We start from the raw sequence: 114406 nt of genomic DNA on the forward strand, positions 1-114406 counted from the left end.
TGCCGTCGCAACACGGTATGACAAACGAGACGACAACTTCCTCGCCTCTGTTCAGCTCGCCTCAATCCGCATCTGGCTGCGTCATAATGAGTCGGTGACCTAGCCTGCTCGCCCAAACACTTGCCAGACCAATCTCAACAATCGAGAGCGGCATCTCTCTCTCCTTGGATTATGCTTTATCTTTGGGAGGTCCTAAAGTGATGCGCATGTTGCGATGTGCTGAGCTTTGCTTTCGCGACCTCGTCACGTGACACGACCCGAAGATGAACTTCATCCGGCCCATCGATGAATCGCAGAGCCCGGCCCCAACTCCATAGAGAGGCCAGCGGCGTATCATTCGACAAACCCATCGCCCCGAACATCTGCATAGCCCGATCCAGGACACGCGTTTGCAACCTGGCGGCAACCACTTTGATGGCCGAAACGTCGACGCGCGCTGCCTGATTTCCGTCTGTATCCATACGCCATGCGGCCCGCAGACATAGCAACCGCGCTTGATCGATCTCGATGCGCGATAAAGCGATTTCATCCTGATTATTCGCGAAATCCGCCAATGCCCGCCCGAAGACCCGACGCTGCAATGCCCGATGACACATGAGCTCCAAGGCTAGCTCGCACTGGCCAATCGTCCGCATACAGTGATGGATGCGACCCGGCCCCAGTCTTGCCTGGGCAATTGCGAATCCTGCGTTTTCCTCGCCCAAAAGAGCATCGGCCGGAACGCGGACCTCCGTGAAACTCACCTCGCAATGACCGTCAATGGCATAATGGCTCATGATCGGTATATTACGCACAACGCGAACGCCGGGCGCATCCATCGGCACGATGATGAACGAATGCCGGCGATGCCGCGGGGCATCGGCATCGAAATTCGACACGCCCATGACGAGCAAAAAAGCGGCGTGAGGATGAAGCGCACCCGTATTGAACCATTTGCGCCCGTTGATGACATAACTGTCGCCGTCGCGGCGAATTTCAGTTTGCAGGTTGGTCGGATCCGAAGAAGCGACGTCGGGCTCGGTAATCGAAACAACGGAGCGGATCTCACCATTCAAAAGCGGGTTCAGCCATTGGCGACGCTGTTCCGGCGTTGCGAAGAGGTGCAAAATCTCCATATTGCCGGTATCGGGCGCGTTGCAGTTAAATACCTCCGCAGACCAAGGAACCGGGCCCATCAATTCCGCAATGGGCGCATATTCGAGATTCGACAGTCTCGTTCCTGGCTCGTCATCTTTCAATCCGGGTAAAAACAGATTCCATAAACCTTCGGAGCGGGCCTTCGCCTTAAGCGGCTCCACCACCTCAAGCGGGTAGGTACCGCGCTCAGCAAGCTCCAGCCAATGCTGGTTTGCGGGCAGGATCTCATGATCCATGAATGCAGAAACGCGCTGCCGAAGGTCCTCGACACGCTTGGAATAGGCAAAATCCATCTTATCCTCCCGCGGAATAAGCTCAGGCTTGATTGACGATATCCATAGCCCGTTTCGCGAAATGACGACCCAGGTGGCTGACCGCAGCAGCGTTGCGGCCTGCCGCTATGCCGGCACGCTCCCGGTCGGCAATGCCCACGAAAATCACCGCAAACCGAAACAGCGCGAAGGCAAGATGAAACTTGCCGAAGGCCCTGTCGGGAGTTCCCTGGGAGAAGTAATGCGCGACAAACGCCTCCTCGGTTGGAATGCCGAGCGCTGCCCTGTCGAGCCCAAGAATGCCGGCATATTCATCTGGCGCGGTATGCCAAGGCATGCAACAGAAGCCCAAATCAGCCAGCGGGTGGCCGAGTGTTGAAAGCTCCCAATCCAAGACGCCGACAACGCGCGGCTCCGTGGGATGGATGATCAAATTTCCCAATCGAAAGTCGCCATGAGCTATAGCGACGCGACCATCATCCGCGGGAAGATTGTCAGGAAGCCAGGTCACCAATGCATCTAGTTCGGGAATATTGTCAGTCGGAGATTCCGTCCATTGGCGCGACCAACGGGCGATCTGCCGCTGAAAGTAATTGCCCGGGCGGCCAAAATCGCTCAATCCCAAATCGTCGGGGTTAAGCGCATGCAGCGCCGCGAGCGTTTCCGCCATGCTCAGATAAATCGCCCGACGCTCGTCAGGCTCCAAGCCTGGCAATGCGCTGTCGTGAAAGACCCGTCCCGATAGCCGTTCCATCACGTAGAATGGCGTACCGATGATATCATCATCTGGGTGGTACAGTATGGCGGCGGGCACAGGGACGGCCGTGTGCTTTAGGGCCGATAAGACACGAAATTCCCGATCGATCGCATGGGCCGATGGCAGGATCGACCCTTCCGGCTTTTTTCGAAGCACCAATTCCCTGTCGCCGAAACTCAGGAAATAGGTTGGGTTGGACTGTCCGCCTTCAATTTTCTCAAGCGACATGGCCCCGGTCAGACCCAGCTTTTCGCCAAGAAAGGCAAGCAATCTATCCGTCTTGATCATAGGGTCCGCATGACCTGTCATTACAAAGAACTCACTAAATGGCCGCCATCGACGGTGATCGTCGATCCCGTCATGAAGCGGGACGCGGCGCTTGCCAGAAGCAGCAAGGGTCCGTCGAGGTCTTCCAAGTTGCCGAGCCGACGTTGCGGAATACGCGCAATCATGGCGCGTCCCGCGTCGCTTTCGAAAAATGCTCTGTTGAGGTCCGTCGCAATATAGCCGGGTGCCAGGGCATTCACACGAATGTGGAATCGCGCAAGTTCCAGCGCCATCGCTTGGGTCAGCTGCACAAGCCCGGCTTTAGAGACCGCATAGGCCGAGACATGGCCCGCAACCCGGAAACCAAGGATCGACGCAACGTTGACGATTGTTCCCTCTGTGCCCGCTGCTTTGGCGGCACGCGCGAAACTGCGGGAGACGAGCCAGGCGCCTTTGAGATTCGTGTCCAGCACGCGATCCCAATCCTCCTCCTCAAGATCTAACGCGCCGGCAGACACAGCAATTCCGGAATTATTGATCAGTATCGATATGGGGCCGACCGCCGCTACGGCCTGTGACAAGGCCTCCTCGACAGACTGCGCATTGGTGACATCCATGACCGTCGCCGTTGCGTGATAGCCCTGGCCGCGCAGTTCCGTCACGGCTTGCTCAAGGACTTCCAAACGCCGCCCCGTCAACACCACGTTCGCGCCGGCACGGGCGAGTACCTCTGCGAAATGCCGCCCGAGCCCGCCGGACGCCCCCGTGACGAGCGCGCTTTGGCCAGCCAGATGAAAGATATCACTGCTCATCGGGATTCCAAATTCACGTCAAAACGCGCCGTCGTTTTACGTTGAATTTCTTCCAGTGCGACGCCCGGCGCACATTCGATCAAGGATAACGGTCCTCCACGCTCCAAAAACTGGAACACGGCCAGGTCAGTAATGATCAGATCCACCACGGCGCGCCCTGTCAGCGGCAGGGTACAATGCTTGATCAGCTTCGGGGCGCCTGATTTCTCGACATGGTCCATCAGGATGGTCACGCGCTTGACGCCCGCCACCAAGTCCATTGCCCCGCCCATGCCTTTTACCATTTTTCCGGGGACCATCCAATTGGCGAGGTCACCGCGCTCGGATACCTGCATAGCGCCCAGAATGGACAAATCCATATGTCCGCCACGGATCATGGCGAAACTATCCGCGCTTGATACATAGCTCGTCGTCGGGATTTCAGTGACCGTCTGCTTTCCCGCGTTGATGATATCCGGGTCGACATCCTCCAGATAGGGAAATGGCCCCATGCCCAGCATGCCGTTTTCACTTTGAAGTGTGACCGTCAGCCCAGGGGCAATCCAATTCGCAACAAGCGTGGGAATGCCGATGCCAAGATTTACGTAATAGCCGTCTCCAATCTCACGAGCAGCCCTTTGTGCCATTTCATCCCTTGTCCAAGGCATCAGCCGACACCTTCCAGAATCGGGCGCGGCCGTGTGGTCACACGTTCGATCCGCTTCTCATAGGCCATTCCTTGGACAATGCGATCGACATAAATGCCTGGCGTGTGGATATGATCCGGATCAAGCATCCCAGGATCAGTGATCTCTTCAACCTCCGCGATGGTCACAGCACCGGCTGTCGCCATCATGGGATTGAAGTTGCGTGCGGTCTTTCTATAAACAAGATTGCCTTCGGTGTCGCTCTTCCAGGCCTTCACAATGGATAGATCCGCGGTCAGTGCGGTTTCCATCACATAATCCTGGCCCTTAAAGCTCCGCACCTCCTTGCCGTCCGCCACGATGGTGCCGACCCCGGTCTTAGTGAAAAAGGCCGGGATCCCAGCTCCGCCGGCCCTGATGCGCTCTGCCAACGTGCCTTGCGGGTTGAATTCCAACTCAAGCTTGCCCGCGAGATAAAGCTGTTCGAAGAGTTTGTTTTCTCCGACATAGGAGCTGATCATCTTCCTAATCTGCCCACCCGCGAGAAGTATGCCCAGACCGAAGTCATCAACGCCGCAGTTGTTCGAAATGACGGTAAGATCGCGGACACCACTGCGTCGGATCGCCTCTATCAAGGTTTCTGGAATACCGCAGAGGCCGAACCCGCCGGCCATCAGGGTCATGCCGTCCCACAACAAGCCTTCCGTCGCGGCATTCGCATCCGTAAAGGTTTTCTGCCGCATGACGCCTCCTTCCTCTATCCTATGCATCGGCAAAGCCGATGCGTTTCAATGTCGAAGACCGTTATTTTATAAAGAGATATTTCGACCGATCGATCGTCAGCGACACCGCCAATATAATCACAATCCCCTTGACGATATCCTGCGTAAACGAATTCACCTGCGTGACGTCCATGCCATTGGTGAGGATCGCGATCACCAGCACACCAAGGAACGTGCGGTGGGGACCGCCAACGCCACCCGATAGCGCTGTTCCCCCCATCACGACAGCGGCGATGGCGTTGAGCAGAAGCCCGCTGCCGGCGGTCGGCGTTCCGGCGCCCACCTGACCGGTGAGCATGACGCCGGCCAGGCCGCAAACGCCGCCCGAAATGACAAAAGCGACAATCTTATAAAATGTGACGGGCACGCCGGCATTGGACGCGACGATTTCACCGCCGCCAAGCGCATAAAGATAACGCCCAAGCCTTGTGCGGAACGCGATCAATGTGAAGATGACTGTCGTCAGGACCGCAAACCAAATGACATTCGGAACATGCAGGAAAAGCGAGCCATTCATCATATTTGGAAGAATCTGGTTTTCAAAAATGATCGACTGACCCTGCGAGATCTGGTTGGCGATACCGGACAGAATCGACAGCATGCCGAGCGTGACAAGGAACGACGGAACGCGAAGCTGCGTGACAATAACACCGTTGATCAAACCAACGACCGCGCCCGTGACCACGGCAACGGCCATGCTACCCACGATGCCGAGCGCATCGACTGTCAGCGCCGACAAGATCCCCGTCAAAGTCACCAGCGCGCCAATGGAAAGATCAATCGATCCGATCAGGATGATCACGGTCTCCGCCAAAGAGACCATCAACAGCACCGAGGACTGCCGACCGATATTCCCGGCATTTTCGTAGGACAGAAACAGCGGATTAACGATGGAAAAATAGGCGATCAGGATCGCGATCGCGACGATAGACGGACCGAAGGATCGGATCTGCCCGGACGGCATCCTGCTGATGATGGTTCTCATTTTACCTCTAGAGCATTGCGGGGAGGATATCGATCTCCCGCGGCTTGGCATCCTTGGGTGCATCGATGAGTGCTGAACACTGCCCATTGCGCATCACCAGAATCCTATTCGAAAGCCCAATCAACTCGGCGAGATTGTCCGATACCAGAAGGATGGCAGCACCCGCTGCCGCCATCTCGCGCATCAGGGCGTATAGATCTTCCTTCGCCCCGACATCGAGACCACGGGCCGGATCATCCAGCACGAGGATCCTGACCCCGCGCGCGAGCCATTTTCCAAAGACAACCTTCTGTTGGTTTCCACCGGACAGCGTACGACACAGGGCCTTGCCATTGCTTGGCCGAACGCGAAGGCGCCCAATCCACTGCTTCGTCAGGTTACGGCTCAACGACGGTGATAGAAACCAAGGAATCGCATGCTTGATGAGGCTCATGTTTGGCAGGGTCAGATTGTTCTCAATCGTGTCCGTGCCGATGATTCCGCCAATAGTGCGCTCCGCCGGCACATAGCCGATGCCGAGGTCTATGGCCTGCCGCCTGGCGCCCGGCTTCAGCGGCGTTCCATATAAGGTGAGCATACCCTTATCCTGTTGCTCCACGCCCGCCACAAGCTTTGCCAACATCGACTTGCCCGAGCCGAGGACACCGGCGACGCCCAAAATCTCACCGGCCCGAAGATCGAACGAGACGTCTTGCACCTGGGACGATTTGCTAAGCCCGGCGGCCGAGACCGCGATCTCGGCCTCAGGCTCTCGCTGGCTGCCTTCGTGGTAGAAAAATGCGTTGCGCTCTCGCCCCACTATAGACTGGTGCAGCAAAGCCTCATCAACCTCGTCAATCCCACGCTGCAAAACGAGGCAACCATCCTTGAGCGCAACAACCTCTTCACAAATAGCAAAGACGTCGCGTAGGCGATGCGACACCAGCACAAAAGAGCCCTTTTTTCGCCAGCGTCTTATGCCGTCGAACAGCTTCGCTGCCTCGCTGTCCGACAGCGCGCTCGTCGGCTCATCGAGCAGTATGACGGGCTCCACCGGATAAATCCGCGCGACGGCGAAGGCTTTCGCAATCTCGACCAATTGGCGCTGACCGAAGGACAAATTGCCGGTCAAGGCGCGCGGGCTCACGTCAATCTCAAGTTCATCGAGAACCGCCTTAGCCTCGGCGATCATCCGCGGCTGGTGCAGCACCCCGCCCAGGCTAAACGTCTTTTCACGCCCCAAGAATATATTTTCGTAAACCGGAATCGTCGCGATCAGCCCCTGTTCCTGAAACACGGTCGCCACACCCAGCCGCGCGGCCTCGGAGGGATGGCCGAACCGCACGGGCTTGCCATTGATAGCGACCGTGCCTTCGTCGGGTCTGACCGTGCCATTGACGATCGACAGCAAGGTTGATTTCCCTGCCCCGTTCTCCCCCACCAAACCCAGCATGCCGAATCGCTTAAGGGTGAAACTGACGGAGGTCAGCGCCTTCGTACCGGGATAGGACTTGCTGACGCCCCGCAGTTCCAAAGCCAGGCTTGATGGTGCCGTGCTAGCAGGCATCGACGTCGCGCGCACGGCACTTGATGGCGTGGCGCTAACCACCATGAAAGGGCCCGGTCTTATAGCGTTCGGCATAAAGCTGCGTTGTCGCCGCAAGTTCCGCCGCCCAGCCGGAAGATTTATAGGCCGCGTTGAGCCGCGCCTCGTTCGGCATACCCGCCCAATGAACCACCGGGTCAATCGGCGTCACCTTGTTCTGCGGATCCCAATCGTTCGGGTGCAGGCTGCGGCTCATCCTCAGCCAATCGAAAGGCAGCTTGGCGCTGGCATAGATCTTCTGATTGATACTCTCCGCATTTTCCACTGTTGCGGTCAGCGACCCTGTATAGATCAGACGCTCAGGCAGACTTGGCTTCCATCCCGAGTAGGCATCGAACAGAAGCACCGCCGCAAAACCTGCCTGATAGGGCGGAAGGGATGTATTTGTCGCGACAAACTGCCCACCTTTCGCCACTTCGGCTAGTCCCTCCGGCAGGCCGTCGATGCCGGCGACCTTGACGGACGTGAGATTGCGCTCCTTCAAGACACTGAGAACGCCGAGCGCCATGGAGTCATTCTGCGCGAAGACGCCCTTCATGTCGGGATAGGCGGTCACCATGCTCAGCATGACACTCCGCGCCTTCTCGCGAACCCAATCCGCACGCAGGCCGCCAACAATCTTGATGCCCGGGAACTCGCCGGCAGCCTTCATCATGCCGGCCGTTCGCGCGTCATCGGTCGGCGTGGCAAGGCCTTTGATATGGACGACGGTGCCTTCCCCGCCGATCGATTTGAATAGAACCTTCGCAACCTCATAGCCGGCTTGCACCGAATTCGAGGTGTTATAGGAGACGAAGTAGTCTCCCACATCGGGCGGCGTGAACCATGCCGGGATTTCCCAGATCGTCGTATAGTAAACGCTGTTCTGCTGACATATCCGCGCGACCATCGGAACTTCGCCGGCGGCGACCACGGTGTTGATCAGCATGCTGACGCTCTGAATAGGCAAGCCTCGCACCTGGCTCAACTCACGCGCGGCGTCATTGTCGTGCAGCAATTCTACTTCGCCAATCTGCAGCTCTTCGCAGGTTGCATGGAACCCTTTGGCAAAGGCCGCCCAGTAATCATTGGCAAGCGTCGCGAATTGCGCGGCGATTTTTCCCTTCGCCGCCGCTTGTGCACGGGACGCGAATTCTATGCCAGCCGCCCCTGTGGGTATCGCGATACCGGCAGCAGCAGCGAGTTTGATAAACACCCGGCGAGTCTGCGGGTTCTTAAGTCGAAAGGCAGCGGCAATAATCTCTTCTTCAGACATGATTCTCTCCCATAAGCCTCTTACCGTGAGAACATCTTGGCGAGGCATTTTTTCTATAAGAAGGCGAGCATCGATGCGGCGATCATTCTACGTGATGGTCTGAACCTCCTGCTGGTCTCCGAGGATTTAAGCGATCTGTCGTGCTTGTCGTTAGACTGCGGCGCTGGCTGGCGTGGGCGCATCCGGTCTGATCAGATCGGATTGGCGTAGGGCATCCCAGAATTCTGCCGGTATGCCCTGGGACAATAGTGCGATATTCTCTTTCATATGTTTTGCGCTGCGCGTCCCCGCAAGCACCGTGGGAATAGCCGGATGGGCCAGCACGAATTGCAAAGCTGCCGCCTTCAGAGACACCGAAAATTCCCTGCAGATGGACTCGATCTTAGCGACGCGATCGATAATCGGTTGTGGTGCGGGACCGTAATTATAGTATGCGCCCGCTATCGCGCCTGTACCAAGAATGCCGCTATTGTAGCAGCCGCCAAGAACAATCGCGACGTTACGTTCCACGCAGAGTGGCAGAAAGCTGTCTAATGCATCCTGCTCCAGAAGCGTGTAACGGCCTGCAAGCAGAAAGCAGTCGAAATCCGCCTCTTCCAGCGCCTTCTGGCAGGCCTGCCATTCGTTCATACCGACGCCGATCGCTTTGAGTACGCCCTCCTCCCGAAGGCGGTGCAATGCTTTATAGGCACCTTCCATGGCCTGTCGAAAAACGACCGGCTGCTGCTCCGGCCCATGGGTGAATACATCGATATCGTGTATGAAAGCGATGTCGATATATTCAAGAGCTAGCCGCTGCAGGCTGTCCTCGACCGAACGCATGACGCCGTCATAGCTGTAGTCATAGCTGACCTGGAAGGGAAGAGGATCAACCCAGAAAGGAGAAATGACCTCCTCGCGCCGGGCCGGCACCAGCATGCGCCCGACCTTCGTCGACAGAATATAGTCGTGGCGGTTCCGCAGACGCAGGGCCTCGCCCGTCCGGTGTTCAGCAAGACCATGGCCGTACATGGGTGCGGTATCAAAATATCTTATTCCCGCATTCCATGCTTCGTCAAAGACCGCCTGCGAGTCTGCCTCGGTCACAACCCGGAACTGGTTGCCGAGCGGCGCCGTGCCCAGCCCCAAGGCAGTGACACTTAAAGGCAGGCGGCCGAACCTTCGACTAGTACTCGCGTCCATGACGCGTCTCCCTCACAAGGTCAGTCGTTTCGTTTCAATCGATCCGTTGGCGCCACAGTCATGCGGCGGCGCCTGATGCTATTATAATGTCTCGACGAACCACTCGGTTGCCAATGCCGCCGCTTTCTCGACCTTGGACTTATCCGAATAGAGCGTCATGTGAGAGGTATGCGCTATGACATGCAGCTTCTTGCGGACACTCGGGATGGCATTGAAGGCGCCGATCTCAAGATCCCACAGAGTAAGGTCGTCGCCTTCCGCCACGATCATCAAAGTCGGCGTATTGTAGATACGCTTTACGAAAGGCCCGACATCATAGTTCATGAGCAGATCAACGGATTCGACGGTGCTTTTATTCTGGTAGAGGGGCGCTTCCTTCGCCTTGATGGCAAGAAACGTCCGGACCGTCTCCGGGAATGGCCAGGACGAGACTTCGGCCTCTGCGTTTTCAGTGGCATGCGGCATGTAAAGCCGCTCGCCTGGCTGCTCATACCGCAAACGGCGATCATCCAAAATCATCGCCCATAGACGACGAAATTCCATCGTTCCATGTGCGCGGCGCATATTCTCGTAGCCGTCGATGACGGGGATCTGACTGACGATGGTTTTCACGCGCGGATCGGTCGCCGCCAGAACCAGGGCATGACCGCCGGAATATGAGATGCCCCAGACCCCGATGCGGTCGGGATCGACTGCTTCATGGCGCTCCAGGAAGGAGATCGCGTTCTGATAATCGCGAATCTGCGCCCAGGGGTCGAGATGCTGGCGGTTGTCACCATCACTGACCCCAAGGTTGCGATAATCAAAGATCAGAGCATTGATACCGGCCTTTGCGAAAGCCTCCGCATAGGTTGGCATGACAATCTCACGCACATAGCACCAGCCGCCGGCCAAAACGACCGTGGGCCGCCGTCCGCCGCCATCCGCCTTATAGAGCCAGGCCCGGCAGGTATCGCCCTCGGACTTAAACTCGACATCCAATCTTTCGACCATTTTAACTTGTCCTCGTCAATTTCAATCGATTGCATCCCAAGGCAAATTGGGCTTGGGACAGGAAATTCACGGCCGTCCGCCTTCGCAGGCACGCCGCACGGCAGCGATGACGTCCTGTGCATTTGGTATCATCAGGCGTTCGAGCTCGGCATTGTACGGCATCGGAACGCCACGCATGCCGATCCGTTCGACCGGCGCATCCAAATAGTCGAATGCCTCCTCCATGATGAGCGCCGAAATCTCGGCACCGAAGCCATAGGTCTTCCAGGCTTCATGAACGACGACACAGCGACTGGTTTTGCGCACCGAGGCCAGAATGGTCTCGGTATCGAGTGGCCGCAAGGTTCGTGGATCGATCACCTCCGCCTCGATACCCTCCGCTGCAAGATCCCGTGCGGCTGACAACGCGACATCCACCATGGCCATTGTCGCGACGATGGTGATATCGGAGCCTGAGCGTTTTATGGCGGCTTTGCCGATCGGCACGATATAGTTCGCCTCTGGCACCGCGCTCTGGCTATTCACATAAAGCAGCTTGTGCTCCAGGAAGATCACCGGGTTGTCATCCCTGACCGCAGCAGCCAGCAGGCCCTTGGCGTCATAGGGATCTGATGGCGCGAGGACGACCAGGCCCGGGATATGCGCAAACCAGACTTCCAATGATTGCGAATGCTGAGCGCCAAGCCTGATGCCGCCGCCCTGCGGTCCCCTTACCACCAAAGGCATAGGCACCGCACCACCCAGCATGAAGCGAAGCTTGGCAGCCTGATTGACGATTCCGTCCATCATATGTGTCACGAAGTCGAAAAATTGCAGCTCGACAATGGGACGAAGCCCCGTCAGAGCCGCGCCCACGGCCGCGTTGATGATGGCGTTCTCGGAGATCGGTGTATCACGCACCCGGTTGCGTCCATGCCGCTCCTGCAACCCTTTTGAACAGCCGAACAGGCCCCCGATCTTGCCGACATCCTCGCCCAGAAGCACGACGCGGGAATCGCGCGCCAGTTCCTGATCCATGGCCTCCCGGATGGCCTCGACATAGAAAAGCCGCCGCTCGCCTCTCTCGGGCTCTATGGCCCCTGCATGGGGGGAGGAGACCGCCGCCGCAAGACTATCCTCGGCAGGCTCCTGTGCTGCCTGAGCGACCTCTATCGCGGCCAGGATTTCGTCATCAGCCTCCATCTGCAAAGCGGCGAGACGCTCCTGCCCCACCTGCCGATCCGCCAGAACCTGACCCAGGCGTCTGATCGCATCGCCCTCCGTCCGCGCGTATTGCTCCTCCGCCTCGGGCCGATATCGCGGCAGATTCGTCCGCATGGAGTGGTCGCCCCAACGATAGGTCATCGCTTCGATGAGACTGGGTCCCTCACCGGCGCGGGCCCGGGCGACCGCCACTGCGGTGCGGGACTCGACGGCCAGCACGTCATTCCCGTCGATGGTTTCACCAGGGATACCATATGCCGCGGCGCGCTGCGAAATCTGCGGAACGGCCGAGGCCTCCGCAACACCGAGTGACAAGCCATAGCCGTTATTCTCACACAGAAATACAATGGGTAGGCGCCACAAGGCCGCCAGGTTCATTGCCTCATGGAACAGACCCTCGTTTGCAGCACCATCGCCAAAAAAGGCGATGCAGACCTGGCCACTCTCCAATACCTGGGCTGCCAAAGCGGCCCCGGTGCCGATCCCGATCCCGGCCCCCACGATGCCGTTCGCGCCTAGAACGCCGCGATCGAGTGCGGCAATATGCATGGAGCCGCCCAGGCCATGCCCGTAACCGGTTTCACGGCCAAGCAATTCCGCCATCATGCGTGTTGTGTCGGCACCTTTGGCAATACAATGGCCATGGCCGCGATGATGGGTGACAATCGTATCGCCCGGCGCCAAAGCCGCACAGGCGCCGACCGCAATTGCCTCCTGCCCGACGCAGGAATGCGCCGTGCCCTTGACGATGCCTTTTTTGAACAGCTCCATCGTCCGCTCTTCGAACCTGCGGATCCGCCAAAGGTCCCGATATCGGGTTTCCAAAACGGCGGTGGTCGCAGGGTCGCTTCTTGACGCCGCGGCATCGATGAGCGTTGGAACGGCGTTCATGTGCTTCATGTGAATAGACAACCGCCATTCACATCCAGGGTCGTGCCGGTGAGATAGGAGCTCTCGGGTCCCGAGAGAAAGGCGACGGCCGCCGCGATTTCCGCCGGCTCTGCGGCCCGACGCAGCGGGATCTTGTCCCATTCCGTTTTCTTCATCGCCTCGAAGCTTACGCCCCGGTTGTCAGCCTCCTCCTGCAAGGCCGAGAGATGCATGCGCGTCGCCACATTTCCCGGTGCGACGGAGTTCACGCGAATACCATCATCCGCAAGCTCCGCCGCCGCACTCTGCGTCAGCGAGATCAGCGCGGCCTTTGACGCGCAATAGGCAGAGAACAAGCCATGGCCGCTTCGCCCGTACCAGCTAGAGATCGTCACAATCGTGCCGCCGCCGGCAACCCGCAGCAGCGGCACAAATCGCTGCATCATCAACACGTTTGCGCGGACATTGATGCCCATGACACGATCCCACTCCGCCATATCCAGCGTCTCGACGGGACCCACTTCCTGCAATGTGCCCGCGATAAGGCCCAAGGCCTTCAAGGGCGCGCCGATACCGTGCAAGGCAGCCTCGACCGGCGCAAGCGCCTCGGCTCGGGTGATATCGGCCGCGACCCCCACCACCTTGCCCGCGGCGCCTGCATCGATGTCTGCCGCCACCGCAGTCACGGAATCCGCGACATCGACCAGGACCAGCGACCAGCCATCGCGCGCAAAGCGCTCTGCCGTTGCCCTGCCAATGCCGCCCGCGGCACCTGTCAGGATCGCGACACGCGCGCTCATTGCAGCACCATCCCGCCATCGATGACCAGGACCTGGCCCGTCATGTAATCGGATTGCTCCGACCAGAGGAACTTCACCGTGCCCACGACATCCTTGGGATCAGCGACCCTGCCGAGCAGGATCTGATTGGCCATCGATCCCATCGCCTCGCCAGGCGCGGTGCTCGCCCCCATCGCATAAAGATCCTTATCCAACTGTTCCCACAGGGGTGTCGCGACGACGCCAGGTGCGAAGGCGTTCACCGTTATTCCCTTGGACGCCAGCGCTCTTGCGGCAGATTGCGTAAGGCTGATGACAGCCGCCTTGCTGACGCAATAGGGCGCGAAGTCCGGAAAGCCCGTGCGGCCCGCGATCGAGGCGGTATTGATGATTTTACCTTTCGTGCCGGCCGCGATCATCGCCTTGCCCGCTTCCTGAATGCCGATCAGAACACCCAAGGCATTGACCTCTAAAATGCCACGCCAAGTCTTTTCCGTTATGTCCAGAAAAGGCTCAGGCTTGTTGTATCCGGCATTATTGATCATCACCTTCAGGCTGCCGAAGCGCTTCACGCAGACGCCGATCGCATCCTGAATACTGGCCCGGTCGGTCACATCCACCTTGGCGAAGACGGCCGCTCCGCCGCCTGCCTGTGTCAATGCCTCGGCCGTTGCCTGGCCTGTCGTCTCATCGACATCCGCGATAACGACGCCGTACCCGTCGGCCACCAGACCGGCCGCGATCTGCCGGCCAATGCCACGTGCCGCACCGGTGACGATGGCGCCCCCCTTGCCTTCGCTTGTCATGACCTTCTCCTAACCTTGTTCATGTCCGTAGGGGCCTTCCCAGCACCCGCCATCGCGCAGCGGTCTTCATGCCCCGGCGCGTGCCAAGCGCGTCGTCCAACAGCAGCATCGCCAGCAGAATGCAGCCGGTCGCGATGCTCTCCACGGAACTCTGCATGCCGAGGAGCGCCGCAGCGGCCGCGATGATGCGTACGATCAGGCTGCCAAGAAGGACATTGATGATGCTTCCTCGGCCGCCCTCCAGCGACACGCCGCCCACCACTGCGGCGGTGACACCGTCAAGCAGGAAGCTGTCGAGGCCGGTGCCCGATGCCGAGCCGGATCGCAGGGCCGCGAGGATACCCGCCGTCGCCGCCAGCATCGCAGAGCCCGCGAAGGCGACCATATAAACCTTGGTCGTATTGACCCCCGAACCGCGGGCACGCTCAAGATTGCCGCCGACTGCATAGAGCGACAAGCCAAGGCGGGTGCAGCGCATGCCGAGACCAAGCGCCAGGATCAGGACCAGCCCTATGATTCCCAGAACCGTCGTCGGCCCGACCCGCGCCACCAGCCCGTCCGAGACCCAGAGCAGACCGTCCGCCAGAACCGCCGGGCTCTGCGGCACCAGGATGAGGGCCAGACCGCGCAACCCGATCAGCATGCAAACCGTAAGGACGAGCGAACTCACCCCCGTTCGCGCGATAATCCAACCGATGCCGCATCCGTAAAGCCCGGCCACCACCAGCGCCACGACGATACCGAGCACCAGCGAATAAGGCCCAAGCAATAGCGCAATGATAGCGGAGACCGCAGCGACGGAGGCCACGGCGGCATCCAGCTGACCTGCAACCATGGTCAGCATCAGGCCGGCCGCCAGCAGACCGATCAGCGCGACATTCTCCACGATGGAGGCCAACGTCGCCATCGTCGCAAAACCATCGACCTCGATAGCGCAAATGACGATGAGCAGGATGCTCAACCCCAGGCGGAGGCCGAGGCCCTTGTCCAGGCGGCTCATCGGCTGCGCCTCCGCATGACCGTCATCGCGAGCAATACAGCCGCCGCCAGACCACCTTTGAGAAGCAAGCGGACACCGGCATCAAGGCCGAGGAGCAGCATAATGTTCGACAGCATGGTCAGGATCAGCGCACCAACGCCCGCGCGCCAAAGCTGCCCTTCACCCCCCTGAATGGCAATGCCACCGACAAGGATCGCCGCAACCACATCGATCGTCAGGCCATCGAACATATTGCTGCTGGCTTGAGAGACCTGGCCGACCACCAGCATGCCCACCAGGGCGGAAGCGAGGGCGGCGGAAATATAGGCGATGATGACAAGGCGACTGATCGGGATACCGATCAACTCCGCCGCCTTGGGATTGGCGCCACACAGCACGATCTGCCGCCCGAGCCGCGTATGCGACAGAAACACGGTCCCGATCGCGAGCAGGATGACGAAGACAACCGCCTGGTTAGGCACACCCCAACTGGTGCCGCCGCCCAACCACGCCAACGGGTTGTGGCGCAGTGTAATGGTCCGGTTGTTGGACAGCAGCACGACGGCGCCGAACAGCGCGGAACCGAAGGCGAGCGTGGTGACGATCGGGTTAAGGCCCCGGGCAACGAGATAGCCCTGCACCGCGCCGATGATGACGGCCACGATCAAAGTCGCGGCAACCGCAACCGCAACCGGCTGCCCGATACTCAAGACTGCCGTAAAGACATAGGCCGCGGTGACGGCCTGCTGCTCGATCGCGAGGCTCACGAATTTCCCGACGATCGTAATGGCCGCGGCGCCGATCGCGGCAATCCCGGTGATGGCCGAGGCCTGGACGACGGCGATAAGATTGGGGCCGCTGGCAAAGCCTGGAATTGCCACCGCGGCGATGACGAAAATGAGGGCGATGGGCGCAATGGGCGCAAGGCTCTGTAATGAGACCGCGACGGAGCCTCGCCCCTTGGACTGGGCGCTCTGGCTGGCCGTGGTCCGCACGCCGCTTAAATCAACCATTGCAGCTACCATGGGTGATCCAGGTTGCCAGCTTGTCGCGCGTCAAGGCGCTCGCCGGCAGCGTCTCCACCTGACGGCGATTGTGAAAGATCATCACCCTTTCGCCGAAACCCAGAACCTCGTCGAGATCGGTGCTGGCGAAGAGGACAGAAAGACCTTGATCCGCGAGGCTGCGGATAACCCGATAGACCTCCGCGCGTGCGCCGACATCCACGCCGCGCGTTGGCTCTTCAACCAACAACAACTGGGGGTCGTTCGACAGCCACTTGCCGATAGACACCTTCTGCGCATTGCCGCCTGACAGCGCCCGCACCGCTCTGTCGCGGTAAGCGAGGGAGATCGTCATCCGGTCGGCCAGCCTGTCCGTGCTGCGCCGCAGACGCTGCCCGTTCGCGCTACCCCATAATCCGGATGCCGCCAGGGCGGGTGCGCTCATTGTCTCCCATACCGGACGGTCCGGAAAGAAGCCGTCGAGTTGGCGATCGGCGGAGCAGTAAGCCACGCCCGCGGAGCAACGTTCCCGATGATTGCGGGGAGAATAGGCTTTACCTTGTAGTCGCATTGTGCCGGCCGTCATCGCTGTCACGCCTGCCACCGCGCGCAGCGGCTCCACAAAACCACTCCCGATTTGCCCGGCGGTCGCGACAATTTCACCAGGCTTCAAATCAAGATCGACAGATCCCAACAAGCCCGCCGTGCGCAGCCCGGTGAGGACAAGATTGGACGCGGATGAGCCGTCAGGCTCGGCCCGATTTCCGACCGCAGGATAAAGCTCGTTGAGTTCACGGCCGACCATCGCGTAGATCACACGGGCGATGCTGGTATCGGCAGTGGCGAAGCGATCCGCCACCTGACCGTTGCGGAGAACGACCGCCTGCTCGCAGATCTCCTCCAATTCGTTCAGCCGGTGGGTGATATAGAGGACGACCTTGCCTTCGGCCGCAAGCCGCCGCACGGCCTGATGCACGAGCGCGATGTCACGATCCCCCAGGGCCGCCGTCGGCTCATCAAGGACCAGAACTTGCGCGTCCTGCGCCAGCATGCGTGCAATCTCGACCAGCTGTCTTTCGCCGACCGACAGGCTGCCGGTCGGGCGCCCGACATCGACGTCACCAAGGCCGAGACGATCCAGATAGGCCCGGCACGCGCTGGCCGCCTTAGCCCGCCGCAACAGGGCCGAGGGCGCCGTCAGCATGAAGTTCTCGGTGATCGACAGATTAGGGAGAACGCTGATCTCCTGCTGAACGACGGCCACGCCTGACTTGCTGGCGCGGTCCGGCGTTGATGTATCGATGATATGACCGTCCAGCGCTATCTTGCCTTCCGTCGGCACCACCAATCCCGACAGGATCTTGACCAGGGTGGACTTGCCGGCGCCATTTTCTCCCAGCAGCGCCGTCACCTTGCCACGCTCTGCCGAGAAACTTACCCCGGACAAGGCAGCGACTGCCCCATAGGATTTAGAGAGTTCAAGAATTTCCAGCATCATTGCCTGTCCCCTCCCCTGGTCCCTGCACAAAGCTGTTCAGTAGACGCAGTGATCGACGAAGGTCTGTCCCCAAAGCTTGAAATTCGCCAGCACCTTCGGCGCGTCTGCCGCATTCGTGCCGACCACGACTGGCGGATTCGGAATGATGTTCACCTCGCTGGGCGGCTCGGTGAATTGCGGACGCGCATCGACGGTTGCAGGCGCAATATACGTGCCGGGCAGAATCTTGTCACCGTGCGCGAAATAGCGCGCCACGACATTGACCGCGAACCAGCCTTCAAGCCCGGCGGCCTGCACGCCCGTCGCGAATTCCTTGGCCGACTTGATCGCCGAAATATCCGCGATGCAGGTCGCACTGACCAGATAGACATTCTTGCCGGGCTTCAGCCCCGCTTCCTCAAGCGCCTGCACGGCGCCGGTGACCGGACCATCCGACATGCCATAGACAAAATCGATACCTTGTCCACGAATGCGCGGAATGAGTTGGCTCATCGCCTTGTAGCCGCTCGCATTGTCGAAGCCACCATATTCGGTTGCGATGACATGGAACGGTTTGCCCTTCGTCGCGTCCATAAAGCCGCGTTCACGATCATCACCGGCCGAGTAGCCCGGAATGAACTTCAGAATGACAAGATTGCCGCCAGGGCTCGACAACTTGTTCCCCGCCGCGACAAAGGCCGCCCGTGCTGCTTCAGCGTTCTGGCCGGCAATCTGTCCATTGAAGAAATCATCGACCCCCGCATAGGCTTTGACATATTTCTTGGCTGCGGGTTGCACGGCCTGGTTCGCCTGAAACACCGGCACGCCGGTGCGGCTAAGGCGCCGCAGTGAAGCGATACCGGCGCGCGCGTCGGCCGGCCACCAAATATAAGCCGCAGGCTGATGAGGCAGCGCAATACGTTGTTCGGTCTGCGAATCCTGCTCGGTCTGATCGAAGTTATTTTCGATCACCGTTAGCTTGTAGTCATCCTCTTTCGCGCTTGCCTCGGCGCCTCTGATCCATTGCGCGAGATAGGCATTGCTGCGGCTTGGCATAAGGACAACGATTTCCTTGCCGCCCCCCGACAAAGGCAGATCCGCAGCCCAGGCCGGCCCCGCCGCAAGGGCCAAAATGCTCAAAGAAAGAAGGTAGCGCCGTGAGCGCTTCACAATTCGTCTGGTCGCATTCTGCGCCGTAATCGACGACTGGTTCATCGTCCCGCGTCCTTTTTTTTGCAAGATAGGCTCGCCGGCCGGATGATGTCAATCGATTGCATTCGATCCTGCACCATGCTTTTGTCGCTCTCAAATAGGTGGGCATCCGGACGTTTGGACGGAATCCCTTGAAAGGCGGAAGCTGGGTGATGGCCGGTCGAGCAGAGGATCCCTGTCCGAGCAAATTTTTGCCCGGCGCATGGTAGCGACAATGAAACGCGTCAATATGCGTGCTCTTGCCGATAGTATCGGCGTTGATCGCGCGACGATTTCGCGCGCTCTCAGCACGGACAAAGCGCATCTGGTGGCACCCGCCACGCGTGACCTCATTCGCGCCGCCGCCGCCGCCGCCGGCTACCGCGCGGACCTCATGGCCGCGACATTGCGGCGCGGTCGTTCCGATACAGTTGGCATCCTGGTATCGGATATGATGAACGAAGTACTCGTTCGCGTGATGCGCGAGATTGTCACCGACCTCAATCGCGATCAGACGAGAGGGCAGGAATTGACGCCGCTGATTGCGGAAACCGGCGACGGTTCGGGGCATATCGGGCATTTTCTGCGAACATTCTTAAGCCGGCGCGTCGATGCGATTATCTGCCTGAGCGCCACCGAAGACGATGCTGAGGCGTTGCAGGCGGCCGCGCGGGAGGTTCCGGTCGTCTTAGCGGTGCGCAGCATCTCGGCCATCGATCTGCCTTCCGCGACATGCGATGATGGGGCCGGCGGTGCCTTGGTTGCGCGGCATTTCCTCGCTCATCATCATCGTGTCGTCTGCCAAATTCAGGGACCCCAAACCGCCACCACCTTCCGCAACCGCGCGGCCGGCTTCAGCGTCGTTTGCCGTGAGGCCGGCGTGCGCGAACTCTCTATCGGCACCAGCGCGCGCGCCGCGATATCTTCGGAAGGGCGCGCCGTCGCCGAGGCCATTCTGGCAACGCCCGATCGCCCAACAGCTGTTTTCGCACATAATGACAGCATGGCGCTCGGCTTTATCGAAGCAATGCGTCATCAAGGCCTTGCCTATCCAGATGATATTGCGATCGTCGGCTTCAACAATACGGAGTTGTCGCGTGTCCTTGCCCGACCGATGAGCACTGTGGAATACCCCGTCGCGAAGGTCAGCGGGCATGCGGCCGACCTGGTCCGGGCTTTGATCAAGAACCGGGAATTCAGTTGGGAATCGAAAAGCTTCGATCCGCAACTTGTCGATCGCGGTACCGGGGTGAAGCGCCCGGCATAAGACCTGCTGCCGCTGTTTGCGACGACCAATTTATGCAGCGTACTTCCTGCCCTTGTTCTAGCGCGGCGTCTTCGGGGCGTCTCCGTTGTGGTCGTAGAGTCCTCGATTCGTCTTGCGCCCCAGCCAACCGGTCTCTGCGTATTTCACCAAGAAAGGGCAAGGGCGATATTTGCTATCGCCCAATCCTTGATGAAGCACCCACATCACTGAAAGGCAGCTGGCCAGGCCTATGAAATCTGCAAACTCAAAAAGCCCATAGGCTGGTCGGCGTCGCGGTCATCGCACTCTCCCCGGTCAAGTCCTGGGCCGCTCTATGATCATGGCGATGCCCTGGCCGCCGCCGATGCACATCGTAATCAACCCGTAGCGACCCTCGATACGCTGCAATTCATAGAGCGCCTTGACGAGCAGAATTGCGCCGGTCGCACCGATAGGATGGCCGAGCGCAATCGCCCCCCCGTTCGGATTCGTCTTCGCAGCAGGAAAGCCGAGTTCGTCGGCGACTGCACAGGCCTGCGCGGCGAAAGCCTCGTTAGACTCAATGATATCCATATCGTCCAAGCTGAGGCCCGCGCGTTTCAGCACTTTGCGCACGGCAGTGATCGGCCCTAACCCCATCACTTTCGCATCGACCCCGGCATGGGCATAGGCAAGCATGCGCCCCATCACCTGGCATCCAGCTTGGCGCGCCGCCTCTTTGTCCATCAGGACAAGAGCTGCAGCGCCGTCGTTCAGCCCCGAGGCGTTTGCAGCCGTGACGCTTCCGGCTTTGTCAAAGACCGGTTTCAGTTTTGCCAAGCCGGGAAGATCAATATCCGAGCGGACATGCTCATCAACCGCGAAGGAGACAGCATCTTTCCTGGACTTGACCTCGACCGCCACGATCTGCTCGCGGAAGCGCCCCTCCGCGATAGCCGCGGCGGCCCGACGATGGCTTTCCGCGGCGTACTGGTCCTGCACCTCGCGGCTGACACCACATTGCTTGGCAACATTCTCGGCCGTTACGCCCATATGGCCATGTCCGAAAGGGTCCGTTAGCGCGCCCAAAACCATGTCGACGGCCGTGGCACTGCCCATCTTCACGCCCCACCTTGCGCCATCAAGCAAATACCCGCCACGGCTCATGCTTTCAGCACCGCCAGCGACGGCGCAATCCACGTCACCGAGCAAGATCGCCTGGCTTGCGGACACCACCGCCTGCAAGCCGGAGCCGCAGAGGCGGTTCAACGTCAGGCAGGGAACCTCGTCCGGCAAGCCCGCGTCGATCGCCGCGACACGCGACAAATAAGCGTCGCGCGGCTCCGTGTGAATGACATTCCCGAAGACGACATGCTCGACATCGGAAGGGCGGATCGCCGCCCTACTCACCGCTTCTCGAATGCAAAGACTGGCGAGCGCCGTTGGTGGCACGTCCTTCAGTGACCGGCCGAAACCGCCGATGGCCGTGCGCACAGCAGATACAAAGACAACCTCTCGATTGCTCATGGCTATTCCGTTTCGAACCTAAGGGGTTACGGCCAACCGTAAATCCGGCTGTGCTGGACCGGTCAGAATCATTGCTGCGGCATCGCGGTCGGGATGACGGTCTGGACGATGGACGCGTCCAGCGCCTCGTAAGCGTGCAGCCCGATCGTCTCATACAACTCAGCACGGGTCTGCATGCGATCGATCATCGCATGGGTGCCGCCGTCGCGGGCAAGCGCCGCATAAAGCTCGGCCTGGGCCTTGTTCGCGACACGCAGGCTGCTGACCGGCCAGATCACCATCCGGTAGCCCATGGCTGCGAATTCATCGGCCGTGAAAAAGGGCGTGCGGCCGAATTCCGTCATATTGGCAAGCAGCGTCACGCCTGGCATGCGACGGGCGAATTCCTCGAACATCGCCCGCGTCGTCAGCGCTTCCGGGAAAATGGCATCCGCCCCTGCTTCGATATAGAGCTTTGCCCGCGCAACCGCGCCGTCCATCCCCTCGGCGGCTGCCGCATCGGTCCGCGCGATGATGAACAGATGCCGCCGCGCCTTTGCCGCCGCCGCCACCTTGGCCGCCATGTCATGCGGGTCCGCCAACTTCTTGTCGTTCAGATGCCCGCATTTCTTGGGCAGAAGCTGATCTTCCAGATGCACGGCCGCCGCCCCGGCATCCTCGAATGCACGGACCATATGCATGACGTTCAGCGCCTCGCCGTAGCCGGTATCGCCGTCCACCAGAAGCGGTAAGGTCGATGCCCGCACAATTTGGCGAATGAAGAAGGAAACCTCATCGACGGTGATCATGCCAAGATCGGGAATGCCCATCGACGCCGTCATCGCGGCACCCGAGAGATAAAGTGCCACGAAACCGGCCGCCTTCGCCTGAAGCGCCGCCATGCCGTTATGGGCGCCGGGCAGGCGCAGAATGCCCGGGCCCGCCAGCAGCTTGCGGAAACGCGCGCCAGCCGGCTCGGCAGGCCAGTCCGTCCCGATCAGATAGGTCATGGGTCAGGTTCCCCGATCGGCCAGCGGCAAGAAAGGAAGATCCTCCGGCCCGGTATAATTGGCAGAAGGCCTGATGATCCGTCCATCCTGCCGCTGCTCGATGACATGGGCAGACCAGCCGGCCGTGCGGGCAATGACGAATAGCGGCGTGAACATCGCCGTCGGCACGCCCATCAGATGATAGCTCACGGCGCTGAACCAATCGAGATTGGGGAACATGCGCTTCGCATCCATCATCACGCTCTCGATGCGCTCAGCGATTTCGAACATCTTTCGCGACCTTACCTCGTTCGCGAGGTCGGATGCGACGGTTTTGATGACGATATTGCGCGGATCGGCCGTGGTATAGACCGGATGACCGAAGCCGATGATGACTTCGCGCGCTTCGATTCGACGACGGATATCTGCTTCCGCCTCATCCACTGACGCATAGCGTTTCTGGATGTCGAAAGCGACTTCATTGGCACCGCCATGTTTCGGGCCGCGCAGCGCGCCGACCCCCGCCGTGATCGCGCTGTAAAGATCGGAGCCGGTGCCAGCGACGATCCTGGCAGCGAAGGTCGAGGCATTGAACTCATGCTCGGCATAGAGGTTGAGCGAGGTATCCATCGCCCGCACCCAGCTTTCGGTTGGCGCTTTACCGTGCAGAAGATGCAGGAAATGCCCGGCTATCCCCACATCATCCGTCTCGGTCTCGATGCGTCTGCCGTTCTGGGCGAAGTGATACCAATAGAGCAGGATCGATCCCAGACAGGCGATCAGCCTGTCGGCGATATCGCGCGCCCCCTCCGCATCATGGCCCGCGGATTCCGGCAAAAGCGAGCCGAGGACTGAGACACCGGTGCGCATGACGTCCATCGGATGCGCGGCGGGCGGAATGGTTTCCAGAACCGTCTTCAACGCTGCCGGCAGACCACGCAAACTGCGCAGTTTCGCGACGTAGCCGCGCAGTTCGTCCTCGGTCGGCAGGCTGCCGTGGATGAGGAGATAGGCAATTTCCTCGAAGGTGCAACGGGGCGCGATATCGAGAATATCGTAGCCCCGGTAATGCAGATCGTTGCCCGTACGCCCCACGGTGCAAAGGGCGGTATTGCCGGCAACGACACCGGAAAGCGCCACCGACTTCTTTGGCTTTTGTTGTATTGTCTCGCTCATGCTGGTTCCCCAAAGGCAGGATGTTCTTTTTCTTCAGAAAAAGAAGAATCGACTTGCTTAAAAAATGCCTCTGGTTTCTCCCACCCCAAGCGCTCCCTTCGGCAGCGCCAGCGTGAGTTCCGGCAATTCATGAGCCTTGAGCGAGGGAAGACTTTCAGCGACCTGCAGAAAGCGGGAAACTTCCGCACTATCCAGCACGCCCTCGGTCAGCGTGCGGAATTTCCGGATATAGTCGGGCCGCGCCCAGGGCGTCGCGCCCAGGCTATGGGCATTGGCGACCGCCAACTCATCGGCAATCACACGGCCGTCCTTCATCCGGATCTCGATGCGCCCGCCGAAGGCTTTCAAGGCCGGATCTTCCGCGTGATAGCGCGTCGTCCAGTCTGGGTCTTCCACCGTGCTGATCTTGCGCCACAGCGCCACCGTATCCGGCCGCTGCGCGCGCTCCGGCAGGTAGGATCGCACATGATGCCAAGCGCCATCCTGCAGGGCGACGGCCACGATATACATGATGGAGTGGTCAAGCGTTTCGCGGCTGGCGGTCGGGTCGAATTTCTGCGGGTCGTTCGATCCCGTGCCGATGACGTAATGCGTGTGATGACTGGTGCTGATCAGGATGCTCTCGACATCCTCCCACTGATCGACCTTCCTGCCCATGCGGAAGGCAAGATCGATCAAGGCCTGACTTTGATACTCGGCCGAATGTTCCTTGGTATAGGTATCGAGAATCGCGCGTTTCGGCTCGCTCGCCCCCGGCAGCGGCACAAGATAATGGGCAGCCTTGCCGTCCAGCATCCAGGCGATGACGCTGTCCTCGCCTTCATAGATCGGGCTCGGTGCGCCTTCGCCGCGCATAGCGCGGTCCACCGCCTCCACCGCCAGTTTGCCGGCATGACTGGGCGCGAAGGCCTTCCAGGAGCTGATCTCGCCCTTGCGGCTTTGTCGCGTCGCCGTCGTCACATGCAGCGCCTGCTGCACGGATTGATAGATCACCTCTGTCGGCAGGCCGAGCAGCGTGCCGATGCCGGCGGCGGCCGAAGGTCCCAGATGGGCGACATGGTCGATCTTGTGCTTGTGCAGGCAAATCGCCCGCACCAGATTGACCTGGATTTCATATCCGGTCGCGAGGCCTCGCAGCAGGGCCCGGCCATCCGCGCCGCATTGCTGCGCGACCGCCAGAATAGGCGGGATATTATCGCCGGGGTGACTGTAATCGGCCGCCAGAAAGGTGTCGTGGTAGTCGAGTTCCCTGACCGCCGTGCCATTCGCCCAGGCCGCCCATTCGGCATGCACGCGCATATCGGGGCCGAGGCCGAAAACCGTCGCGCCACCGGGTCGCGCATGTGCCAATGCCTGATCGCGTGCCGAGGTAACCGGGTGGCGGTTGATCGCCGCCATAGCGACGGATGCGTTGTCGATGACCCGATTGATGATCATCTCGGCAACAGCGGGCTCAACCTCGACCGCGTCGGCGGCAACCTCGGCGATTTTCCACGCGAGCTGACCCGCCCGCGGCAGGCGCTCAGATTCCGGGTACACTCGAACGTCATGGGTGATCATGATGCGATTTCTACTTGTGTTGCTATACTGCCGAGAATGCTGCGAAGTGCGGATGCGACATGCCGTCTCATGAGGATTTCGGCGAAATTGCCGTCCCCTTCGGCAAGCGCCTCGATCAATTGGTGATGCTCACTCAAGGCGCGCCGGGCGCGACCGGGAACACGGCTATGCTGACGTCTGACAAGGCGGATGAGATTGTAATACTCATTGCATAAAATCTGCGCGAGCGTCGCATTGCCGCTGCACTTTATAATGTAAAAATGGAAATCTTCATCGGCTATACCTTGGCGATAGATGTCGTCATCTATGGCGTCCAGCACCTCTTCATGCCGCTGCAACAGAGCGCGTAAATGGTTAATATCCGAGGCGTTCATATGCGACGCAGCTTGCCGCGCAGCGACGCCTTCCAGAACTTCCCGGATGGTAAAAAGCTCCACAATTCGCGCGGGCGTTAGAACGGTGACACGAGCGCTGGATCGCGGTGATCGTGTCAGGAGCTTACGTTCCTCCAATCGGCGCAAGGCTTCCCGAAGCGGGGCACGGCTCACACCAAATCGGGCGGCCAGCGCCGCCTCTTGAATTTTTGATCCGGCAGCGAGATCGCCGCTCACGATCGCCTCGCTCAGCTGCTCAAAAATACGATGTGCAGCCGTCGCGTCCGCATCCTCGAAATCGTTTGCCAGCACTTTCAGCATTGGCGGCTTCTCCCTGAGAAGGGGCTACTACCAGGGAGAGTGTCTGTCAATATTGTCGACAAAAAGATGGCCGATTTCGAAGACTGGGCCGATTTTTTGCCCTATAATCGCTTATATTGTCGACAGTTTACCCATGGGGGCAGACCTGGCCTTGCCCTCGCCCGCCCGGACGATATTGCCGGCGGTCTGGTCGCCCACCCGACACCGAAGCTTGACATCTATAGCTAAGCCGGCGCCGAAGGGGTTTGGTCGAAGTCCTATACCGATGGCACGGCCAATAGCGGCTATGGCAATCCCAATATCGCCGCCATGGGTCTTTGAACGATTTCGGCAGGCTCAATGCCGCTGACGAAGGACGGCCGGCCTGATCCTGAAGGGCTCTCGACTATTCCGAGGCAAATCCTTCAGGCAAAGCCGCCATTCACATGCAGCGCTTGTCCGGTAATATAGCTTGCCGCCGGTGAGCACAGGAACTGCACCAAAGCCGCGACCTCCTGCGGCGTTCCGGCACGGCCGAGTGGCACCTTCCGCTCAAAGGCCTGCCATTCCTCGGCGGACAGGAATTGCGGTCCGTTATCTTTCTGGATCAGGCCGGGTACCACGGCATTGACCAGGATACCGTCGGGTGCGAGTTGAATGGCCAGCGCCCGCACCATGGCCTCCACCGCTGCCTTGGCGGCAGCCGAAGCCGGATAAACCGGATAGTCAGACCGAAAGACATGGGCGTTATGGGTGCTGATCGCGACCATGCGCGCGTCCTTGGCCGCCTGCAGGAACGGCAGCGCGATGGTCGCCAGGTCCAGAAAGGCGCCGGTGATGGCGGCATGCACGTAGTCGAAAGTCTCGCGGGTCAGCTTGCCCAAAGGGTCCCGGTTCGGGAACCCGGCATTGGCGATGATGACGTTAAGGCTGCCGAAGGCCTTGACCGCCGCATCAACCAAACGCGCCGATGTTGCGCGATCGGCGATATCGCCGAGGACGATCGTGGTGCGCGCACCGCGGCTTTCGCAAACCTCGGCCACACGTTTGCAGCCTTCCTCGTTGCGCAGCGCATGAATGACAAGACCGGTATCAGGGGATGCGAGCGTCCGGGCAATCTCCGCGCCGATGCCGCTGCCGGAACCAGTGATGATGATACCTCTCATGATCGGGTCCTTTGCCACAAGATCCGCTAAAATCGGTCTGACCTGAAGGGTGAAAGATCAATGCCGGGCGCTTGGCCCGCCGCCAGTTGGGCAACAAGCCGGCCTGTCACCGCACCACCGATCATGCCCTGATGGCCGTGGCCGAAGGCGAGGACCACATTCGGGTAGCGCGCCAGACGCTCGATCACCGGAATGCTGTCCGGCGTCCCCGGCCGGTTGCCCATCCAGGACGTATAGCTGCTGATATCGAGGCCCGGAAACATGCGCTGGCCTTGCGCCAGCAAAATGCTGGCACGCTTCGGATCGGGCTTCGCCGTCAACCCGGCGAATTCCACGGTGCCCGACAGACGCAACCCGCCCTCATGCGGTGCCGCGACGAATTTATGCTCGGCCGACACCGTCTGAATGCGCAGCGCCGTCCGCGCGCTGCTGACGGTGACATGGTAGCCGCGCTCGGATTCCAGCGGAATGCGCAGGCCGAGCGTGCGGGCGAAGGGGCCGGAAAAGGCGCCCGCGCATACCACCAATTGCTGCACCGGCCGCCGGCCCTTATCGGTCTGCACCGCAACCGGGCCTTGCGCCCCCATCTCCAGCGCCTGCACTTTGGTGCGAATGAACTGCGCGCCCTGGCTGGCGGCAAGTGCCGCCAGACGCTCCACCAAGCGTCCAGGATTGGGCGTCTGTCCCTGCTCGGGCAGATAGACCCCGGCCTTGAACTGTGGTCCGAGTGCCGGCTCCAACTGATGCAATTCATCAGCGTTCAGAATCTCGACCGCCACGCCACGCTCGCGTCTCAGACCAAGGGAATAGCCGCTTTTCGCCGGCCCTGCGGGATCCTCATAGGCAAAGAGCTGCCCGCGCTTCTGCAGCAGGTCTTCGCAACCGGCATCCTTGAGCAGAGGTTCGTAGGCCTCAAACGTATAGCGATGCAGCGCCCGCATTGCGTCCGCAATGGCGGGCACCCTGCCCCGGCGGCCGGCCGCCAGAAAACGGATGAGCCAAGGCAGCGCATGCGGCAGATGCAGCAGCCGCAGGCTGATCGGCCCTTCCGGATCGGCCAGCCAACCGGGAATGTTCTTCGCCATGCCGGGCATGGCATTCGGAATGCAGGAACCGGGACAGATGCCACCTGCATTGCCGTAGGAACATTGATCCGGCGAGCCGGGCAGAACCGGGTCCAGCACCTCCACCGAGAAGCCCGCGCGCAGCAGGTAATTCGCCGAGCAGACGCCGATGATGCCGGCACCGATGATGGTGACATGTCCGGCATTGCCCGGCCGCACGGGCAAGGAGCTTGTCGCTGTCATGGCGCCTCTCGCTCAAACCAACCGATCAGGCGAACTGCATCGCGACCGAACGCCAATGCGTGTAGAAGTCGATGATCTTGAGCCCCTGCTCAGGCTGGCCGAGGCCCGACCCTTTCCAGCCCTGGAAGGGCGCGTGCATCTCCACACCCGCCGTGGGCAGATTGACGCCGACGACACCACTCTCCGCGCCACGCGCGAAGCGATGGGCGGCTTCCAGATCGCGCGTCATGATCGTGCTGCTCAGCCCGTAATCCGTGCCGTTGACGACGGCCAGCGCGGCTTCCAGCCCATCGACCGGAATCACCGCGACCACGGGGCCGAAAATCTCCTGCTGTGCCAGCGGCGCATCGGGGGCGACATCCGCAAACAAGGTCGGCGCGACATAATAGCCGTTTTCCATCGGAGCCTTATCACCGCCGACGACCAGACGCTCGCCGGCAGCGATGCCGGCCGTGATATGACCGAGCACCTTGGCGAATTGGCGGTCATCCACCACCGGGCCCAGAAATGTGCCCTCCGTCATCGGATCGCCGACCGTCAGCCCGGCCACGCGAGCGGCGAAAGCCTCCTCGAACCGACCGGCAATGGCGCGATCAACCAGAACGCGGCTGGTCGCCGTGCATTTCTGCCCGGCGGACCGGAAAGCACCTTCTGTGGCAATGGTCACCGCCTTGTCCAGATCCGCTGCCTCATGCACGTAAAGGGCGTTCTTCCCGCCCATCTCGCATTGCGCACGGCCAAGGCGCGCGGAAACCTCGCGATAGATCGCCTGTCCGACGGGCGTGGAACCGGTGAAGGAAATGGCCGGCAGCGCCTTATGCCGCACAATCGCCGCGCCGACCTCGGCGCCGCCATGGACAAGGTTGACGACACCCTCGGGCAGCCCGGCTTCCAGCAGAGCGTCGATCACGGCCTGCGAGCACAGCGGGTGATGCGGCGCCGGCTTCCACACAACCGTATTGCCTGTCATCAGCGCAGGGCCAAGCTTCCAGCAAGCGATGGAGAAAGGAAAGTTCCAGGGCGTGATGAGGCCGACGGCACCCAAAGGCTCGCGCAGCGTATAGTAATGCACATTGGGCCGGCCCGAATGCAGGGTCTCGCCGGCCGCGCGCTGCGCTTCCGCCGCGTAGAATTGCAGCACCTTGCCGGCATAGCCGACTTCGCCCATGGCCTCGGGCAAAGGCTTGCCCATCTCGCGCGTCATCAACGCGCCGAGTTCCGCTGTGCGCGCAATCAGGATCGCCCCGGCCCTGGCCAGAATATCCGCGCGGCCGATCGCCCCGCGGGCCTTCCAGGACGAAAAGGCGGTCTGCGCCGCAGCGACCGCGGATTCGACCTCATCCGCCGAGGAAAACGCATAATCCGCGATGACGTCATCCAGGCGCGACGGATTGACGGCGCAATAGCGCTCCTGGCCCTGAGGCGCGACCTTGCGGCCGCCGATCAGATTGGTGATGGCATTCATGCTGAGACACTCCGCGAAGACGGGGATAGAGCAAGCGGCGTGAGCAAGGCCTCACCCGCGAAAAAACGATCAAGATTGCCGATGACAAGATCGGCCATGGCGCGCCGGGTCTCGCGCGTGGCGCTGCCCTGGTGCGGTTGAAGAATAACCTGATCGAGGCCGAACATGGCCTCGGGCACATGCGGCTCGTTCTGATAGACGTCAAGGCCCGCGCCGCCAAGACGCCCTTCCGTCAGCGCCGTCACCAGCGCTGCCTCATCAACCACCGACCCGCGGGCGACATTGATGAGCAAGCCTTCCGGCCCCAAAGCGTCCATCACCTCGGCGTCGATCATATGCTGTGTGGCAGGGCCGCCCGGCACGATGACAATCAGGGCTGCTGCCTCTCGGGCCAAGGCGACCAGATCGGGCGCGTGACGCCATGGCACATCCGCACGGAGATTGCGTGTGTGATAGGCGATGACGCAACCGAAGGCCTCCAGACGCTGGGCGATGACCATGCCGATCCGCCCCAGGCCGACAATGCCGATGATCCGCCCCGCGATGCCCCGGCCGAGCGGCGGATCCCCTGCCCGCGGCCACTGACCGGCGCGCAGATAGCGATCATTCGCGACCAGGTTGCGGCTGCAGGCGAGCAGCAGGGCGATCGCCATATTGGCAGTATCGTCGTTCAAGACATCCGGCGTATTGGTGACCGTGATCCCCCTTGACTGCGCATAGGGCAAAGCCAGGCTGTCGGTGCCGACACCGAAGGACGCGATAAGACGAAGGTTCGGGCAAGCCTCGACCAGATCGGCCGGAAAACCGACAAAGGTGCTCGTCACCGCCGCCTGAAAACGGCGGCCCTCGCGGGCGATAAAGGCCGCAGGTTCCGCCTGCTCATGCAAGGGCCAAAGCGTGAAGCGGCGCTCCAGCTCTTCCACCAGATAAGGCATCAGCGGGCCGGCCTGAAGCAGATCCGGGCGAGACATGCCGGTCACAGTCCTGTCAATACGAGCTGGATTTGGTGGCACCGGCCACTTCGCCGCCCTGGCGCAGTTCCGACAGCGCGTCATTGCCGGCGCCGGCCATGAAGCGCAGCTCGCTGAGATAGGCAAAGAAGCTGTAGCCGAGCGCTTCCATGTCACGCGTATAAGCGATGGAGCCGGTATGGATGCCGGCCGGAATATTATGCCGCTTCGCCGCTTCTGCGATCTTGACGATCGCATCGTAGACTTTCGGGAAGCGCGGATCGAAGCCCGGCGTGTGACCGAGAGAGACCGAGAGATCCGACGGCCCGACAAAGATCGAATCCAGGCCGGGAACGGACAGGATTTCATCAATATTGTCGACAGCCTCGCCTGTTTCGATCATCGCCATGCTGACGACGGTTTCATTCGCCTTCAGCCCGTAATCGGAGCCGCCATACATCGTGGCGCGCACCGGCCCCATGCTGCGATGGCCGAGCGGCGCATAGCGGCAGCTGCGCACGAAATATTCCGCCTGCTCGCGCGTATTGACCATTGGGCAAATAATGGCATAGGCGCCGGCATCCAGCATCTTGCCGATAATCCCGGATTCCAAGGACGGGACGCGTACCACCGGCACGCTGTCGGTCACTGAAATCGCCTGCAGCATTGTCAATGCATCGGCATAGTCGATAAGCCCATGCTGCATATCCACGGTGATGCTGTCCCAGCCCTGACGGGCCATCATCTCGGCGCTGACGGATGACGGGATCATCAGCCAGCCGTTATAGACCGTGCCACCCTCAGACCAGATCTTGCGGAGATTATTCGCACGCATCGGCGGAATTCCTATTCTCGATTGAGGATGAGATCGCTCGCGCGTTCGGCGATGGCGATCGTGGAAATATTGGTATTGGCCGCGATGATGGACGGCATGACGGAGGCATCAACCACCCGCAGCCCTTCCACCCCGCGCACGCGGCAGCGGTTGTCCAATACCGCCAGCGGATCATCCTCCGCCCCCATGCGACAGGTGCCGGAAACATGCCAGCCGGACCAGACCGTGCTGCGCACCCAATCCGCGATGGCCTCATCATCCTTCGCCATGCGGTGCAGCTGATCCTGCGAGCCGAATTTGCGGCGAATGATCATCTCGCGCGTCGGCGGAAAGTCCAGCAGGGCCGCCGCGGCGGCCGTCTTGACCCAGGTTTTGCGGCTCTTCACGCTCAGACGACGCACTTCGTCGCTATAGCCCGCCAGAAACCAGGTATTCACGCCCGGCGCGACTTCGGGACTCGTCATCACCGCATACAGGCGCTTGAACCCGTCCACCAGACGCGAAAGATCCCGCCCATCGGCCCCCAGATTGATATCGACCAAGGGTTCGTCATCATAATGCGGCGTCTTCAACCGCACTGTCCCCTGCGAATAGGATTTGTTGACGCAAATATTCAGCGCCGCCATGGACAGGCCAAGCCGATGCCAGCCCGCGCGGTTGACCGGCATCATCAGCATATCACCAGGCGTGCAGCCCTCAGCCCCCGAACTATAGCGATGGCCGAGGAAAATATGCCGCCGCTGCCCCCGTGACAGACGAAAGCCGGGTTTCAGATGAATGGCGAAAGCGATATGGGGATGATCCGTCAGATTTTCGCCGACGCCCGGCACATCGGCCAGGACATCGATGCCCATTCTGCGCAAATCGGCAGCCGGACCAATACCGGCGCGCAGCAGAATCGCCGGACTGTGCAATGCGCCGGCGGAGATGATGACCTCCCCTGCCGCCACATGCCGGCGCACACCCGCTACATTCACTTCAATGCCGGTGATGCGCTGGCCTTCGTTGACAAGACGCTCAACCATCGCTTCGGCGACGATCGTCAGATTGGGACGCCGGCGCACCTCCGCCGTCAGATAGCCGGTAGCGGTCGAAACGCGGCGATCATGCTCGTTGGACAGCGGCAGCGGGAAAAGCCCGTCCTCCGTGGTCGCGTTGTAATCCTCACGATAGACCGCACCGGTCTTTTCAAGCGCCGCCGCGACCGATTTCGTGAAGGGCGCCCATTTCTCGGGGAAGTCGCGACGAATGGGGATCGGTCCACTCGCACCATGGAGCTCACCCTGGAAATCCTGATCGCGCTCCAGGCGCTTCAGCATGGGCAGCATGTCTTTCCAGCCCCAGCCGCGCACGCCGAGCGATTCCCACTCGTCGTAATCGGCGGGCAGGCCGCGTACCGCGAATTGGCCGTTGATGCTGGAACCGCCACCCATGACGCGCGCCTGTTCCAGCTTGCTGTCCTTCGCCGCCGCCCCGCTATTGCTGCGTGGCGAGCGCATGAAGACGCGCAGCTTTTCCCAGTGAAAGCGCGGATCGAAATAGGATAGGCCCGGGTAGCTATCGGCAATCACGTCTGGCACCGCATCGGGTGGCGTATCGGGCCCTGCTTCGAACAGAGCCACAGTATGGCGACCGTCGGCCGAGAGACGGTTCGCAAGAACCGCTCCGGCCGAGCCGCCGCCAACAATTACGAAATCATAGCGTTCGATGGACACAGCAAATACCCGTTGCGCAGCGCATCACGCGGCGTAGTTGATCCAGGCAGCCTTCTGACGCAGGAAGGCCTCGATCCCTGCACGGCCCATATCCTTGCCGAAGCCGGAGCCTTTGAAACCGCCGGCCGGAAAAGCGAATTCCGGCGCACGACCGGGCTGGTTGACCCAGATCATGCCGGCCTCGATGCCTTCAACGGCCGCCAGGACCTGCTTCAGATCACGGCCATAGACATTGGCCGCAAGGCCGTAGGTGGGATGGGCCGCCTTGGCGATGCCCTCCTCCGGGTCATCGAAGCGATCGACGATCAGGACAGGACCGAAAAACTCCTCGCGGAATCCCGTGTTCTGCTCGCTGACACCTTCCAGAATGGTCGGCGCGAAATAGGCGCCGGCATTGCGACCTTCCATCCGCTGGCCGCCGATGCGAAGACTGGCACCCTCATCCAACGTCTTCTCGACCAGGCTCTCGATCCGCATCACCTGCTTTTCGCTAATGATCGGCGCGAAGGTCGTCGCTTCTTCCCAGGTCGCGCCCGGACGCAGAGCAAGACAGTTTTTCTCAATCGCCTCCAGCAAAGCGTCCGCTGTGCGGCGCTGCACGATGAGACGTGACCCCGCAGTGCAGACCTGGCCGGCATTGCCCGTGAATCCGGTCGTCACCTTGGCCGCTGTCGCCGCCAGATCACCATGATCATCGAAGACCAGGGCCGGGCTTTTGCCGCCGAGTTCCAAAGTCACGGGCTTGATACCGGATTGCGCGGCAAGCGTCATGATCGCAGCGCCCGTCGCGGTGGACCCGGTGAAGGAGATTTTGCCGATCGCCGGGTGACGCACGATGGCCGCGCCCGTCGTCGTGCCATAGCCGTTGACGACGTTGAACAGACCGGCCGGAAGACCGGCCCGCGTCGCAATCTCAGCCAGCGCCAGCAATGTATGCGGCGTCAATTCTGAGGTTTTCATCACCACGGCATTCCCGGCCGCCAGAGCGGGCGCGAATTTCCAGGCCGCCGTGATCATCGGGAAATTCCACGGCGCGATCGCGCCCACGATCCCGTAAGGCTCCTGCCGGATCAGGCTCATGACGCCATTCTCGGTCGCGGTGATGGTGCCTTCGATCTTGTCGCAGAACTCGGCGTAATAGCGAATGACACCGGCAGTACGGATAACGTCCACCACAGTCGTCAGCTTGATAAGACGCGAAGAACTGGCCGCCTCCAATTGCGCCAGATAGGTCGCATCCGCTTCCACGGCATTGGCGAAGGCATGCAGAACGCGGGCGCGTTGCAGCGGCGCGATGCGGTTCCAACCGGAGGCTGCGAGGGCCGCACGGGCGGCATCCACCGCCGCATCCACGGCGGCCTCACCGCCATCAGTGATCACGCCTAGCAGTTGATGGTCGGACGGACGGAGAACCGCAATCTCCTCGCTTCCCATCGCGACAAAGCGCCCGCCGATATGATGGCCTTGCGGAATGGCGAGGCTATTGGGATCGAAATCAAGCGACATGGTGTTTCTCCAGCCTCGGGCTCATGGCTCTGTCACGGCATAGGATGACAGGCAAATCGCGTCCGGCATATTCCATATTGTACACAATTTGATGACGCATCCTGCGGCGGCTTCTGGCGGCGCTCATCGCACGGCGCCGCCCAGAACGAAGCCTGCCTTGAAATGCCGCGACATCAGCACATAGAGCAGGACAACCGGTAGCGAATAGATAATCGAATAGGCGGCGATACCGCCATAATTGACGGAGGTCGAACTCATGAAACCATAGAGACGTTCCGGCGCCGTCTGCTGGTCAACGTCGCTGATCAGTACGACCGGTAGAAGAAAGCTTCCCCAGGCATTCACGAAACCGAAAATGGCGGCCGATGCCAGGCCCGGCATTGTCATGGGCACCACGACCGAGCGCAGAACGCGCAAGGTGCCTGCCTTTTCGATGAAGGCGGCTTCCTCCAGATCCAACGGGATAGCGTCGATGAAGTTCTTGATGAGGTAGATCTGAAAGGGCATCGCGGTGACGGCAAGCAGGATCGCCGTCGGCACAAGGGACAGCCATCCGGCGTAGGAGAACATCTCATACATCGGCACGATCAGAACCGTGATCGGCACGCCGGACAGAAAAAGGATCGCGAGAAGAACCGGTCCCTTCCAGGGAATATAGTGCCTGGAAAACGAATAGGCTGCCAGAAAAGCAACGACCGTGCCAACGACGGTCGCGATGACCGACATGATGATGCTATTGCCCAAAGCGCCAAGATTCTCCGGCTGCAAGGCGGCCAGAAAATTCGCGAATGTCAGTAAAGGCAGTTTCAAAGCATAGGTCGCCCGGCGATCGACAGATGCCAATACAAGCCAAAGCATCGGGATCGCAAAAAACACCCCGAGCACGGCAATGGTCAGGTTGCTGAAGACCTTCTCGAAACTCAAGCCGCTGACCGGGTTCGGCACCGGCGCGCCCGAATCACTCTCCTTGCTCGCCTTGGCACCGGGATTTAGCATGAGCCGGCCCCTTCACTCTGCCGATGGTGGGATAAGGTCATGGATAGGGTCCCGATCAACGACGTGACTGGCCAAGAAAGACGAAGACGCTGCCCAAAAGCGCCGAAAATATGACGATGATATTTCCGAGGAGAGCGGAATAGCCGAGATTGAAAAACTTGAAGCCCTCCAGATAGGAGTAGACAGGCAATATGTTCGTCGCATTATCCGGCCCACCGGCCGTCATAAGATAGATGAGCGTGAAATTGCCGAAGGTGAGAAGCGTCATCAGCAGCGCGCTCGTGACAATCGTCGGCTTCAAAAACGGCAGGGTGATCCGCATCATGCGCTGGACCGAGGATGCGCCCTCAAGCGTCCCCGCTTCGATCATGTCCTTCGGCACATTCCGCAAGGCCGCCGAAAACATGATCATCGCAAGCCCGGCCAAGGACCAGGCATTGGCCGCGGAGACGATGAGCAGGGCATGATCATATAGCGGATCGGCCTTCATATCGGCCATCATGGCCGCGATCGGGCCTGATGGGCTGGCGCTTGCGATCCAGACCAGCGCGATCGTCGTCGGCGGCAATGTCCAGGCCAGAATGGCCAGACCGCTCACTGCCATGCGGAGTGCGGGCATCGCCTGTTGCAAGGCAATCGCGAGGACCAGGCCAAGTAAGGTCGAACCCACCGCCCCGGACCCAACGACGAAGAGGGCCGTGACCCAAAGCGACTGATAGAAACTCGCGTCGCTCAGCATGAACGCGATATTGGCCCAGCCGGTGAACCGGTAATGCACCGAATGCAAGCCAACCAGCTGCAGATTGGTGAAACCGAGATAGATCGCGTAGCACACGGGCAGGATGAATAGCGCAGGCAACAGAATGCCTGCCGGCGCCAGAAGGAAGAGGCTCGCGAGCTTAAGACGCGGCCGATCAAGTCGCCGCGGCCCGGACCGCCGCGACGGCGCTGGCTTCAGCGGCATGACGGTTGCTTCGGTCACACGCGGTCCTCCCCTTCTGTCCGTGATCGACTAGTTCATCACCTCGACCCGATCGGCGCCGAGCTGCTGCGACACATAGGCCTTCATCGCCTTCACAGCGTCGTCGATCGAGGTCTTCGGCTTCAGCACCATCGTTTCGGTCGCCTGCTGAAAGGCATAGGCCCAGACGGGAAACTCGGCGCTGGCCGGCATCGCCTTCTCGGTATAGAGAAGATGCGCGAAGTCGGTCTGAAACGGCGGTTCTGCCATCGCCAGATAGGCAGCGTCATTCGTATAGGCAGGCACAGGCGGGATGACGAGCGCATTGGCCGCCAGGTCCAGCATGTTCTTTTCCTGCTGCATGATATTCACGGCGTCCCAGGCAAGATCAGGATGCGGCGATTTCTTGTAGACGGACAAATCCCACCCGCCGAAACTGCCGCCGGTTCCGGGCGTCTGCCCGGCGGAGGTCGGCACCGGCGCGAAGCCGATCACCTTATCCGGATCGGGCCAGTACGGCTGGTTGATGGTCTTGCTCCAATCTTCCGGAACCCAGTTGCCCGAGAAGACAATGCCGATCTTATGCTGCGGCACGAGCGGACCCGTATTATTGCCGGCATTGGGATCCAGGATCTGGGCAGAGGGTGCCAGCAAGCCTTCGGCCGAGGCATCACGATAGAAGGCCAGAACCTCGCGGATGCCCTTGCTGTCGACGACCCATTTATTGGTTGCCGGATCAAGAACCGTCGGATTGCTGGCGGCAGCCAGCAGAACACCGGCACCGGCGACGACGCCATAGGTGCCCTGAGACGTGCCCGTCATCAGCCAGATCGGCCAGGAGTTCGGCGCGGCCTTCTTGATCGCCCGCGCCGCATCGAGGATGTCCTGCCAGGTCTTGGGCGACCAGTCATGCGGCAGGCCGGCCTTGGAGAGCAGCGTGCGGTCATAGACCAGGCCGTAATCATTCTCGCCTTCGGCGACGCCATAGACCTTGCCGTCAATCATGCCCTCGGCCTTCACGGGCTCAGGGAAAGTCTTCCACCAGGACGAGGTTTCAAGCTGCTTATCCAGCGGCGCCAGCAGATCGCTGGCCGCGAATTGACCGACCGAGACCGCCGCATATTGGACGATGTCAGGCGCGGTCGAATGCGAATTGAACAGAAGGCTCAATTTAGTTGTAAAGTCATCATAACCGCCCGGAATCGGGATCAGTTGCAGCGTGTCACCGGGATGTTCCGTCTCGAACTGGGTCTTGACGCCAGTGAACCATTTGGTCGTCAGTTCCGGGCTCGCCATGAAATAGTCGAGGCTATAGGCAACCTTGACGGTCGCAGCCGCGGCGGTCGCGACATGCGACGCCATAATTCCGATACTAGCCAGGGCAGACAGCACAGTCGTGCTCAAGACAAGACGTCGACGCGAACGAGGCAACATAACGCTATCCTTGCTGATTACAAGCCGGTTACTTACTTGACGTGGGATAGAGCGGACATCTCGACTATGGATGAGACGTCCCGAAGGCTGTCTCCGCTTGTCGCATCAAACAGATGCACATCCGAGCGATCAAATAAAAGATCGACTTGATCACCGATCTTGATTTGGACAAAGCTCGGAAAGCGAGAATTGACCTCGACACCCTGAATATCGACGATGACGAAGGTCTCAGACCCCGTCGTCTCCAGGCTAATCACGGTGCCGGACATCTTCTCGGTACAGCGCGAAGGCGCGTCCTTCGTCCAGTGGATATCATCCGGACGAATACCGAGTTCAATCATCTCAGGTGGCAAAGCAGAGGTAAGACTAAGCGATGGCAGCGTAAACACTGTGCCCAGGCAGTTCACGGTGACATGGCCGGCGCCCGGCGCCAGTCTGGCGGGCAGGATGTTCATCTTAGGCGAGCCGATGAAGGTCGCCACGGACTTGTTCGCCGGCGCACCGTAAAGCCTTGCCGGCGTGTCGACCTGCAGGATGCGGCCATGGCTGAAGACCGCGATGCGGTGCCCCATGGTCATCGCTTCAACCTGATCGTGCGTGACATAGACGGTGGTCACGCCAAGCTTGCGCTGCAACTCCGAAATCTCGGTCCGCATATGCGTGCGCAAGGCGGCATCGAGATTGGACAAGGGTTCATCGAGAAGAAAAATGCGTGGCTCACGGATCATCGCACGGCCCAATGCGACGCGCTGCCGCTGGCCACCGGATAGTTCCGATGGGCGTCGATGCAACAGCGACTGCAACCCGACCAGTTCCGAGACTTGCTCGACGCGCTTCGCGATCGCGGCCTTCGGCTCGCCCCTTACCTCAGGCCCAAAGGCGAGATTCTTGCGGACCGTCATATGAGGATAGAGCGCATAGCTTTGGAAAACCATCGCCACATCCCGCTTACCGGGTGCGGCAAGCGTTACATCGTCATTATCGAGGTAGATGCGCCCATAAGTCGGTGTTTCCAAACCAGCGAGCATGCGCAGCGTCGTGGTTTTCCCGCAACCGGACGGGCCGACGAAGACCATGAACTCGCCGTCCTTGATCTCAAGATTAAGATCCTGAACAGCATTGTAGTCGCCGAAGCTCTTCGAGACTTTCTCAAATCTTATGGTCGTCATTTCTGCCGCCGCTTAAATAGACTGAGAGTCGTCTGACAGGAATAGAGCTTCAATGTCATGTCCCGATCTCTCGTGGGTTGGGCCAATCTTCAATCTTTCGGCAATCATGCGGCTTTCCGCAAGGAAAGCGACGAAGTCCAGGCTCAGGACAAGCCTTTGGTCAAAAGACCAGATGCATAACAAGACGCATACTGTCTATGCTATTCTCCATATTGTACACAACATGGTGTTGCAAGCAAATATTCATATAGTCAGGCTGAAAATTCACGATCAGAGAAATGGCGCCCCAGATTGTGAATATTAAGATGCCGAATCAAAATAATAAAACAGCACAAATACTTGAAAGTATTGCGTTTAGATGAGACGCCATGACCGGGCCTAACTCTGGCCGGTCACCCTTCGCTGCAACCGCCTTCGATCCGGACGGTCATCGGCATAGGAAGCCTGCGGTCAGCGGATCACCCGCCTCCTTCACAATCGTGCTGAAGGCTGTGATGAAGGCCTGACCTTCAATTTCGGGAATGATCGCAGGCTGGCCGTGCTCGACCACGCGCGCGGCGATCCTTGCCCGAAAACTGACGCCGAGCAGGTTGTCCGCAATATAGGTGGTCGCATCATCGATTTCGCCGCGATGAGCGAGAAGCGCCATGCGGGCGGAGGTTCCCGTGCCGCAAGGCGAACGGTCGAACTTATTCTCAGCCAGCACGAGCAGATGCCTTGCGCGATGCGGCCCGGTCTCCTGATAGAACAGCACGCTTGGCACCGAGGCGCCGCCTTTTGCAGGATCAAGCCCCGCCAGCGCATCACCCAATGCGCGCTTTATCGTCGCACCCAATGCCATTGCCGCCGAGGCGTTGGTGTCATCCAGCGTCAGACCGAGGGGGGCTGCATCCACGATGGCGTACCATATGCCACCGAAAGCCAGATCCGCACGAACCTTGCGTCCATCCGGCAGTGCCACGTCAACTCGTTCATAGCCGACATAGCATGGAACGTTTCGGATAATGGCCCGATCCAAACTGCCGTCAGGCGCCCACCGCAGCCCGACCGTCACCACCCCCGCCGGTGTCTCCAGCGTGAAGCTTTCAAGCGGGGCCGCTATCGCGCCGGTCGCTGCCAATGTTTTGGCATAGCCAATGGTCGCATGGCCGCACATATCGAGATAGACATAGGAGGAGATGAAAAAAGCCCCGTAATCGGCCCGGTCGGATGGCACCGGAACCAGGCCCACCATGGCGGCATGCCCGGCAGGCTCATGCAGCAATCGCGCCCGCAAATGATCATGCCTGTCGCGAAAGTTGTCGCGCATGGCGAGCACGGTATCGCCGGCCAATCGGGGGACGCCGCTGAGGATGACACGCGTCGGATGGCCCGCCGTGTGAGAATCGATGACCGTATAGGTTCCGTCGGTTGTCAGCATCACTCGGATTCCGGGAAAGCCGCAGCGATGACGGGCCGCATGGTCAACCAGATGTCGCCAATCAGCGCCGCCGTCAGGTCATGCGCCTCTTTCGCTTTGCCACCATAAATGCAGGCGAAAATCTTGCGGCTGCCGCCGAGCGACATTTTGACGGCTTTGGTACTCTCGGAATAGGTAAAAAACCGATAGCGCAAGGCCTGCTTTTCCAAACTCAACAGCAACCGCTGCAGGGTAGCGTTACCGCTCAACTTGTAAATCAGGTCAGAGGCTTCCACATCCGCTCGGAAAAGGGCGGGAATGTCACTCTGATCTTCCGCGGTCTTGAGGCGATCGAGGATAGAGACCAAAGCTAATTTCGCCGCCGCCGCCGCGTCCGATTGCGCAGCCCCCTCAGCCGCCAAGGCCTCAAGCCCGACCCGGATTTGATAGACCTCGTCGAAATCCCTGAGAGACAAGGGTGACACCCAAATCCCTTTGCGGGCGGAGCGCCGCACCAGACCGTCACGCTCCAACAAGCGCAAGCCCTCGCGTACCGGCGAACGACTGACGCCGTAGGTTGCTGCCACCTCCTCCTCCGTCAGGCGCGCATTGGGCGCCAGACGGCCGAAGATAATCTCGTTGGTCAGCAGTTGCGCCACATGTTCAGGGATAGCCCGACCTATGATTGTATCCATATCGCCCTCTATTACACGCACCATATTGCATACAATCTGCGAGATCAAGCCGATATGCTGGTGGCGATCGGGGGTCGCCATCACCCTGCTCGCGGCTGCCAAACGAAATCCCGTCAGGCCTGGCTTTGTTCCAGGAAAATAGGCTGGACGTCCGTCAACCATTACATCGCGGATCGATCCCCGCTCGGCGGCACGCCGAACTGTCTTTGATAGGCGCGGCTGAAGGCTGTCTCCGACTGGTAGCCGACATCCTCGGCGATGACCGCCAATGCTGTCCTGCTGGCCCGAATGCGACCGCGGGCAAGGGTGAGGCGGAGTTCAGCCAGAAAGGCCACCGGCGCCATGTTCACGGCAGCCTGAAATTGCCGCACAAGCGTCGCCCGTGACGTGTGGCCCTGCTCCGCCAGATCGTCCAGAGTCCAAGGTCGCGCAGGGTCTTTCAGCATGCCGAGCAGCGCCTTCGCCGTCTGGGGCCGCGCCAGAAGTGCCAGCACGCCTTGCTGCGGTGCTGCCGCCTCCAGATGTGCCCGCAACACGATCACCATCACAGCCAGGGCCAGCGCGGTCGCGACGGCGGCCGCACCAGGGCGGTCATCTAAGAGTTCCGTTTGCATGGTGGTGACCAGGCTGGCGATCCGCCCGGCATTCTTGCCCGTGGCGGCCGGAACGACGACGATCGGCGGCAGCGCCGCCAGGACGGTGTTGTGATTTGCCTGCTCGAACTGGAACCGGCCACAGATCAACCCGGTCTCCACGTCCGTCTCGACATTGGTTTTGATCATGATCCCGTCGAACGGGCGGGACAGCGAACGCATCGGCGGCGATAGTTCGTGGGGCGCCGAGGCCGTCCTGATCGTATGGGGACCGCCATGCGGTAAGACCGCGACATCCCCTGCGGTGAGCGTGAGGGGCGCGGCACCCGGCATCTCCAACCGGCATTGCCCAGCCGTCACGATATGAAAGGGCGCCCAGCCCTCAGGCTCCGGCGCATGGGGCGATGCCCATTGGGCACCGAAACGACAGATCGCCTGCAGTTCGGGCCGCACGCGAAGCAGCGGCGTCAGTTCCTCGAAGATATCCGCTTCTGTCGCCAAATACCTAGATCCGAAACATTGATCCGCGCGGCGTGCTCATCGTGCCGCGCGGGCAAGGGTTGATTGGGCGCGCCCGCTTAAAAGGACGGTATCGGAGCCAATGGAGCATCGTCATGAGCGTATCATCGGTAGAAAAGACTCCCGCCGTCCTGCCTATTCTCGTCAAGCCCGCGGAGCCGGCTCTCTTGCCGCAAGCGCAGGCAATCGCACGCCTGCCCAATGTCCCCGCCTCATTCTTCGGCATCGTGCTGGGTCTTGCGGGTCTTGGCAACGCATGGCGCGCCGCGACCGCGGCCTGGCACCTGCCCGCCGTCATCGGCGAGGGCTTGATGGCCGCCGCCACCATCGTCTGGGCTATCCTTGTCCTTCTCTATGGTCTGAAATGGGTCTTTCGCCGCAAGGACGCGATGGCGGAAGCCCTCCACCCGGTTCTGTGCTGTTTCATCGGCCTCGGTGGCGTTTCCACCATGCTGATATCATTAGCAGTTTTGCCATATAGCCATCCCTTGGGCTTGGTGCTCTTCGCGGCCGGTGGCCTCTTTACGCTCAGCTTCGGGGTCTGGCGCACAGGCCTTCTGTGGCAGGGCGGCCGAGACCCGGCGGCCACGACGCCGGTTCTTTATCTGCCGACGGTCGCCGGCGGCTTCGTCGGTGCCGCCGCCGCCGCAGCCTTCGGCTATCCGGAATGGGGCCAGTTTGCCTTCGGAGCCGCGCTGCTGGCGTGGCTGGCGATCGAATCCGTGCTGCTGCACCGCTTCTATACGCTGCCGGAAATGCCGGCCGCATTGCGGCCGACGCTCGGCATCCAGCTGGCGCCGCCTGCCGTGGGCGCCGTCGCCTATTACGCCGTGAACGGCGGCCATGCCGATCTCGTGGTCAACGCGCTCATGGGCTACGGTATTCTGCAGGCGCTGATCCTGCTGCGGCTGCTGCCCTGGTTGCTGAAGCAGCCCTTCACCGCCTCCTATTGGGCCTATACCTTCGGCGCGGCTGCGCTGACCACAACCCCGCTCAGGATGATCGCCCATGGCCAGACCGGGCCGGCCACGCAAATTGCACCGGTGCTGTTCATTGCCGCCAATGTCGTGATCGGCCTGATCGCTCTGGCTACCATCCGTCTGCTGCTGCAAGGGCGCTTGCTGCCCGCAGCAGCGCCTGCACCTGCACTTGCACCTGTACGCTGAAGTAAGGAGGACCGCATGACGGACCAAGACAAGATGAAAGCCCTGATGCTGGACGCGCCGAACGCGCCCTTCCGCCTCACGGACCTGCCGAAGCCGGTGCCTGGGCCGGGCCAGGTGCTGGTGCGGATCGAAGCGAGCGGGGTCAACCCGCTCGACACCAAGATCCGCGCCGGGGCGGCAGGGCATGCGCGCCACCCTCTCCCCGGGATTCTTGGCATCGACCTGGCCGGAACGGTCGAAGCCCTCGGACCTGATGTCGAGGGTTTTCAGCCCGGTGATGCTGTCTACGGCATGACGGGCGGTGTGGGCGGTGTGCCAGGGTCGCTCGCGACCCATGCGGCGGTCGATGCGCGGCTTCTCGCGCCGAAGCCCGCCGGTCTTTCCATGCGAGCAGCGGCAGCCCTGCCGCTCATCGTGATCACCGCCTGGGAAGGGCTGGTGGACCGCGCGCATTTGGCGGCCGGCCAGACCGTTCTCGTCCAGGCCGGCGGCGGCGGGGTCGGCCATGTGGCTGTGCAGATCGCGCTGGCTTTGGGCGCACGCGTCTATGCGACGCATCGCGGCAGCCATGGCGCTTATATCGAATCGCTCGGTGCCTTGCCGATCGATACGAGCAAGACCGAGATTGGCGAAATTCTTCAGGAGCATACCGGGGGACGCGGCTTCGATGTCGTCTTCGATACCGTCGGCGGCGCTGTGCTCGACGCCTCGTTCCAGTCCGTTAAACGCTTCGGCCATGTTGTCAGCGCACTCGGCTGGGGTCAGCATGCCCTGGCGCCGCTCTCCTTCAAAAGCGCGACCTATTCCGGCGTCTTCACCCTCCTGCCTTTATTGACCGGCGAAGGGCGCGAGCGTCATGGCGCCATCCTCCGCGAAGCGAGCCGTTTGGCCGATGCAGGAAGATTGAGCCCGCGCCTCGATCCGAGGCTGTTTGACCTTGAAACGGCGGCCGATGCCCACGACGCCGTTGCGGCAGGCACGACGGCGGGTAAAGTGGTCGTCTCGATTTCCTGATCTCTGCTTTGCCGATCGACGTGGCGCGGTCGCCTGACAGGCGCCGCTCGACGTTCGCGCAATACTGCGCGCCAATGGCGACAATAATCGGCCCAGCATCGTCACCTCGCAACAATGATCCGCAGAGACAAATGTCTGCGCCGTCCGGACAAGTGTTGTTCCGGTCAGACAGTTTATTGTCTGCGAGGACCATCGTTACGATCCCTGGCCTCTCTGCCTTGGATCGCCAAGCCCAATCCCACTGAAGGATAATCTCATGGCCAAGGAATTCCTGCTGGCAGGCGTCGTCATGAAGCGACTGCTGTCCGGCGCAGAAACGGATGGACAGTTTTGCCTGTTTGAAAACCGGAGTGACGGCGCGTCGCGCACCCCCATTCACGTCCACGCCGACGATGATGAAACCATCTATATGATGGTGGGAGAGATGCAGGCGATCGTCGGGGGACAGACCAAGGTCGTTCGTGCGGGTGAAACGCTTTTTCTGAAGCGAGGCATCCCCCATCAGCTCATGAATGTCAGCGGCGCGCCCATGCATTACATCCTGCTCTGCACGCCGAGTGGCTTCGAGGGCTTCGTTGCGGAAGGCGGACATGAACGGGCCGACGGCGCGGCGGTCGCTCCTCCCACTCCCGAGGATATCGCGCGGATGAAGTCTGCCGCCCCCCGGTTCGGTATCACGCTGATGCAGGCTTGGTGACTTTCTATCGAGAGGCGTTGGCGCGGTCAGCGCCAACGCAACCGGCTGATGATTTGGAACTGACATTATGGATTACGATTACATCGTCTGTGGCGCCGGGACATCGGGCAGCGTCGTTGCTGGCCGTCTTGCCGCGAGCCATACCGGCCGCGTTCTGCTGATCGAGGCCGGCGGCTCGGATCAATCCCCGCTGATCTCCGACCCGAATGCCTGGCCGATGACACTCGGCACATCCCTCGACTGGGGATTCATGACCGACGCAAGCTCCGATCTGAACGGACGCTCCATCCCCTATTCGATGGGCAAAGTGCTGGGTGGCGGATCGAGCATCAATGTATCGACATGGTCACGCGGCCATCGCTCGGATTGGGACGGCTTCAGCGCGGCCGCCCAAGACAAGCGTTGGTCCTATGAGGCTGTTCTCGAACTCTACCGCACCAAGATCGAAGATTGGCAGGGCCAGCCTGATCCGCGCTACCGGGGCGTCGGCGGCGCCGTCCATGTGCAGCAAGCCCCCTCACCTTCCGCGTTTACGGAATCCCTGCTGTCATCTGCCAGCGATGCCGGCCTTGCGCGCTATCCGAATGCGAACGGCGCCATGATGGAAGGAACCGGGGGTGCGGCTCTGGTTGACGAGATCGTGCAGGATGGCAAACGCAAATCGATCTTTCAGTCCTATGTTGCTCCGCTCGTATCAAGCGACAATCTGCGCGTCTTGACCGACACGAAATTGCTCAAAATCCTTTTCGAAAAGAACCGCGCCGTCGGCGTCTTGCTGGAAAGCAATGGCCAGGTCATCGCCGTCAAAGCGCGAAGGGAGATTGTGCTGTCCGCCGGGGCAATCAATACGCCGCGGATTCTGTTGCAGTCCGGCATCGGCGATCCTCAGGCTCTGCGAAAGCTGGGTATCGATGTGGTGCAAGCGCTACCCGCCGTGGGCGAGAACCTTCACGACCATGTGGCTTTCGGCTTCATCTGGGAAAAGACGCAGGAAGCCATGCCCTTCGTGCCAAGGAGCGAGTCCGCCTGCTTCTGGCGGACAGATGCCAATCTGGACGCGCCGAACATGTATACCTATGCCATCCAAGGCGCCTTCGCCTCCCCCGAAATTCTAAAGACGACCAATCTCCCCGAAAATACCTGGTCGATGTTCGTGGGCATGCGGCCGCGGAGCCGGGGGCGGGTTTATCTTCGCGCGGCTGATGAAAGCGCGCCTGTCGGCATCGATTCAGGCTATCTTCGTGATCCCAAGGATCTGGACGATCTACGGTCAGGACTGGAGATTGCGCGCCAGATCGGTCATGGATCCGCCTTGAAGCGCTTCACGGTTGGAGAGGCGATGACGGTCGAGAATACGCGAGCCGGACAGGATCAGTTCTTCCGCGATAGTCTCGTCACCTTCTGGCATCAGTGCGGCACCGCGGCGGTCGGCACGGATGAGGCATCGGTTGTGGACGGATCATTGCGGGTTCATGGTATCGAAGGACTTCGCATTGCGGACGCCTCGGTGCTCCCGCAGGTGACGGTCGGCAATACGATGGCACCTTGCGTCGTTATTGGTGAACAGGCCGCTGGCTTTATTTTATCGGAATAAGGAAAACTCCCTATCCATCATGAACATCAGCCCCCAGATCACCACGGGTGCTGTTCGACCTGGAGCACTCCCTGACCAAGGGAGTGCTCCACCGGTTAAGCGCTGTCGCAAATATGCAAAGCTGTAACGCATATATTTTGACCCCGAGCCATTGCTGTGCCGCGTGACCGGCGCGGCGTGATCTGCCATCTAGGCTGAAACTGAAGGCGCAGATGGCATTGGCAGACTTAGCTTCAAATCGTGTGGTGACCTATGCCGTGGCGGATATCCACGGCAGGCTGGATCTTCTGCTCATCCTGCTGGACCTGATTACGGCGGATGCCGTCGCCCGCGATGCGCGCGCCAAGATTGTCTTCACAGGCGATTACGTGGATCGGGGTCGCGATTCGTGCGGCGTCATCGAACGGCTGATCGCGGGCCCTGAGCGCGACGGTGATGCCTTCGTCTGCCTACGCGGCAATCACGACGACCTCTTCGTGCGCAGCGTCACCACAGGATCCGAAGTCCCCGACTGGGCCTGGTTCCTCTTTAACCACACGCTTGAGAGTTATAGCAGCCTGCCGAACAGGGCGGTGTTGAACGACCGGCTTGGCCGCCATGTGGACTTTATCTCTGCCCTGCCGCTGACGCACGACGACGGCAAATACTTCTTCGTCCATGCGGGCATCCGGCCGAATGTCGCGCTCGCGGATCAGGACGAGGAGGATCTGCTTTGGATCAGAGCGGAGTTTCTTGACTATCCGGGGTCGCTGCCTCGGCGTGTCGTCCACGGCCATACGATCATTGGTGATCGCCCGATCTTCGCGGGCAATCGTATCTCTGCCGATACCGGTGCCTATCGCTCCGGATTCCTCACCGCGATCGTGCTCGACGGTGATGAGGAAAGCTTTATCCAGGCCATTGGCGAGCCCGATGTCGGGGCGATCGAGCGCGAGCGCATTCTCAGCGAAGCCATGCAAAGCGGCGGCCTCCCCGCCAGTCTCGACCGCACGCCCTGGCTGTTCAGGGAAGTGGATAGCCTCGGGGCGATCTGACGAACGGCCGTCCATCTTTCTTTTGTCCGGTACCGAACCGCCCAAGGCGCTCGAAAATCAATGGGGGGCGCGCATCACCATCAACTCAGCGCCGAAGCCGATCAGCACACTGGCGAAGCCATAGCGCTGGCCGGCCTGCACGGCAGGACGCCGCGCCAGCCAACCGCCGAGCGCTGCGCCCCATAGCGCAAAGGTCGCATCGAACAGGAAGCCGACGAAGACGAGTATCGCCCCGAGCAAGGCGAACTGCGCCAAAATCGGCCCGGCACCGGGTTGGACGAACTGCGGCAGCAATACCGAGCAGAATATGAGTGGCTTCGGATTGAGCAGGTTGGTGAGAAAGCCACGGGTCACCACGCGCGTATTGCGGCGGCCACCGATAGGCGCGGCAGGGTCGCGCTCCGGCACCAGCGACCGCGCGCGCAATATGTCGATTCCAAGCCAGATCAGGTAAGCGGCCCCGACAAAACGAATGGTTGCGAACAGCCAGGGCGTTGTGCGGAACAAGGCCGCCAAGCCGACGGCCGCGAAGACGACGTGACAGGCCCTCGCCCCGCCGAGCCCGACGGTCGCTGCCAGCGCCTGCCTGCGGCCTTGCGCCGCGCCGGTCTGCAGAAGGAAGATCATGTCAGGGCCGGGTATCGTGTAGGCGACGATCAGCGTGCCGAGGAACATAAGACTATCGCTCATATCGACCTTAATAACCTCCTGGTGCCGAACGCCATCTGGCATTTATCGGGAGAGACGATATTATCATCGGCATGAGTGCTGATCGAACGAATGGATTACAGGATAATCAGTCTCCTTTCGGCCTTGACCGAACGGACGCCGCCATTCTGGGCCTTTTGCAGAATAATGCTCGGCTCTCCGTCAAGGAGATCGCCGCCGAGGTCGGCTTGGCGCCCTCTTCGACCCATGAGCGTATCCGGCGACTGCGCGATGCCGACATCCTGCGCGGTGCGCATGTCGAGGTCGATCCGAAGGCGCTCGGTATCGGCCTTGAGGCGCTGCTGATGATCGAATTGTCGAAGCATCGCCGTTCGACGGTCGACACCTTCCTGGATGAGGTTGTGCAGGTGCCAGAGGTTCGTTTCGCGTTCCTCGTCACCGGCCGTCACGACCTTATCGTCCATGTGGTGGTGCGCGATACCCAGCATCTGAAGGATCTCGCGCTCGACAATTTCACCAATCGGCCGGGCGTCGCGCGGATCGAGACTTCAATCATCTTCGACGCGCGCCGCCGTCACGAGCTGCCGTTGTTAAGACAGCTCAGCTAGCACGAGCGCGCTGTCTGTTCGACAGCCGATGGCCGAAGACCCGGGCAAACTATCTAGTCGGGCAGGCTGGCGGCGCTAACAAGTTTGCTCAGTAGACAGGCGAATTTGCGGCGAGGATTGGGAACTACCTAGCCAAATGACTTAGCTGTTTTGTCTTCACCCTAGTCGCAGTCCTTATCTACCCCGGCCGGACGGCATGATACTAAGCCACGATAGCCCAGGACTTCGCGAGCACAGGATAGCAATGCGTTTCTCCCTTATCATGGTGACGGGTGGCAGAACGACCGAAGTCGCTGAATTCATGGAATCGCTTGCCGCGCAAAGTTTCCAGGACTTCGAACTGATTATCGTCCAGCAAAATGCCGATGACCGTCTGGCCAGGATCATCGCAGCCTTCGCGGGCCGGTTTCCGCTCCAGGTCATCCGCTCTCTACCCCGCCAGATCAATCACAGCCGCAATGTCGGAACGGCCCAGGCCCAAGGTGAGATCCTCGCCTTTCCGGATGATGACTGCCTTTACCCTCCTGATCTGCTCTGCCAGGTCGATGAGATGTTCAATACTGCCGGCTCGGTCGGGATCGATATTCTGAGCGGTATCGCTGTCACGCCGGACGGCAAGCTCGGCTCCGGCCGCTGGCATAAGCAAGCCGGCCCGATTTCCCTTAAGACCGTCTGGACCAGCGCTATCGAGTTCAATCTCTTCATCCGTCGTACGGTTTATGAGGAGATCGGCGGCTTCGATAAGGGCATGGGTCTCGGCACGCCCTTTGCCTCGGGCGATGCGCAGGACCTCATTCTTCTGGCCAGGCGTATCGGCGCCCTGGCCTTCTATGATCCGGCGCTCCAGGCCATTCATCCGGATAAGCGATTGACGCCGGTCGCGGTCCAACGGGCCTTCGTCTATGGTGCCGGCCTCGGCTATGTGCTGCGCAAGCATCGCGTACCGATGAGCATCTGGATCAATTTCCTGATCCGCCCGTTCGGCGGCACCTTGCTCAGTCTGCTGCGCCTCAGGTTCTTCGAGGCCGGCTATTACTGGCTGACCTTTCGCGGCAGGCTGTCAGGGCTGATCGGCCCTCAAGCCAAGAAAGTCACCAAGATCGCAATGCTCCCGGATGGCGATGGACCTTTGCCGAACCTTCACACCGTCCGCTAGAGCAGATCACAGTCAGATGGAATTATCTGACTGTGTGAAGATGCTCGCAAAAACAACTATCTAGAGCGCTATCTGTGAGCGTAAGCGAGCAGGAAGCGCTCTAGCGCAAGGGCAAGACAGATCATGTTGGACTCTCGTTACCGGTTGGTCGTAGGCATTGCCACACGCGGCAGGGCATCGATATTGCTGGAGATGCTGGCGCAGCTTGAACAGCAGACGCGCCTGCCGGATAGGATTATTGTCTGCGGCAGCGAGCCTTCGGATATTGCCGGCGTCATCACGCAATTCCCGAAGGTCGAAACGCTGCTCTCCCCGCCGGGCCTCTGCCGTCAGCGCAATATGATCCTTGACGCTGCCGCCGATGCGGACCTCGTGATGTTCTTCGATGATGACTTCTTTGCCGATCCCGCCTATCTCGCGGCGATCGAGACCCATATGATGGGCCATCCGGCAACGATGGTCGCGAGTGGATTGGTTCTGGCCGATGGGATTAACGGTCCCGGCCTGACGGCCGCCGATGCCCATCTTATCCTGAAGACCAGCCAAGGTTTGGCCGCAGGAACCAGGCCGATGTTCTCAGGCTATGGCTGCAATATGGCAATCCGCATCAAACCCCTGCAGACCCATGGCATCCGGTTCGACGAGCGGCTGCAACTCTATTGCTGGCAGGAAGACGTCGACGTCTCCCGCCGCCTCTCTGCCTTCGGCAATATCGTCCAACTGGAAGGCGCACAGGGCGTTCATCTCGGTTCCAAGCGCGGGCGCAGCCCGGGGGTGAAACTCGGCTATTCGCAAATCGCCAATCCGCTTTATCTCGCTGGCAAAGGCCTGGGCTATCCCTGGCATGTCGCTTTGACGCTGATCTTTCGCAATATGGCCAAGAATGTCCTGCGCGCGTTTTGGCCTGAGAGTTATGTCGATCGCCGCGGCCGTTTGCGCGGCAATGTCATCGCGCTGTGGCATCTCCTGCGCGGTCAAATGGCACCGGAAAAAGTGCTCAAAGTCTGACGGTAAAACGGCGGCTGGGTGTTTGCCTCGCCGCCTTTTGTCGATTAACCGGTCAATCGGCTGCCATCGATCCCCAAGGCCAATGCACGGCCGCGAGGTGCGACTCGGCAAGGATCGAGAACTTGTCCTGCACGACAGTGACGACTTCGTCGAGTTCTGCCTCGGTCATAGTATCGAACATGGGAAGACTAATGACACGGCTTGCGACGTCATTGGTCACCGGCAGCGCGCCGAAAACCGCATGTTCCGCGAAATGACGCTGCTGCGCCAGATGCGGGCTGAAATAGGCGGCATTGCCGATACCCGCGGCCGTCAGCGCCGCCTGAAATTCACGCCGGTAAGGGCCATAGCCTTTGGGCAGCAGGCCGACGCCGAATTGATGCGCCTGCGCCCCGATCCGCCTCGGCTGAAAGGTGAAGTCCGGCAGCGCCTGCCGATAGCGCGCCATAATCTCGGAACGACGCGCCATGGCGCCCTCGAATCCGTTCAGCTGCTGCTGGCACAGCAAGGCGCCAATCTCGCTGAGCTTGCCGTTCAAACCCAGCATTGTCGCGGAACGCGCCTCGCCGAAGCCGAAATTGCACATCTGACGGAGGTCGTGGATGCGTTCCTCGTCGGCGCTATAGACGATCCCTGCCTCGCCGGTTGAGAAAGCCTTCGTCGCATGCATGGAAAAGACGACCGTGCCGCTGAAGCCGCTACCGAAACCGCGCCCATCGACAGAGACGGTGCCAAGGGACGCGGCGGCGTCGACGACGACCGGAACCTTATACTGTGCCGCCAAACGCTCGTAGCGATCGAGGTCGATATCGAAGCCGAAGGTCGCGTATGGCACCACAACCGCGATCTCATCCCCATAGAGCGCCAGAAGCCGCTCCTCGTCTTGCGGCGACGCGGCCCAGGTTGCGGGATCGATATCGCAGAACAAGGGCGTCAGGCCGCACCACATTGCGGCCTGCGCGGCCGCGGCAAAGGTGAAAGACGGCATGAGGGCATAGCGTGGTTTCGTCGGACGGCCGCCGATCGCCTGCTGCATGGCCAGCATCAGGCCGATGGTCGCGTTGCACACCGTCATGCATTGGCCGCTGCCGGCAAACATCCGCGCGACCATGTCCTGTTCGAAGCGCGTATTGACCGGGCCGAAATTACTGAACATGCGGCTGTCTTCGATAGCACGCAGTTCGGCACCGAGTTCACTCAACCTTGGCGGGTTCGGGCGAATGAATGCGACTGACATGGCTAGCCTTGGACGATAGAGGTTGATCGATAGGTCTCGCGCTGCGACGTGACGGCGGCGGGCAAGAAATCATTCCTCGTCGGTGCGGAATGGGCCTTTGCCAGAACCGCGTTGACGATCAGGGCACCGACATCGTGCTGCCAAAGCCAAAGACCATTGGCCTGCCCGCGAAAGCTCGCCTCGCCGCCCAGGCGGCCACGCGGCACGAAACCGGCCGCGAGTCCGATGCCGAAGACGTCCGGCAAAGCTTGGCCCTTGGCATCGAGGACGCGACAGTCGCTATCCACCATCGGCCGCTGCGGACCAAGCTGAGACAAAAGCGTGATCGGCACGCCTAGCCGATCGAAAAGCGGCAAGCCGCGCGGCCGGTATCCCATAGCGGCGACCACGATATCGGCTTGGTCCAGGATGCGAGCGGCCTCGCCATCATCGGCGCCAAGCTGGTGCAAACGCAGCCGTGCCTCGGCCGGCCGGCCGCCGATGCCGCGCGCCTGCATGACGAGTTCGCGGGAGTCGAGCCTAAATCCGGCGAAACGAAACACGCGTCCGCTGATCTGGCAGACATCATCCTCGGTCCATTCGGTGTAGCCCTCCGCCAGGGCTTGCTGCCGGTCGGGATAGTAAATCCGCAAGGGACGGCGGTGCATGAGGGTAATTCCGGCCTCGCCGAAGGCGACGCCCGTCAGGCGATGCAGCAAAGCATGAGCCACCGCCGCGGCGCTCGTGGAACCACCAAGGATCGCAACAAGCGGTTTGGCCTTCTTGCCCAGATTTTTGCTTATGCGCTGCAATCCATCGGTGGTGAGCACTTCGCCCGATTGCATGAGGCGCGTACCGCAACGTGCTGTCAGGCTCTGGCCACCGAATTGCTCCGCCGCCATGCGCTGCATCGGTTGATTGGCCCCTGATGCAATGATCAATTGGCGGGCGATGATCTTTCGCGTTTTGCCACTCGTCAGATCGCTGATCTCGACGCTCCAACCATCCTCGCATCGCCGGGCGGATTGCGCTTTGTGCCGGGTGAAAACAGCGCTGGCCGGATAGGAGGCGATCATCCTTTCGATTGCCTGGCCGACCAGGCTTAGGAACCGACCGGCATCGCGCAGCGGGACTGATTTGTCTTCGGCGGCAGCCAGTCGCTTGGTCAGCTCATGCGTCTGCAGGCGTGTAAGCTCGGTCGGATGTGCCGCGTCGAGGCAATCGACAAAGGTGCCACCACCGCTATCGGAATTGATGGCGTAATTGCCGATCGAGCCCTTGCCCAGACCATCCGAACTCTCCACGACGGCAAGGCCCATCGACAGGAGACTGTCCAATTGATCTAGTTTGTGCGCCGCAAGAAGAGTCGCTATGCCGCCGGGGCCGCCGCCGATGATCAATAATTCAAAACGCTCGGCTGCAAAGGCCATGGTTTTTATCCTGATCCTGGCGGCAATTGTCTGACCACCAGTCGCGAACGCGGAAACACCGGCATCCGGAATGATTATAAAAATTGCACTAGACTAATCGGAGCAAGCCCTTCGCGAGCGAAGGATTCTTGTTATCTTCATTTAAGTTGGATTGATCCTGATTACTGCCTGGACTTTAGTGCGAAGTACCAAAGGAAGAAATTTCAGTCGATTTGATTAGAGTTTCTCCTAATTATATGTACCCCTCCTGGCGTAGATTCCGAACGATTGATAAGTATCGTTCGAATGTAAAACAAAATTGATTTGTTGTTTTCGGCGATCGTTGATGTCGCGGCCATCAGGGGGTTTCGCGACTAGCGCTTGCTTTTTTTGAGGGGAATGATCCGATAATATCGGCTCAAAACGGCCTGGCCCTGGCAGGAAGTAGTGAGGTCTCGCCTCTCTCTTACAAACTCTGCCTCATTCTATCCGGGGGATAATAATCAGAGGGCTTAGTCAGCCCTCGACTTCCTTTGAGCGTTGCAGGCGTATTTTGCCAAAAGGGGTAATCCATGAGTACAGGGTTTTCGCTCATCCCTCTTGCGACCTGCCTCCAAGAGAAGTTTATCGGCAGTCTGCTCCATCAGGGCGGCTTATTAATCAGGAAGAGTTTAGCTTGATGAAAACCTGGAACTCCTTCCGGCGCAGATGAGGTCCTGGCGAAAAGATCAGGTCCTTTGACGAGACACAAGCCAGGTCTTTCAGGAAATCGGACAGGAGACTTACCCCTGTTGAGGGATAAGCCTCGCCTCTAGGCATTCACCTATCCGGGCTGCCTATCCTGGCCCAGGCCAAGCTCGGATCGAACCTGGCCCGGCGAGATGGACAGCGGAGGCGCACCCGCCTCTGCGCCTTGCAGTCTCTCTATTCCGCCGCCTGCATCATCGGCAAGGTATGCGACGGCAGCTGCCGTTGGACAAAGAAGGCGGGCTCCTGCCTTTGACGGATCAAAGCCGGCAGCAGCTCCGACCAGGCAGCCCAAACACCCCGATAAGGCGGCGGACAATCCTGCTTGATCAGCGCATGCAGCGCGGCCAGGCGGTAGAACGGCACCATCGGGAACATATGATGCTCGATATGGTAATTCATATTCGCGTACAGGAAGCGGAAGACAGGGTTCATGACCACGGTGCGCGTATTCAACCGGTGATCGAAGACATCCTCGTCAAGACCCGCATGCTGGGTCAGATTGAAAACCTGGCAGAAGAAGCCGCCATAGAAACGGGGCAGGACCAGAAACATGGCGGGCAGAATGCTATGCGTCGCGACACAGACGGCGATGACGGCGAGAATGATCGCGATATAAAGGCGGGCCGCCCAGATCACGGACCGGCGCTGCCCCTCCGGCACGAAATGCTTGCCGTCTTCGGTCAGATCGCCTGTGGCATTTCTCAACAAACGCCCAGCCTGCACATAGCCGTCATGAATGAAAAAGAAGTCCAGGAACTGCGCCAGCACATTGGGCGGGCGCGGTGCCGCAATTTCCGGGTCGCGGCCCACCAGCAGCGTATGCGTGTGGTGGCGGCTATGGCTCCAGCGGTAATAGAATCCCTCCCGCAGGGTCATGAAAGCGCAGAGGTGATAAAGCATCTCGTTCAGCCAGCGCGTTCGGAATCCGGTGCCGTGGGACAGTTCATGGTGCCGATGATCGGCCACCGCATACAGCGTGCCATAGACGAAGAAGGACAGTATTCCCCACCATTGGCCCCAGCTGAGAAACGCAACGGCCCCCGACAATGCCAGCAGGCCCAGCCATAGCGCGAAAAACCGCAGCGCCGGCCCGTCCGACCGGCGCATCAACTCCTTCAACTGCTTGCGGCTGACCGGGCAGGCATACCAGACGGCAGCGACCGCTGAGCCCAGATCGCCATCGGCATGGGGTGTTGCCTCCCCAGCCTTATCGTCGCGCAGCGCATAGTTTTTCCAGGCTTGTTTCATTCTGCGTCCTCCCGCACCTGCCTGTACTGCCTGGCCGCTTGCTGCTGAAGGAAATCGCGGTATTTTCTGTCAAACCCGTCAGAGAAGCGGCCAGGAAATGAAAGAAACTCGCAAATCTGACGGGCAGGCCCGCATCACCGATGTGGCTCAGGCCGCCGGTGTCAGCGTCTCGACCGTCGACCGCGTCATCAATGGCCGCAATCCGGTGCGCCGGCCGACCGCCGAGAAGGTCTTGCAGGCGGCGGAAGCGCTCGGCTTCCGCGGTGCCCCGGTGATCGGCCGCCGCTGGTCGGTAGAACGGCCCGCGCTCCGCTTCGGTTTTCTGCTACTGCAGAAGCATCGCAGCTTCTATCAGGCGCTGGCGTTGGACATCCTCAAGGCGGCCGAGGGCTCGACCGGCGCCCGCATTTCGGCGCACATCCTCCATGCCGAGAACCTCGCGCCGACCGCCGTCGCGGCTCAGATCAAAGCCTTGGGCGCGGAGGTCGATGCCATCGCCGTCGTCGCCGCCAACCACCCGCTGATCGCGGCGGCGCTGGAGGGGCTGGCGGCACAGGGTGTCGCGGTCTTCGCCCTGATCTCGGATATCAGCGCTTCCGTCCGCGTCGGCTATATCGGTCTCGACAATCACGCGGTCGGCCGCACGGCCGGCTGGTTCATCGCCCAGATGGCGCAGCAGCCGGGCAAGGTCGCCGTACTCGTTGGCACCCATCGCTTCCGCTGCCAGGATCTGAACGAAAGCGGTTTCCGATCCTATTTCCGGGAACATGCACCGCAATTCGAGGTCATCGAACCGGGGGCGACGCTGGAGGATGCAAACGTCGCGGCCGAGCTTGTGCGGCATCTGCTGCAGCGTGAACCCGACCTGCGCGGCCTCTATATCGCGGGCGGCGGCATCGGCGGCGTGCTGACCGCGCTACGCGAAAGCCCGTCCGCGAAAGCGATCGTGACCATCGGCAATGACCGCACCAGCGCCGCCCATCAGGGCCTGCTCGACGGGCATATTCGCCTTTTGCTGTCCCATCCCCTGCCCGCGCTCTGCAGCACCTTGATCGACCGCATGACAGCGGCCGCGCGCGGCCATGCGGATGCAATGGCACCCTGTTTTCTCGACCTGCATATCGAGACGGCGGAGAGCAGCCGCTAGCAATTCTCGACCGTGTGCAGCGTAAACGCGATTTCGCTGCCGATCGCCTGATCTGCCCCGCCGCCCAGACGGCTGAGCATGAGGTCGATCGCCCGCCGCGCCTGCAGTTCCGGCGCCTGGTCTATCGTCACCGTCATCAGCCCGTCCCGCAGCAGCACCGCACTTTCATCCGTCAATTCATGACCGACGAAAATAGGGATTGCCCCCCTGCCCCCATCGCGCAGCGCATTGCCCACGCCGGCACTGCCGCCGCCGGTATTATAGATGGCGACAAGGTCCGGGCGCTGCCGCAGCGCCTGGGTGACGTGGTGATAGGCTCGCTCCGGATCGTCATGCGTCGTCATGACCGGTGCGACTGCGATACCCGGCGCATGCGCAGCCAATCCAAGGCGAAATCCGTCGATACGCTGCTTATGGGCGCGAAAGCCGGTGCTGGTGGACAGGATCAGGGCGGTCCCCGGCCGGCTTGCCATGCGCGCGACGAAAAACGCGGCCGTGCCGCCGGCCTTGGTATGATCGATCCCGACATAGGCTGCGCGCGGAGAATCGGGCACGTCCGTCACGACGCAGATCACCGGCCGGCCTGCGGCTGCGGAGGCCGCGATGGCCGCGACATTGGCAGGATGCTCCTCGCAATAGACGATGATGCCGTCGGCACGGCAATTGGTGATGTTCTGTGCCACACGCGCCGGGTCCGTCATGTCGATGCTGGAGCGGATGACGGTGACGGAGCGATCGAGCGTCGCCGCCACCTGCCCCATGGCCGCGCCCAGGCGCCGCATGAAGGGTGTCGCGGAGCGTGCCAGCATCACCTCGATGCGCAGCGCCCGCGCATGGGGCGCCGGCAGGATACGCCGCAGCCCCAATTCCCGCGCGGCATCCAGCACCCGCCGTTCGGTCTTGGGGGAGACGCTGCCGCGCTCGTTCAGCACACGATCGACGGTCGCGATACCGACACCGGCGTGCTGCGCCACGTCCTCCAACCCATGGCGGATCTTGCGCCGCTCCATCACGCGTCCTTCCGAGGCCTTGGATCGCAGCCTAGCCGATTGATGGAAAACCATCAAAACCCCCTGACAGGGAACCAAGGCGCCTGCGCTATAGCGGCTGAAAGCCCGACAAGGGTGGGAGGAACGCATGACGACGACGGCCAGGGATTACAGTCTGACGGGTATGGAGACGCGCCGCGCGGAAGCACGCGGTCTCGCATCTGCCGATTGGTACGCCCATCCCATTCCCCGCAAGCAGATGAAGGCGCTGATGCGCCGCAAGGACGGCCCGGCCATCCGCGATACCGCGATCTGGCTTGGTACGATGCTTGTCTGTGCGGGCTTCGGCATTCATCTCTGGGGCAGCTGGCTCGCTGTCCCCTTCTTCATCGTCTACGGCGTGCTTTATGGGTCGGCGTCGGACTCGCGCTGGCACGAATGCGGCCACGGCACCGCCTTCAAGACGGCCTGGATGAACGATGTCGTCTACAACATCGCGTGTTTCATGATCATGCGGGAGCCGACCGTCTGGCGTTGGAGCCATACGCGGCATCATACCGATACCATCATCGTCGGCCGCGACCCCGAGATTTCAGTGAAACGCCCGCCGGATATCGCCGGCATTCTGCTCAATCTCTTCGCGCTGAAATCCAGCTATTTCGCGATCAGAAAGCTGGCGCTGCACGCATCTGGCCGGCTGACGGATGAGGAGAAAACCTTCATCCCGGAGACGGAACAGAAGAAGGTCTATGTCATCGCGCGGATCTATCTCGCCATTCTGTTCGCCGTCGCTTTGCTGTCCTTCGTCCTGCGAAGCTGGATTCCGGCGATGCTTGTGGGCCTGCCGACGCTCTATGGCGGCTATCTGACCGTCATCTATGGCGTCACGCAGCATGCCGGCCTGTCTGAGGACGTGCTCGATCACCGCCTGAACAGCCGCACCGTCTATATGAACCCTATCTCGCGCTTCCTCTATTGGAACATGAATTATCACGTCGAACACCACATGTTTCCCATGGTGCCCTATCACGCGCTGCCGGCCCTGCATGACGCGATCAAGGATGAATGCCCGGACCCTTATCCCAGCATCATCGCGGCCTATGCCGAGATCATTCCGGCCTTGCTGAAACAACGAAGCGATCCGCATTACTTTGTGCGTCGTGAATTGCCGGGCAAGACAGGATTGCCGGAAGTCGCTAGCCTCGCCCAAACCGCCTAACCGACAATAAAAAGACGAAGGAAGAAACGATCATGGCGCAATGGGTCAATGCCTGCGGGGAAGACGAGATCGACGAAGAGGATGTCATCCGCTTCGACCATGCGGGGCAAAGCTTTGCCGTCTATCGGCTGGAGGATGACAAGTTCTGCGCCACCAGCGGCTTCTGCACGCATGAGAATGTGCATCTGGCGGACGGCCTCGTCATGGGCCGCATCATCGAATGCCCCAAGCATAACGGCCGCTTCGATATCCCGACCGGCAAGGCCAAGGGCGCGCCGGCCTGTATCGATCTCCAGACTTTCCCCGTGAAGATCGAAGACGGTCGCGTCTTCATCGATCTCGGCTGAGGCATATCACCATGCAGCCCCAGGCTGACGCTGGCATCGTCATCATCGGCGCGGGAGAGGCCGGGACCCGCGCCGCCCTGACCTTGCGGGAACGGCACTATGCCGGCCCCATCACGCTGATCGGCACGGAAACGCATCTGCCTTATGAGCGGCCGCCCTTGTCCAAGGCCGCGCAGACGGCGCTGGACCATCCGGCGCCCGCGATCATCGGTGGCGCCGATGCGCTGGCTGGCCAGGATATCGACTATCGCTCCGGCGTCACCGTCACCGGCATCGATCGGGCGGCAAAAACCCTCGGGCTGCAGGACGGTCCGCCACTGCCCTATGCGCAGTTGCTGCTGGCGACCGGCGCCCGGCCGCGCACTCTCTCCCTGCCCGGCGCCACGGCCGAGAGCGTCCTTTACCTGCGCACCTTCGGTGATGCTCTGGCGCTGCGGGGCCAATTGGCCCATGGCATCCGGCTCGTCGTCATCGGTGGCGGTTTCATCGGCCTGGAAGTCGCGGCCAGCGCCTTGGCGCGCGGCTGCACGGTGACGGTGGTTGAGATGGCGCCGCGCATTCTGGGCCGTGCCGTGCCGGCCGAGATCGCAGCACGCGTGGCCACCCATCATCGCGCCGCCGGCATCACCATCATCGAAGGGATCGGCCTCACGGCGATCGAACCGCGAGCGCAAGGCAGCGCCGTTCTGCTGGCGGATGGGCGTGCGTTGGAAGCGGATGCCGTCATTGCCGGTATCGGCGCCATTCCCGAAACGGCGCTCGCCGAAGCCGCCGGTCTCGCTATCGAAAACGGCATTCGCGTCGACGGCCGGCTGGCGACCGATGATCCGGCCATCTTCGCGGCCGGCGACTGCTGCGCCTTTCCGCATCCGGTCTTCGGCGGGCGCCGCTTGCGGCTGGAAGCCTGGCGCAATGCCCAGGATCAAGGGCGCCATGTCGCAGGCTCCATGCTGGGCGACATGGCGGAATTCGCGACCGTGCCCTGGTTCTGGTCCGATCAGCACGGCGATACGCTGCAGATCGCGGGTCTGCCGGACGAGGGCGACCGGACGGTCGTGCGCGATATCGCCGGCATGCCCTTTCTATTCCATCTCAAGGCCGGCCGGCTTGTCGGCGCCAGCGCCTTCGGGCCCATCGGCAAGGTCGCAAAGGATATCCGCCTGGCCGAGATGCTCATCCAGGCAGGCAGCTCTCCGGACCCGGCTGCCCTCGCCGACCCCACGATCAAACTTAAGTCTTTGCTTCAATCTCGTGTAGCAGCCGCCTGATAATGCAGCAATTATTGGTCTTTCAATCTTTATGGGGCATGCAGCGTCTGCGGGGTGAGCACGCGGCGCCGAGCCTCGCGGATCAAATTGCTCGCATCGCTGCCGCCGGCTTCGACGGCGTGACCGATCATTTCTATGACCGCACCCATGTCGCGCCTCTCGCGGCATTGCTGCGGCAGCATGGGCTGACGATCGAGGGCCAGGCATTCCCCCGCGATGTCGCGGGTCTTGAACCGGCGCTGGCTATGGCAGCCGAATTCGGCTGCCATCACATCACCATCCAGCCGCTGATCTGCCCGATGACGGTGGCGGACTGTGTGCCGATCCTTCAAGGCTGGCAGAGGCTCGCGGAACAGGCCGGCGTCGCCGTCTATATCGAGACGCATCGCGGCCGCATGACCAATGATCTGCTGTTCACGCTGCAACTGCTCGACGCCTTCCCCCATCTGCGCTTCACGGCCGATCTGTCGCATTACGTCACGGCAAGGGAGATGGAGTTGCCCATACCGGATGAGACCGAAGCGCAGATGACGCGCATTCTGGACCAAGCCTGGGCCTTTCACGGTCGTGTTGCGGGCTCGCATCAGGTGCAACTGCCACTCGGCTTTCCGCAGCATCAGCCATGGGTGGCGCAATTCGCGCGCTGGTGGCAGCAGGGCTTCGCCAGCTGGCGACAGCGCGCCCCGGCAGACGCCACGCTCTCCTTTACCTGCGAACTCGGCCCCGCGCCCTATGCCATCGCTGGAGCGGACGGGCAGGATCTGACCGACCGCTGGAAGGAGGCGTTGCTGTTGAAGGACAAGGCCCGGGCTCTTTGGGCAGACGGCGATCAGGGGTAAGACGGCTGAGCCGTCTCACTCTGGCTGATCGCTGAAGGAGCCTTCCCATGGATCTTCGTCTCGCTGGCAAGACCGTGCTCATCACCGGGGCATCGCAGGGTATCGGCGCCGGGCTGGCGCGGGCCTTCGCCGAGGAAGGCTGCCACCTTCACCTCACGGCCCGGAATATCGACAATCTTTCTTCCCTAAAGTCTGAGATCCTGGCCGCTTTCCCGACCGTCACCGTCACGCTGCACCCGATAGACCTGACGGCGCCTGGCGCCTGCGAGACGCTGGCCGAGGCCGCCGGCGACATTGATGTTCTCGTCAATAATGCGGGTGCCATCCCCGCCGGATCGCTGTTCGACATCGACGAGGCGAAATGGCGCGCGGGATGGGAGCTCAAAGTCTATGGCTATATCAACCTTTGCCGGATCTATTATCCACGCATGAAGGCCAAGGGTGGCGGCGTCATCATCAACAATATCGGCAATGGCGGGGAAGTCTGCGATCCGCGCTATATGGCCGGCGCTGTCGGCAATGCCAGCCTGATGGCCTTCACCCGTGCCCTCGGCGGATCGAGCCTTGACGACAATATCCGCGTCATTGGCGTCAATCCAGGCCCGGTCGATACCGACCGCATCTACACCATGCTCAAAAAACGCGCGCAGGACGTCTTGGGCGATGCGACGCGATACCGGGAACTTGCCGCCGGCTATCCGCTGGGCCGCCCGGCCCATGTGCATGAGGTGACGGACCTCATCGTCTTCCTCGCCTCCTTCCGCTCCGGCTATACCAGCGGCACGATCGTCACCGTCGATGGCGGCATCGCCTCCCGCCGGTCTATCGTTTGACGTCAGGTTCCATAAGTAAGGACCGATGACAACACGTCTTCCACGTCTTGAGTTTCGGTCCGACAATATCATTCAACGGCGATCCTGATCTTACTTCAACCAACTCTCGTCTCTGCACGAGCTTGACTTTTCACACGAAGTCGTGATCCATACGGAAGCGAACCATCTTGCGACAATCTAAGCGGTTGGCGACAGTCAACTGCCGCAGGCCTTGCTGAACTTCGCGGTTGACGAAGCGCTGTTTCGATCATGCATGGACGCAGATAAACAATGCGGGCCTGGATTTTCCGACATATCAGCTGGGAACTTCCTGCTTGGTCTAGGCCAGGATATCCCGGCAGCCGCTCTCACCGTCGGCGCCAAGACAACGCATTTGTCTCGAATACTTCACCAATTTCTTGGCATCATTCTACGCTTCCGGGATAGCCCTGAAAGCACCGGACCAAGCGCGTCATAAAAAGGATTCAAACGATGTCAGGAACCGTTGTTACTTGGAAAGGCGGGAGCGGGGATTTTGTGGATGGGACAAATTGGTTCCAGGGCAATGTGCCGACTTCCGTTGACGAAGCCAATTTCGAGGCATCGGTCGGCGGAGGCACAGTCGATATGGCGGGGGCGAAATCCGTCGCTGAATTTGCGGCCGCAGGCGACTATACCTTTGACGGCAGCATCACGGCAGGTAACGAGTTATCTTTAGCGGATGGGGTGGCCCTCGAAGGAGGAACCGTCAACCCAGACAACTCCATATCCTATCAGGGCGATATCTCCTTTTCAAATGACACGGTCAATACCAACGAGTTTCTCGAGCAATCTTCACCTTCGAATTTGACGCTCACCAATGTGACAATGACTGTGACCATGGACGCTGGCGTATTCGGTGATGTCGAAAGCTCTCAGATCTCGGCCGGAAGCATTGACCTTACTGGCACCCTATCCGGTAGCGGCATTACGACAAGCGGGAACGGCGCCGGAAGCATTTCGGTTTTTCTTTCCGATGCGGCGATCAGCGATTCTTCGGTCAACGCCACCAACGGCATAGAGATTGGCGGGACGACCAGCATCGACGGCACATCCTTGTCGGCGACGACCCAGGTAAGCTTCAACAACGCCATCACGATGACCGGCGGATCGATTAAAGGCACCGCCGTCTCATTCTTCACCGGCACGGTGGCATCGCTCACCGGGACCAGCGTTGACACGACCTCCCCGCCTCTGTCTGGAAACGACACGGTTACCAATTCGGGAATCCTGACATTAGGATCCGGAACCTCTGTCACCACCGCCAATTTCGTTTCGACCTATAGTCTGGATGTCCAGGCCGGCGCCTCCATAACATCCGCTGCTGGCGTCATCACGCTCGCTGGCATCAAAACGATAGAAGGGTCCGTCAGCGGCCAAACCATCGCCCTGACGGATAATGGCACAACCTATCCGAACAATGTCAGCACAGCGACGATCACGGGTACCGTCACCGGTACCGCGGATATCTCAAGCGGAAAAACGGCCGTCACGGCGGATTCCATCGTCAATATCAATGCCGGCGGGCGACTGATTTCTGACGGGAATATGTCCTTCGCGGAGGAAGCCGGCATCGCCTCCACCGTTACCGTCAAAGGTGGTGAGGTTCAGGCCACCGGAACATTGGCCATCAACGGCGCTTCCCTGATCGTCATGGACGGAGCCGACGTCTCCGCCGCGACACTCACGCTCATGTCAACGCCGACGCCTGAAATTGTACCCGTCATTGTCACCGTCGCAGGATCGGATTCGATTATCCGCGTCACTGACAATGCCACCCTGCAGGACACCCAGCTTACCCTCGCAACAGGAGGGTCGATGACGGTCGGTGGCGACCTGACAATCAGCGCAACCATGGCACCGCCCGATCCCATGACGGCCATCGCCACGACAATCGGCGGCCTTCTCAGCGTGGGCGGCAATATCTCGCTCGGCGCGAATGCCGTCGTGACGGTCGGCCCGGGCGGTACCCTCGCCGATGGCAATGGCACGATCAGCATCAACGCGGCGGATGGCACGCCGCCCTCTCTCAGCATTAGCGGCTCCGGGGCCGTTGCCGTCGCCAGCACAGTGACCCTGGGCAACGGCAGCTTGACCGTCTCCGACGACGGCATCCTAGCCATCGCGGTGCTCGATGGCGGCACGCTGGCTGTGGGCGGAACGGCGGACGGCGTCGGCGGCAACGGATCGCTGACGATCGCGAGCGGCGGCGTGGTGGATGTCGCGGACGTCACGATCTGGAAGACGGGCCATGTGAAGCTCTCCGACGGCGAGTTGGAGGCCGATTCCGTCACGATCGCGGGTGGCGATATTTCCGGTAACGGCACAGTGACCGACACCATTACCGACGACGGCAGCATAACCGCCTCGGGCGGCAAGCTTGAGCTTACGGGCGCGATAAGCGGCACCGGCAGCATGGCGATTGATGATTCCAGCCTGCTGCGGCTGGATAGCGCCGATGATGGCGTGGGCGTCACTTTCCTCAGCGACGGCTCGGCCGAAACCCTCAGTCTGGCGGAACTCGCGGGCTTGACCGTATCCATCAGCGGCTTCGCATCCGCAGACCTGGTGACGGTCGACCTTTTGATCGGGGCAACCGCCAGCTTCAGCACTACCGGCGACGCAGCGACTTTGACCTTCACCGATGGCTTCGAGAACCTGGGCGCGCTTGTCTTTGCGGGCAGCTATACGTCCAGTGAGCTCCTGTTCGACAGCTCTGACGGCACCGTCAGCGCCCGCTGCTACGCCGCCGGCACCCGCATCGCGGTCCCTGGCGGAGAGCGGGCGGTCGAAGACCTGACGGTCGGCGACACCCTCCTCACCCTGTCCGGCCGGCCGCGCCGGATCAAATGGATCGGCAGGCGTGCCGTCGACTGTCGCCGGCACCGGAACCCAATATCGGTGCATCCTATCAAGGTCTGGGCCGGTGCTTTCGGGCCAGCCTTGCCCCGTCGGGACCTGTTCCTGTCGCCCGATCATGCGGTGTTTGCGGAGGGGGTTCTGATTCCCGTCAAACACCTCGTAAACGGATCGACCGTCAGCCAGGTCCTGGTCGAGAGGGTCACGTATTTTCATCTGGAACTGGACAGCCACGACATTCTGCTCGCCGAGGGCCTGCCGGCAGAGAGCTACCTTGATACGGGGGACCGCCACGCCTTCGCGGGCGGTGCCGCGACTGAGATCCATCCCGCCTGGGGCAGCGAATCGCGCGACGTCACCCTCGTCATGGATGCCCTGGGCTATGCTCCCCTGCAGGTGGCAGGGCCCGAGGTCGATCGGGTCAAGCAGATGCTGAGCAACCGGGCAACCCAGGCGGCAAGGATCAGGCGGCATGGCTAAAACTGGACAGGGCCTTCCGCCAAGGTCAATTTGATCGCCGGACCAGTCCTGCACCGATGGCGAAAGGCCCTTCATGACTCAGGCCGAAACGACGCCGCTGCGGCGACGCGATCTGTTGTCGCTGATCGGCGCGGCCGCGGGCAGTTCGGCACTCTATTTTGCCATGAGCCGTCTCGGCCATGCGCAAGGGTCGGACTATGCGGGGCCGATCAACCTTTCGGGCGATCCCAAGGGTGCGTCCGTGCTGATCCTCGGCGCGGGCGTCGCTGGCATGGTCGCGGCGCTGGAACTGCGCCGCGCCGGCTACCGCGTTCAGGTGCTGGAATATAATGACCGCGTCGGCGGCCGTACCTGGACGATCCGTGGCGGCGATCGCTTCACGGAACTGGGTGGCGCCACGCAGGATTGCGGCTTCGACCGCGGGCTCTATTTCAATCCCGGCCCCTGGCGCATTCCCTATCACCACCGCGCCCTGCTCGATTACTGCAAGCGTCTGGGCGTGACGCTAGAGCCCTTTACGCAGGTCAACGCCAATGCCTATCTGCATGGCAAGGACGCCTTCGGCGGACAGCCGCAGCGCTACCGCACGATACAGGCCGACTTCAACGGTATGGTCTCCGAATTGCTGGCCAAGGCCGTCAATACCGATCGGCTCAACGCCCTGGTCTCCAAGGAAGATACCGAAGTCCTGCTTGAGGCTTTGCAGGACTGGGGCGCGCTCGATGACAGCTACGCCTATAAGGCCGGCGAGGATGCCAGCGAGCGTCGCGGCTGGCGGAAGCCGCCCGGCGGCGGATTGTCGGCCGAGCCGATCGATTCCACCCCGCTGCGCCCGCAGGATCTGCTGCAATCCCATCTGTGGCGCCGGCTCAGCAGCGGCTTGGACTATGATTATCAGACGACCTTGTTTCAACCTGTCGGCGGCATGGACAAAATCGCCGAGGGTTTTGCGCGCGAGGTCGGCGACCTGGTGCGGCTCAACGCCCGTGTGACGGCCATTCGACAGGACGAGCACGGCGTGCAGGTGACGTGGGAGGACAAGGGATCACAGACCATGCAGCAGTCCCGCGCAGACTGGTGCCTATGCACGATCCCGCTTTCGGTGCTCAGCCAGATCGAGATGAATGTCGGCGCCCCCATGGCCGCCGCTGTCGCGGCGGTTCCCTACAGCCCCTCCGTCAAGATCGGCCTGCAATTCAAACGCCGGTTCTGGGAAACGGATGAAGCGATCTATGGCGGCATCAGCTACACCGACCTGCCGATCACCATGATCGGTTATCCGGCGACCGGATATTTCGATAGCGGCAAGGGCGTCCTGCTCGGCACCTATGCTTTCGGACCCTATGCCTATGAATTCGAATCGCTCAGCCCGGCCGAGCGGATCGCGAAGGCTGTCGCCTTCGGCGCGCAGATCCATCCGCAATACCCGGCCGAATTCGATAATGGCATGGCCGTCGCCTGGCATCGCGTACCATCCCAATTGGGTTGCTACGGTCAATGGACGGACGCCACGCGCGCCGAGCATTACCGCAATCTTTGCGCGATCGACGGACGTATCCTGCTCGCGGGAGAACACGCGTCCTATATCCCCGCCTGGCAGGAAGGGGCCATCCTGTCATCTCTGGATGCCATCACACGGCTGCATGAGCGGGTGATGAAATCATGACGCGCGCGTGGGTCGCGCTGCTCGCATCCGGCTTGGTCGCAAGTGCCGGACCAGCCGCTATCGCGCAGACCTTCGGCAGTCCGACCCATTTCACCGAGCAAGGTGGCGCTGCCATCTATGCCAGCGTCTGCGCGGCCTGCCATATGCCCGATGGCCAGGGCGCCGAGGGCGCTGGCCGTTATCCCGCGCTGTCGCGGGACCCGCGCCTGCAAATCCCGGCCTATCCGATCTTCATGATTTTACATGGACAAGGGGCGATGCCGCCCTTCGCGCGGACCCTGACCGATCAGCAGATCGCGGATGTCGTCGCCTATATTCAGACGCATTTCGGCAACGCGGAGAAGGATCAGGCAACCTCGGCCGCAGTCAAAGCGGCACGCGCCTCAGATTGACCGATCACCGTCAACCTTCATAGGCGTCAAGCAGCGTCATGCGGCCGGTCGAAAGGCTCTGCCTGAGTGTGATGGCAGGTGCGTAAAGGTCGCTGCCGTGCCAGGCGCGCGCCGCCTCTCGGGACGGAAATTCCAGCAGCACAGTTCTTTCGCGGCCAGGCTCACCCTCCAGCGCTTCGGGCGCACCGCCGCGGATGACGTAGCGTCCGCCAAATGCAGCGACAGCAGCCTCGACCATGGACATATAGCCCGAGGCTGCATAGGCGGCGGCATCATCGACCGTGATCTGCGCCAAAACATAGGCTTTGGGCTCGGTCGCAGGCTGGGTCGCCGATGTTTCTTCCCGCGCAGCGGAGAGGTCTTGCGGATGGCTTGTCAATACGATTGTCCTTTAAGGCTATTGTAGACGGACCTGCCGATGGCGGCCTTGAGACCCGCCGGTTAGACAGGCTTCTGGGCTTCCCCGGCGATCTGCCGCAGGGCCTGTTCGAAGGCGTCCGACGGCTGCCCGCCTGAAATCAGATAACGCTCGTCGATGACAACGGCGGGGACCGAGTTGATGCCCCGCGACCGCCAAAGATGCTCGGCATCGCGCACCTCGACCGCATAGCGATCCGAGGCCAGAACCGCCCGCGCGGCGGCACCGTCAAGCCCTGCGCTCTCCGCCGCCGCGACCAGCACGTCATGGTCGGACGGGCTTTTACCCTCGGTGAAATAGGCCGCGAACAGCGCATGCTTCAAGGCTGCCTGATGCCCCTCCTGCTCCGCCCAATGCAGCAGCCGGTGCGCATCGAAGGTATTGTAGATGCGGCTCGCGTCAGACATCGCCATCGTGAAGCCGACGCCTGCGGCGCGCGTCCGGATCATCTCGCGCGTGGCGGCAGACTGTTCAGGGGTGGAGCCATATTTCTGCGTAATATGTTCGACGATATTCTGTCCTTCGGCCGGCATATCGGGATTGAGTTCGAAGGGCTGGAAGCGGATCTCGGCCTCGACGACGTCGCTCGCCCGCGCCAGCGCCTCTTCCAGGCCGCGAAGGCCGATGATGCACCAGGGGCAGGATACATCTGACACGAAGTCGATCTTCATCGGCCGGACCATCGGCTCATCCCTTCCTACAACGCACGGCCATTATGGGCGCCCGCCGGGACGGCATCAACCGCCCAGGCCGGCGCAGTTTGTCAAACCAGCACGGCACGCGGCTCAAGGAAAGAGTCCAGGCCGAAGACCCCGAATTCCCGCCCGATGCCGGATTGCTTGAAGCCACCAAAGGGGGCGAGCGGCTCATGCGGCGCATCGTTGATGGCGACCCGTCCAGCCTCCAACTGGGCCGCGACGCGCTTCGCCCGATCCAAATCGGAAGACAGCACATAGCTCGCCAGCCCATAGGATGTGTCATTGGCGATCTCGATCGCCTCGGCCTCGCTTTCATAGGGGATCAGGCAAAGCACGGGGCCGAAGATTTCTTCTCTCGCGATGCGCATCTGGTTGCTGACCTCCGCGAAAACGGTCGGCTTCACGAACCAGCCGCGGTTAAGGCCATCGGGCCGGCCCTCACCGCCGGTGAGCAAAGTCGCACCTTCGGCCTGGCCGAGACGGATATAGGCCTGGACGCGATCCCATTGCGTCTGGCTGACCATCGGGCCGATCCTGACCTCCGGGTCGCTCGGCGCGCCGACCTTGATGCCGGCGACCGCGGCCCGCAGACGATCTTTGATCTCATCAAGCCGGCTGGCGGGTGCCAGAATGCGCGTGCCCGCGATGCAGGCCTGACCGCTATTTCCGAACCCCACCATCAGCGCATGCGGGATGGCGCGGTCGAGGTCGGCATCGTCGAGGATGATCGTCGGGCTTTTGCCGCCAAGTTCCAACGTTACACGCTTCATGCTGTCGGCAGCGGCGGCGAGAATGGACCGGCCGGTGGCGGTCGAACCGGTGAAGCTGATCTTGGCAATGTCGGGATGCGTGCTGAGCGCCGCGCCGACGACCGGCCCCTTGCCGTTGACGATATTGAAGACGCCCGCCGGAAGCCCAGCCTCATGCAGGCATTCAGTGAGCAGATGCGTCTGGATCGCGCTCATCTCGGATGGCTTGATGACGATGCTGGTTCCAGCCGCGACGGCCGTCGCCAGTTTTGAGCAGATGAAGCCAATATTGCTGTTCCAGGGCGTGATTGCGGCTGCGATGCCGGATGGCCGCATTTCGACCGCCGCACGGCCGATGGTGCGATGAAATTCGTAGGTTTCGAGCGTCCTGGCCATATCGAGAAAGACAGAGGCCGCGTGCGGTATCGAGAACCCGGTGACATAGGCCGGTGCGCCGTATTCCTCGGCCATCACGGCCGTCAGCTCGGCCGCACGGGCCAAGACTGCGGCAGAGAGCCGCTGCAGCATGGCGATCCGTTCGCTTTTTGTAGTCCGAGAGACGCGGGGGAAGGCGCGCTTCGCTGAGGCGACCGCGATCGCCACGTCTTCAATGTTGCCGAGGCGTACAGTTCCGATCTGTTCCTCGGTCGAGGGATTGAACAAGGGCAACCTCTCCTCCCCTTTGGGGGTCGTAAAGGCGCCGTCGACATAGATGTTTTCGATGGTCTGCATGGGAGACAATCCGCTGTGCTTGTGGCTGTTCTTATGTCTCAGAACCGTTGATGCTATAAGACGGACAATTCGGGACAGCCTAATGAGTAGAATCGCACAATGGTGAAAGCGAGCCTGTTCGAACTGGAAGCGGTGACAGCCGTCGCACGTACCGGTGGATTTCGCTCGGCGGCGCAAAGCTTGGAGATGTCCGCCTCAGCGCTTAGCCACGCCGTGGCGAGCCTAGAAGCGCGCCTCGGCGTTCGGCTGTTCAACAGGACGACGCGCAGCGTCGCACTTTCAGCGGCAGGAGAGCAGTTCGTAGCAGACGTGGCCCCCGCCTTGGCCGCGATCGGCAGCGCGATCGAGACGATCGGCGAGCGGAACGCAGAGCCGTCCGGCACATTGCGGCTGAATACATCGGCCGGTGCGGCACGCATGCTGCTGGTACCGCTCATTCTCGACTATATCCGCCGCTATCCTGGTATGGAGGTGGAGATCGTCACCGAGGGCGCGCTGGTCGATGTGATCGGTCAAGGCTTCGATGCCGGTATCCGTCTGGCGGAGGCCGTGCCACCCGACATGATCTCGATCCCAATCCAACCGCTGCTGTATTCGGCTGTCGTCGGGGCGCCCAGCTATTTCGAAAAGCGCAACCGCCCGACTGTGCCAAGCGATCTGCTGCAGCACACCTGCATTCGCGCCCGCATGGCAAGCGGGAGGCTTTATCGTTGGGAATTCGAGCGTCGGGGTGAAAACCTGCTCATAGATGTGCCTGGCAGGCTGACCCTCGACGAAAGCAGCCTCATGCTGGAAGCGGCCATCGCCGGAGCAGGACTAGCCTATCTGTCGGAATACGCCGTCGCCGCGCATGTCGCGGCAGGGCGGCTGGTCAAGGTGCTGGAGGATTGGATACCTCCTTATCCGGGGCTTTGCCTGTATTTCGCGGGACGCCGGCATATCCCCGCCAAACTGCGCGCACTCATCGATCTCATTCGCAGCAAAACGGATCTGCCGGTTTGACTTGGTGACGCGGCGGGGTTTCTGACGGGAATAAGACCTCCACGCACAGAATAATGGATGATTTATCACGTCCCGCATGCGGTCGACAAATCGGCTGGACAGCCGCAACTCGGCAAATCCAATATAAATCGATGGCAAATCACTTTCAGGGTCAACTGGGCGAAACCGATCTGCGCCTCCTTCGGGTTTTCCACGCCGTGGCGGAGAAAGGCGGCTTCGCTGCTGCCGAAGTCAGCCTCGGCAAGACCAAGTCTGCCGTCAGCGCCGATGTATCGGCCCTTGAGACCCGATTGGGCGTCACCCTTTGCGCACGCGGCCGGGGCGGCTTCGCGCTGACCATCGAGGGGCGGCAGGTTCTGGAAGCGGTCGAGGCGCTTTTCGCGGATCTGGACAATTTCCGGGACCGCATGAACCAGGCCCGCGGCAGGCTGTCCGGCACACTGACGCTGCATGTCACGGATAATATCGTGACTTACGAAAAGAGCCCGCTGCTGCGGGTCGTCGGCCGTTTCGCGGCGCTGCATCCGGAGGTCTTTATTCAGCTCGTCTCCGGCGCGGCCAGCGAGGTCGAACAGGCCGTCATGGACGGGCGCGCGACGATCGGCGTGTCGGTATTGCCGCGGCTGGTCGCCACGCTCGACGCGACGCCGCTCTTTCAAGAGGTCCTGCACCTCTATTGTGGGCGGGACCATCCTCTGTTCTCGACGCCGGCCTCGGCCATAACGCCTGAAGAGATCGGCCGGCATCGCATGGTGGAAGTGTCTGCCGGTGCCACGGGTCCGCTCTGGCCGATCTGGCGCGAGCAGCTCACGTTTTCGGCGCGGGCCGGAACGATCGACGCACGCGCCATTCTGCTTCTGAGCGGGGCCTTTCTTGGTTTTCTGCCGCCGGCCTATGCCGAAACCTGGACGAGGCAGGGCCTGCTTCGCGCGCTGGCGCCCGAACGGCTCCATTTAAGCAATATGTTTCATGTCCTGACCCGCCGTGGCACGCCCGGCGGGTTGATTGCCGAGACATTCAAAACCCTGCTGATCGCTGATTATGCAAAAGAAGAGAGCACTGCGCCTATTTGTTGATCACTTCAGTTCAGCCGAAGTTTACTTCACGGCTTTTGTCACGACGGTCCGTCGCGCAGGCTCTAAAGATCCTCACAGAGACAGGGAGTGAGGCGGAATGCAGGATTGGATCTCGGCGCGGGGGGCAAAGGTCGTCCCCGGGACCGTTCTCAAAACGCTTAGCACGCGCTCGGATCTTCGCGGACTGACCCAGCTTTTCAGCCAGATAGCGGCGGTCGCGGCGGCCATTATCTGCATGATTCTGCTCGCCCCCAGTGCTTGGACAATTCTGCCCTTCATCGTCCTGGGCATCATGCTGAACTGCCTCTATGCCGGTCAGCATGAGATGAGCCATCGCACCGCCTTCCGCTCCCGCTGGCTGAATGACGGTGTGGGCGCGGCGATCGGCTTTCTGTCCATCTACCCGGCCCGCTGGGACCGCTACTTCCATTTCGCCCATCACCGCCATACCCAGGACCCCGCGCGTGACCCTGAGCTTCTGGCGCGCGGCCCCTATACGCCCCGCTCCTACGCCCTCTATTTCATCGGTCTCACCTATTGGTACGGGCGCATGAGAAGCACGCTGCGCATCGCCTGCGGGCGGCTGCCGGCCTATGCGACCTATCTTTTGCCGGCGCAGCGCAGCGAGGTCATCGCCGAAGCGCGCTGGCATCTGGCCGGTTATGCAGCCGTTCTGGCGCTGTCGCTGGTACTGCACACTTGGGCCGCCGTTCTGTTCTGGCTCGCTCCCATGATGCTGCTGAAATGGGTTCACAACCTGCAGAATACCGGCGAGCATACCTGTCTGACGCATGAGCAGGATACCTTGCGCAATACCCGCACCCTGCGCGGGCCGAAGCTGGTGCGCTGGCTGGTATGGAATATGTCCTACCACACCGCCCATCATACCTTTCCGGGCATTCCCTTTTTCGCGCTCCCCGCGCTCAACACGGAAATCCAGACCCGGCTTGGCGAATCCCTGCCCGGCGCCAGCTATATCGGCGCGCAGATTGACATTGCAACGACCCTGCTGCGCGACGGCGACCGGATGGGAGACTTGGCATGACGGCATTGACCGAAACGGCAGCAGTGCCGCCGCGTCTGGAAGTATTCCAGGCGCTCTGGGCGATGGAGCAAAGGCGCTCGGGTGTGCCGGAACGGCCGCTCGAACAAAGCTTCGCCATGGTCGCCGAAGCCGGGTTCGACGGCATCTGCATCGATACCGGCGTCACACCGTTGAACGAGGCTTTCGCGCTCGCGCCGCTCTTTGAAAAGCATAATCTCCGCTGCCTCGTCACAGCCTTCGTCAGCAGCATGGACGGCCTGACCCCGGTGCTGGAACTGGCAAAACACCTCAATGCCACCCATATCAACCTGATCGGCCAGGTCATGCCGCTCGGTGTCGATGCGACCGTGCCTGTCGCCCGCCGCTGGATGGAAATGGCGGATGCCGCCGGCGTCGAACTTCAGTTCGAGACGCATCGCAACAGCATCACGAACGATATGTTTGCGACATTGCAACTATTGGATGCTGTGCCGGAAATGACGTTGTCGGCCGATCTGTCCCATTACGTCGTCGGTCGCGAATTCGACTATCCGATCAGCGCGCGCACGGAATCGCATATCGCGCGGCTGCTCGCCCGGTCCGCATCCTTTCAGGGCCGCATCGCGTCCCGCCAGCAGATCCAGGTGCCTTTCGGATTTCCGCAATACGCGAAATGGCTGGATCTGTTCCTCGGCTGGTGGCAACAAGGCTTTCGCCAATGGCGGGCGGAAGCGGCAAGAGCCGGCACCACCAAGCCGCTGAACTTCCTGTGCGAACTCGGCCCGCATGAATATGCCATGACCGGACCGGACGGACTTGAACTGTCGGACCGCTGGGAAGAAGCGCTGCTGATCAAGCAGCATGTCCGCGCGATCTGGTCCGGCCTTGACGATGAGGCGACATCGTAGCGGGGCCGTCGCGGGGCAGCCTACGCCGGGTTCAGATGGCATCCCGGTGCGTGCCGCCCGGCGCGATATTCACTAATCAGCTGTCGCAGCCGGGTTCGGCCGAATGACCCGAAATGCCCGCCATGGATGACCGCCGCCGGCAAGGCGTCCAGCCTGTCCATTGACCTGTCATAATCACCCAGATCGGCGTGATAGGTATCGGTGATCAAGGGACCGTCATAGACCACATCGCCGGACAGCAACGTGCCTGTCCGCTGTTCCCACAGCGCGATGCCGCCCGGCGAATGGCCGGGCGTATGGACTACCTGGAACTGACGATCGCCCAGATCGATCACATCGCCGTCCGCCAGCACGCGCGTCGGCGGGGCCGGCCGCACGCGGTAAGACGCCGCATCCCATCCTGCCGGAAAGCCATCGAACATCGCATCCGTCGCATAGCCGTCCGCGAGGGTGAGATGATTCTCGGGACAGGTCAGAATGCCGGCCTCGGCCGCATGCACGCAGCGGCAGGCGAATTCGTGATGCCCGCCGATATGATCGTAATGCGTATGGCTGGCGACACAGATCGGCTCGCGCTCGGCGAGCTTCGCCACAGCGCCACGCAGGGGAAAGACGCCAAGCCCGGTATCGAACAGCAGATCGGCATCCCGCCCGCGCACGTGCCAGATATTGCAGCGGAAATAGGGCTTGATCCAAGGCTCGTGGATCAAGGTGACGTTGTCCGCGAACCGGATCGCCTCAAACCACTGGTCGGCGGTCGTGATTTCAAACCGGGACAAGATCTTCACTCCGGCAGGAGAGGGTCAGCACATCGCCCGGCACGGCGGTGGCATTGCCGGCCAAGCGCAGACGCAAAGCCTGCCCGCTCGGCTCGGCCTTCGCTTCGGCGCGGATATAGGCGCCCTGGAACAAGCTGTCCGTCAAGCGCACCTGGCCCAGGGAGATCGGGCCGGTTCCGTCCGCGATGATGTTTTCGGGTCGGATGATCAGCCCCGTGGCGCCCTCGGGCGGCGGCGCAGAGAGCGGAAAATCACCCAGAGCGGTGCGCGCCAGCCCGCCCTCGAAACGGGCCGCAATTTCCGTGCTCTCGCCCATGAAATTGGCCGTGAAGCGCGTGCGAGGACGGGCATAGACGCGGGCCGGCGCCCCGTAATCCTCGATCCGCCCCTTATTCATCACCACCACGACGCTGGCCAGGGCCATCGCCTCCTCCTGGTCATGCGTCACATGCACGAAGCAGCGCCCGGTGCGCCGCTGCAAAGCCAGCAACTCATCCTGCATCTGGCGGCGGAGATTGAGGTCGAGCGCGCCGAGCGGCTCGTCCAGCAGCAGGATCTCGGGCTCCACGATCAGCGCGCGGGCGACGGCCACACGCTGGCGCTGGCCACCCGACAACTCATGAATGCCGCGCTTGCCGTAACCACCGAGCCCGACCATCTCCAGCGTCGCTGCCACGGTCTTCACCCTCTGCGGCTTCGGCATTCGCCGCAGTTTCAGACCATAGCCGAGATTGTCGGCGACACTCATATGCGGGAACAGCGCATAATCCTGGAACACGGTCGCGGTCGGCCGCTTGGCCGGACCGTGATGCGTCACGTCCTGGCCGGCGATGTGAACGCGGCCAGAGGTCGGCGGCGTAAACCCGCCGAGCACGGACAGAAGCGTGGTCTTGCCGCTGCCGGACGGACCCAGCATGACGACATAGTCATGCGCCGCGACACTGAGGGAAACGCCCGCCAGCGCGACCGACCCATCGTAAACCTTGGTCACGGTATCGATTTCGAGATGATTCATGCCCGGCGCTTTCTCAGCAGCAGAATTTCGACGGCCAGCATCAGGCCGATGGAAATGAGGAAAATCAAAGCGCCGGCGGCATTGGTCTCAGGCGTCAACCCGCCTCTCAACAGGCCCCAGATCACCACGGGCAAGGTCACGTCGAACCGCGTGTTGAGAAAGGCGATGAGGAATTCATCCCAGGAGAGGGTGAAGCACATGCAGAAGGCAGCGATCAGCGTGGGCGCGATCATCGGCGCGGTAATGGTCAGCAGCACGCGCAGCGTGCCGGCGCCCAAATCCCTTGCCGCATATTCGATGCGCCGCTGATGCTCGCCCAGCTGCGCCAGACAGATGGCGAAGGCCAGCGGCATATTCATCACCACATGGCCGATGATCACGGTGGGCAGGCCCGGCGCCGCGCCCAAAGCAGAGGCGGAGACGAGCAGCCCCATGCCGACCAGAAGGTAGGAGACCGCCATGGGCAGCATAATGATGCCGCGGATGAAACGTTTCCCCGGCATGTCGTAGCGGGCGAGACCGTAGGCCGCCAGAAACCCGAGCAGTACCGAGAGCGCGGAGGAGACGACGCCCACCACCAGTGAATGGCCGAAGCCTCCCATCAGTCTGGCATCGTGAAACACGGCCAAATACCAGCGCAGCGACAACCCCTTCAGCGGCGGTACCGGCAAATTGCCCGCCTGGAAGGAGAACAGCACCAGCACCACCACCGGCAGGAAAATGAACAAGTAGCAAAGCGCCATATAGAGACTGGCGAAAAGGGTAAGGGTCTTCATAGCCGGGAAAGCCTGAGCCAGCGCTGCAGGCCGAGATAGGCCAGGGCGACAATGGCGGTAAGGATGAGCGACATGGCCGAGGCCGAGGCAAGATCGAGCTGACGCTGGATCTGCATCATGATCAGCTGCGGCAGCAGCAATTGCCGGAAGCCACCAAGAATTTGCGGCGTCACATAATCGCCGATGGTGAGCACGATGGTCAGAAACGCGCCGGTCGCGACACCCGGCATGCTCAGCGGCAAGGTAATGCCGAAGAAGGCCCGCCAGGACGAGGCCCCCAGATCGCGTGCCGCCAGTTCGTAGCGCGGGTTGATCTGCTTGAGGCTGGCATAGATGGTCAGCGTGTTCAGCATCAGAAAGAAATGCACGAAGCCGAGTTCCGTCGCGTGCGGATTATAGGCCAGCATCAGCGGGCGATGGATCAGATGCAGGGCCAACAAGGCTTTGTTGACCAGCCCGACCGGGGAAATGGCTAGCAGCCAAGCATAGGACCGCACGACATAGGAGGTCCAGAACGGCAGAATGGCCATGATCAGCGCCAGGCGCTGCCAGCGCGCCGGCACCACGCAGGCGATGCTCCAGGCGAAGGGGTATGAGATCACGGTGCTGAGCACCGTGACGACGATCGTGGTCACCACGGAATCGATCAGCGCCTGCACATAGGCGGGCTGGCTGAAAAAGGCGCGATAGGCGCCGAGCCCCCATTGCGGGCTCGGCACACCGGCAGCCGTCAACGGGTGCAGGCTGGCGGCCACCATCAGCAGGACAGGGCCGATAAAAAACAGCAGGATCCAAAGCAAGGCGGGCAGCGTGAATCCGACGCCGCCCCAGGCAGACCGGTTCATTTGCCTTGCATCACCTGGGCCCAGAGCGCTTGCAGCTTCTTATCCATCTCAGGCGTCATCTTCAGATAGGTGTAGGACGCCTTGAGATAGTCGGGCTGGTCCTTCCAGCGCAAAATCTCTTTCTGATCGGGCGTCAGAGCGGCGGCGGTGCTGGCCGGCATGCCCCAATAGCAGGCGGAGGTCGCCAAACGCGCCTGCCCCTCGGGGCTGAGGATATACTGGATGAACTTCACGGCCATGGGCTTGCGGTTTGAATTGGCAAACACGGCCAGCCCCTGCTGCCAGCGGATGCCACCCTGCTTGGGAATGGTGAAATCCAGGTTCGGCTGATCCTTGGCGATCCCGGCCGTCACCCATTCGCCACCGCCGACCAGAATATCGACGGCGCCGGTCGTCAGCGCCTGCTGCGTGCTGGTGACGTCGCCGACCATCGCCGCATTCGCCTTCAGCGCTTCCAGCTTCGCCTTGATTTTCGGCAGATCGGCGTCGCTGATGGTTTCGGGATTCAAGCCGAGCGCGAGCGCGGCATATTGAATCTCCGGCACATAGTAATCATAGACCGCCACGCGGCTTTTATACTGGGGCTGCCAGGGCGCGTTGATGTCCTGCATTGCCGCCGGGTCGACATTCGCCTTGTTATAGGCAAGCGTATTATAGCCGAATTTCTCCGGCACCGAATACAGGCTGCCATTGACCGAGGTCAGCGACGGGTCCTGGAGTTGCGACGGGATGGTGGCAAAGGGATAGTCCGCCTTGTTCAGCGGCGCCAGCAGCCCCATGCCCTCAAGGCGGCCGGTATCGGTCTCGTCCATGACGATCGCATCCCAGTCGCCGGGCTTGGACTGACCGAGAATCGCCAGGGCATCGGCGGTGCTGCCGATATCCTTGAAATTCACCTTCACATCATTCGCGGTCTCGAAGGGCTGCAGAAGTGTGGGATCTTCGTGATCGCACCAGGTCAGGACATTCAGCGTCCCCTGGGCCGCCGCAGGTGTCGCCAAGCCGAGCAATAGCGCAAAGCCTGAAGCGCCGATCCCGTAGAAACGACGGGGCGTGAAACCGAGCCTGGCCATGCGGCGGCACTCCTGAACAGATGAAGATCGAACTAGAAGCATGGCTAACGGATGCTCGCCAGCGCAAAAAATACTGGCTCAGCACGCATTAGTTTGATTGTTTTGAAACAAACCTCCGAAACTGCCGCCCGCCCTTTGGGAATGCCTTGATTTCGGGCAAATTTGCGGTGCGCCGCGATGGATCCGGCCGCCGCGAAAGCTCACGCCGCCTGGCTAGGACCCGCGCCGAAAATCGCCTGGGTAATCTCAAGAAACATCTTGAGCGAAGGCAGGCTCTGCTTTGCCGGATCGAAGACCACCTCGAACGGCGCCTGATAGGTCAGGTCCTGTGGCAGCAGCGCCTTCAGCACCTTGTCCTGCACCCAAGGTCGCGCGTAATGCTCGGGCAGGTAACCGAGGTAATCCCCCGACAGGATCAGTCTGGCGGCGGCCTCCATATTATTCACCGAAGCGCGGGCCCGGTCGGTGCGCAGATGCTTGGTGTCACGCGCCCCCCAATAGCCGCGCGTCACAAAACGATGCCCGGCCAGAAGGTCCTGCGTGATCTGACGCGCATTGAGCGAGAATAATGGATGCCGCGCCGCACAATAGAAAAAATGCTGCTCTTCGTAGAGCCTGACATAGGTCAGTCCCAGCAGAAGCTTCGGAAAACTCCCGATCACAGCGTGAAGCTTGCCGTCCTGCAGGTCGCGTAACAACTCGTTCGGCGACTTCACCTCGATGTTCAATTGCACATCGCCCATCGCGGCCGTGAACTGCCGGAACAGCAAATCGAGCTTAGCCTGCGGATCGCTGATCGTATTATCCAATATGCCGATGTTCAGCGTGCCCCGCACTTTCGCGCGCAGAGCGCTGGCGCGCATATCGAAACCGTCGATCGCCGAGAACAAGCGTTGCGCCTCAGAAAATATCGTCGCGCCGTCTTCCGTCAACTTGAAACCGGCCCGCCCGCGCTGGCACAGCTTGACCCCAAGCCGGGTTTCCAGCGCGGAAATCTGGTTGGAAATCGTCGAGGTATTGACATTCAGCATCGTCTGCGCGGCGCTGAATCCCCGCGCCTCCACAACCGTGGAGAATACGCGCAGCAGACGAAGGTCCACCGTATCCAACCTTGCCATCTATTGCTCGCGAAGACCAAAAAGAAAGTTCGAACGCTATGCTTTGATTTATAATGATCAAACTGAACAACCGCAACAGGGCCTGCGACCCGCCAGAACGCTTGAGCCGAGACTATCCTGGATTTCAGTTTCATAATTTATTGATTTCAAACATTTTATGTCTCGGCTTTCAAAATCGATACTGGCCAGTTCCCTGAAATCCGCGCCTTCGCCGCCGCATATCGGCGGCCTGAAAAGACGCAAGGCGCTCCGCGAACGCTCAGAGGCGTCCGTTTCGCTGGCCGGAAGGCGAGGATTTCGGTCCATATCTACTATCGATGGCGCAATAACTATGCGCGGCTTGATACCTTATATGACAAGACAATTTAGAAGACCTTCCGGGAAGAGACCGATGCACCGGACAAGCAGAAATCTCTTTTCTGCACCCAACCGACTTTTGTATCGGCGAAAAGGGCGCAAGTGCTGCATCTTGCCGCTGTCGGCAAGGCGCTTGGCGGCGCCGGGTCGACAATACGACCCAGCCGCCAGCCTGGCCTGCCAGCACCCTTGGCGCCATGGCGCATGATCATTGCTGAAACATTATCCCAAGCTATAATGGCATGCTTCTGCTATATTGGTTTGGTCCTGCCCCTGCTGGTTCCGTGGCAATGGGCGTATTTCTTTCTTTGCCCAGATTGCCATGTCCAGCATGTCTGACGTCATCTCCGACCTTCCGCTCACGAAGGCACAGCACATGCTGCGGCCGAGTGAATATACGGCCGCTCTCATCCAGACAGTGCTGGGCATGGGCGCCTTCGTCGAAAACGCTCGCGTACTCGAAATTGGCTTCGGCAGCGGCGTCGTACTCGCGGCCCTCGCCCGCATGGGCGCGCGGGCGCTCTATGGGGTGGATTGCGAGGCGGAGGCTATCCGCACCGGCCATAGGATGATGAAGGATATTGGCGCCGAAGCCGAACTTTTCCTTGGCGAACTCTGGACCCCGGTCGAAGGACGCCGTTTCGATCTCATCATCGCCAATCTTCCGCATTTTCCGACCGACGCGCTGCAGTTTTCCGATCGGCTCCCGAGCTGGAGCTGCGGCGGCCATGACGGGCGCCTATTGCTTGATCCTTTTCTGGACGGTCTCGCCGCGCATCTCGCGCCGGGTGGCCGCGCCGTCATCACGCACAACGCCTTCGTCGATCTTGCGGAAACGCGGCGCCGGCTGACGGCATTCGGCCTCTCCGCCACCATCCTCACCTCCGTCCTGATCCCCCTGCCGCGGGAGAAGCTCGCCATTATGTCACCGGATATTCTCGCGCGCGAGGACGGGCAAACCATCTACCGATTGGGCGTCTACAGTTTCGTCCGCGTCCATATGCTCAGCATCGGCGCCGCGGATTCGGGTATCGAATGACGGCGACAGTCCGGCCGGCGTCGCCTCTGCGCGCAGGTTTGCGGCTCCTGCTGATCGTCGTCTCGCTCTGCCTGCCGCTCTCGGCCCGCGCGGCCAATGCCCCTGCCCCCCTGCAACCGGCGAGCGCACTCTCCTCGCCCGACGTCGCGTTAGCGAAACTTCTGGCTGAAGCGCATACTGAGGCCGCGCATTCATGCATCGCCCCCACCAGCCGGCTGGTCGCCATCCTCTGCGCGGGCAGCATCAGGATCGGCGTGCGTGACAATTATCCGCCCTTTGCCGTCATGAACGCCCATGGCCGTGCAGGTTTCGAAATCGCCATCGCACAGCGGATCGGTGCCATGCTGGGCGTCAAAACCACGCTGGTCACCGTGACACCGGCCGACCGTATCGCGGCCCTCGCCGAAGGCCGCATCGATGTCACCATCGCGACCATGGGCGACACGACCCTGCGCGACAGCCAGGCCCGCTTCATCCGCCCGCATTATTATGCGTCATCCACCGCCATCATCGGGGCGAAATCCCATCCGGCGCTGACGCTGCGAACCATTGGCGGCCGCACCATCTGCGTCACGGTAGGCGATTCCAGCAATCCCGGTCTTGCCGAAGCCGGTGCCCGCCTGCTTCTCTTCGCCAGTCCCGAGCAACTGGTGGATGAGCTTAATTCCGGAACTTGTGCGCTCATCGCGCAGGACGACACGTTCTTCGCTCGCTATTTCACCGATCCGCGCTTCCGGTCGCTATACAGCGTGAAGTTCACCGTCGATCCACTGCCCTGGGGCATGGCAACCCCCATCCAAGACGGCGCGCAGCTGGCCGACGCCCTTGCCCTCATGAGCGAAATCTTCCACCGCGACGGTGTCTTTCTCAAACTCGCGCAGGCCAACGCGCTCGGCCTGTCCTTCCTGACACAGCAGCGCGCCGTCTGGTTGAGGCGGGATTGCAACGCGGCCAATGGCTTCACCAATTCGCGATGCGTGCTGCCGCCGCACCGCAGCGATATGACCGAGACGCGCTTTGCCGGTGCGGTGGATGCGACCCAGAACTGGCTTGCGGAGCGGCTTGGCCTTCAAGTCGGGCTTGAAATCTTCAAGCTGCAACCGGCCTGGGATCTCGTGCGGGAGGGTATCCGCAATTCCCTCATTCTCGTTTTCGGCACGCTGCTGTCCACGCTCGCCTTCGCCTTGCTGATCGGGCGGGCGCTCAGCCTTCAGTCAAGGCTCCTCCGCTGGCCCATGCGGGGCGTCGTCATGCTGCTGCAATCCACGCCGCCCGTGCTGTCCCTCGTCATCGCGGCCTCGGCCGCGAATGCCATTTTTGCCTTTTCATCAACGCTTGCCATTTCCGCCGCCATCCTCGCCCTCGGCCTCATCAACGGCGGCAATGCCGGCCAGGCCATTTCGGAAGCCTTGGCCAGCCTGCGCGAGGAGCAGCAGGAACCGCCCCTCATCGGGCCGCCCATGACAGAGACGACCCTCTATATCCATGCACTCCGCCGATCGGTGACGCAGATCATGTCTTTCCTGATCAACGCCACGAAAGCGACGCCGATGGCAAGCTTCATCGGCGCGCCGGAACTGCTCAATGCCCTTACCGACAGCACGTCCTTTTCCAGCGACCGGGAGGCGACCTATTGGCTGATGCTGATTTTCTACGTCCTCGTTGTTCTTATCGTGGTCTGGATCTGTGGCAGGACAAGGTTCATGCTCGAACGCTATCTGAACGCCGCCTGAACCGATGCCACCTCATCTCACACTAGGCTTCTTCTCCGACCTGCTTATCGGGATGGGCCGGGATTTCTGGATGGCGGCCATGGCCCTTGTCATGGGCTGCTCCCTCGGCGCGCCGCTGGCTATCGTCTGGGCGCTACGCGGGCCGATACGCCTGCTGCCAAATGCCATCGTCCAGCTGCTCCGCGCGGCACCGACTTTTGTTGTCATGTTCTTTCTTCTCAACATCCTGCCCCACCGGATCACGATATTCGGCAATGATATCGTCATCAGTCGGCAGTTTACGGTGGCGCTCTCACTCCTGCCTTATTCGGCCTCGGTGATCGCGGAAAGTGCGGCTGAAGCCTTGCGACACTGGCGCGTCGGGTCTCATCTTGCGGCCCTGCTTCTGCTGCCCAATCTGGCCAGGATCTATTTCGTGCTGGTTATGTCATCTGGCAGTGCCGCCGCCATCGGCGTACATGAAGGCATCTCCTCCATCCTGCGCCAGGCGGACCAGTTCCAGGCCATTGGCGATAGATTATGGGTGTTCGCAATCGGCGTTTTGGGCTACGGCCTCATCCTTCAGACTGGTTTCATTGGCGTACAGAAGCTGCGATCGCATCTCGCGGCCCAAGTGACGCGGCGCAGACGCCCCTCCGACCTGACAGAGAGCAGCAAGATCAATGGCGGATGAGACAGAAGCGCGAGAAGACAACCGCAGGGCCGCACGCAAATTCAATATGGTCCTGGGCGTCGCCGCCGTCATCGCCCTGCTGGTGGCGGCCTATCGCGTTCTTCCGCCGTCGCAGATCACGATAGCGACCGGGCCGGTCGGCGGAAGCTATTATCAGGATGCCGAGAGCTATCACGCCACGTTGCAACATGTTGGTATTAAGGTCCACCTTCACCCTGTCCCGAATTCGCTCGATATCGCAAAGGACGTCGATGACCGCCAGGACGGCATCTCGATAGGATTCGTCGCGCAGTCGCTCGACCCTGAAGAATACCGGCATACGCTGTCGCTGGGTGCCATAGAACAACAACCGCTCTTCATCTTCACCGCGACATCGCTGGGCGCCATAGAACCGGCTGCGCTGCAGGGCCGCCTAATCGTCATGCCCCCGCTGCGCAGCGCATCGAGCGAAGCCGCACTCGCCTTGCTCGCGCAATACGGGGTAACGCCCGCGAACAGCCGGATCGTGCATATGCCGATCGCGGACGCAGTCGCGGATCTGGACCAGGGCAAGGCGGATGCCGGCTTTTTCATGCTAGATCCGCAGGACGGATTTATTGAGAGGCTGGCCCACGACCCCGGTCTGCAACTGATGAATTTGCGCGATTCCGCAACCATCGCGCGGCTGAACCCGTCGCTGCACGCCATCACCCTGCTGCGCGGTATTTTCGACTTGAAAGGCGGCATCCCACCGGAAGACGTGCATATGATGGCGGCGAATATTACCGTCGTCGCCAACAAGCACGTGTCGCAAGCCATTCTCTATCTGCTGCTGCAGGCCATGGCCAATGCCCACCGCGATGCAAGCCTTATCAACGATGCCGGGACCTATCCGAATCTCGTCAATATCGCGTTGCCACCGCATCCCGTCGCGCTCGATTTCGAAAAGAACGGCCTGCCCTGGGCCTATCAGAACCTGCCGCGCTGGATGGCGTCTCTCGTCAATTCCTATCTCATCATCGGTCTGGTCTTCGTGGTTTTGGTGGAGTTGTGGAGTTCCATTCTGTACTTCATGGAACTGATCGACTTTCTTTATGTGCATTTCTGGCTGCGCGTTCTGCTGCGGATCGAACAGCGGGTGAAGCGCGGCCATGTGTTGCGGCCTTCGGATATCCGTTTCATCGAACGGGCGGAGCGCGCGCTTATCAAGTCGGACCGGCGGCGGCGCAGCGAGGATCTGATCGAGCGTATCCGCTCCACATATAAATAAAAGCGGCAGAACGGACAGGACACTGTCAGGACCGCAGATCAGTCGAAAACAGCGCGGTTCCGCCCGCCGCGCTTGGCAAGATACAGCTTGTCATCCGCGACTTTGAGCAGAGCTTCCAGGCTGCGTGGCGTTGTGCTGTCCTCTGTCGACAATACCGCGCCGCCAAGGCTGATGGTGACGGGCAGATGCGTCTCGCCCGAAACGATCGGTCTATCCGCGATGGCCGTACGCAGCCTGCCGGCGACCAGCTTCGCCTCCTCCGCATTCGTCGCCGGCAGCAGCACCGCGAATTCCTCGCCGCCGACCCTGGCGATAAGGTCCCGCGACCGCGTTCTCAAAATGGATTGCAGTCGCTGCGCCAGATCCCGCAGCACGGCATCGCCCATCGGATGCCCATGCTGATCGTTGATCGCTTTGAAGTGGTCGATATCGAGCAGCAGCAGCGCCAACTCGCCTTCCCCGCCTTGGCCCGCATGGGCGCGCTGGACCGCCGCATTGGCGATTTCGAAGAAGCGCCGCCGATTGGCGAGGCCGGTCAGCACATCGGTATCCGCCTTATGGCGAAGCTCCTCCTCCAGCCTCTCCCGCGCCGAGACGTCATGAAACAGCCAGATACGGCCGTTTCTGCCATGACCGAGAATAGGATGCGTATCGACCTCGATATGCTGCTCCGCCGTCACCCAGACGGCGGTCGAGGAGTAATCGAGGTCTTGCTGCAGCGGCGCATAGATATCCGCCAGGGAGTCGCGGTTGCGGCAGCGGTCGCGCAGCGCCCGCATCTGGGCGCCGACCTGACTGGCATCGGCCTCCCCCGCCGGCACGTCCAGCAAAACGGCCGCCCGCTCATTTACCAGCGCGGTCGTGGTGTCGCCGTCCAGCACGACGATACCGGTCGGCACCGTCTCGAACAGATCGTGAAACCGATCGCTCGCCAATTTGCGGTCCATCACCTCATGCTGGCCGGCCATCATCTGCCCGAAGGCGGCCCGCAGCAGCGGCACGCTGGCGCCGATATTGTCGCGGAACGGGCAATCGCAGCGGCGCGGACTATTGGCGAGCCAGATCAGCAGCACGCCGCTGCGCGTCTCCTCGGCAAAGGGGCTGGCGACGAACATCACCTGCTGCGCGGGTTGATCGAAGGCCAGTAGAATAGCGCTCGGCAAGGTCAGGCCCGCGACATCGCGGGGACCGCCGGACCAGTCGATCGTCTCCAGCTTGGCACGGCCAAGGGCGAAAGGCTGGGGCAAAGGGCCAGGGTCGGAAGCCAGCGGCACGGCCAGCCCGTCAGTTCCCGCCTGAAAGGCCAGGGCAAAATCCGCCCCCGCCGCCATTCTGGCAAAACAGGTCAAGGCACCAAGGCCCGTCGCCCCTGGCTGTATCACCGGCATCAAAACCATGATGGATCAGGCCAGGTTTGAGGTCGGCAGCAAACGACGCTCCAAGACGCTGATAATCTCATCAGGCGCGGTCATATGCGGAAGATGGCCTTCGGCATCCAGCGTATCGAGCGTCGAGCCGTCGATCGACTTATTCAGCCAGGCCGCAACATCCTGCGGCACGGCAAGGTCACGCGCCGTCTGCAGGATATGGGTCTGCCGTTCCAGCCTGCGGGCAACGGCGCGCATATCCGACTGGAAGATCGTACGCGACGTCGCCAAAGCAATATCCGGCCGGATCTGGAACAAGGTCCGGCTGAATTCATCGATGGCCTTGTTGTCGGGCACACCGACGACGGCAGGCGCAAAACCCGCGCCCCAGGCCTGGAAATTGGTCGCCATACCGTCAAAGACGCCATCGAGGTCGGATTGCTCGAACCCGCCGTGATAGCCTTCGTCATTGAGATAGCGCGGCGAGGCGCCGATCATCACCAGCTTGGCGAAAGCATCCGGGTCAGCGACGGCCGCCGCCGCGCCGATCATGCCGCTGACCGAATGGCCGATATAGATGCAGCGCTCGATATTCTGGCTGGCGAGCAGACTGAGCAGATCGTCGGCGAAGCCGAAAAGCGTGCTATGCTGGCGAAAATCATAGGTCTTGGCGCCGTCCGGCCCGGCACCCGCCAGATCGTAGGAGATGACGCGGAAGCGGCTTTCAAGCCAGGGGCGAATGGCTGACCAAGCCGTCTGGTCCGTCCCGAAGCCATGGGACAGGATTACGACCGGTGTCTCTGAACTTAAGGTCAAACCTGAAACTCCCGGGCCGCTTGTGCTTGCTAAATTTATGCCTTTCGCGGGCTGTTTGTGAAGAGTTTGCTCCCGGATCACGTCGACTTGCTAATAATCGGCTGATTTTAAGACTTTCTTTTTCGCTTTTTGAAGAGGGCTCCTCACGAAGGAACTAGGCATAACTAGGCCATTAGACCGAGTTTTTGCCTGCCATCCTGACCAGGACGCGCTCGCCAGACCGGCGATCATAAAGCCTGAAGCTCAGATACCCTGCCCGCCCGAGACTTCGATGCGCTGCGCATTGACCCAACGGTTATCCTCCGACAGCAGGCTTGCGATCATCGGGCCGATATCCTCCGGCAGACCAACGCGGCCGAGCGCCGTCATATCCGCGAAGAAGCTATTGAAGGCCGGGGTGTCGCGCACGGCGCCGCCGAAGAAATCCGTCTCGATCGCGCCGGGGGCGACCGTATTGACGGCAATACCGCGTGCGCCGAGTTCTTTCGCCATATAGACGCTCAGCACCTCCACAGCGCCTTTGACCGCCGCATAGGCCGCCCAGCCGGGCGCGGAAACGCGGGTGAGACCGGATGACAGGTTCACGATACGGCCGCCATCGGCGATCAGCGGCAGCAGCGCTTGGGTCAGGAAAAAGACGCCCTTGAAATGCACATCCACCAGGGCGTCGAACTGCGCTTCGGTCGTCTGCTCAATCAACGCATAATCGCCATGGCCGGCATTGTTCACCAGATGGTCGAATGTGCTGCGCCCCCAATTGTCTGTCAGCACGCTGCGCAGATGCGCGGCAAATGTCGGAAAGCTGGCGACGGTTCCGGTATCGAGCGGCAAGGCGATAGCCTTGCGGCCCATGGCTTCTATTGCCGCGACGGCGCTTTCCGCGTCTGCGTGCCGGCTTTGATAGGTGAGGATGACGTCGCTGTCCTGACGCGCGAGGCTGAGCGCCGTACTGCGGCCGAGCCCACGGCTGCCACCGGTAATGATCGCGATCTTGGTCATGCTGTTTTTCCTTGCCTTCGGTCAGCACGTCATAGCGACCGGCCCGGCCAGACGTCGTTGCCGAAACCTCGGACGATTTTGCCTATTCCTCTGATGTCCTATCCAAACCGAAGGAGGACAGGTTAGGATCAGGCATGACCGAAACCCTTCTCGCCTCCGTCCGCCGGTATGTCGCGGCCCATGCCGATGCGGCCGGGGTGGCGCAAACGCCCATCGCGGGCGTCACCACCATCCGCGCCACCGCACCCAGCGGGCTGGTCTATGCCATCTCCCGCCCGCTCGTCTGCCTCGTGCTGCAGGGTCGCAAGCAGGTAGCCATGGGTGCCAGAAGCTTCAGCTTTGCGGCCGGGGATTCGTTAATGATCACCGCAGACGTGCCGACCGTCAGCCAGATCACGCAAGCGAGCGAGACCGCGCCTTACCTCTCCCTGGTGCTTGATCTCGACCTTGCCGTCATCGCGGAACTGACGGTGCAGATGCGCACCGCACCGGCTGCAAGCGGTGCGCCCCTGCTGTCGGAACCGACGGACAGCCAAGTGGCGGAAACCGCACTCAGGTTGATGCGCTTGCTCGATCGGCCGAGCGCCCTGCCCGTCCTGCACGCGCAATTGGTGCGGGAACTGCATTACTGGCTGCTCTCGGGCCAGCATGGCGACGCCATCCGTCGCCTCGGCTGGCCGGAAGGCGCGGCCCAACGTGTGGGTCTGGCCGTGACGCTGCTGCGGGCCGAATTCGCGCATGTCATTCGGGTGGAGCGGCTGGCGGCAATCGCCGGTATGAGCGTCTCCACCTTCCACCACCATTTCCGCGCCGTCACCTCGCTCTCACCGTTGCAATTCCAGAAGCAATTGCGGCTGATCGAGGCGCGGCGGCTGATGCTGTCGGAAGACCTTTCGGCCAGCTCAGCCGCTTTCGCCGTCGGCTATGAAAGCGTCTCGCAGTTCAGCCGCGAATACGGCCGGATGTTCGGCCTGCCGCCAGCGCGCGATGCCGAGGCCTTGCGCAGCGACACCAGAGCGGCGGCTTGAATTAGGGCTGCACCGCTGCTGCCTTCTCGATCACCGAGACCACAAGATCCGGATGCGACAGGAACACCGTGTGGCTGGAACCCGGAACGACCGTGACCTGGGCATGGGCGCGGTCATACATCCAGCGTTCCAGCTTTGGGTTAATAGTCTTATCCGCTGTCGGCAGGACAGCCCATGTCGGCTTCGTCTGCCAGGCGGCGGCCGTCACCGGTGTCTTGAAGGCCTCGACCGACAGGAAGACCTGGGAATGGGCCATGAAGTTCGCCACACTGGCCGGTGAATCGGCGGCGAAATCGGCCCGATATTTGGCCGGGTCGAGATAGAAATACTGGCCGTCCGGCGTCGTTTTCACGTCGTTATTGGGCGGCGGGAATTGCGGCATCGTTTCCAGCGTCGCCGTGCTCTCACCGGGTTTCGGCATCAGCGCCGCCAGATAGACCAGCGATTTCACCTTGGGGTCGATGCCGGCGCCGGTAATGACCTGCCCGCCCCAGCTATGGGCGACGAGCACGACCGGCCCATCCGCCATGTCGATGACGCGCCTGGTGGCTGCGATATCGGCCTCAAGGCTGGTTTCAGGCTCCTGCACCACGCTGACCTTGTAACCCTTGGCGACCAAGCGGTCATAGACTGGCTTCCAGCCGGAACCGTCGGCGAAAGCGCCATGAACAAGCACGATATTTTTGATCGGCGCGGCGATCGCATGGGCGCCGGTGATGCCTGTCATCACCCCAATCGCGCCCGCCAACAACAAAGAACGAAAGCGTGTCATTGCCATTCTCCCTGGCGTGTTAACCCTCGAAAACTTGAATGGAGCATTCACTCCATTGATTGGAAAATGCGACCGCGCCCCAACATCGTCAAAACACAAGCGCGTGTTTGTGGGGAGCATGGGCCGAGCTATGCTGGGACAGAGATGACCGACCGCTTCCCATGGTGACATTGCCGCCTGACGGCGAAACGCCCGCCCGCAAGCTCGGCGGCAAGCCGCGCAGGCTGAACCGCGTCCGCGCGCTCGATCAGGCCATGAAGCTGTTCTGGGAACAGGGTTACGAAGGCACGTCCTTCAAAGACCTCATCGCCAAACTGAAGGTCAGCCCCTCCAGCTTCTATTTCGCCTTCGGCAGCAAGGAAGCGCTGTATCGGGAGGTGGTGGATTGCTATGCCGCCGGCCCGGCGGCCTTCTTTGCCGAAGTCATCGAGGCGAGGATGGACGCCCGCAGCGCCTTCGTGGCGCTGATGGAGGGTCATGCCACGCTCTTCACGATGGAGGATTGCCCGGCGGGCTGCCTGGTCTCCTTCGCTTTCGCTCATGCCCCACCGGAACTGGCATCCCTGCGGGACCTCGCGCGCGGCATCCGGCACTGGGCCGAAAACGCGATGGCTGACCGGCTCAGGCGCGGTGTGGCCGAAGGCGATCTGCCCTCAGATATCGATGCCGCCGGGCTCGCGGCATTCTTCGAGGCTGTTATTCGCGGCATGGCGATCAAGGCGACGGACGGCGCCACGCGCGACAGCCTGTTTGAGACCGGGCGCCTCGCGATGCAGGCCTGGCCGCGCTAGATTAATTTTTTTGTGAGCATCTTCGCACAGTCAGATGATTCCATCTGACTGTGATCTGCTCTAGCCCTCGGCCGCTATCGCCGTCGCCTTCATCCGTTGCGCATAGACATTGATGACCAGGGCCGCGAGCAGGATCAGTCCACGGATGAGGATTTTCAGGAAACTGTCGATATTGACGTGATCCAATCCGTTATTGAGCACGCCGAGCACGAACAACCCGATGATGGTATTGCCGATACCGCCCTGCCCGCCGAACAGGCTGGTGCCGCCGACCACCACGGCCGAAATGGAATCGAGCAGATAGGTATCGAATTCATTCTGCTGCGCAGAGCCGAAATAGGCGACGCCCAACATACCCGCCAGACCGGCGCAGACGGCGGAAATCACCATCACGGCGGAAATGATCAGCTTCACATTGACGCCGGAATATTCGGCGGCCTCGCGGTTGCCGCCGACCATGTACACGTAGCGGCCGAAACGCGTATAGGTCAGCACCACATGCGCGACAGCGAGGGTGATCGCCAGCACGATCACGATCCAAGGCACGGGACCCAGAGATTTGCTGCCCAGTGTCAACGCCAGATCAGGCACCGCATAGGCAATCTGCCCGCGCACCAGCATGGCGCAGATGCCCGCGCCGATCTGCAACATCGCCAGCGTCATGATGAAAGACGGAATGCCGACGCGCGTAATGCCGATCGCGTTCACCAGGCCAAGGCCGACGGCCGCCGCCAATGCGATCACGATCGCAGCCCAGCCCGGTAGCGCGATATTGGCGATATTGACGCTCGCATCCTGCAGCGTGAAGAAAGCCGCGATAATGCCGATAGCATTCGCGATAGCCGCGACGCTGAGGTCGATCTCCGCACAGAGAATGACGAAGGTCAGGCCGACCGCGATGATACCAGTGACCGATATCTGCGTCAGGATGTTCCAGAAATTGGCGACGCTGACGAAGGACGGGCTGGCGAGGGCAAAGAAAACGACGAGAAATATCAATGTCACGAAGGGCGCGATATTGCGCAGCCGCGCCCGCACCCAGGCAAGCGGCGTGACGCCCCTTCCGCCTGCTCCACGCATCACCTCGGCCATGGTCTGATCGTTCCTTTAGGCGGCCGCCAAAAGGCGGTCCTTGCTGATGGCCTCACCCGCGAATTCATGCACGACGCGGCCCTTTTTCATGACCAGGATACGGTCGGCCATCGACAGCACCGTTTCCGGCTCGGTCGAGACGACAAGAATGCCGATCCCCTGCGCCTTCAACCCGCGCACGATATGGACGACATCCTCCTTGGCGCCGACATCCATGCCGCGCGTCGGCTCGCTCAACATCAGCACGCGCGGCAGATGGGTCAGCCAGCGGGCGAGGGCCACCTTCTGCTGATTGCCGCCCGACAGCGCGCCCAGCGGCCGGTCCGTGACCGGCGGCCTTATATGCAGGCTGGCGATATGGTTTTGGGCAATGCCGCGCTCCGCCGTCGGATGCAGCAGCAGGCGGCCGATGCGCTGCAGGATACTGATCGTCATATTCTTGAAGACCGGCTCTTCCGCGAACAGCATGCTGCGCCGGCTTTCCGGCACGAAGGCCAGACCCGCCGCGCGGGCCTTCGCCGTGCTGCTGAGCTTCACCAGCCGGCCATCGACGCTGACCCGACCGCGCTTCAGCGGTTGCTTGCCGAACAGGCTGCGCGCCAGATCCAACTGACCGGAGCCGAGATAGCCGTAGATGCCAAGCACCTCCCCCGCTCGCACGTCGAAGGAAACATCGTGGAAAGCCGCGTCAAGGCTCAGCGCTTCCGCGTGCAGAATGACCGCCGCATCCGGCTTGCTGTCGAGATACAGCGCATTGGTATAGCTCTCTTCCAGCTCGCCATGGGTATGGCCGATCATCTGGTGGATCAGCCAAGACTTGTCGATCTCCGCCGTATCGGCATCTGCCACCTTGCCGCCGTTGCGAAAGACCGTGACGCGGTCGCAGATATCCAGAACATCGTCGAGGAAGTGGGAGATGAAGATCAGGCTGCGCCCTTCTTCCCGCAACCGGCGCAGCACCGCGAACAGGCGCTGCGTTTCCGGCGGTGACAAAGCCGAGGTCGGCTCGTCCAGGATGATGATGCGCGCGCCGGAAAACAACACGCGGGCAAGTTCCACCAATTGCTGCGTGCCGAGCGAGATCGACCCCATGCTGGCGCGGGGATCGACATCGATCCCCAGCCCGTCCAGCAACAGGCGGGCGCCGCTGATCATCGCCGGCCAATCGACGAGACCGAAGCGGTTCAGCGGCTGCACGCCGAGAAAGACATTCTCGGCAATGGTGAGAGTGCGGACGGCCGACAATTCCTGATGCACCATGCCGATGCCCGCCGCCAGCGCATCGGCGGGCGAGGCGAATTGCACGGGCCTACCGTCCAACTCCATCACACCACCGTAGCTGGTATGAACCCCGGCGATGATCTTCATGAGGGTGGACTTGCCGGCGCCATTCTCGCCGACAAGCCCGTGAATCTCCCCGGAACCCAGGGTGAAATCGATCTCCCGCAACGCAATCGCGCCGCCAAAAGCCTTTGAAACGCCACGCAATTGCAGAAGGGGTGACATGGGCTGTGCTGCCTTAGATCAGGAACTGATCCTCCATCCACATCAGGCCCGGCGCATTGGCGCGGGTCACGACAGGGCCGTCCGCGATGATGTTCTTGGGAATGCCGCCCGGCCCGGTCTTCTGACCGTCGATCACCGCTGCCACGCCGGCGATGATGGCGCCGCCATGAATGCGGCAGGACGGGTTGCGCACGGTCGCTGTCATGCGTCCGTCTTCCACCGCGGCCAGCGCCGGCGGCATCGCATCGCAACCGCCGATTTTGATACCGGTGCGGTTATGCGCCTTCATGACGTTATAGGCGGCAAGGGCCATATCATCATTATGGAAATAGGCAGCGTCGATCTTGGGATATTTGGTCAGCAGCGTTTCCCAGATACGCGCGACCTTGGTCACGTCCCAGTCTCCGGGCTGCGTGTCCAGCACCTGGATGTTCGGGTATTTCTTGATGATGGACTCAAAACCGCGCGCCCGTCCCTGCGCGCCGGTATGGCCCAAAGCCCCCTGCGTCATGACGATATTGCCTTCGCCATTGATGGCATTGACCAGCGCCTGGGTGACGGACGAGCCCATGAATTCATTGTCGGGCGCGATGAAGGTATGGACATCGATCGTCGACAGCGGGGCGATCAGCGTATCCATGTCGATGACGGGTATCCCGGCATCGATCATGCGGTTCACCGGCGTCGTCAGCGTGCCGATGCCGAAGGCCTGCATCGCCACGAAATCCCATTTTTCGGAGGCCATATTATCGATCGCTGCGCGCTGCTTCGGCGCCGAAAGCTCCCCGTCGAACCAGGTGACCTCGACATTGAAGAGCTTGCCCCAATATTCGGCCGCGCGCTTGCCCTGGGCACACCAGGTCGCCTGCAGGCCGGCATTCGAGAAGGCGGCTTTCAGGGGCTTGCCTGACCGGCCTGCGGCTTCCGCCAAGGCCGGCGTTGGCTGAAATCCGACGGCCGCCATGGCGGCGCCGGCGGATAATCCGGCGAGTTGCAGAAAGCGACGGCGTGCGGATCCCTGCTCGATGCAGTCATCGGTCATGGTCGTTTCCTTTTTTGCCGGTGCCTTGAGCTTGGCCCGTGCTTGTTGGCCGCTGCCGGTCGCTCTGCGCGATCCGGCCAGAGGCAGAAATCACTCTATTATCGACATGCTAACCTTATTTTTTGTTGCAAAACAATCAGCCTCGCACAAGAAAAATTCTGATTTTATTGAGACCGTTATTTATGCGCAATTGTCTTTGGCCGAGAATTTTTTCGTGATCGCCGCGGCGCCAGCATTCCTGACGACACCGGGTCGATCCGCGCAGCCAGTGCGCGGACCCGTTCCACAGATCTACCTGTCGAAGCGGATTCTCCCGAATGTCGGCCTTGTGATGACCCGGTCCTTGCCGGCAGGTCTTTTGCAAGCAGCCGGCGACTGTTAGAAAGAAGCTGCGGTTTAACAAACAACCAAACGGATAATGCTTTTGATGGAGGAGCCTGCGCATCAGTTTGTTACAATAAAGCCCTCAGCACTTCAGATCGGCCTGATTTTTTCTCGCATCGGGTTGACGAGTTTCGGCGGTGGGCTCAGCGGTTGGCTTCTTCGGGAATTCGTGCAATCCCGCGCCTGGTTGACGGAGGAAGAATTCCTTAACGGCCTGTCGCTTGCGCAGTCACTGCCCGGCGTCAATGTCACGAATATGGCAATCTGGATCGGCTACCGGCTTGCCGGCACAAAAGGCGCGATCGCTGGGCTGATCGGCATCATTCTACCGCCGGCGGTCGTACTCATAGCCATCGCGATTGCCTTCGCATCGGTCGATCGCTATCGCATCGCGCATCAATTGCTGGATGGCGCGGCAGCGGCGGCGGTCGGCCTGTCGCTCTCCATGGGCATTACCGCCGCCCGCCGTGTGCCAAGGCGCATTTTCCCGGCGGTCGCCATGGCCACGACCTTTGCGGCCGTCGCCGTGATGCACTGGTCCTTGCCCTGGGTCGTCGTCATCGGCGGCACGACGAGCATTGCCGTGTCGTATTATCAACTGTCCCGAAGCCGAACCGATGCCTAACCTTCTCGCACAGCTCGCCGGGGTCTTCGCACCTTTATCTCTGGTCACGGTCGGCGGCGGTCAAGCCATCGTCGCCGATATCCAAAGGCAGATCGTCAATTCTCACCATTGGATGCTGCCCAAGCAATTCGTCGATGCCTTTGCCCTATCTCGCATGGCGCCGGGACCCGGCTCGCTATTGGCAACGCTGATCGGATGGCAGGTCGCGGGTTTCTGGGGGGCGGTCGTCAGCACCATCGCGATCTTCGGTCCCACCGCCATTCTGGTCTATGGCATCGCCCATCTATGGTCCCGCTATAAGGGCGCGGTTTGGCAGCAAGCCGTCGAAGCCGGGCTTCGTCCGATTGCCGCCGGCATGATCCTGGCCTCGGGCTATGGCCTCCTGCACGCGCTTGACGGCGGATGGGTTGCGCGCGGCATTGCGGCCGGCGCCACCATCATTCTGCTAAGGCGGCGAACAAATCCGCTGATCCTGCTCGCCGTGGGCGCCGTGCTTTTGACCGGTCTTCAGTGCATGGGCGTCTAACCCTGGTGGAGCAGCCGACCGCGCTTGAGCACGACGCGCCCGCCAGGGCGGGTCACCAAAGCCTCCGCCACGGAAGCAGCTTGCAGCGCCACGATATCGGCCCAGGCACCGACCGCCACGCCGTAATCGGCGTCCAGACCCAGAACCTTAGCCGGCGCCGTCGTCGCCAAGGCAAAGGCGGCATCCAATTCGGCATCCGTCACCATGCCCTGCCGATAGCCGATCAGCATCGCGCGTTCCAGCAGATCGCCATTGCCGTAGGGTGACCAGGCATCGCGGATATTGTCGCAGCCCGCAAAGACCGTCACGCCGGCGGCGCGCAGACGCTTGACCGGCGGCATCGGCACCGGTCCCGGCTCATTGGTCATGATCGCAACCCCGGCGCGGGCCAGCGCGTCTGCGGTTGCCCCGACATCGGCATCATCGGCAGAGCCCAAGGCGAAAGCGTGCGCCACGGCGACACGCCCGTGCAGCCCGCCCGCGATGGTGCGCGCGGCGATGTCGCGCAGTTCGAAACAACCTAGCGCGCCGCCGTCATGCAGATGGATATCGACGCCCACACCGCGGCGCTCGGCAATGCCGAAGACGATGTCGAGATGCCCGTTGATATCCCCGTCGATCCCGGCCGGGTCCAGGCCGCCGATCAGATCCGCACCCTCGGCCACCGCCTGATCCAGCAAAGCCGCCGTCCCCGGGTCCCGGATAATGCCGTTCTGGGGGAAAGCGACGATCTGGATATCCATGACGTCGCGCACGGCCTCTCGCACCCGCAGGATCGCCTGCAGATTGGACAGGCCCCAATCGGTGTCGATATCCACATGGCTGCGCAAAACCGTGGTGCCTTGGCGGGACAGCTGAGCGACCATCGCCTGGGCGCGGCTTTCCACCGACACCGGCAAGGCGCTCAGCAGCGCCTTTTCCAGGGCAATGCGTTCCGCGACGCTGCCGCCCGGCTGATGCGGTTGCAGCGGCAGGCCGAGCAGGGTCTTGTCGAGATGGACATGCCCATCGACGAAGCCCGGCACGACCAGTTTTCCGTCCAGATCAAGCTGGCCCGGCAAGGTCTTAGCGCCGGCTGCCGGATCGATCCGCGCAATCCGTCCCTCGGCGATCAGGATATCGACCAGACGCCCATCGGCCAGACGCGCATTGGTGAGAGCGTTCAGCATTGTCATCCGATCAATCCCATGCGCTTGGCTGCAACCACTTGGTATAGCGCGTCACCCGTGCGTTGCCATTCCACGAAGGCCGAAAAACAAAGGCTGATATCGTGCTCGTCGTCCGAGGCGATGGCCGCCTGCTTGATGGCGTCCCAGCCGGGCGTGGCAACGCTGCGCCATGCCGCAAGGCGCTCGGCACTCGGCATGGCGGGAAAGCCCATCTTGGGCATCAGCGCGGCGATACCCACCCAAAAATGCCGCAGCAAGGGCGCCATGTCCGGGGCCAGCGGGCAAAGCTGCCTGAGCCAATGGCAGCCGGTCAGCGCATGCAGCGCCTCGAAACTCATCGTCTCGGCGTAAAGGGCGAGCGCACCTGCGGCCATGCGGTCCAGCATATCCTCGCGCATGATCAGCCAATCGGCGACACCGGCAAAACCCGGCATGCGGGCGGCAGCGCGCATATGGTGCCAGACGAGATCGCTTTCGGGTTCGGCCTCGGCGAGGCCGGGAAGGGCCGCCGCGCGCACAAGCATATTGACCGGATCGTCTGTCACGCCCTCCGTCGCGGTGTCTTTGTCGAGGATCAGAAAGGCCGCGGCCCAATAGCCCAGCGCCACGCCGATCTCCGGCTCATCCTGCTCCATCACGGCATAGGACAGCCGCATCAGCGGATGAAAGGCGCTGCCCGCGATGCCCGGCGCCAGACAAGGCAGATAGGTTTGGATCGCCGCAGCGCTGCCGAGCCGAGCCACTTCCTGCGTGAAAAATGCCCGCAACGCACCTTCCTGCTCGCGCACGCCCAAAGCCGACATCCAACTCTCGGCCGTCAGCGATACCGTCACTTCAGGGCAAGGCACCAACCCGTTATTCATCCGGTATATCCGGGAAAATGCGACGACACGGTCAGGCGGCGCGCCGAGATGCTCCAGCGCTACCAGGATCATCGGCAGATGATTGGCGAGGAAGGGCGGAAATTCCGCGCCCTCGCCCTGCGCTTCTGCCTTCAATATGTGCAAGCTGACATCCATTCCGTCAGAATGCGCGCCGATCAGCCCGGTTTCAACCTTGCCCTGGTCTTTCTGCCTAGAATAGGCTCGTGACGCTCAAGGCAGAGCCCACGGAGTATGGCGATGAAGCGCAGGTCCCTTCTGGCGGCAGGCTTAGGTGGTGCGGCCGCATTGGGCTGGCCTCGGCCGGGTCGCAGCCAAAGCAAACCCTTTGACGGGATGGTGCTGCATCTGGCCAGCGTCAATGACCAATATTCCCCCGGCCTCAAGGCCTTGTCTGCGCGCTTCAAGCAGGAAACGGGCATCACCGTGCTGGTCGATATTCTCGGCTATGGCGAATTGCAGACGAAAATCACCACCGATTACGTGGGCCATACCAAGGGCTATGATCTGGCGACGACGGATAATGTCTGGGCACCGCAATTCGCCGAGGCGGGCTATACTGTGCCGCTGAACGACTGGATGAAGCGCGACGCGGAAGCGATGAAGCTGGACGATATCTATCCCGTGCTGTTCACCGCGCTGGGGAATTACAAAGGCAAGCAGGTGGCCTTCCCGCTGGCGGGCTATGCCAATGTCCTCGCCTATCGGAAGGATCTTTACGCCACCGCCCGATTGCAGCCGCCGCAGACCATGCAGGACCTGGTCGCCAATGCCTATAAGCTGACCGATAAGTCCCGCAATCAATATGGTTGGGTCGCCAACGGTCAGAAGGGCGCGGCCTGCGCCCAGGATTGGATGCAATATCTGGCCGAGATCGGCGGCGTGCTGGTGGCGAAGGATCAGCCGACACTGGATGCACCGCTCAATATCCAAAGCCTGCAGACATACAAGGATCTTTTCCAGAAGGCGGCACCGCCGGGCGCCGTCAACTGGGATTGGGACGGGCGGGAGGCAAGCTTCCGCAGCGGCCTCGCTGCCAATATGCAAACCTGGTCGGTCGGCGCGCTCGGCTATTTCGACCCTGCGCAATCGAAGGTGACGGACAGTGCCGCGCTGATGGTGACACCGACGGCAGCCGGCATGAAACCACGCTACGGCATCGGCGGCTGGGGTATCGCCATCAACGCGGATATCGAGGATCAGCGCAAGCAAGCCGCCTGGACCTATATCAAATGGATCACCAGCCCCGAGATCCATATCGCGCTCAATCAACTGAATGCCTGCAGCTTCCTGCGACGCAGCGAATTGCAGGATGCGTCGCTCAACCGAAAATATCCGTTCCTGCCGGTGATTGACGAAAGCTTCACCCATGGCGACGCGGATTTCCGGCCGCGCGTGCCGCAATACCCCGAAATTCAGGATATTTTGGGCACGGCCGTCAATTCCGCGCTCGTCGGCGCCATGACACCGGCAGCCGCCCTGGCAGCGGCCCAGACACAGGCGCTGCGGTATTTCTAAGCGCTGGCTAACCCCATCCCGCCGCCGCGCGATCTTTCTATGCGCGATGGCGGCGCCGGCCATCATTCACGTCACGATCTTCGCGGTCTACCCCATCCTGCGCGGCGCCGGTTTCAGTCTCTTCCGGATGAACCTGATGCAGCCCTGGCTGCATCGCTTCGTCGGGCTGCGCAATTACACCGATGCTTTGTCCGATCCCGCGATCCGGCATTCGCTGGCAGTGACGCTTATGTTCACGGCATCCTGTGTGGCGATGGAGCTTGCGCTCGGCCTCTGCCTCGCCTTGCTGCTGTGGACAGACAACCGCTTCAATCGCGTGGCGACGATCCTGATGCTGGTGCCGATCACCGTCACGCCCATCGTCGTCGGGCTCATCTTCCGCGCGCTGCTGGACCCGAGCTTCGGCCTCATCGGCTATTGGCTGACCTGGGCGCATCTCGCGCCGCCGCAGGGGCTTTTGGGCGACACCCACACGGCACTCATGACGATGATGGCGGTCGATGTCTGGGAATGGGCGCCGCTAGCGGCACTCATTCTGCTGGCGGGTTTGAAATCCCTGCCGGCCGATAGTCTGGATGCCGCCGCCATCGACGGCGCGGGGCCGGTTGCAAAGCTCGGGCGGATCATCCTGCCGATGATGCTGCCTTCCATCTTTCTGGTGCTTGTGCTGCGCGTGACGGATGTCTTCCGCACCTATGACATCGTTTTTGCCGCGACGGGCGGCGGCCCCGGCGACAGCACAAACCTGCTGATGCTGGATGCCGTCAAACAGGGGCTGCAATTCTTCGATATCGGCTACGGCTCGGCCATTTCGATCCTGATGACGCTCGCCATCGCCATCCTGGCCGGCGTCATCATCCTGGCGCTGCGCGGCCTTGACCGGCGCTACAACACGTTATGAGCCGGCGGCTGTCTCTGCTCGCACAGCGGACGGCGATTGTCCTGGCGCTCGGCTTGTTCCTAGCACCCGTCCTTTGGCTGATCATGACGGCCTATGAGCCCTCGCGCGCCATCCAATCCACGCCGCCGCTATTGTGGTTCAAACCCAGTTTCGCCAATTTCGCCAGCATCGCGTCGAATTTCGATCTCTCCAGGCTGACGCTCAGCAGTGTCGTGCTCAGCGCCGGTTCCACCTTGCTGTCGCTATGCTTCGGCATTCCCTGCGGCTATGCTTTGGCGCGCACGCGCAGCCGCTCGGCGGTCATCATCGCCTATGCGCTGCTCGCCATTCGCGGCGTGCCGACCGTCGTGACCCTGATTCCCTTCTACCTCTTCATGCAGAGATTGGGGCTGCTGGGCACTTGGTGGGCGGTCATTCTGATGAATGCGACGCTCAGCACGGCCTTCGTCACCTGGATGATGTTTTCCGCCTTTCAGGCGGTTCCGCCGGAGATAGAGGCCGCCGCCACGCTCGACGGCTGCACCAGCTTCGGCGCCTTCCGGCGCGTCGCCTTGCCGCTTGTGCAGACATCGGTAATTGCGGCCGCCCTTCTGTGCATGATGTTCGCCTGGAATGATTTCCTTAACCCGGCCTTCCTGACGCGGGCCGAAACGCGGCCGCTATCGGTCGCCCTGCTGACCGCTTTCGGCGGCAATACGACCAGCGGCTGGGGCAATCTCGGTGCCATGGCGCATCTCAGCACCTTGCCGATTATCGCCGTCGCGCTGCTGCTCAACCGCTATCTCGTCTCCGGCCTCACGCGCGGCATTCATTGACGACGCGTCTCAAACCACTTTCAGGATCGGCGCATCGACCGCCAGCGTATCGCCGATTTTGGGATAGATCGCCCCCACAAGGCCCGCTTTCCGACTGCGCAAGACCGTCTCCATCTTCATCGCCTCGATCACGGCCAGCGGCTGATCCTCCGCGACCGCGTCACCCGCTTGCACCAGAAGTTTAGTGAGCAGGCCCGGCATCGGCGACAGCAGCAGACTGTCCGTGTCGGCCGAAGCCACATGCGGCATGAAGCGCGACAGGTCCCAGGCACGCGGCGCCCAAACCTCAAAGGTCGCGACCTTGCCGGCATGACGCAGCGCCCAGCCCGCGCCTGCGCGGGTCATTTGCAGGTCCATCGCCGAGCCACCGACTGTGCCGGACCAGATCGGATCAGGCGCCCGCCAGGCGCTTGCGACCGAGAGTGACAAGCCATCCGCGAAGGTCACGGTAACGGCGTCCGTCCCAGCCGTCGTCACAGGCCAAGCCTCACCCGCCATGACAACCACGCGGGCTTGCGAACCGGTCATCGCCGCCCGGCCCGGCCGCGCATGGCGCGCCCTATCCGCCCGATGCTGATTGGCCGCGACAATGGCCACCAGCCGCCGCGCCAGTTCTCCCTCAGGTAGCGGTTCCGGAATCGTCTCGCCGAATGCCTCAACAATCAACCCGGTCGACAGTTGCCCGGCCTGCCATCGGTCGAGACCCATGAGCGACGACAGGAAAGCCAGATTGTGCCGAATGCCGCCGATGGCGAATTGGTCCAACGCGCGGGCCTGGGCCGCGATCGCCCCTGCCCGCGTCGGCGCATGGGTGATCAGTTTCGCGATCATCGGATCGTAGTAGATGGAGACGGCATCCCCTTCGACGAGACCGGTATCGACCCGCACCGTCACACCATTGTGCAAGCCCTCTTCCGGTGGCCGGAAGGGCAGCACGCGGCCGGTGGAGGGCTGAAAACCTCGCACGGGGTCCTCGGCATAGATCCGCGCTTCCACCGCCCAGCCGTTCATCGTCACGTCTGCCTGCGCGATGCGCAGGCGCTCGCCCGCCGCGACGCGGATCATCTCCTCCACGATGTCGATGCCGGTGACGAGTTCCGTCACCGGATGCTCGACCTGAAGACGGGTATTCATTTCCAGAAAGTAGAAGCTGCGATCTTGCGCTGCCACGAATTCGACCGTTCCGGCGGAATCATAGGCGACGGCCCGCGCCAAGGCGATGGCCTGCGCACCCATCTCTGTCCGCGTCGCCTCATCCAGCAGAGGCGACGGCGCCTCCTCCAGTACTTTCTGATGACGGCGCTGGATGGAGCATTCGCGCTCACCCAGATGAATGACCGTTCCGTGCTTGTCGCCCAGGACCTGGATTTCGATATGGCGCGGATTTTCGATGAATTTCTCGATGAAGACGCGATCATCGCCGAAGGACGCCGCCGCTTCCGACTTTGCGCGGGCAAAGCCGTCCGCGACCTCGGCCGCAGACTGCGCAATGCGCATGCCCTTGCCGCCACCACCGGCGGACGCCTTGATCATAACCGGATAGCCGATGCCATCCGCGATCGCGACTGCATGGGCCGGGCTTTCGATGACACCCAGAAAACCGGGGACCGTCCGCACGCCGGCCGCCGCCGCTGCCTTCTTGGATTCGATCTTGTCGCCCATGGCACCGATCGCCGCGGCATTGGGGCCGATGAAGGTGATGCCGGCCGCTAGCAGGGCTTCCACGAAAGCCGCGCGCTCCGACAGGAAACCATAGCCGGGATGCACGGCCTCCGCGCCCGTCTGCTTGCAGGCAGCGATGATCGCTTCGACCGAGAGATAGGATTGGCTGGCGGGTGCAGGCCCGATGGCGACCGCCTCATCCGCCATGCGGACATGCAGGGCATCCCGATCCGCCGCGGAATAAACCGCGACGGTCGCGATACCCATGCGCCGCGCTGTCCTGATCACCCGGCAGGCGATCTCTCCGCGATTGGCGATCAGAATTTTGCTAAACATGCGGGGCATCAAGCGAATCCCGCCAGAATCCAGCGCCGCGTCTCATGCGGGATGATTGTCTCGCCAATGTCTGGCACTGCCGAGGGCCAGCGATAGATTTTGCCCTGACCAATGCCCATCAGCCCAGCGACTTGACCTGTCATATTGCGTGTGATGAGGGTCAAGCGCGGCTGGGGGAAGCGGGCCAAAACGCGGGAGAGTGCAGCCGCGTGATGCAGCAACCCGGCCTTCTCCTGCGCGAGGCCTGGCAGCAGTCCAGGGCAATCCACGACCGTCAGCAAAGGGATTGACAGCGCAGCGCAACGCTCGACAAAGCGGGTTGCCTTGGCCAGCGCCGCCGCATCCAGCACGCCGCCCAGAACGGAAGGCTGATTTGCCAGGACACCGACCGAGCTGCCCCCAAGGCGCATAAAGCCAATAACAACATGCGCTGTTCCCTCGGCCGCAATTTCAACGAAAGCCCCTTCGTCGGCGATCGCGAACAGGATCTCCCGCACGTCATAAACCTCTGTCGGGCCATGCGGCACCAGACGGTCAAGGCTCGGCGCCGCTCTCGCCTTGCCGTCCGGCACAACCGCCCCGCCATCGGGCATGACGTCGAGCAGTTCGCGCACCCGGGCGAGTGCCGCGATGTCGTGCGGCACGGCATCCACCAAGCTGGCGGCGGCCGCGTGGATGGCGGCGCCGCCGATCTCCGGCCCGGTCAAAATCTCGTTCGTGACAGTCTGCACCAAGGCCGGCCCGCCGCTGGCCATGAAACCTTGACCCGTCACGATGATCATGAAATCCGCCAGAGCCGCCAGCAGCGCATCCGGCCCGATACAGGCGCCCAGCGCCACCGCAATCCGCGGCACGCCGGCCTGACCGAAGGCCGATTGCAGCGCGACCATGGCCGCGACGGTCTCGGCATTCTCCTCCGTCGCCAAGGCCGCGCCGTCGCATAGCAAGACAATCGGCGCATGCTCTGCCGTCGCACGCTCAACGAAAGCCGCTAGATCGCGCATGTCCCCCGCCGTCAGCGCGCCCCCCCGGACGGTGATATCGCGCGACGCCGCATAGACCCGCCGGCCATCCGCCCGCCCTGCCGCCAGGATCAGCGCAGACGGCACCATGCCGGGCAGCAGGTCGAAGGTCGCATCATCGAACAGCACATCCAGCCGCTCATGCGCTGTCAATCTACCGAGCGCATGCCGATCATCGCTGGCCAATGCGGTCTTGCCGACAACGCCATCGGCCAGATTCAACCCGAGCAGGAACGCGGATGAGAAGTCCGTGCGGCGCAGGGGCGTGCAGGCAATGCCCGCGTCCAGCCGCTCCATGTCCGCGCGTCGCACCGCGACCGCCGTCTCGACCGTCACGGCCTCAAAGCGGATGGTATCGCCTGCTCGCGCCTGGGCCAGCCGCCCGAGATCGGCCCCGATGACGGTCGCGATCTTCGGATAGCCGCCGGTCGGCTGACGATCGGCCATCAGCACAATGGGTTGGCCCTCGCCCGGCACCTGGATCGCGCCCATGGCGACACCGTCCGAGACGATATTGAAGCCCTCTTCATGACGCAGCTTCGGCCCTTCCAGAAAATAGGCCATGCGGTCGCCCTTGGTGGAGACCGTCCAAGGCCCGGCCAGGAAAGCTGAAACCTGATCCGGCGCGAAATAATCGTCCTGCGGACCCAGCACAACACGGATCACTGCGCTCGGCCGGTCCAGCCAGGGCGCTTCCAATATGCCGGAAGCCGCTTCCGGCATGCGCGGCTCGGCGATGCCCAAACGGTCCCCGGTCGCGAGCGCCTTGCCGTCCAATCCACCGAAGCCCGACCGCGTATGGGTCGCGGTCGATCCCAGCATGGGCGAGACCAGCAACCGTCCCGCAATCGCCACATAGCACCAGGCGCCCGCCGGTCCCGCCGTGATCTTGACGGTCGACCCGACCTCCAGCCGCAGCAGCACGGCCGACGGCACGCGGCGACCGTCCAGCGTGATGGCAAAATCCCCGCCCGCGATGGCGACGGTCGCCGCAGCCGTCTCGACCGTGAATTCCAACCCGCCGAGCCCAACCTCGATCGCCGTTGTATCGGGCGCATTGCCGAGCGCCCGATTGGCGGTCGCAAAGGCGAGCGGGTCCATCGGTCCCGCCGGGGTCACGCCGAAGCGCAGATAGCCCTGCCGACCGCTATCCTGCAGCGTGACGCCCGGCCCGGCCATGAGGACGCGAAGGACAGGTTCCATCACGCGCTCTCCTTCCGGGCGACCATCTCACCCTCAGCCGCGCGTGCCTCCAGCGCATCGAAACTTGCCACGTCAACCGGATCGAACCGCAGGATGTCGCCCGGCTGGATCAGAAAGGCGTCGTCGCGGCCCTGCGCGTAAAGCCGCTCCGGCGTGCGGCCGAGCACATACCAACCGGTCGGCATCGGGAAAGTCGCGACACCGCACAGCCCGCCGCCGATCATGATGGCACCCCTAGGATGCGGCGGGCGCGGTGTCGGACGGCGAGAAATGGCCAGCTCGGGCGCCAGCCCGCCCAGATAGGCATAGCCCGGCGCGAAACCATACATATAGACGCGGTAGCGCCCAGCGATGTGCAGCGCGACAGCGCGGTCCCGCGTCAGGCCCAGAATGCCCGCTGCCTCGTCCAGATCCTCGCCGTAAGGCAGATCGTAACAGCAGGGCAGAACCCAGTGCTGCGGCTGGGCAATGCTGCCGGCCGGCAGCGCCAAGGCGCGCTGTACCTGGGCGATAAGGTCCCCGCGCGGCAGGACCAGCGGATCGTAATGGATCATGAGCGACCGGTAGGTCGGCACCAATTCCCGCAACCCGGCCAAGGGCGCCAGGGTCAAGGCGGCATCCAGCGCCAGCACCGTGTCATTCGCTGTAGGGTCGACCTCGCGGCCGAATTCCACCACCAGCGCGGCTTCCCCGGCATCCAGGAAACGGGGTTCGGGATACATCATCCTGCCGTCATGCTTTCAATCCCTGCCACCGCTTCGGTCGATCCTGCCCTCGCGGGGGCCTATGTCAATCCTCGCGACGGACGGCTTTTTCGGTCAAGCATTTGAAAAGACCCGGGGGCGACATTAGAACTGGGGCCTCGGCCCAGGCCCCTGGACAGGAAAGACCGGTATGAAACTCGACCTCAATTCCGACCTCGGCGAAAGCTTCGGCGCCTGGACCATGGGCCATGATGAGGCAATGCTGGATATCGTGACCTCGGCCAATATCGCCTGCGGCTTTCATGCCGGCGACCCGTTGGTCATGCATCGCACCATGGTCGCCGCCCAGGCGCGCAGCGTCAGCATCGGCGCGCATCCGGGCTTTCTCGATCTTTGGGGGTTCGGCCGCCGGCCCATCCAGGGCGATCGGCCCGAGGAGATCGAGAAGATGGTGATCTATCAGATCGGCGCGGCGGCGGCTTTGGCGCAAAGCCTCGGCTTGCGTCTCGCCCATATCAAAGCCCATGGCGCGCTTGCCAATCAGGCGATGGTCGATCCCGATCTGGCGCGGGCCTTGGCAAGGGCCACGCGCGCGGTCGATCGCGATCTTATCGTCGTCGTCATGCCGGGTCTGGCGCTGGAGAAGGCGGCCCTCGCCGAAGGGCTTCTCGTCGCGCGGGAAGTGTACGCCGACCGCACCTATGATGACGACGGCAATCTGACGTCACGTAAAAAGCCCGGTGCGGTGATCGAGGATGCGGATGTCGCGACGCAGCGGATTCTCGCCATGCTCGATGACGGCGCTATCACCACCACCACCGGCAAGCGCCTGCCCATCGCCGTCGACACCATCTGCGTGCATGGCGACAATACGCATGCGGTCGCGATGGCCGGCTCCCTCCGCGCGGCGCTCGACAAGGCCGGCTGCACGCTCGCTCCCTTCCCCAGCTTCCTCCGCGCCTGACATGGCGAAGCCCACGCTGCTTTACGCCTGCCCGACCGTGCCGGCCGCACCCTGGGTCGCGGCGTTCAAAACCGCGATGCCTGATCTGGAGCTTCGCGTCTGGCCTGAGATCGGCGATCCGGCGGAGATCGACTATGCCTTCGTCTGGCATCCGCCGCTCGGACTGTTTCCGCAATTGACCGCGCTGCGCGCCGTCTTTTCACTCGGCGCCGGCGTCGAACGTCTTCTGGATCATGCCGAAATTCCGGCCGGGATGCCGCTGATCCGCATGGTTGAGCCATCGCTCGGCGCCGATATGGCGATCTACGTCACCATGCAGGTGCTGCATTATCATCGCCGCATGCCGGAATTCGCACGCAATCAGCGGCAGCGCGCATGGGTCGCGCTGGATGTGCCGATGGCGCGCGACCGCAAGGTCGGCATCCTGGGCTACGGCCAGCTCGGCGCACTCTGCGCGGAACGCCTGTCCGCCTTTGGCTTCGCTTTATCCGTGTGGTCCAGAAGCCCCAAGGACGCCGCTGGTCTCCGCGTCTTTACGGGGCGCGACAGGCTGGAAGACTTCCTGGCAGAGAGCGAGATTCTGGTCTGCCTACTGCCGCTGACCGAAGACACAAGCGGCATTTTGAACGCGAAGGCCTTCGCTGCCATGCCGCCGGGCAGTTACCTCATCAATGTCGGGCGCGGCCCACATGTGGTGGAGCAGGATCTGCTCGCGGCCCTTGCCTCCGGCCAGATTGCCCATGCGACCCTGGATGTCTTTGCCCAGGAACCACTGGCCGAGGATCACCCCTTCTGGCGGCATGACCAGGTGACGGTGACGCCGCATGTCGCGGCCCGCACCCAGCCGCAGACAGCGGCGCTGATGATCACCGACAATATCCGCCGACACCGCAACGGCGAGTGTCTGCTGAACCTGGTCGATCGCAGCCTCGGCTACTGACCCTCAGTCGCAGGCGAGAGCGGCGCGCAGGTCGCCCAGCAGGTCGCTGGCCTCTTCCAGGCCGATGGAAAGGCGGATCAGGGCCGGGGGGCAAAGCGACCCCGCGCCCTCGGTCGACAGGCGATGCTCGGCCAGGCTTTCCGGGCCGCCCAGCGACGTCGATTGACGAAACACCTGCAGACGCGCGCAAACCTTTATCGCGTCTGCCTCGCCACCTTTCAGCGTCAAGGACAGCATCCCGCCGAAACCAGCCTGAAACTGCGCACGGGCCAAAGCATGGTGCGGGTCATCGGCCAGACCAGGGTAATGCACGGCGGCAATCGCCGCATGACCCTGCAAGGCCTCGGCGATTGCCAAAGCGGTCTGCGAACAGCGCGCCATACGCACAGCAAGCGTGCGTAGTCCCCGCAACAGCAGCCAGGCCTCGAACGGCGGCAGGATGCTGCCATGGGCGGTTCGCGCTGCGACCAACTCCGCCCAGATGTTATCCGCATCAGCGGTGACCAGCACGCCGGCCAGCACATCGCCATGGCCGTTGAGGTATTTGGTCGCCGAATGCAGCACCAGATCGGCGCCGAGGCTCAGAGGGTGGCACAGAACTGGTGTGATCACGGTGGCGTCGACCAGCAATTTCGCCCCGGCCGCATGGGTAAGATCGGCGAGGGACGACATATCGGGCACGCGCCACAGCGGATTGCTCGGGCATTCCGCCCAGACCAGTTTTGTCCGGCCAGGGAGCAGCGCTGCCGCCACAGAATCCAGTTCGCAGAAATCCGCGAAACTGACAGCGATCTGCCAACGCGCGCCGAAAGCCACAATGATACGGCCGAATTCGTAATAGATGCCGGTGTCGAGCAGAACATGGTCGCCCGGGCTTAGCCCGGCCAGCACCGCCTGCATGGCGGCGGAACCGGACGTGAAGGCGGCCGCCGCCGCCCCGCCCTCCAGCTTGGCGACAAGTGCCTCCACCGCCCGCGCCCCAGAATTGGTGCTGCGGGCATAGCCGACGGCTGCCGCCTCACCCGGCAAGACATGGGTCAAGGCCGGGTGCAGCGCGGGCACAAGCCCGCCGGTCGGCCCATCCGTCACATGGTCAAGCTGGGCCAGAACGGTGGCGGGGTGCATGCGAAGGCTCCATCACGGCAAATTATGCACGTAAATTAATCACTAAAATTTTCGATTGTCGATCCTCGAACATAATTGCCCTGGTTTTGAACATCGTGTTAAGCTTTGACCGCCTCGACCACTGGAGCTCCCCTGATGCATGCCGACCGCCCGAACGATGTAACCAGTCTCGTGAATGATCGCGTTGCAGCGATCGAAGCCGGGCTGATCGAAATCCGGCGTGACCTGCACGCCCATCCGGAATTGGGGATGGACACGGTGCGCACCGCGGGCGTGGTGGCGGCAGAGCTGACGCGCCTGGGCCTGACGCCGCAGATGGGCGTCGGCGGTCATGGTGTGGTGGCAGAGATCGCCGGCGCCCGGCCCGGCCCTTGCCTGCTCATCCGCGCCGATATGGACGCGCTGCCGATCGAGGAACTGACCGGCCTGGATTTCGCCAGCACCGTTCCGGGCCGCATGCATGCCTGCGGGCATGATATCCACACCGCGACGCTGCTGGGTGTCGGCACGGTACTGAAGGACCTTGCCCCCATGCTGCGCGGCACCGTGCGGCTGGTCTTCCAGCCAGCGGAAGAAACGGTGGAAAGCGGCGCCGCCGCCATGGTCGCGGCAGGTGCGGCCGCGGGCGCCGATATCGCACTCGCCTTCCATAACCGCCCGGAACTCGCGGTCGGGCGCTTTGCCTATACGCGCGGTGCGGCGACGGCCTCCAGCGACGAATTCGATGTCGTCATCCATGGCAAATCCGGCCATGCAGCGCGGCCCCATGCGGCGGTCGACCCCATCGTCGCGACCGCCGCGATGATCACGCAATTGCAGACCGCCGTTTCCCGCGTCATGGACCCGTCGCATTCCTCCGTTCTGACCATCGGCCATATCGAAGGCGGCAGCACGCATAACATCATCCCCGATAGCTGCATGTTCCAAGGCACCGTGCGTTGCCGCTCGGCCGAATCCCGCGATACGATGGAGGCAACCTTCCGTCGCATCGTCGAAGGTATCGCCGCCGCCATGGGCGTGACGGCCGACATCTCCTATCAGCGCGGGGCGCCCGCTCTGGTGAATGACGACCGCGTGGTCGATGCGACCATCGCGGCCGTCGGCGCGCAATTCGGCGATGACCAGCTGGAACAGCTGGAAGGCCGCTTCGGCGCCGAGGATTTCTCCTATTTCTCGGACCTTATCCCCTCCTGCCAGCTATTGGTCGGCGCATCGCAGCCGGGGCGGCAGGACCGGGTCCACAACTCCCACTACCAGCCGGATGAGCGTTGCATCGGCCTCGGCACGGCTGCCCTGGTGCGGGCCGCGCTCGATATCCTGGCCTGACCTTTCCGGTCGTACCGCCCGCCCCCATTGTCGTTTTCCGGAGACTTCCCTTTGTCGCTTACGCGCTCGAATTTTCTTCGCGCCAGCCTTCTTGGCGCGGCCGGCCTCGCCACCGGCCCCTTCATCCGTGCGGCCCGCGCGGCAATCCCGGCTGTCGTGCATATTGCGACTGAAGCCGCCTTCCCGCCCTTCAATATGCAATCCCCGGACGGCAAGATCATCGGCTTCGAGCCCGATATGGTGGCCGAGATCGCGCGCCGGTCGAGGCTGAACTGCGTCATGGTCTCCCAGGCATGGGACGGCATGATCGCCGGCCTCACGGGCGGTAAATATGAAGCGGTCTGCGATTCCATCTCCATCACCCCGAAGCGCGAGCAGGTGATTGCCTTCACCGTCCCTTATACGACCGGCTCATCCGGTTTCGCGGTCATGAAGGATGGCGGCCCGGTCCTGCCGGGCAATGGCACGCAGATCGTGCTGGACGATGATGCCGCAACCAAGCCTGCCGTCGCGGCGCTGGCCAAGGCGCTGTCCGGCAAGATCCTGGGCGTTCAGGTCGCCACCATCCAGAACGACTTCCTGACGAAATATCTGAAGGACAGCATCACCATCCGCACCTATGCCTCGGGTCCGGACGTCTATCTGGACCTGACCAACGGCCGTATCGACGCGCTGATGGCCTCCTCCACCAATATCGCGGCCTTCGTGAAGCGCTCGAAGGGCGATATGATCCGCACCGGCTTTACCTTCACCGGCGGCGTTCTCGGTCTGGGCAGCGCCATCGGGTTGCGCCAGGACGAGGTCGAACTGAAGGCCGCCTTCGATACCGCGCTGACCGGCATGATCAAGGACGGCACGCTGCGCGGCCTGTCCATGAAGTGGTTCGGCACCGACATCACGCCGGCCGCCTGATCGAACCGGCCAAGGCCAGCGCGGGTGTGGGATGATCTGACTTTGCTCGGCTTCGGCGCGATGGGGTGGGGCCATGCGCTGTTCACGGCAGCAACGACCACTGTCGCTGTATCCGCCTGCGCCTTTGCCCTCGGCCTTGCCATCGGCACGCTCTGCGCCTGGGCCAAACTCTCCGGCCCCGCGCCGCTCCGTCGTCTGGCGGAGGTCTATGGCGTGGTGCTGCGCGGCATCCCGGACCTGCTGGTGATCTACCTGTTCTATTTCGGCGGACGGCAGGTCGCGACAACCGTCGCCGGGCTGTTCGGTCATCATGGCCCGGTGGAGATCAGCGGCTTCGCCGCCGGCGCCATCGCCATCGGGCTGATTTCCGGCGCCGGACAGACGGAGGTGCTGCGTGGCGCCTATCAGGCCATTTCGCCCGGCACGCTGGAAGCCGCCAAGGTTGGCGGCATGACCCGTTGGACCATGTTCCGGCGCATCATCGCGCCGCAGGCGCTGCCGACCGCGCTCCCCGGTCTCAACAACCAATGGCAATCGGCCATCAAGGAATCGGCGCTCGTCTCCGTCACCGGTCTTGTCGAGACGATGCGCGAGGTCGGCATCGCCGCCGGCTCCACGGAACTGCCGTTTCTGTTCTACGCCGCAGGCATTGTGATCTATCTGATCATCACCTCGCTCTCGGGCTTGGTCTTCCGCACGGCGGAATGGCGGGCCATGCGCAGCCAGATGCCGGCAAGGGCGCGATAAGCGATGGATATCCACTTTCTCCTTGGTCTTATTCCGACGCTGCTCAGCGGTCTGCCGCTGACGCTGGAATTGACCGTCTTCTCGCTGCTCGGCGGCGGGGTGATCGCCCTTCTGCTGAACGGTTTGCGGGCCGGATCCATAGTCGGCGCGCGCGTCGCTGATTTCTATGTTTTCCTCTTTCGCGGATCACCGCTGCTGTTGCAGATCTTTCTGATCTATTACGCCCCCGGCCAGTTTTCCTTCATCCGGCACAGCTTTGTCTGGCCTTTTCTGCGTGAGCCCTATGTCTGCGCGCTGCTCGCTTTGATGCTGAATGACGCCGCCTATACCAGCGAAATTATCCGGGCCGGACTGCGCGCGGCGCCGCGAGGCGCGATCGAGGCGGCGGTCGTCGGCGGCATGTCGCCGCTGACACGCCTGCGCCGCGTCATCCTGCCGCTCGCTTTCCGCCAGGCCCTTCCGGCTTACGGGATCGAGATCACCGGCATGCTGAAATCAACCTCGCTGGCCAGCGTCGTCACCCTGATGGATGTCACCGGCATCGCCAGCGCCGAGGTCTCCCAGACCTATCGGGCGATCGAGGTCTTTCTGACGGCGGCTGTCATCTACCTCGTTCTCGTCACCCTTGTGACCTATGGCGTGCAGCGGCTGGAAGGCTGGCTTTCCCCCACGCGGACCCCTCTTTCGGCAAGGAGCGCGGCATGACCGAGGCTGCCATCCGCCTCAGCGGCATTCATAAAAGCTTCGGCGCCCATCATGTGCTGCGCGGCATCGACCTTCAGGCCCGCAATGGCGAGGTCATCTCCATCATCGGGGGCAGCGGCTCAGGCAAAAGCACGCTCCTGCGCTGCGTTCCGCTGCTGGAACAGCCCGACAGCGGGCAGATCGCGGTCGGCGACGACAGCATCAGCCTTGGCGAGCCCGGCCAGCGCCTGACGGGGCGCGACCGCCAGGCCATGCGCCGGCTGCGCAGCCAACTCGGTTTCGTCTTCCAGAACTTCAATCTCTGGCCGCATATGACGGCGCTGCAAAATGTAATGGAACTGCCGCTGCATGTGCAGAAGCGCCCCCGCGCGGAATGCCGGGAGGAGGCGGAGGCTTTGCTGGAACGTGTCGGGCTGACGGCCCGGCGCGATGCCTGGCCGTCGCAACTCTCGGGCGGGCAGCAGCAGCGCGTCGCCATCGCCCGGGCACTCGCCGTCCGCCCGCGTGCTTTGCTGTTTGACGAACCGACCAGCGCGCTTGATCCTGAACTGGTGGGTGAAGTGTTGACCGTCATCCGCGCTTTGGCAGAGGAAGGCAGGACCATGGTGCTGGTGACGCATGAAATGGGCTTCGCGCGCCATGTCTCGCACCGTGCGATCTATCTGCATGACGGCCGGATCGAGGAGGAAGGCCCGCCCGAGCAGGTCTTCGACAATCCCCTGTCGGAGCGTTGCCGGCGCTTCGTCAGCCATCACCTCAGCCGCAATTGACCCGCATGCTCGGCGCTCCTCCGGAAGACCCGCCTATCGCGCGCCACAGCCTGGCCGATCAGGCCA

The 114406-nt window shown here is 61.7% G+C and carries 105 protein-coding genes and 1 pseudogene (1 of these 106 cut by a window edge); 42 read left to right on the top strand and 64 right to left on the bottom strand.

Translation table 11 applies throughout. The features are described 5' to 3' along the window. Nucleotides 1–176: 176 nt before the first annotated feature. The 17 genes from ACELLULO517_RS17520 to ACELLULO517_RS17600 all read right to left on the bottom strand — a co-directional run bounded on the left by ACELLULO517_RS17520 (nucleotide 177) and on the right by ACELLULO517_RS17600 (nucleotide 18986). Nucleotides 177–1430, bottom strand: a complete 1254-nt coding sequence (locus ACELLULO517_RS17520) for an acyl-CoA dehydrogenase family protein (protein WP_227308712.1) — start codon at nucleotides 1428–1430, stop codon at nucleotides 177–179. Nucleotides 1431–1452: 22 nt separating this feature from the next. Next, the gene (locus tag ACELLULO517_RS17525; protein ID WP_227308713.1) at nucleotides 1453–2454 is read right to left on the bottom strand and encodes a phosphotransferase family protein; all 1002 of its coding nucleotides are present in this window, start codon (nucleotides 2452–2454) and stop codon (nucleotides 1453–1455) included. Nucleotides 2455–2474: 20 nt separating this feature from the next. Beyond that, nucleotides 2475–3245, bottom strand: a complete 771-nt coding sequence (locus tag ACELLULO517_RS17530; protein WP_227308714.1) for an SDR family NAD(P)-dependent oxidoreductase — start codon at nucleotides 3243–3245, stop codon at nucleotides 2475–2477. Further along, on the bottom strand, nucleotides 3242–3892 hold the full coding sequence (locus tag ACELLULO517_RS17535; RefSeq protein WP_227308715.1) for a CoA transferase subunit B: 651 nt from the start codon (nucleotides 3890–3892) through the stop codon (nucleotides 3242–3244). The genes ACELLULO517_RS17530 and ACELLULO517_RS17535 overlap by 4 nt, the downstream gene beginning before the upstream one ends. Continuing rightward, a complete protein-coding gene (locus tag ACELLULO517_RS17540) occupies nucleotides 3892–4614 on the bottom strand; it encodes a CoA transferase subunit A (protein ID WP_227308716.1) in 723 nt (240 codons plus the stop codon). Before ACELLULO517_RS17540 ends, ACELLULO517_RS17535 begins: the two co-directional genes overlap by 1 nt. A gap of 61 nt (nucleotides 4615–4675) precedes the next feature. Continuing rightward, nucleotides 4676–5689 (bottom strand): ABC transporter permease, encoded by a 1014-nt coding sequence (locus ACELLULO517_RS17545; RefSeq protein ID WP_227308717.1) that lies wholly within the window; start codon nucleotides 5687–5689, stop codon nucleotides 4676–4678. Then, on the bottom strand, nucleotides 5646–7229 hold the full coding sequence (locus ACELLULO517_RS17550; protein ID WP_227308718.1) for a sugar ABC transporter ATP-binding protein: 1584 nt from the start codon (nucleotides 7227–7229) through the stop codon (nucleotides 5646–5648). Before ACELLULO517_RS17550 ends, ACELLULO517_RS17545 begins: the two co-directional genes overlap by 44 nt. After that, a complete protein-coding gene (locus tag ACELLULO517_RS17555) occupies nucleotides 7219–8478 on the bottom strand; it encodes a sugar ABC transporter substrate-binding protein (RefSeq protein ID WP_227308719.1) in 1260 nt (419 codons plus the stop codon). Before ACELLULO517_RS17555 ends, ACELLULO517_RS17550 begins: the two co-directional genes overlap by 11 nt. Nucleotides 8479–8628: 150 nt before the next feature. Beyond that, nucleotides 8629–9660: an aldo/keto reductase gene (locus tag ACELLULO517_RS17560; protein WP_227308720.1), complete on the bottom strand. Its 1032-nt coding sequence runs from the start codon at nucleotides 9658–9660 to the stop codon at nucleotides 8629–8631. Between the two features lie 81 nt (nucleotides 9661–9741). Next, nucleotides 9742–10653 (bottom strand): alpha/beta hydrolase, encoded by a 912-nt coding sequence (locus ACELLULO517_RS17565; RefSeq protein ID WP_227308721.1) that lies wholly within the window; start codon nucleotides 10651–10653, stop codon nucleotides 9742–9744. A 66-nt stretch (nucleotides 10654–10719) separates the two neighbouring features. After that, the gene (locus ACELLULO517_RS17570) at nucleotides 10720–12756 is read right to left on the bottom strand and encodes an alpha-ketoacid dehydrogenase subunit alpha/beta (RefSeq protein WP_319796438.1); all 2037 of its coding nucleotides are present in this window, start codon (nucleotides 12754–12756) and stop codon (nucleotides 10720–10722) included. Further along, on the bottom strand, nucleotides 12753–13526 hold the full coding sequence (locus tag ACELLULO517_RS17575) for an SDR family NAD(P)-dependent oxidoreductase (protein WP_227308723.1): 774 nt from the start codon (nucleotides 13524–13526) through the stop codon (nucleotides 12753–12755). Before ACELLULO517_RS17575 ends, ACELLULO517_RS17570 begins: the two co-directional genes overlap by 4 nt. Beyond that, on the bottom strand, nucleotides 13523–14311 hold the full coding sequence (locus tag ACELLULO517_RS17580; RefSeq protein WP_227308724.1) for an SDR family oxidoreductase: 789 nt from the start codon (nucleotides 14309–14311) through the stop codon (nucleotides 13523–13525). Before ACELLULO517_RS17580 ends, ACELLULO517_RS17575 begins: the two co-directional genes overlap by 4 nt. Before the next feature lie 19 nt (nucleotides 14312–14330). After that, complete coding sequence (locus ACELLULO517_RS17585; RefSeq protein ID WP_227308725.1) at nucleotides 14331–15311, bottom strand: ABC transporter permease; 981 nt, start codon at nucleotides 15309–15311, stop codon at nucleotides 14331–14333. Further along, complete coding sequence (locus tag ACELLULO517_RS17590) at nucleotides 15308–16303, bottom strand: ABC transporter permease (protein WP_227308726.1); 996 nt, start codon at nucleotides 16301–16303, stop codon at nucleotides 15308–15310. Before ACELLULO517_RS17590 ends, ACELLULO517_RS17585 begins: the two co-directional genes overlap by 4 nt. Continuing rightward, nucleotides 16296–17792 (bottom strand): sugar ABC transporter ATP-binding protein, encoded by a 1497-nt coding sequence (locus ACELLULO517_RS17595; protein ID WP_227308727.1) that lies wholly within the window; start codon nucleotides 17790–17792, stop codon nucleotides 16296–16298. The genes ACELLULO517_RS17590 and ACELLULO517_RS17595 overlap by 8 nt, the downstream gene beginning before the upstream one ends. Before the next feature lie 36 nt (nucleotides 17793–17828). Beyond that, nucleotides 17829–18986: a sugar ABC transporter substrate-binding protein gene (locus tag ACELLULO517_RS17600; protein WP_227308728.1), complete on the bottom strand. Its 1158-nt coding sequence runs from the start codon at nucleotides 18984–18986 to the stop codon at nucleotides 17829–17831. Nucleotides 18987–19212: 226 nt separating this feature from the next. Between ACELLULO517_RS17600 and ACELLULO517_RS17605 the strand changes: the two genes are divergently transcribed. Further along, entirely contained in the window at nucleotides 19213–20229 is a 1017-nt protein-coding gene (locus tag ACELLULO517_RS17605; RefSeq protein WP_227308729.1) for a LacI family DNA-binding transcriptional regulator, read from the top strand. A 57-nt stretch (nucleotides 20230–20286) separates the two neighbouring features. Here ACELLULO517_RS17605 and ACELLULO517_RS17610 read toward each other — a convergent pair. The 20 genes and pseudogenes from ACELLULO517_RS17610 to ACELLULO517_RS17705 all read right to left on the bottom strand — a co-directional run. After that, nucleotides 20287–20475, bottom strand: a pseudogene (locus ACELLULO517_RS17610) (3-hydroxyacyl-CoA dehydrogenase family protein); the annotation flags it as partial. Between the two features lie 48 nt (nucleotides 20476–20523). Beyond that, nucleotides 20524–21714 (bottom strand): beta-ketothiolase BktB, encoded by a 1191-nt coding sequence (bktB, locus tag ACELLULO517_RS17615; protein WP_227308730.1) that lies wholly within the window; start codon nucleotides 21712–21714, stop codon nucleotides 20524–20526. 68 nt (nucleotides 21715–21782) lie between these two features. After that, on the bottom strand, nucleotides 21783–22703 hold the full coding sequence (prpB, locus tag ACELLULO517_RS17620; RefSeq protein ID WP_227308731.1) for a methylisocitrate lyase: 921 nt from the start codon (nucleotides 22701–22703) through the stop codon (nucleotides 21783–21785). Nucleotides 22704–22706: 3 nt separating this feature from the next. Continuing rightward, entirely contained in the window at nucleotides 22707–23858 is a 1152-nt protein-coding gene (gene prpC, locus ACELLULO517_RS17625; RefSeq protein WP_227308732.1) for a bifunctional 2-methylcitrate synthase/citrate synthase, read from the bottom strand. 57 nt (nucleotides 23859–23915) lie between these two features. After that, entirely contained in the window at nucleotides 23916–25418 is a 1503-nt protein-coding gene (locus ACELLULO517_RS17630) for an MmgE/PrpD family protein (protein ID WP_227308733.1), read from the bottom strand. Continuing rightward, nucleotides 25415–26113 (bottom strand): GntR family transcriptional regulator, encoded by a 699-nt coding sequence (locus ACELLULO517_RS17635; protein WP_227308734.1) that lies wholly within the window; start codon nucleotides 26111–26113, stop codon nucleotides 25415–25417. Before ACELLULO517_RS17635 ends, ACELLULO517_RS17630 begins: the two co-directional genes overlap by 4 nt. A 404-nt stretch (nucleotides 26114–26517) precedes the next feature. Beyond that, nucleotides 26518–27258 (bottom strand): SDR family NAD(P)-dependent oxidoreductase, encoded by a 741-nt coding sequence (locus tag ACELLULO517_RS17640; RefSeq protein ID WP_227308735.1) that lies wholly within the window; start codon nucleotides 27256–27258, stop codon nucleotides 26518–26520. Between the two features lie 26 nt (nucleotides 27259–27284). Beyond that, nucleotides 27285–28565 (bottom strand): NAD(P)/FAD-dependent oxidoreductase, encoded by a 1281-nt coding sequence (locus ACELLULO517_RS17645; RefSeq protein ID WP_227308736.1) that lies wholly within the window; start codon nucleotides 28563–28565, stop codon nucleotides 27285–27287. A 25-nt stretch (nucleotides 28566–28590) separates the two neighbouring features. Beyond that, nucleotides 28591–30030, bottom strand: a complete 1440-nt coding sequence (locus ACELLULO517_RS17650) for an aldehyde dehydrogenase family protein (protein ID WP_227308737.1) — start codon at nucleotides 30028–30030, stop codon at nucleotides 28591–28593. After that, nucleotides 30027–31001: a 2-hydroxyacid dehydrogenase gene (locus ACELLULO517_RS17655; RefSeq protein ID WP_227308738.1), complete on the bottom strand. Its 975-nt coding sequence runs from the start codon at nucleotides 30999–31001 to the stop codon at nucleotides 30027–30029. The genes ACELLULO517_RS17650 and ACELLULO517_RS17655 overlap by 4 nt, the downstream gene beginning before the upstream one ends. A 16-nt stretch (nucleotides 31002–31017) precedes the next feature. Beyond that, complete coding sequence (locus ACELLULO517_RS17660) at nucleotides 31018–31815, bottom strand: HpcH/HpaI aldolase family protein (RefSeq protein WP_227308739.1); 798 nt, start codon at nucleotides 31813–31815, stop codon at nucleotides 31018–31020. A gap of 11 nt (nucleotides 31816–31826) precedes the next feature. Continuing rightward, nucleotides 31827–33530 carry a GMC family oxidoreductase gene (locus ACELLULO517_RS28935; protein WP_227308740.1) on the bottom strand — a complete coding sequence of 568 codons (1704 nt, stop codon included), beginning with the start codon at nucleotides 33528–33530 and terminating at the stop codon, nucleotides 31827–31829. 24 nt (nucleotides 33531–33554) lie between these two features. Beyond that, nucleotides 33555–35036 carry an aldehyde dehydrogenase family protein gene (locus tag ACELLULO517_RS17670; RefSeq protein WP_227308741.1) on the bottom strand — a complete coding sequence of 494 codons (1482 nt, stop codon included), beginning with the start codon at nucleotides 35034–35036 and terminating at the stop codon, nucleotides 33555–33557. Between the two features lie 123 nt (nucleotides 35037–35159). Further along, nucleotides 35160–36032, bottom strand: a complete 873-nt coding sequence (locus ACELLULO517_RS17675; protein WP_227308742.1) for a carbohydrate ABC transporter permease — start codon at nucleotides 36030–36032, stop codon at nucleotides 35160–35162. A gap of 55 nt (nucleotides 36033–36087) precedes the next feature. Next, complete coding sequence (locus tag ACELLULO517_RS17680; protein ID WP_227308743.1) at nucleotides 36088–37014, bottom strand: carbohydrate ABC transporter permease; 927 nt, start codon at nucleotides 37012–37014, stop codon at nucleotides 36088–36090. 30 nt (nucleotides 37015–37044) lie between these two features. Then, entirely contained in the window at nucleotides 37045–38397 is a 1353-nt protein-coding gene (locus ACELLULO517_RS17685) for an extracellular solute-binding protein (protein WP_227308744.1), read from the bottom strand. A gap of 62 nt (nucleotides 38398–38459) precedes the next feature. Next, nucleotides 38460–39596 carry an ABC transporter ATP-binding protein gene (locus tag ACELLULO517_RS17690; protein WP_227308745.1) on the bottom strand — a complete coding sequence of 379 codons (1137 nt, stop codon included), beginning with the start codon at nucleotides 39594–39596 and terminating at the stop codon, nucleotides 38460–38462. A 427-nt stretch (nucleotides 39597–40023) separates the two neighbouring features. Further along, the gene (locus ACELLULO517_RS17695) at nucleotides 40024–41016 is read right to left on the bottom strand and encodes a proline racemase family protein (RefSeq protein WP_227308746.1); all 993 of its coding nucleotides are present in this window, start codon (nucleotides 41014–41016) and stop codon (nucleotides 40024–40026) included. Further along, nucleotides 41016–41690: a GntR family transcriptional regulator gene (locus ACELLULO517_RS17700; RefSeq protein WP_227308747.1), complete on the bottom strand. Its 675-nt coding sequence runs from the start codon at nucleotides 41688–41690 to the stop codon at nucleotides 41016–41018. Before ACELLULO517_RS17700 ends, ACELLULO517_RS17695 begins: the two co-directional genes overlap by 1 nt. Nucleotides 41691–41851: 161 nt before the next feature. Then, nucleotides 41852–42784, bottom strand: coding sequence for an AraC family transcriptional regulator (locus tag ACELLULO517_RS17705; protein ID WP_227308748.1), 933 nt, complete (start codon nucleotides 42782–42784; stop codon nucleotides 41852–41854). A 113-nt stretch (nucleotides 42785–42897) separates the two neighbouring features. Here ACELLULO517_RS17705 and tehA point away from each other — a divergent pair, with 113 nt between their 5' ends. From tehA to ACELLULO517_RS17730, 5 genes are all read left to right on the top strand, one after another. Continuing rightward, the gene (gene tehA, locus ACELLULO517_RS17710; RefSeq protein WP_227308749.1) at nucleotides 42898–43968 is read left to right on the top strand and encodes a dicarboxylate transporter/tellurite-resistance protein TehA; all 1071 of its coding nucleotides are present in this window, start codon (nucleotides 42898–42900) and stop codon (nucleotides 43966–43968) included. A 15-nt stretch (nucleotides 43969–43983) separates the two neighbouring features. Continuing rightward, nucleotides 43984–44982: a zinc-dependent alcohol dehydrogenase family protein gene (locus tag ACELLULO517_RS17715; protein ID WP_227308750.1), complete on the top strand. Its 999-nt coding sequence runs from the start codon at nucleotides 43984–43986 to the stop codon at nucleotides 44980–44982. A gap of 256 nt (nucleotides 44983–45238) precedes the next feature. Next, a complete protein-coding gene (locus tag ACELLULO517_RS17720) occupies nucleotides 45239–45679 on the top strand; it encodes a cupin domain-containing protein (RefSeq protein ID WP_227308751.1) in 441 nt (146 codons plus the stop codon). A 67-nt stretch (nucleotides 45680–45746) separates the two neighbouring features. Beyond that, nucleotides 45747–47273: a GMC family oxidoreductase gene (locus ACELLULO517_RS17725; RefSeq protein WP_227308752.1), complete on the top strand. Its 1527-nt coding sequence runs from the start codon at nucleotides 45747–45749 to the stop codon at nucleotides 47271–47273. Between the two features lie 212 nt (nucleotides 47274–47485). Beyond that, nucleotides 47486–48307 (top strand): metallophosphoesterase family protein, encoded by an 822-nt coding sequence (locus ACELLULO517_RS17730; RefSeq protein WP_227308753.1) that lies wholly within the window; start codon nucleotides 47486–47488, stop codon nucleotides 48305–48307. A gap of 57 nt (nucleotides 48308–48364) precedes the next feature. Here ACELLULO517_RS17730 and ACELLULO517_RS17735 read toward each other — a convergent pair whose 3' ends face one another. Next, on the bottom strand, nucleotides 48365–48997 hold the full coding sequence (locus ACELLULO517_RS17735; RefSeq protein WP_227308754.1) for a LysE family translocator: 633 nt from the start codon (nucleotides 48995–48997) through the stop codon (nucleotides 48365–48367). A gap of 71 nt (nucleotides 48998–49068) precedes the next feature. Between ACELLULO517_RS17735 and ACELLULO517_RS17740 the strand changes: the two genes are divergently transcribed. The 3 genes from ACELLULO517_RS17740 (at nucleotide 49069) to ACELLULO517_RS17750 (ending at nucleotide 51748) form a co-directional block, all read left to right on the top strand. Then, nucleotides 49069–49584 carry an Lrp/AsnC family transcriptional regulator gene (locus ACELLULO517_RS17740; protein ID WP_227308755.1) on the top strand — a complete coding sequence of 172 codons (516 nt, stop codon included), beginning with the start codon at nucleotides 49069–49071 and terminating at the stop codon, nucleotides 49582–49584. A 244-nt stretch (nucleotides 49585–49828) separates the two neighbouring features. Then, nucleotides 49829–50740 carry a glycosyltransferase family 2 protein gene (locus ACELLULO517_RS17745; RefSeq protein WP_227308756.1) on the top strand — a complete coding sequence of 304 codons (912 nt, stop codon included), beginning with the start codon at nucleotides 49829–49831 and terminating at the stop codon, nucleotides 50738–50740. Between the two features lie 123 nt (nucleotides 50741–50863). Beyond that, nucleotides 50864–51748, top strand: coding sequence for a glycosyltransferase family 2 protein (locus ACELLULO517_RS17750; RefSeq protein ID WP_227308757.1), 885 nt, complete (start codon nucleotides 50864–50866; stop codon nucleotides 51746–51748). A gap of 52 nt (nucleotides 51749–51800) precedes the next feature. Here the strand turns inward: ACELLULO517_RS17750 and ACELLULO517_RS17755 are convergent, their stop codons facing one another. The 3 genes from ACELLULO517_RS17755 to ACELLULO517_RS17765 all read right to left on the bottom strand — a co-directional run bounded on the left by ACELLULO517_RS17755 (nucleotide 51801) and on the right by ACELLULO517_RS17765 (nucleotide 56371). Next, the gene (locus ACELLULO517_RS17755) at nucleotides 51801–52985 is read right to left on the bottom strand and encodes a DegT/DnrJ/EryC1/StrS family aminotransferase (protein ID WP_227308758.1); all 1185 of its coding nucleotides are present in this window, start codon (nucleotides 52983–52985) and stop codon (nucleotides 51801–51803) included. Nucleotides 52986–52987: 2 nt separating this feature from the next. After that, nucleotides 52988–54394, bottom strand: a complete 1407-nt coding sequence (locus tag ACELLULO517_RS17760) for an FAD-dependent oxidoreductase (protein ID WP_227308759.1) — start codon at nucleotides 54392–54394, stop codon at nucleotides 52988–52990. A 903-nt stretch (nucleotides 54395–55297) separates the two neighbouring features. Then, complete coding sequence (locus ACELLULO517_RS17765; RefSeq protein ID WP_227308760.1) at nucleotides 55298–56371, bottom strand: fatty acid desaturase; 1074 nt, start codon at nucleotides 56369–56371, stop codon at nucleotides 55298–55300. 97 nt (nucleotides 56372–56468) lie between these two features. Between ACELLULO517_RS17765 and ACELLULO517_RS17770 the strand changes: the two genes are divergently transcribed. Further along, nucleotides 56469–57518: a LacI family DNA-binding transcriptional regulator gene (locus ACELLULO517_RS17770; RefSeq protein WP_227308761.1), complete on the top strand. Its 1050-nt coding sequence runs from the start codon at nucleotides 56469–56471 to the stop codon at nucleotides 57516–57518. Here the strand turns inward: ACELLULO517_RS17770 and ACELLULO517_RS17775 are convergent. Beyond that, entirely contained in the window at nucleotides 57515–58528 is a 1014-nt protein-coding gene (locus ACELLULO517_RS17775) for a LacI family DNA-binding transcriptional regulator (protein WP_227308762.1), read from the bottom strand. The genes ACELLULO517_RS17770 and ACELLULO517_RS17775 overlap by 4 nt on opposite strands. 127 nt (nucleotides 58529–58655) lie before the next feature. Between ACELLULO517_RS17775 and ACELLULO517_RS17780 the strand changes: the two genes are divergently transcribed. From ACELLULO517_RS17780 to ACELLULO517_RS17815, 8 genes are all read left to right on the top strand, one after another. Further along, nucleotides 58656–59726, top strand: a complete 1071-nt coding sequence (locus ACELLULO517_RS17780) for a fatty acid desaturase family protein (RefSeq protein WP_227308763.1) — start codon at nucleotides 58656–58658, stop codon at nucleotides 59724–59726. A gap of 32 nt (nucleotides 59727–59758) precedes the next feature. After that, a complete protein-coding gene (locus ACELLULO517_RS17785) occupies nucleotides 59759–60073 on the top strand; it encodes a MocE family 2Fe-2S type ferredoxin (protein WP_227308764.1) in 315 nt (104 codons plus the stop codon). Between the two features lie 11 nt (nucleotides 60074–60084). Next, complete coding sequence (locus ACELLULO517_RS17790) at nucleotides 60085–61341, top strand: NAD(P)/FAD-dependent oxidoreductase (RefSeq protein ID WP_227308765.1); 1257 nt, start codon at nucleotides 60085–60087, stop codon at nucleotides 61339–61341. A 2-nt stretch (nucleotides 61342–61343) separates the two neighbouring features. Then, complete coding sequence (locus tag ACELLULO517_RS17795) at nucleotides 61344–62180, top strand: sugar phosphate isomerase/epimerase family protein (protein WP_227308766.1); 837 nt, start codon at nucleotides 61344–61346, stop codon at nucleotides 62178–62180. A 47-nt stretch (nucleotides 62181–62227) separates the two neighbouring features. After that, a complete protein-coding gene (locus tag ACELLULO517_RS17800; RefSeq protein ID WP_227308767.1) occupies nucleotides 62228–63013 on the top strand; it encodes an SDR family oxidoreductase in 786 nt (261 codons plus the stop codon). A gap of 516 nt (nucleotides 63014–63529) precedes the next feature. After that, complete coding sequence (locus ACELLULO517_RS28940; protein ID WP_227308768.1) at nucleotides 63530–66370, top strand: Hint domain-containing protein; 2841 nt, start codon at nucleotides 63530–63532, stop codon at nucleotides 66368–66370. 73 nt (nucleotides 66371–66443) lie between these two features. Continuing rightward, nucleotides 66444–68036 (top strand): NAD(P)/FAD-dependent oxidoreductase, encoded by a 1593-nt coding sequence (locus tag ACELLULO517_RS17810; protein ID WP_227308769.1) that lies wholly within the window; start codon nucleotides 66444–66446, stop codon nucleotides 68034–68036. Further along, the gene (locus ACELLULO517_RS17815) at nucleotides 68033–68428 is read left to right on the top strand and encodes a c-type cytochrome (protein ID WP_227308770.1); all 396 of its coding nucleotides are present in this window, start codon (nucleotides 68033–68035) and stop codon (nucleotides 68426–68428) included. Before ACELLULO517_RS17810 ends, ACELLULO517_RS17815 begins: the two co-directional genes overlap by 4 nt. Before the next feature lie 10 nt (nucleotides 68429–68438). Here the strand turns inward: ACELLULO517_RS17815 and ACELLULO517_RS17820 are convergent, their stop codons facing one another. The 3 genes from ACELLULO517_RS17820 to ACELLULO517_RS17830 form a co-directional block, all read right to left on the bottom strand. Beyond that, entirely contained in the window at nucleotides 68439–68807 is a 369-nt protein-coding gene (locus ACELLULO517_RS17820) for a DUF1330 domain-containing protein (RefSeq protein WP_227308771.1), read from the bottom strand. Between the two features lie 62 nt (nucleotides 68808–68869). Further along, on the bottom strand, nucleotides 68870–69529 hold the full coding sequence (locus ACELLULO517_RS17825; RefSeq protein WP_227308772.1) for a DsbA family oxidoreductase: 660 nt from the start codon (nucleotides 69527–69529) through the stop codon (nucleotides 68870–68872). Nucleotides 69530–69609: 80 nt separating this feature from the next. Further along, nucleotides 69610–71025 (bottom strand): aldehyde dehydrogenase family protein, encoded by a 1416-nt coding sequence (locus tag ACELLULO517_RS17830; protein WP_227308773.1) that lies wholly within the window; start codon nucleotides 71023–71025, stop codon nucleotides 69610–69612. A gap of 99 nt (nucleotides 71026–71124) precedes the next feature. Here ACELLULO517_RS17830 and ACELLULO517_RS17835 point away from each other — a divergent pair, with 99 nt between their 5' ends. The 4 genes from ACELLULO517_RS17835 to ACELLULO517_RS17850 all read left to right on the top strand — a co-directional run bounded on the left by ACELLULO517_RS17835 (nucleotide 71125) and on the right by ACELLULO517_RS17850 (nucleotide 75035). Then, nucleotides 71125–72027: a LysR family transcriptional regulator gene (locus ACELLULO517_RS17835; protein ID WP_227308774.1), complete on the top strand. Its 903-nt coding sequence runs from the start codon at nucleotides 71125–71127 to the stop codon at nucleotides 72025–72027. A gap of 131 nt (nucleotides 72028–72158) precedes the next feature. After that, nucleotides 72159–73103 (top strand): LysR family transcriptional regulator, encoded by a 945-nt coding sequence (locus tag ACELLULO517_RS17840; protein WP_227308775.1) that lies wholly within the window; start codon nucleotides 72159–72161, stop codon nucleotides 73101–73103. A 97-nt stretch (nucleotides 73104–73200) separates the two neighbouring features. Further along, on the top strand, nucleotides 73201–74148 hold the full coding sequence (locus ACELLULO517_RS17845; RefSeq protein WP_227308776.1) for a fatty acid desaturase: 948 nt from the start codon (nucleotides 73201–73203) through the stop codon (nucleotides 74146–74148). After that, nucleotides 74145–75035 (top strand): sugar phosphate isomerase/epimerase family protein, encoded by an 891-nt coding sequence (locus ACELLULO517_RS17850; RefSeq protein WP_227308777.1) that lies wholly within the window; start codon nucleotides 74145–74147, stop codon nucleotides 75033–75035. The genes ACELLULO517_RS17845 and ACELLULO517_RS17850 overlap by 4 nt, the downstream gene beginning before the upstream one ends. 20 nt (nucleotides 75036–75055) lie before the next feature. Here the strand turns inward: ACELLULO517_RS17850 and ACELLULO517_RS17855 are convergent, their stop codons facing one another. The 6 genes from ACELLULO517_RS17855 to ACELLULO517_RS17880 form a co-directional block, all read right to left on the bottom strand. Further along, nucleotides 75056–75814 carry an MBL fold metallo-hydrolase gene (locus ACELLULO517_RS17855; protein ID WP_227308778.1) on the bottom strand — a complete coding sequence of 253 codons (759 nt, stop codon included), beginning with the start codon at nucleotides 75812–75814 and terminating at the stop codon, nucleotides 75056–75058. Beyond that, on the bottom strand, nucleotides 75801–76829 hold the full coding sequence (locus ACELLULO517_RS17860) for an ABC transporter ATP-binding protein (protein ID WP_227308779.1): 1029 nt from the start codon (nucleotides 76827–76829) through the stop codon (nucleotides 75801–75803). The genes ACELLULO517_RS17855 and ACELLULO517_RS17860 overlap by 14 nt, the downstream gene beginning before the upstream one ends. Continuing rightward, the gene (locus ACELLULO517_RS17865) at nucleotides 76826–77605 is read right to left on the bottom strand and encodes an ABC transporter permease (RefSeq protein ID WP_227308780.1); all 780 of its coding nucleotides are present in this window, start codon (nucleotides 77603–77605) and stop codon (nucleotides 76826–76828) included. Before ACELLULO517_RS17865 ends, ACELLULO517_RS17860 begins: the two co-directional genes overlap by 4 nt. Then, nucleotides 77602–78450 carry an ABC transporter permease gene (locus ACELLULO517_RS17870; protein ID WP_227308781.1) on the bottom strand — a complete coding sequence of 283 codons (849 nt, stop codon included), beginning with the start codon at nucleotides 78448–78450 and terminating at the stop codon, nucleotides 77602–77604. The genes ACELLULO517_RS17865 and ACELLULO517_RS17870 overlap by 4 nt, the downstream gene beginning before the upstream one ends. Beyond that, entirely contained in the window at nucleotides 78447–79523 is a 1077-nt protein-coding gene (locus tag ACELLULO517_RS17875; RefSeq protein WP_227308782.1) for a polyamine ABC transporter substrate-binding protein, read from the bottom strand. The genes ACELLULO517_RS17870 and ACELLULO517_RS17875 overlap by 4 nt, the downstream gene beginning before the upstream one ends. A 200-nt stretch (nucleotides 79524–79723) precedes the next feature. Further along, nucleotides 79724–80641 carry a LysR family transcriptional regulator gene (locus ACELLULO517_RS17880; RefSeq protein WP_227308783.1) on the bottom strand — a complete coding sequence of 306 codons (918 nt, stop codon included), beginning with the start codon at nucleotides 80639–80641 and terminating at the stop codon, nucleotides 79724–79726. 679 nt (nucleotides 80642–81320) lie between these two features. Here ACELLULO517_RS17880 and ACELLULO517_RS17885 point away from each other — a divergent pair. The 4 genes from ACELLULO517_RS17885 (at nucleotide 81321) to ACELLULO517_RS17900 (ending at nucleotide 85692) form a co-directional block, all read left to right on the top strand. After that, a complete protein-coding gene (locus ACELLULO517_RS17885; protein WP_227308784.1) occupies nucleotides 81321–82037 on the top strand; it encodes a methyltransferase domain-containing protein in 717 nt (238 codons plus the stop codon). Further along, on the top strand, nucleotides 82034–83770 hold the full coding sequence (locus ACELLULO517_RS17890) for a transporter substrate-binding domain-containing protein (RefSeq protein ID WP_227308785.1): 1737 nt from the start codon (nucleotides 82034–82036) through the stop codon (nucleotides 83768–83770). The genes ACELLULO517_RS17885 and ACELLULO517_RS17890 overlap by 4 nt, the downstream gene beginning before the upstream one ends. 79 nt (nucleotides 83771–83849) lie before the next feature. Next, nucleotides 83850–84443 (top strand): hypothetical protein, encoded by a 594-nt coding sequence (locus tag ACELLULO517_RS17895; protein ID WP_227308786.1) that lies wholly within the window; start codon nucleotides 83850–83852, stop codon nucleotides 84441–84443. Then, nucleotides 84433–85692: an ABC transporter substrate-binding protein gene (locus ACELLULO517_RS17900; RefSeq protein ID WP_227308787.1), complete on the top strand. Its 1260-nt coding sequence runs from the start codon at nucleotides 84433–84435 to the stop codon at nucleotides 85690–85692. Before ACELLULO517_RS17895 ends, ACELLULO517_RS17900 begins: the two co-directional genes overlap by 11 nt. A 38-nt stretch (nucleotides 85693–85730) precedes the next feature. Here the strand turns inward: ACELLULO517_RS17900 and ACELLULO517_RS17905 are convergent, their stop codons facing one another. The 3 genes from ACELLULO517_RS17905 to ACELLULO517_RS17915 all read right to left on the bottom strand — a co-directional run bounded on the left by ACELLULO517_RS17905 (nucleotide 85731) and on the right by ACELLULO517_RS17915 (nucleotide 88874). Further along, complete coding sequence (locus tag ACELLULO517_RS17905) at nucleotides 85731–87089, bottom strand: GGDEF domain-containing protein (protein WP_227308788.1); 1359 nt, start codon at nucleotides 87087–87089, stop codon at nucleotides 85731–85733. A gap of 6 nt (nucleotides 87090–87095) precedes the next feature. Then, the gene (locus tag ACELLULO517_RS17910; protein ID WP_227308789.1) at nucleotides 87096–87875 is read right to left on the bottom strand and encodes an alpha/beta fold hydrolase; all 780 of its coding nucleotides are present in this window, start codon (nucleotides 87873–87875) and stop codon (nucleotides 87096–87098) included. A gap of 243 nt (nucleotides 87876–88118) precedes the next feature. Next, a complete protein-coding gene (locus ACELLULO517_RS17915; RefSeq protein WP_227308790.1) occupies nucleotides 88119–88874 on the bottom strand; it encodes an SDR family NAD(P)-dependent oxidoreductase in 756 nt (251 codons plus the stop codon). Nucleotides 88875–89008: 134 nt separating this feature from the next. On the opposite strand from ACELLULO517_RS17915, the gene ACELLULO517_RS17920 reads away from it, so the two are divergent. Continuing rightward, the gene (locus ACELLULO517_RS17920) at nucleotides 89009–89902 is read left to right on the top strand and encodes an AraC family transcriptional regulator (protein ID WP_227308791.1); all 894 of its coding nucleotides are present in this window, start codon (nucleotides 89009–89011) and stop codon (nucleotides 89900–89902) included. 1 nt (nucleotide 89903) lies between these two features. Here the strand turns inward: ACELLULO517_RS17920 and ACELLULO517_RS17925 are convergent, their stop codons facing one another. Further along, nucleotides 89904–90674 carry an alpha/beta fold hydrolase gene (locus tag ACELLULO517_RS17925; RefSeq protein ID WP_227308792.1) on the bottom strand — a complete coding sequence of 257 codons (771 nt, stop codon included), beginning with the start codon at nucleotides 90672–90674 and terminating at the stop codon, nucleotides 89904–89906. A 161-nt stretch (nucleotides 90675–90835) separates the two neighbouring features. On the opposite strand from ACELLULO517_RS17925, the gene ACELLULO517_RS17930 reads away from it, so the two are divergent. Then, nucleotides 90836–91465: a TetR/AcrR family transcriptional regulator gene (locus ACELLULO517_RS17930; RefSeq protein ID WP_227308793.1), complete on the top strand. Its 630-nt coding sequence runs from the start codon at nucleotides 90836–90838 to the stop codon at nucleotides 91463–91465. 60 nt (nucleotides 91466–91525) lie between these two features. Here ACELLULO517_RS17930 and ACELLULO517_RS17935 read toward each other — a convergent pair whose 3' ends face one another. Genes ACELLULO517_RS17935 through ACELLULO517_RS17945 form a run of 3 tightly spaced genes read right to left on the bottom strand, consistent with a single transcriptional unit; the run spans nucleotide 91526 to nucleotide 95105 of the window. Beyond that, entirely contained in the window at nucleotides 91526–92557 is a 1032-nt protein-coding gene (locus tag ACELLULO517_RS17935; RefSeq protein ID WP_227308794.1) for an ABC transporter permease, read from the bottom strand. A 15-nt stretch (nucleotides 92558–92572) separates the two neighbouring features. Next, entirely contained in the window at nucleotides 92573–94063 is a 1491-nt protein-coding gene (locus tag ACELLULO517_RS17940; RefSeq protein ID WP_227308795.1) for a sugar ABC transporter ATP-binding protein, read from the bottom strand. Between the two features lie 13 nt (nucleotides 94064–94076). Beyond that, entirely contained in the window at nucleotides 94077–95105 is a 1029-nt protein-coding gene (locus tag ACELLULO517_RS17945) for a sugar ABC transporter substrate-binding protein (protein ID WP_227308796.1), read from the bottom strand. Here ACELLULO517_RS17945 and ACELLULO517_RS17950 point away from each other — a divergent pair. The 3 genes from ACELLULO517_RS17950 to ACELLULO517_RS17960 are packed head-to-tail and all read left to right on the top strand — an operon-like array spanning nucleotide 95089 to nucleotide 96640. After that, on the top strand, nucleotides 95089–95487 hold the full coding sequence (locus ACELLULO517_RS17950) for a hypothetical protein (protein WP_227308797.1): 399 nt from the start codon (nucleotides 95089–95091) through the stop codon (nucleotides 95485–95487). The genes ACELLULO517_RS17945 and ACELLULO517_RS17950 overlap by 17 nt on opposite strands. Before the next feature lie 45 nt (nucleotides 95488–95532). Next, a complete protein-coding gene (locus ACELLULO517_RS17955) occupies nucleotides 95533–96114 on the top strand; it encodes a chromate transporter (protein WP_227308798.1) in 582 nt (193 codons plus the stop codon). Next, a complete protein-coding gene (locus ACELLULO517_RS17960; RefSeq protein WP_227308799.1) occupies nucleotides 96107–96640 on the top strand; it encodes a chromate transporter in 534 nt (177 codons plus the stop codon). The genes ACELLULO517_RS17955 and ACELLULO517_RS17960 overlap by 8 nt, the downstream gene beginning before the upstream one ends. Here ACELLULO517_RS17960 and ACELLULO517_RS17965 read toward each other — a convergent pair. Then, nucleotides 96637–97815 carry an amidohydrolase family protein gene (locus ACELLULO517_RS17965; RefSeq protein ID WP_227308800.1) on the bottom strand — a complete coding sequence of 393 codons (1179 nt, stop codon included), beginning with the start codon at nucleotides 97813–97815 and terminating at the stop codon, nucleotides 96637–96639. The genes ACELLULO517_RS17960 and ACELLULO517_RS17965 overlap by 4 nt on opposite strands. Beyond that, nucleotides 97812–98816, bottom strand: coding sequence for a questin oxidase family protein (locus ACELLULO517_RS17970; RefSeq protein ID WP_227308801.1), 1005 nt, complete (start codon nucleotides 98814–98816; stop codon nucleotides 97812–97814). Before ACELLULO517_RS17970 ends, ACELLULO517_RS17965 begins: the two co-directional genes overlap by 4 nt. Before the next feature lie 114 nt (nucleotides 98817–98930). Here ACELLULO517_RS17970 and ACELLULO517_RS17975 point away from each other — a divergent pair, with 114 nt between their 5' ends. Genes ACELLULO517_RS17975 through ACELLULO517_RS17985 form a run of 3 tightly spaced genes read left to right on the top strand, consistent with a single transcriptional unit; the run spans nucleotide 98931 to nucleotide 101924 of the window. After that, nucleotides 98931–100208, top strand: coding sequence for an ABC transporter substrate-binding protein (locus ACELLULO517_RS17975; RefSeq protein WP_227308802.1), 1278 nt, complete (start codon nucleotides 98931–98933; stop codon nucleotides 100206–100208). A 46-nt stretch (nucleotides 100209–100254) separates the two neighbouring features. Further along, a complete protein-coding gene (locus ACELLULO517_RS17980) occupies nucleotides 100255–101109 on the top strand; it encodes a carbohydrate ABC transporter permease (RefSeq protein ID WP_227308803.1) in 855 nt (284 codons plus the stop codon). Next, the gene (locus tag ACELLULO517_RS17985) at nucleotides 101106–101924 is read left to right on the top strand and encodes a carbohydrate ABC transporter permease (protein ID WP_227308804.1); all 819 of its coding nucleotides are present in this window, start codon (nucleotides 101106–101108) and stop codon (nucleotides 101922–101924) included. Before ACELLULO517_RS17980 ends, ACELLULO517_RS17985 begins: the two co-directional genes overlap by 4 nt. A 9-nt stretch (nucleotides 101925–101933) precedes the next feature. Here the strand turns inward: ACELLULO517_RS17985 and ACELLULO517_RS17990 are convergent, their stop codons facing one another. Genes ACELLULO517_RS17990 through ACELLULO517_RS18000 form a run of 3 tightly spaced genes read right to left on the bottom strand, consistent with a single transcriptional unit; the run spans nucleotide 101934 to nucleotide 106872 of the window. Then, a complete protein-coding gene (locus ACELLULO517_RS17990) occupies nucleotides 101934–103931 on the bottom strand; it encodes an acetyl-CoA carboxylase biotin carboxylase subunit (protein ID WP_406566276.1) in 1998 nt (665 codons plus the stop codon). Then, the gene (locus tag ACELLULO517_RS17995; RefSeq protein WP_227308805.1) at nucleotides 103931–106147 is read right to left on the bottom strand and encodes a 5-oxoprolinase/urea amidolyase family protein; all 2217 of its coding nucleotides are present in this window, start codon (nucleotides 106145–106147) and stop codon (nucleotides 103931–103933) included. Before ACELLULO517_RS17995 ends, ACELLULO517_RS17990 begins: the two co-directional genes overlap by 1 nt. Continuing rightward, nucleotides 106147–106872, bottom strand: coding sequence for a 5-oxoprolinase subunit B family protein (locus ACELLULO517_RS18000; RefSeq protein ID WP_227308806.1), 726 nt, complete (start codon nucleotides 106870–106872; stop codon nucleotides 106147–106149). The genes ACELLULO517_RS17995 and ACELLULO517_RS18000 overlap by 1 nt, the downstream gene beginning before the upstream one ends. Nucleotides 106873–107041: 169 nt before the next feature. Here ACELLULO517_RS18000 and ACELLULO517_RS18005 point away from each other — a divergent pair, with 169 nt between their 5' ends. Together ACELLULO517_RS18005 and ACELLULO517_RS18010 are read left to right on the top strand one after the other, a co-directional pair. After that, a complete protein-coding gene (locus ACELLULO517_RS18005; RefSeq protein WP_227308807.1) occupies nucleotides 107042–107815 on the top strand; it encodes a LamB/YcsF family protein in 774 nt (257 codons plus the stop codon). Between the two features lies 1 nt (nucleotide 107816). Then, nucleotides 107817–108755 (top strand): 2-hydroxyacid dehydrogenase, encoded by a 939-nt coding sequence (locus tag ACELLULO517_RS18010; RefSeq protein ID WP_227308808.1) that lies wholly within the window; start codon nucleotides 107817–107819, stop codon nucleotides 108753–108755. A gap of 3 nt (nucleotides 108756–108758) precedes the next feature. On the opposite strand, the gene ACELLULO517_RS18015 is transcribed toward ACELLULO517_RS18010, so the two are convergent. Then, the gene (locus ACELLULO517_RS18015; RefSeq protein ID WP_227308809.1) at nucleotides 108759–109880 is read right to left on the bottom strand and encodes a trans-sulfuration enzyme family protein; all 1122 of its coding nucleotides are present in this window, start codon (nucleotides 109878–109880) and stop codon (nucleotides 108759–108761) included. Between the two features lie 135 nt (nucleotides 109881–110015). Between ACELLULO517_RS18015 and ACELLULO517_RS18020 the strand changes: the two genes are divergently transcribed. The 6 genes in view from ACELLULO517_RS18020 to ACELLULO517_RS18045 are tightly spaced (at most 51 nt apart) and all read left to right on the top strand, a layout consistent with a single transcriptional unit that may run on beyond the window. After that, nucleotides 110016–111206, top strand: coding sequence for a M20 metallopeptidase family protein (locus ACELLULO517_RS18020; protein WP_227308810.1), 1191 nt, complete (start codon nucleotides 110016–110018; stop codon nucleotides 111204–111206). Between the two features lie 51 nt (nucleotides 111207–111257). Beyond that, nucleotides 111258–112118: a transporter substrate-binding domain-containing protein gene (locus tag ACELLULO517_RS18025; protein ID WP_227308811.1), complete on the top strand. Its 861-nt coding sequence runs from the start codon at nucleotides 111258–111260 to the stop codon at nucleotides 112116–112118. A 24-nt stretch (nucleotides 112119–112142) separates the two neighbouring features. Further along, nucleotides 112143–112865, top strand: coding sequence for an ABC transporter permease (locus tag ACELLULO517_RS18030; RefSeq protein ID WP_227308812.1), 723 nt, complete (start codon nucleotides 112143–112145; stop codon nucleotides 112863–112865). Nucleotides 112866–112868: 3 nt separating this feature from the next. Further along, complete coding sequence (locus ACELLULO517_RS18035; protein ID WP_227308813.1) at nucleotides 112869–113570, top strand: ABC transporter permease; 702 nt, start codon at nucleotides 112869–112871, stop codon at nucleotides 113568–113570. Beyond that, the gene (locus ACELLULO517_RS18040) at nucleotides 113567–114340 is read left to right on the top strand and encodes an ATP-binding cassette domain-containing protein (protein ID WP_227308814.1); all 774 of its coding nucleotides are present in this window, start codon (nucleotides 113567–113569) and stop codon (nucleotides 114338–114340) included. Before ACELLULO517_RS18035 ends, ACELLULO517_RS18040 begins: the two co-directional genes overlap by 4 nt. Nucleotides 114341–114345: 5 nt before the next feature. Next, nucleotides 114346–114406: the 5' portion of a GntR family transcriptional regulator gene (locus ACELLULO517_RS18045; RefSeq protein WP_227308815.1), read on the top strand. 635 nt of this gene lie beyond the right edge of the window; the window shows 61 of its 696 coding nt (coding positions 1–61); its start codon is at nucleotides 114346–114348; the stop codon falls past the right edge of the window.

This window comes from Acidisoma cellulosilyticum (genome assembly GCF_020621385.1).
Classification (GTDB): Bacteria; Pseudomonadota; Alphaproteobacteria; order Acetobacterales; family Acetobacteraceae; genus Acidisoma; species Acidisoma cellulosilyticum.

Coding starts and splice junctions, on each gene's coding strand:
- ACELLULO517_RS17520 (WP_227308712.1), bottom strand. CDS start 1,430: ATGGATTTTGCCTATTCCAAGCGTGTCGAGGACCTTCGGCAGCGCGTT.
- ACELLULO517_RS17525 (WP_227308713.1), bottom strand. CDS start 2,454: ATGATCAAGACGGATAGATTGCTTGCCTTTCTTGGCGAAAAGCTGGGT.
- ACELLULO517_RS17530 (WP_227308714.1), bottom strand. CDS start 3,245: ATGAGCAGTGATATCTTTCATCTGGCTGGCCAAAGCGCGCTCGTCACG.
- ACELLULO517_RS17535 (WP_227308715.1), bottom strand. CDS start 3,892: ATGCCTTGGACAAGGGATGAAATGGCACAAAGGGCTGCTCGTGAGATT.
- ACELLULO517_RS17540 (WP_227308716.1), bottom strand. CDS start 4,614: ATGCGGCAGAAAACCTTTACGGATGCGAATGCCGCGACGGAAGGCTTG.
- ACELLULO517_RS17545 (WP_227308717.1), bottom strand. CDS start 5,689: ATGCCAAGCCGCGGGAGATCGATATCCTCCCCGCAATGCTCTAGAGGT.
- ACELLULO517_RS17550 (WP_227308718.1), bottom strand. CDS start 7,229: ATGGTGGTTAGCGCCACGCCATCAAGTGCCGTGCGCGCGACGTCGATG.
- ACELLULO517_RS17555 (WP_227308719.1), bottom strand. CDS start 8,478: ATGTCTGAAGAAGAGATTATTGCCGCTGCCTTTCGACTTAAGAACCCG.
- ACELLULO517_RS17560 (WP_227308720.1), bottom strand. CDS start 9,660: ATGGACGCGAGTACTAGTCGAAGGTTCGGCCGCCTGCCTTTAAGTGTC.
- ACELLULO517_RS17565 (WP_227308721.1), bottom strand. CDS start 10,653: ATGGTCGAAAGATTGGATGTCGAGTTTAAGTCCGAGGGCGATACCTGC.
- ACELLULO517_RS17570 (WP_319796438.1), bottom strand. CDS start 12,756: ATGAAGCACATGAACGCCGTTCCAACGCTCATCGATGCCGCGGCGTCA.
- ACELLULO517_RS17575 (WP_227308723.1), bottom strand. CDS start 13,526: ATGAGCGCGCGTGTCGCGATCCTGACAGGTGCCGCGGGCGGCATTGGC.
- ACELLULO517_RS17580 (WP_227308724.1), bottom strand. CDS start 14,311: ATGACAAGCGAAGGCAAGGGGGGCGCCATCGTCACCGGTGCGGCACGT.
- ACELLULO517_RS17585 (WP_227308725.1), bottom strand. CDS start 15,311: ATGAGCCGCCTGGACAAGGGCCTCGGCCTCCGCCTGGGGTTGAGCATC.
- ACELLULO517_RS17590 (WP_227308726.1), bottom strand. CDS start 16,303: ATGGTTGATTTAAGCGGCGTGCGGACCACGGCCAGCCAGAGCGCCCAG.
- ACELLULO517_RS17595 (WP_227308727.1), bottom strand. CDS start 17,792: ATGATGCTGGAAATTCTTGAACTCTCTAAATCCTATGGGGCAGTCGCT.
- ACELLULO517_RS17600 (WP_227308728.1), bottom strand. CDS start 18,986: ATGAACCAGTCGTCGATTACGGCGCAGAATGCGACCAGACGAATTGTG.
- ACELLULO517_RS17605 (WP_227308729.1), top strand. CDS start 19,213: ATGCGTGCTCTTGCCGATAGTATCGGCGTTGATCGCGCGACGATTTCG.
- bktB (WP_227308730.1), bottom strand. CDS start 21,714: ATGAGCAATCGAGAGGTTGTCTTTGTATCTGCTGTGCGCACGGCCATC.
- prpB (WP_227308731.1), bottom strand. CDS start 22,703: ATGACCTATCTGATCGGGACGGACTGGCCTGCCGAGCCGGCTGGCGCG.
- prpC (WP_227308732.1), bottom strand. CDS start 23,858: ATGAGCGAGACAATACAACAAAAGCCAAAGAAGTCGGTGGCGCTTTCC.
- ACELLULO517_RS17630 (WP_227308733.1), bottom strand. CDS start 25,418: ATGATCACCCATGACGTTCGAGTGTACCCGGAATCTGAGCGCCTGCCG.
- ACELLULO517_RS17635 (WP_227308734.1), bottom strand. CDS start 26,113: ATGCTGAAAGTGCTGGCAAACGATTTCGAGGATGCGGACGCGACGGCT.
- ACELLULO517_RS17640 (WP_227308735.1), bottom strand. CDS start 27,258: ATGAGAGGTATCATCATCACTGGTTCCGGCAGCGGCATCGGCGCGGAG.
- ACELLULO517_RS17645 (WP_227308736.1), bottom strand. CDS start 28,565: ATGACAGCGACAAGCTCCTTGCCCGTGCGGCCGGGCAATGCCGGACAT.
- ACELLULO517_RS17650 (WP_227308737.1), bottom strand. CDS start 30,030: ATGAATGCCATCACCAATCTGATCGGCGGCCGCAAGGTCGCGCCTCAG.
- ACELLULO517_RS17655 (WP_227308738.1), bottom strand. CDS start 31,001: ATGTCTCGCCCGGATCTGCTTCAGGCCGGCCCGCTGATGCCTTATCTG.
- ACELLULO517_RS17660 (WP_227308739.1), bottom strand. CDS start 31,815: ATGCGTGCGAATAATCTCCGCAAGATCTGGTCTGAGGGTGGCACGGTC.
- ACELLULO517_RS17670 (WP_227308741.1), bottom strand. CDS start 35,036: ATGTCGCTTGATTTCGATCCCAATAGCCTCGCCATTCCGCAAGGCCAT.
- ACELLULO517_RS17675 (WP_227308742.1), bottom strand. CDS start 36,032: ATGCTAAATCCCGGTGCCAAGGCGAGCAAGGAGAGTGATTCGGGCGCG.
- ACELLULO517_RS17690 (WP_227308745.1), bottom strand. CDS start 39,596: ATGACGACCATAAGATTTGAGAAAGTCTCGAAGAGCTTCGGCGACTAC.
- ACELLULO517_RS17695 (WP_227308746.1), bottom strand. CDS start 41,016: ATGCTGACAACCGACGGAACCTATACGGTCATCGATTCTCACACGGCG.
- ACELLULO517_RS17700 (WP_227308747.1), bottom strand. CDS start 41,690: ATGGATACAATCATAGGTCGGGCTATCCCTGAACATGTGGCGCAACTG.
- tehA (WP_227308749.1), top strand. CDS start 42,898: ATGAGCGTATCATCGGTAGAAAAGACTCCCGCCGTCCTGCCTATTCTC.
- ACELLULO517_RS17715 (WP_227308750.1), top strand. CDS start 43,984: ATGACGGACCAAGACAAGATGAAAGCCCTGATGCTGGACGCGCCGAAC.
- ACELLULO517_RS17720 (WP_227308751.1), top strand. CDS start 45,239: ATGGCCAAGGAATTCCTGCTGGCAGGCGTCGTCATGAAGCGACTGCTG.
- ACELLULO517_RS17725 (WP_227308752.1), top strand. CDS start 45,747: ATGGATTACGATTACATCGTCTGTGGCGCCGGGACATCGGGCAGCGTC.
- ACELLULO517_RS17730 (WP_227308753.1), top strand. CDS start 47,486: ATGGCATTGGCAGACTTAGCTTCAAATCGTGTGGTGACCTATGCCGTG.
- ACELLULO517_RS17735 (WP_227308754.1), bottom strand. CDS start 48,997: ATGAGCGATAGTCTTATGTTCCTCGGCACGCTGATCGTCGCCTACACG.
- ACELLULO517_RS17740 (WP_227308755.1), top strand. CDS start 49,069: ATGAGTGCTGATCGAACGAATGGATTACAGGATAATCAGTCTCCTTTC.
- ACELLULO517_RS17745 (WP_227308756.1), top strand. CDS start 49,829: ATGCGTTTCTCCCTTATCATGGTGACGGGTGGCAGAACGACCGAAGTC.
- ACELLULO517_RS17750 (WP_227308757.1), top strand. CDS start 50,864: ATGTTGGACTCTCGTTACCGGTTGGTCGTAGGCATTGCCACACGCGGC.
- ACELLULO517_RS17755 (WP_227308758.1), bottom strand. CDS start 52,985: ATGTCAGTCGCATTCATTCGCCCGAACCCGCCAAGGTTGAGTGAACTC.
- ACELLULO517_RS17760 (WP_227308759.1), bottom strand. CDS start 54,394: ATGGCCTTTGCAGCCGAGCGTTTTGAATTATTGATCATCGGCGGCGGC.
- ACELLULO517_RS17765 (WP_227308760.1), bottom strand. CDS start 56,371: ATGAAACAAGCCTGGAAAAACTATGCGCTGCGCGACGATAAGGCTGGG.
- ACELLULO517_RS17770 (WP_227308761.1), top strand. CDS start 56,469: ATGAAAGAAACTCGCAAATCTGACGGGCAGGCCCGCATCACCGATGTG.
- ACELLULO517_RS17775 (WP_227308762.1), bottom strand. CDS start 58,528: ATGGAGCGGCGCAAGATCCGCCATGGGTTGGAGGACGTGGCGCAGCAC.
- ACELLULO517_RS17780 (WP_227308763.1), top strand. CDS start 58,656: ATGACGACGACGGCCAGGGATTACAGTCTGACGGGTATGGAGACGCGC.
- ACELLULO517_RS17785 (WP_227308764.1), top strand. CDS start 59,759: ATGGCGCAATGGGTCAATGCCTGCGGGGAAGACGAGATCGACGAAGAG.
- ACELLULO517_RS17790 (WP_227308765.1), top strand. CDS start 60,085: ATGCAGCCCCAGGCTGACGCTGGCATCGTCATCATCGGCGCGGGAGAG.
- ACELLULO517_RS17795 (WP_227308766.1), top strand. CDS start 61,344: ATGCAGCAATTATTGGTCTTTCAATCTTTATGGGGCATGCAGCGTCTG.
- ACELLULO517_RS17800 (WP_227308767.1), top strand. CDS start 62,228: ATGGATCTTCGTCTCGCTGGCAAGACCGTGCTCATCACCGGGGCATCG.
- ACELLULO517_RS17810 (WP_227308769.1), top strand. CDS start 66,444: ATGACTCAGGCCGAAACGACGCCGCTGCGGCGACGCGATCTGTTGTCG.
- ACELLULO517_RS17815 (WP_227308770.1), top strand. CDS start 68,033: ATGACGCGCGCGTGGGTCGCGCTGCTCGCATCCGGCTTGGTCGCAAGT.
- ACELLULO517_RS17825 (WP_227308772.1), bottom strand. CDS start 69,529: ATGGTCCGGCCGATGAAGATCGACTTCGTGTCAGATGTATCCTGCCCC.
- ACELLULO517_RS17830 (WP_227308773.1), bottom strand. CDS start 71,025: ATGCAGACCATCGAAAACATCTATGTCGACGGCGCCTTTACGACCCCC.
- ACELLULO517_RS17835 (WP_227308774.1), top strand. CDS start 71,125: ATGGTGAAAGCGAGCCTGTTCGAACTGGAAGCGGTGACAGCCGTCGCA.
- ACELLULO517_RS17840 (WP_227308775.1), top strand. CDS start 72,159: ATGGCAAATCACTTTCAGGGTCAACTGGGCGAAACCGATCTGCGCCTC.
- ACELLULO517_RS17845 (WP_227308776.1), top strand. CDS start 73,201: ATGCAGGATTGGATCTCGGCGCGGGGGGCAAAGGTCGTCCCCGGGACC.
- ACELLULO517_RS17850 (WP_227308777.1), top strand. CDS start 74,145: ATGACGGCATTGACCGAAACGGCAGCAGTGCCGCCGCGTCTGGAAGTA.
- ACELLULO517_RS17860 (WP_227308779.1), bottom strand. CDS start 76,829: ATGAATCATCTCGAAATCGATACCGTGACCAAGGTTTACGATGGGTCG.
- ACELLULO517_RS17865 (WP_227308780.1), bottom strand. CDS start 77,605: ATGAAGACCCTTACCCTTTTCGCCAGTCTCTATATGGCGCTTTGCTAC.
- ACELLULO517_RS17870 (WP_227308781.1), bottom strand. CDS start 78,450: ATGAACCGGTCTGCCTGGGGCGGCGTCGGATTCACGCTGCCCGCCTTG.
- ACELLULO517_RS17875 (WP_227308782.1), bottom strand. CDS start 79,523: ATGGCCAGGCTCGGTTTCACGCCCCGTCGTTTCTACGGGATCGGCGCT.
- ACELLULO517_RS17880 (WP_227308783.1), bottom strand. CDS start 80,641: ATGGCAAGGTTGGATACGGTGGACCTTCGTCTGCTGCGCGTATTCTCC.
- ACELLULO517_RS17885 (WP_227308784.1), top strand. CDS start 81,321: ATGTCCAGCATGTCTGACGTCATCTCCGACCTTCCGCTCACGAAGGCA.
- ACELLULO517_RS17890 (WP_227308785.1), top strand. CDS start 82,034: ATGACGGCGACAGTCCGGCCGGCGTCGCCTCTGCGCGCAGGTTTGCGG.
- ACELLULO517_RS17895 (WP_227308786.1), top strand. CDS start 83,850: ATGGCCCTTGTCATGGGCTGCTCCCTCGGCGCGCCGCTGGCTATCGTC.
- ACELLULO517_RS17900 (WP_227308787.1), top strand. CDS start 84,433: ATGGCGGATGAGACAGAAGCGCGAGAAGACAACCGCAGGGCCGCACGC.
- ACELLULO517_RS17905 (WP_227308788.1), bottom strand. CDS start 87,089: ATGGTTTTGATGCCGGTGATACAGCCAGGGGCGACGGGCCTTGGTGCC.
- ACELLULO517_RS17915 (WP_227308790.1), bottom strand. CDS start 88,874: ATGACCAAGATCGCGATCATTACCGGTGGCAGCCGTGGGCTCGGCCGC.
- ACELLULO517_RS17920 (WP_227308791.1), top strand. CDS start 89,009: ATGACCGAAACCCTTCTCGCCTCCGTCCGCCGGTATGTCGCGGCCCAT.
- ACELLULO517_RS17925 (WP_227308792.1), bottom strand. CDS start 90,674: ATGACACGCTTTCGTTCTTTGTTGTTGGCGGGCGCGATTGGGGTGATG.
- ACELLULO517_RS17930 (WP_227308793.1), top strand. CDS start 90,836: ATGGTGACATTGCCGCCTGACGGCGAAACGCCCGCCCGCAAGCTCGGC.
- ACELLULO517_RS17935 (WP_227308794.1), bottom strand. CDS start 92,557: ATGGCCGAGGTGATGCGTGGAGCAGGCGGAAGGGGCGTCACGCCGCTT.
- ACELLULO517_RS17940 (WP_227308795.1), bottom strand. CDS start 94,063: ATGTCACCCCTTCTGCAATTGCGTGGCGTTTCAAAGGCTTTTGGCGGC.
- ACELLULO517_RS17950 (WP_227308797.1), top strand. CDS start 95,089: ATGCAGTCATCGGTCATGGTCGTTTCCTTTTTTGCCGGTGCCTTGAGC.
- ACELLULO517_RS17945 (WP_227308796.1), bottom strand. CDS start 95,105: ATGACCGATGACTGCATCGAGCAGGGATCCGCACGCCGTCGCTTTCTG.
- ACELLULO517_RS17955 (WP_227308798.1), top strand. CDS start 95,533: ATGGAGGAGCCTGCGCATCAGTTTGTTACAATAAAGCCCTCAGCACTT.
- ACELLULO517_RS17960 (WP_227308799.1), top strand. CDS start 96,107: ATGCCTAACCTTCTCGCACAGCTCGCCGGGGTCTTCGCACCTTTATCT.
- ACELLULO517_RS17965 (WP_227308800.1), bottom strand. CDS start 97,815: ATGACAATGCTGAACGCTCTCACCAATGCGCGTCTGGCCGATGGGCGT.
- ACELLULO517_RS17975 (WP_227308802.1), top strand. CDS start 98,931: ATGAAGCGCAGGTCCCTTCTGGCGGCAGGCTTAGGTGGTGCGGCCGCA.
- ACELLULO517_RS17980 (WP_227308803.1), top strand. CDS start 100,255: ATGGCGGCGCCGGCCATCATTCACGTCACGATCTTCGCGGTCTACCCC.
- ACELLULO517_RS17985 (WP_227308804.1), top strand. CDS start 101,106: ATGAGCCGGCGGCTGTCTCTGCTCGCACAGCGGACGGCGATTGTCCTG.
- ACELLULO517_RS17990 (WP_406566276.1), bottom strand. CDS start 103,931: ATGCCCCGCATGTTTAGCAAAATTCTGATCGCCAATCGCGGAGAGATC.
- ACELLULO517_RS17995 (WP_227308805.1), bottom strand. CDS start 106,147: ATGGAACCTGTCCTTCGCGTCCTCATGGCCGGGCCGGGCGTCACGCTG.
- ACELLULO517_RS18000 (WP_227308806.1), bottom strand. CDS start 106,872: ATGATGTATCCCGAACCCCGTTTCCTGGATGCCGGGGAAGCCGCGCTG.
- ACELLULO517_RS18005 (WP_227308807.1), top strand. CDS start 107,042: ATGAAACTCGACCTCAATTCCGACCTCGGCGAAAGCTTCGGCGCCTGG.
- ACELLULO517_RS18010 (WP_227308808.1), top strand. CDS start 107,817: ATGGCGAAGCCCACGCTGCTTTACGCCTGCCCGACCGTGCCGGCCGCA.
- ACELLULO517_RS18015 (WP_227308809.1), bottom strand. CDS start 109,880: ATGCACCCCGCCACCGTTCTGGCCCAGCTTGACCATGTGACGGATGGG.
- ACELLULO517_RS18020 (WP_227308810.1), top strand. CDS start 110,016: ATGCATGCCGACCGCCCGAACGATGTAACCAGTCTCGTGAATGATCGC.
- ACELLULO517_RS18035 (WP_227308813.1), top strand. CDS start 112,869: ATGGATATCCACTTTCTCCTTGGTCTTATTCCGACGCTGCTCAGCGGT.
- ACELLULO517_RS18040 (WP_227308814.1), top strand. CDS start 113,567: ATGACCGAGGCTGCCATCCGCCTCAGCGGCATTCATAAAAGCTTCGGC.